The organism is Janthinobacterium fluminis (assembly GCF_028595325.1).
In the GTDB taxonomy this organism is placed as follows: Bacteria; Pseudomonadota; Gammaproteobacteria; order Burkholderiales; family Burkholderiaceae_D; genus Janthinobacterium; species Janthinobacterium fluminis.
The window spans coordinates 168745-281497 of sequence record NZ_JAQQXR010000007.1 but is presented as its reverse complement, the minus strand read 5'-3'; the positions used below and the strand labels follow the sequence as shown (position 1 = coordinate 281497).

Annotated in this window: 102 protein-coding genes (2 of these 102 running past the window's edge); 44 read left to right on the top strand and 58 right to left on the bottom strand. The window is 66.3% G+C overall.

Features of this window, described 5'->3' with window-relative positions:
• On the top strand, positions 1 to 1204 hold the 3' end of the coding sequence (locus OIK44_RS18895; protein WP_273672934.1) for an ABC transporter permease. It extends 1205 nt beyond the left edge of the window; only the last 1204 of its 2409 coding nucleotides appear in the window; its start codon lies beyond the left edge, outside the window; it ends in the stop codon at positions 1202 to 1204.
• Between the two features lie 271 nt (positions 1205 to 1475).
• Here OIK44_RS18895 and OIK44_RS18890 read toward each other — a convergent pair whose 3' ends face one another.
• Both OIK44_RS18890 and OIK44_RS18885 read right to left on the bottom strand, forming a co-directional pair.
• Positions 1476 to 3794 carry an NADP-dependent malic enzyme gene (locus tag OIK44_RS18890; protein WP_273672932.1) on the bottom strand — a complete coding sequence of 773 codons (2319 nt, stop codon included), beginning with the start codon at positions 3792 to 3794 and terminating at the stop codon, positions 1476 to 1478.
• Between the two features lie 195 nt (positions 3795 to 3989).
• A complete protein-coding gene (locus tag OIK44_RS18885; RefSeq protein WP_273672930.1) occupies positions 3990 to 5189 on the bottom strand; it encodes an MFS transporter in 1200 nt (399 codons plus the stop codon).
• Between the two features lie 114 nt (positions 5190 to 5303).
• On the opposite strand from OIK44_RS18885, the gene OIK44_RS18880 reads away from it, so the two are divergent.
• Positions 5304 to 5792, top strand: a complete 489-nt coding sequence (locus tag OIK44_RS18880) for a MarR family winged helix-turn-helix transcriptional regulator (protein ID WP_273673009.1) — start codon at positions 5304 to 5306, stop codon at positions 5790 to 5792.
• Positions 5793 to 5815: 23 nt separating this feature from the next.
• Positions 5816 to 6781, top strand: a complete 966-nt coding sequence (gene thiL, locus OIK44_RS18875) for a thiamine-phosphate kinase (protein ID WP_273672928.1) — start codon at positions 5816 to 5818, stop codon at positions 6779 to 6781.
• 50 nt (positions 6782 to 6831) lie between these two features.
• On the opposite strand, the gene OIK44_RS18870 is transcribed toward thiL, so the two are convergent.
• From OIK44_RS18870 to OIK44_RS18860, 3 genes are read right to left on the bottom strand one after another with little or no spacing between them, the layout of a single operon-like run.
• On the bottom strand, positions 6832 to 9390 hold the full coding sequence (locus OIK44_RS18870) for an EAL domain-containing protein (protein WP_273672927.1): 2559 nt from the start codon (positions 9388 to 9390) through the stop codon (positions 6832 to 6834).
• Complete coding sequence (locus OIK44_RS18865) at positions 9387 to 11402, bottom strand: sensor histidine kinase, YfiR-like protein-associated (protein WP_273672925.1); 2016 nt, start codon at positions 11400 to 11402, stop codon at positions 9387 to 9389. Before OIK44_RS18865 ends, OIK44_RS18870 begins: the two co-directional genes overlap by 4 nt.
• Positions 11399 to 11965, bottom strand: a complete 567-nt coding sequence (locus tag OIK44_RS18860; RefSeq protein WP_273672922.1) for a TOL_0243 family YfiR-like periplasmic protein — start codon at positions 11963 to 11965, stop codon at positions 11399 to 11401. Before OIK44_RS18860 ends, OIK44_RS18865 begins: the two co-directional genes overlap by 4 nt.
• 276 nt (positions 11966 to 12241) lie before the next feature.
• Between OIK44_RS18860 and OIK44_RS18855 the strand changes: the two genes are divergently transcribed.
• Entirely contained in the window at positions 12242 to 12724 is a 483-nt protein-coding gene (locus OIK44_RS18855; RefSeq protein ID WP_273672920.1) for a CinA family protein, read from the top strand.
• A gap of 10 nt (positions 12725 to 12734) precedes the next feature.
• Here OIK44_RS18855 and OIK44_RS18850 read toward each other — a convergent pair whose 3' ends face one another.
• Positions 12735 to 14507, bottom strand: coding sequence for a GGDEF domain-containing protein (locus OIK44_RS18850; protein WP_273672919.1), 1773 nt, complete (start codon positions 14505 to 14507; stop codon positions 12735 to 12737).
• A 253-nt stretch (positions 14508 to 14760) separates the two neighbouring features.
• On the opposite strand from OIK44_RS18850, the gene OIK44_RS18845 reads away from it, so the two are divergent.
• The 3 genes from OIK44_RS18845 to OIK44_RS18835 all read left to right on the top strand — a co-directional run bounded on the left by OIK44_RS18845 (position 14761) and on the right by OIK44_RS18835 (position 18983).
• Entirely contained in the window at positions 14761 to 15489 is a 729-nt protein-coding gene (locus tag OIK44_RS18845; protein ID WP_273672916.1) for a P-loop NTPase family protein, read from the top strand.
• A gap of 8 nt (positions 15490 to 15497) precedes the next feature.
• Positions 15498 to 15989 (top strand): hypothetical protein, encoded by a 492-nt coding sequence (locus OIK44_RS18840; RefSeq protein ID WP_273672915.1) that lies wholly within the window; start codon positions 15498 to 15500, stop codon positions 15987 to 15989.
• Positions 15990 to 16181: 192 nt separating this feature from the next.
• On the top strand, positions 16182 to 18983 hold the full coding sequence (locus OIK44_RS18835; protein ID WP_273672914.1) for a M16 family metallopeptidase: 2802 nt from the start codon (positions 16182 to 16184) through the stop codon (positions 18981 to 18983).
• A gap of 46 nt (positions 18984 to 19029) precedes the next feature.
• On the opposite strand, the gene OIK44_RS18830 is transcribed toward OIK44_RS18835, so the two are convergent.
• The 4 genes from OIK44_RS18830 to OIK44_RS18815 form a co-directional block, all read right to left on the bottom strand.
• Entirely contained in the window at positions 19030 to 20229 is a 1200-nt protein-coding gene (locus tag OIK44_RS18830) for a benzoate/H(+) symporter BenE family transporter (protein ID WP_273672913.1), read from the bottom strand.
• A gap of 145 nt (positions 20230 to 20374) precedes the next feature.
• The gene (locus tag OIK44_RS18825; protein WP_273672912.1) at positions 20375 to 20827 is read right to left on the bottom strand and encodes a ribosomal maturation YjgA family protein; all 453 of its coding nucleotides are present in this window, start codon (positions 20825 to 20827) and stop codon (positions 20375 to 20377) included.
• 41 nt (positions 20828 to 20868) lie between these two features.
• Complete coding sequence (cysK, locus tag OIK44_RS18820; RefSeq protein WP_273672911.1) at positions 20869 to 21798, bottom strand: cysteine synthase A; 930 nt, start codon at positions 21796 to 21798, stop codon at positions 20869 to 20871.
• A 106-nt stretch (positions 21799 to 21904) separates the two neighbouring features.
• The gene (locus tag OIK44_RS18815) at positions 21905 to 22393 is read right to left on the bottom strand and encodes an FKBP-type peptidyl-prolyl cis-trans isomerase (RefSeq protein WP_273672909.1); all 489 of its coding nucleotides are present in this window, start codon (positions 22391 to 22393) and stop codon (positions 21905 to 21907) included.
• Between the two features lie 104 nt (positions 22394 to 22497).
• On the opposite strand from OIK44_RS18815, the gene thpR reads away from it, so the two are divergent.
• Positions 22498 to 23013: an RNA 2',3'-cyclic phosphodiesterase gene (gene thpR / locus OIK44_RS18810; RefSeq protein ID WP_273672907.1), complete on the top strand. Its 516-nt coding sequence runs from the start codon at positions 22498 to 22500 to the stop codon at positions 23011 to 23013.
• Between the two features lie 17 nt (positions 23014 to 23030).
• Here thpR and OIK44_RS18805 read toward each other — a convergent pair whose 3' ends face one another.
• Entirely contained in the window at positions 23031 to 23855 is an 825-nt protein-coding gene (locus OIK44_RS18805) for a tRNA threonylcarbamoyladenosine dehydratase (protein WP_273672905.1), read from the bottom strand.
• A gap of 101 nt (positions 23856 to 23956) precedes the next feature.
• On the opposite strand from OIK44_RS18805, the gene pdxH reads away from it, so the two are divergent.
• Both pdxH and OIK44_RS18795 read left to right on the top strand, forming a co-directional pair.
• The gene (pdxH, locus tag OIK44_RS18800; protein WP_273672904.1) at positions 23957 to 25153 is read left to right on the top strand and encodes a pyridoxamine 5'-phosphate oxidase; all 1197 of its coding nucleotides are present in this window, start codon (positions 23957 to 23959) and stop codon (positions 25151 to 25153) included.
• 69 nt (positions 25154 to 25222) lie between these two features.
• Entirely contained in the window at positions 25223 to 26434 is a 1212-nt protein-coding gene (locus OIK44_RS18795; protein WP_273672903.1) for an SAM-dependent methyltransferase, read from the top strand.
• On the opposite strand, the gene msrA is transcribed toward OIK44_RS18795, so the two are convergent.
• Positions 26427 to 26966: a peptide-methionine (S)-S-oxide reductase MsrA gene (gene msrA / locus OIK44_RS18790; RefSeq protein ID WP_273672901.1), complete on the bottom strand. Its 540-nt coding sequence runs from the start codon at positions 26964 to 26966 to the stop codon at positions 26427 to 26429. The genes OIK44_RS18795 and msrA overlap by 8 nt on opposite strands.
• A 181-nt stretch (positions 26967 to 27147) precedes the next feature.
• Here msrA and OIK44_RS18785 point away from each other — a divergent pair, with 181 nt between their 5' ends.
• Positions 27148 to 27660 carry a flavin reductase family protein gene (locus OIK44_RS18785; RefSeq protein WP_273672899.1) on the top strand — a complete coding sequence of 171 codons (513 nt, stop codon included), beginning with the start codon at positions 27148 to 27150 and terminating at the stop codon, positions 27658 to 27660.
• 76 nt (positions 27661 to 27736) lie between these two features.
• The gene (locus OIK44_RS18780) at positions 27737 to 28933 is read left to right on the top strand and encodes an acyl-CoA dehydrogenase (protein WP_273672898.1); all 1197 of its coding nucleotides are present in this window, start codon (positions 27737 to 27739) and stop codon (positions 28931 to 28933) included.
• Positions 28934 to 29007: 74 nt separating this feature from the next.
• On the opposite strand, the gene OIK44_RS18775 is transcribed toward OIK44_RS18780, so the two are convergent.
• From OIK44_RS18775 to OIK44_RS18730, 10 genes are all read right to left on the bottom strand, one after another.
• Positions 29008 to 29688 carry an OmpW/AlkL family protein gene (locus OIK44_RS18775; RefSeq protein ID WP_273672897.1) on the bottom strand — a complete coding sequence of 227 codons (681 nt, stop codon included), beginning with the start codon at positions 29686 to 29688 and terminating at the stop codon, positions 29008 to 29010.
• A gap of 63 nt (positions 29689 to 29751) precedes the next feature.
• Entirely contained in the window at positions 29752 to 31113 is a 1362-nt protein-coding gene (locus OIK44_RS18770) for an SGNH/GDSL hydrolase family protein (RefSeq protein WP_273672895.1), read from the bottom strand.
• Between the two features lie 257 nt (positions 31114 to 31370).
• A complete protein-coding gene (locus OIK44_RS18765; RefSeq protein WP_273672893.1) occupies positions 31371 to 32393 on the bottom strand; it encodes an L-threonylcarbamoyladenylate synthase in 1023 nt (340 codons plus the stop codon).
• A gap of 40 nt (positions 32394 to 32433) precedes the next feature.
• A complete protein-coding gene (locus OIK44_RS18760; RefSeq protein ID WP_273672890.1) occupies positions 32434 to 33312 on the bottom strand; it encodes a phosphoribosylaminoimidazolesuccinocarboxamide synthase in 879 nt (292 codons plus the stop codon).
• A 9-nt stretch (positions 33313 to 33321) separates the two neighbouring features.
• Positions 33322 to 33819 (bottom strand): 5-(carboxyamino)imidazole ribonucleotide mutase, encoded by a 498-nt coding sequence (gene purE / locus OIK44_RS18755; protein WP_273672888.1) that lies wholly within the window; start codon positions 33817 to 33819, stop codon positions 33322 to 33324.
• 106 nt (positions 33820 to 33925) lie between these two features.
• Positions 33926 to 34990, bottom strand: coding sequence for a class II fructose-bisphosphate aldolase (gene fba / locus OIK44_RS18750; protein WP_273672887.1), 1065 nt, complete (start codon positions 34988 to 34990; stop codon positions 33926 to 33928).
• A gap of 72 nt (positions 34991 to 35062) precedes the next feature.
• Positions 35063 to 36511 carry a pyruvate kinase gene (gene pyk / locus OIK44_RS18745; protein ID WP_273672885.1) on the bottom strand — a complete coding sequence of 483 codons (1449 nt, stop codon included), beginning with the start codon at positions 36509 to 36511 and terminating at the stop codon, positions 35063 to 35065.
• Between the two features lie 100 nt (positions 36512 to 36611).
• Positions 36612 to 37826: a phosphoglycerate kinase gene (locus OIK44_RS18740; RefSeq protein ID WP_273672884.1), complete on the bottom strand. Its 1215-nt coding sequence runs from the start codon at positions 37824 to 37826 to the stop codon at positions 36612 to 36614.
• A 66-nt stretch (positions 37827 to 37892) separates the two neighbouring features.
• Positions 37893 to 38228, bottom strand: coding sequence for an AzlD domain-containing protein (locus OIK44_RS18735; protein WP_273673007.1), 336 nt, complete (start codon positions 38226 to 38228; stop codon positions 37893 to 37895).
• The gene (locus OIK44_RS18730; protein ID WP_273672883.1) at positions 38228 to 38971 is read right to left on the bottom strand and encodes an AzlC family ABC transporter permease; all 744 of its coding nucleotides are present in this window, start codon (positions 38969 to 38971) and stop codon (positions 38228 to 38230) included. Before OIK44_RS18730 ends, OIK44_RS18735 begins: the two co-directional genes overlap by 1 nt.
• 248 nt (positions 38972 to 39219) lie before the next feature.
• On the opposite strand from OIK44_RS18730, the gene OIK44_RS18725 reads away from it, so the two are divergent.
• The 4 genes from OIK44_RS18725 to OIK44_RS18710 all read left to right on the top strand — a co-directional run bounded on the left by OIK44_RS18725 (position 39220) and on the right by OIK44_RS18710 (position 41523).
• On the top strand, positions 39220 to 39414 hold the full coding sequence (locus tag OIK44_RS18725) for a zinc-finger domain-containing protein (protein ID WP_273672882.1): 195 nt from the start codon (positions 39220 to 39222) through the stop codon (positions 39412 to 39414).
• A gap of 68 nt (positions 39415 to 39482) precedes the next feature.
• Entirely contained in the window at positions 39483 to 39905 is a 423-nt protein-coding gene (locus OIK44_RS18720; RefSeq protein WP_273672881.1) for a YybH family protein, read from the top strand.
• Between the two features lie 6 nt (positions 39906 to 39911).
• Complete coding sequence (locus tag OIK44_RS18715; RefSeq protein WP_273672880.1) at positions 39912 to 40898, top strand: YheT family hydrolase; 987 nt, start codon at positions 39912 to 39914, stop codon at positions 40896 to 40898.
• 13 nt (positions 40899 to 40911) lie between these two features.
• A complete protein-coding gene (locus OIK44_RS18710; RefSeq protein ID WP_273672879.1) occupies positions 40912 to 41523 on the top strand; it encodes a DUF2946 family protein in 612 nt (203 codons plus the stop codon).
• A gap of 37 nt (positions 41524 to 41560) precedes the next feature.
• On the opposite strand, the gene OIK44_RS18705 is transcribed toward OIK44_RS18710, so the two are convergent.
• Complete coding sequence (locus tag OIK44_RS18705) at positions 41561 to 43177, bottom strand: M48 family metalloprotease (RefSeq protein ID WP_474522667.1); 1617 nt, start codon at positions 43175 to 43177, stop codon at positions 41561 to 41563.
• 98 nt (positions 43178 to 43275) lie between these two features.
• Between OIK44_RS18705 and moaC the strand changes: the two genes are divergently transcribed.
• The 3 genes from moaC (at position 43276) to OIK44_RS18690 (ending at position 45021) form a co-directional block, all read left to right on the top strand.
• Entirely contained in the window at positions 43276 to 43788 is a 513-nt protein-coding gene (gene moaC, locus OIK44_RS18700) for a cyclic pyranopterin monophosphate synthase MoaC (RefSeq protein WP_273672876.1), read from the top strand.
• Between the two features lie 142 nt (positions 43789 to 43930).
• Entirely contained in the window at positions 43931 to 44128 is a 198-nt protein-coding gene (locus OIK44_RS18695; protein WP_273672875.1) for a DUF3079 domain-containing protein, read from the top strand.
• Positions 44129 to 44307: 179 nt separating this feature from the next.
• Positions 44308 to 45021: a flagellar brake protein gene (locus OIK44_RS18690; RefSeq protein ID WP_273672874.1), complete on the top strand. Its 714-nt coding sequence runs from the start codon at positions 44308 to 44310 to the stop codon at positions 45019 to 45021.
• Positions 45022 to 45028: 7 nt separating this feature from the next.
• On the opposite strand, the gene OIK44_RS18685 is transcribed toward OIK44_RS18690, so the two are convergent.
• The 8 genes from OIK44_RS18685 to recA all read right to left on the bottom strand — a co-directional run bounded on the left by OIK44_RS18685 (position 45029) and on the right by recA (position 52541).
• Positions 45029 to 46516, bottom strand: a complete 1488-nt coding sequence (locus tag OIK44_RS18685) for an O-antigen ligase family protein (protein ID WP_273672872.1) — start codon at positions 46514 to 46516, stop codon at positions 45029 to 45031.
• 76 nt (positions 46517 to 46592) lie between these two features.
• Positions 46593 to 47072 carry a pilin gene (locus OIK44_RS18680; protein WP_273672871.1) on the bottom strand — a complete coding sequence of 160 codons (480 nt, stop codon included), beginning with the start codon at positions 47070 to 47072 and terminating at the stop codon, positions 46593 to 46595.
• A gap of 231 nt (positions 47073 to 47303) precedes the next feature.
• Positions 47304 to 47867, bottom strand: a complete 564-nt coding sequence (locus OIK44_RS18675) for an FHA domain-containing protein (protein ID WP_273672869.1) — start codon at positions 47865 to 47867, stop codon at positions 47304 to 47306.
• Positions 47868 to 47948: 81 nt separating this feature from the next.
• A complete protein-coding gene (gene sucD, locus OIK44_RS18670; RefSeq protein ID WP_273672867.1) occupies positions 47949 to 48830 on the bottom strand; it encodes a succinate--CoA ligase subunit alpha in 882 nt (293 codons plus the stop codon).
• A gap of 13 nt (positions 48831 to 48843) precedes the next feature.
• Positions 48844 to 50013 carry an ADP-forming succinate--CoA ligase subunit beta gene (gene sucC, locus OIK44_RS18665; RefSeq protein WP_273672865.1) on the bottom strand — a complete coding sequence of 390 codons (1170 nt, stop codon included), beginning with the start codon at positions 50011 to 50013 and terminating at the stop codon, positions 48844 to 48846.
• Positions 50014 to 50085: 72 nt separating this feature from the next.
• On the bottom strand, positions 50086 to 50679 hold the full coding sequence (locus OIK44_RS18660) for a DUF2889 domain-containing protein (RefSeq protein ID WP_273672863.1): 594 nt from the start codon (positions 50677 to 50679) through the stop codon (positions 50086 to 50088).
• A 229-nt stretch (positions 50680 to 50908) separates the two neighbouring features.
• Positions 50909 to 51364: a recombination regulator RecX gene (gene recX / locus OIK44_RS18655; protein WP_273672862.1), complete on the bottom strand. Its 456-nt coding sequence runs from the start codon at positions 51362 to 51364 to the stop codon at positions 50909 to 50911.
• An 88-nt stretch (positions 51365 to 51452) separates the two neighbouring features.
• On the bottom strand, positions 51453 to 52541 hold the full coding sequence (recA, locus tag OIK44_RS18650) for a recombinase RecA (RefSeq protein ID WP_273672861.1): 1089 nt from the start codon (positions 52539 to 52541) through the stop codon (positions 51453 to 51455).
• Between the two features lie 192 nt (positions 52542 to 52733).
• On the opposite strand from recA, the gene OIK44_RS18645 reads away from it, so the two are divergent.
• The 6 genes from OIK44_RS18645 to OIK44_RS18620 all read left to right on the top strand — a co-directional run bounded on the left by OIK44_RS18645 (position 52734) and on the right by OIK44_RS18620 (position 60615).
• Positions 52734 to 53429: a response regulator gene (locus tag OIK44_RS18645; protein ID WP_273672859.1), complete on the top strand. Its 696-nt coding sequence runs from the start codon at positions 52734 to 52736 to the stop codon at positions 53427 to 53429.
• Positions 53426 to 54955, top strand: a complete 1530-nt coding sequence (locus OIK44_RS18640; protein WP_273672857.1) for a sensor histidine kinase N-terminal domain-containing protein — start codon at positions 53426 to 53428, stop codon at positions 54953 to 54955. Before OIK44_RS18645 ends, OIK44_RS18640 begins: the two co-directional genes overlap by 4 nt.
• The gene (locus OIK44_RS18635) at positions 54948 to 55217 is read left to right on the top strand and encodes a DUF4212 domain-containing protein (RefSeq protein WP_273672856.1); all 270 of its coding nucleotides are present in this window, start codon (positions 54948 to 54950) and stop codon (positions 55215 to 55217) included. Before OIK44_RS18640 ends, OIK44_RS18635 begins: the two co-directional genes overlap by 8 nt.
• The gene (locus OIK44_RS18630) at positions 55214 to 57262 is read left to right on the top strand and encodes a sodium:solute symporter family protein (RefSeq protein WP_273672854.1); all 2049 of its coding nucleotides are present in this window, start codon (positions 55214 to 55216) and stop codon (positions 57260 to 57262) included. The genes OIK44_RS18635 and OIK44_RS18630 overlap by 4 nt, the downstream gene beginning before the upstream one ends.
• Before the next feature lie 95 nt (positions 57263 to 57357).
• Positions 57358 to 59346: an alpha/beta hydrolase family protein gene (locus OIK44_RS18625; protein WP_273672852.1), complete on the top strand. Its 1989-nt coding sequence runs from the start codon at positions 57358 to 57360 to the stop codon at positions 59344 to 59346.
• A gap of 54 nt (positions 59347 to 59400) precedes the next feature.
• The gene (locus OIK44_RS18620; RefSeq protein ID WP_273672849.1) at positions 59401 to 60615 is read left to right on the top strand and encodes a 6-phosphofructokinase; all 1215 of its coding nucleotides are present in this window, start codon (positions 59401 to 59403) and stop codon (positions 60613 to 60615) included.
• A gap of 48 nt (positions 60616 to 60663) precedes the next feature.
• On the opposite strand, the gene OIK44_RS18615 is transcribed toward OIK44_RS18620, so the two are convergent.
• The 5 genes from OIK44_RS18615 to OIK44_RS18595 form a co-directional block, all read right to left on the bottom strand.
• Positions 60664 to 61881, bottom strand: a complete 1218-nt coding sequence (locus OIK44_RS18615; protein WP_273672847.1) for an MFS transporter — start codon at positions 61879 to 61881, stop codon at positions 60664 to 60666.
• A 92-nt stretch (positions 61882 to 61973) separates the two neighbouring features.
• A complete protein-coding gene (locus OIK44_RS18610) occupies positions 61974 to 62519 on the bottom strand; it encodes a hypothetical protein (RefSeq protein ID WP_273672845.1) in 546 nt (181 codons plus the stop codon).
• A 58-nt stretch (positions 62520 to 62577) separates the two neighbouring features.
• Complete coding sequence (locus OIK44_RS18605; RefSeq protein ID WP_273673005.1) at positions 62578 to 64257, bottom strand: FAD/NAD(P)-binding protein; 1680 nt, start codon at positions 64255 to 64257, stop codon at positions 62578 to 62580.
• Positions 64257 to 65594: a pyridoxal phosphate-dependent aminotransferase gene (locus tag OIK44_RS18600; RefSeq protein WP_273672843.1), complete on the bottom strand. Its 1338-nt coding sequence runs from the start codon at positions 65592 to 65594 to the stop codon at positions 64257 to 64259. The genes OIK44_RS18605 and OIK44_RS18600 overlap by 1 nt, the downstream gene beginning before the upstream one ends.
• A gap of 37 nt (positions 65595 to 65631) precedes the next feature.
• A complete protein-coding gene (locus OIK44_RS18595; protein WP_273672841.1) occupies positions 65632 to 66405 on the bottom strand; it encodes an iron-containing redox enzyme family protein in 774 nt (257 codons plus the stop codon).
• Positions 66406 to 67156: 751 nt separating this feature from the next.
• Between OIK44_RS18595 and zapE the strand changes: the two genes are divergently transcribed.
• Positions 67157 to 68218: a cell division protein ZapE gene (gene zapE / locus OIK44_RS18590; RefSeq protein WP_273673004.1), complete on the top strand. Its 1062-nt coding sequence runs from the start codon at positions 67157 to 67159 to the stop codon at positions 68216 to 68218.
• Between the two features lie 84 nt (positions 68219 to 68302).
• On the opposite strand, the gene purM is transcribed toward zapE, so the two are convergent.
• Positions 68303 to 69346: a phosphoribosylformylglycinamidine cyclo-ligase gene (purM, locus tag OIK44_RS18585; protein WP_273672840.1), complete on the bottom strand. Its 1044-nt coding sequence runs from the start codon at positions 69344 to 69346 to the stop codon at positions 68303 to 68305.
• A 135-nt stretch (positions 69347 to 69481) separates the two neighbouring features.
• On the opposite strand from purM, the gene OIK44_RS18580 reads away from it, so the two are divergent.
• From OIK44_RS18580 to OIK44_RS18545, 8 genes are all read left to right on the top strand, one after another.
• Entirely contained in the window at positions 69482 to 70564 is a 1083-nt protein-coding gene (locus OIK44_RS18580) for an AI-2E family transporter (RefSeq protein WP_273672839.1), read from the top strand.
• Positions 70565 to 70601: 37 nt separating this feature from the next.
• Positions 70602 to 71270 carry a DnaA regulatory inactivator Hda gene (gene hda, locus OIK44_RS18575; RefSeq protein ID WP_273672838.1) on the top strand — a complete coding sequence of 223 codons (669 nt, stop codon included), beginning with the start codon at positions 70602 to 70604 and terminating at the stop codon, positions 71268 to 71270.
• Entirely contained in the window at positions 71270 to 71941 is a 672-nt protein-coding gene (locus OIK44_RS18570) for a histidinol-phosphatase (RefSeq protein ID WP_273673002.1), read from the top strand. Before hda ends, OIK44_RS18570 begins: the two co-directional genes overlap by 1 nt.
• Complete coding sequence (gene pcnB, locus OIK44_RS18565) at positions 71934 to 73289, top strand: polynucleotide adenylyltransferase PcnB (RefSeq protein WP_273672837.1); 1356 nt, start codon at positions 71934 to 71936, stop codon at positions 73287 to 73289. The genes OIK44_RS18570 and pcnB overlap by 8 nt, the downstream gene beginning before the upstream one ends.
• Positions 73286 to 73771, top strand: coding sequence for a 2-amino-4-hydroxy-6-hydroxymethyldihydropteridine diphosphokinase (folK, locus tag OIK44_RS18560; RefSeq protein WP_273672836.1), 486 nt, complete (start codon positions 73286 to 73288; stop codon positions 73769 to 73771). Before pcnB ends, folK begins: the two co-directional genes overlap by 4 nt.
• Positions 73772 to 73775: 4 nt before the next feature.
• Positions 73776 to 74123, top strand: coding sequence for a DMT family protein (locus OIK44_RS18555; RefSeq protein WP_273672835.1), 348 nt, complete (start codon positions 73776 to 73778; stop codon positions 74121 to 74123).
• A 72-nt stretch (positions 74124 to 74195) separates the two neighbouring features.
• Complete coding sequence (gene panB / locus OIK44_RS18550) at positions 74196 to 75071, top strand: 3-methyl-2-oxobutanoate hydroxymethyltransferase (RefSeq protein WP_273672834.1); 876 nt, start codon at positions 74196 to 74198, stop codon at positions 75069 to 75071.
• A 98-nt stretch (positions 75072 to 75169) separates the two neighbouring features.
• Positions 75170 to 77512 (top strand): PAS domain S-box protein, encoded by a 2343-nt coding sequence (locus tag OIK44_RS18545; RefSeq protein WP_273672833.1) that lies wholly within the window; start codon positions 75170 to 75172, stop codon positions 77510 to 77512.
• A 23-nt stretch (positions 77513 to 77535) separates the two neighbouring features.
• Here the strand turns inward: OIK44_RS18545 and OIK44_RS18540 are convergent, their stop codons facing one another.
• The 12 genes from OIK44_RS18540 to OIK44_RS18485 all read right to left on the bottom strand — a co-directional run bounded on the left by OIK44_RS18540 (position 77536) and on the right by OIK44_RS18485 (position 92689).
• On the bottom strand, positions 77536 to 78900 hold the full coding sequence (locus tag OIK44_RS18540; RefSeq protein WP_273673001.1) for an aspartate aminotransferase family protein: 1365 nt from the start codon (positions 78898 to 78900) through the stop codon (positions 77536 to 77538).
• Positions 78901 to 78917: 17 nt separating this feature from the next.
• Entirely contained in the window at positions 78918 to 80252 is a 1335-nt protein-coding gene (locus tag OIK44_RS18535; protein WP_273672832.1) for a glutamine synthetase family protein, read from the bottom strand.
• A 26-nt stretch (positions 80253 to 80278) separates the two neighbouring features.
• The gene (gene glnT, locus OIK44_RS18530; RefSeq protein WP_273672830.1) at positions 80279 to 81625 is read right to left on the bottom strand and encodes a type III glutamate--ammonia ligase; all 1347 of its coding nucleotides are present in this window, start codon (positions 81623 to 81625) and stop codon (positions 80279 to 80281) included.
• 33 nt (positions 81626 to 81658) lie between these two features.
• Entirely contained in the window at positions 81659 to 83146 is a 1488-nt protein-coding gene (locus OIK44_RS18525; RefSeq protein WP_273672829.1) for an aldehyde dehydrogenase, read from the bottom strand.
• Between the two features lie 19 nt (positions 83147 to 83165).
• Positions 83166 to 84614, bottom strand: coding sequence for a DUF3138 family protein (locus OIK44_RS18520; RefSeq protein WP_273672827.1), 1449 nt, complete (start codon positions 84612 to 84614; stop codon positions 83166 to 83168).
• A 34-nt stretch (positions 84615 to 84648) separates the two neighbouring features.
• Complete coding sequence (locus tag OIK44_RS18515; protein ID WP_273672825.1) at positions 84649 to 85500, bottom strand: ABC transporter permease; 852 nt, start codon at positions 85498 to 85500, stop codon at positions 84649 to 84651.
• Positions 85497 to 86420, bottom strand: a complete 924-nt coding sequence (locus OIK44_RS18510) for an ABC transporter permease subunit (protein WP_273672824.1) — start codon at positions 86418 to 86420, stop codon at positions 85497 to 85499. The genes OIK44_RS18515 and OIK44_RS18510 overlap by 4 nt, the downstream gene beginning before the upstream one ends.
• 7 nt (positions 86421 to 86427) lie before the next feature.
• The gene (locus OIK44_RS18505) at positions 86428 to 87576 is read right to left on the bottom strand and encodes an ABC transporter ATP-binding protein (RefSeq protein WP_273672822.1); all 1149 of its coding nucleotides are present in this window, start codon (positions 87574 to 87576) and stop codon (positions 86428 to 86430) included.
• Positions 87577 to 87673: 97 nt separating this feature from the next.
• Positions 87674 to 88714, bottom strand: a complete 1041-nt coding sequence (locus OIK44_RS18500; RefSeq protein WP_273672998.1) for a polyamine ABC transporter substrate-binding protein — start codon at positions 88712 to 88714, stop codon at positions 87674 to 87676.
• Between the two features lie 236 nt (positions 88715 to 88950).
• The gene (locus OIK44_RS18495) at positions 88951 to 90408 is read right to left on the bottom strand and encodes an aspartate aminotransferase family protein (protein ID WP_273672821.1); all 1458 of its coding nucleotides are present in this window, start codon (positions 90406 to 90408) and stop codon (positions 88951 to 88953) included.
• Between the two features lie 34 nt (positions 90409 to 90442).
• Positions 90443 to 91813, bottom strand: coding sequence for a glutamine synthetase family protein (locus tag OIK44_RS18490; protein ID WP_273672820.1), 1371 nt, complete (start codon positions 91811 to 91813; stop codon positions 90443 to 90445).
• A 111-nt stretch (positions 91814 to 91924) separates the two neighbouring features.
• Positions 91925 to 92689, bottom strand: coding sequence for a gamma-glutamyl-gamma-aminobutyrate hydrolase family protein (locus OIK44_RS18485; RefSeq protein WP_273672817.1), 765 nt, complete (start codon positions 92687 to 92689; stop codon positions 91925 to 91927).
• 209 nt (positions 92690 to 92898) lie between these two features.
• Here OIK44_RS18485 and pdxR point away from each other — a divergent pair, with 209 nt between their 5' ends.
• The 3 genes from pdxR to OIK44_RS18470 all read left to right on the top strand — a co-directional run bounded on the left by pdxR (position 92899) and on the right by OIK44_RS18470 (position 96018).
• Positions 92899 to 94404, top strand: coding sequence for a MocR-like pyridoxine biosynthesis transcription factor PdxR (gene pdxR / locus OIK44_RS18480; protein WP_273672815.1), 1506 nt, complete (start codon positions 92899 to 92901; stop codon positions 94402 to 94404).
• Positions 94401 to 95567, top strand: a complete 1167-nt coding sequence (locus OIK44_RS18475; RefSeq protein ID WP_273672814.1) for an MFS transporter — start codon at positions 94401 to 94403, stop codon at positions 95565 to 95567. The genes pdxR and OIK44_RS18475 overlap by 4 nt, the downstream gene beginning before the upstream one ends.
• Positions 95568 to 95739: 172 nt before the next feature.
• Positions 95740 to 96018 (top strand): antitoxin of toxin-antitoxin stability system, encoded by a 279-nt coding sequence (locus tag OIK44_RS18470; protein ID WP_273672811.1) that lies wholly within the window; start codon positions 95740 to 95742, stop codon positions 96016 to 96018.
• 117 nt (positions 96019 to 96135) lie between these two features.
• Here the strand turns inward: OIK44_RS18470 and OIK44_RS18465 are convergent, their stop codons facing one another.
• The gene (locus tag OIK44_RS18465; RefSeq protein WP_273672809.1) at positions 96136 to 97581 is read right to left on the bottom strand and encodes a lysozyme inhibitor LprI family protein; all 1446 of its coding nucleotides are present in this window, start codon (positions 97579 to 97581) and stop codon (positions 96136 to 96138) included.
• Positions 97582 to 97923: 342 nt separating this feature from the next.
• Between OIK44_RS18465 and OIK44_RS18460 the strand changes: the two genes are divergently transcribed.
• Both OIK44_RS18460 and OIK44_RS18455 read left to right on the top strand, forming a co-directional pair.
• The gene (locus tag OIK44_RS18460) at positions 97924 to 98517 is read left to right on the top strand and encodes a hypothetical protein (protein ID WP_273672807.1); all 594 of its coding nucleotides are present in this window, start codon (positions 97924 to 97926) and stop codon (positions 98515 to 98517) included.
• Between the two features lie 128 nt (positions 98518 to 98645).
• Complete coding sequence (locus OIK44_RS18455) at positions 98646 to 99347, top strand: hypothetical protein (protein ID WP_273672805.1); 702 nt, start codon at positions 98646 to 98648, stop codon at positions 99345 to 99347.
• Positions 99348 to 99418: 71 nt separating this feature from the next.
• Here OIK44_RS18455 and OIK44_RS18450 read toward each other — a convergent pair whose 3' ends face one another.
• Genes OIK44_RS18450 through OIK44_RS18440 form a run of 3 tightly spaced genes read right to left on the bottom strand, consistent with a single transcriptional unit; the run spans position 99419 to position 102763 of the window.
• A complete protein-coding gene (locus tag OIK44_RS18450) occupies positions 99419 to 100186 on the bottom strand; it encodes a hypothetical protein (RefSeq protein ID WP_273672804.1) in 768 nt (255 codons plus the stop codon).
• Positions 100183 to 100776: a sigma-70 family RNA polymerase sigma factor gene (locus OIK44_RS18445; RefSeq protein WP_273672802.1), complete on the bottom strand. Its 594-nt coding sequence runs from the start codon at positions 100774 to 100776 to the stop codon at positions 100183 to 100185. Before OIK44_RS18445 ends, OIK44_RS18450 begins: the two co-directional genes overlap by 4 nt.
• 58 nt (positions 100777 to 100834) lie before the next feature.
• Complete coding sequence (locus OIK44_RS18440) at positions 100835 to 102763, bottom strand: beta-propeller domain-containing protein (protein ID WP_273672800.1); 1929 nt, start codon at positions 102761 to 102763, stop codon at positions 100835 to 100837.
• 285 nt (positions 102764 to 103048) lie between these two features.
• Between OIK44_RS18440 and gabD the strand changes: the two genes are divergently transcribed.
• Entirely contained in the window at positions 103049 to 104503 is a 1455-nt protein-coding gene (gene gabD / locus OIK44_RS18435) for an NADP-dependent succinate-semialdehyde dehydrogenase (protein WP_273672798.1), read from the top strand.
• A 7-nt stretch (positions 104504 to 104510) separates the two neighbouring features.
• On the opposite strand, the gene OIK44_RS18430 is transcribed toward gabD, so the two are convergent.
• Complete coding sequence (locus tag OIK44_RS18430) at positions 104511 to 105134, bottom strand: trimeric intracellular cation channel family protein (RefSeq protein WP_273672796.1); 624 nt, start codon at positions 105132 to 105134, stop codon at positions 104511 to 104513.
• A gap of 10 nt (positions 105135 to 105144) precedes the next feature.
• Complete coding sequence (locus OIK44_RS18425; RefSeq protein WP_273672795.1) at positions 105145 to 107508, bottom strand: penicillin-binding protein 1A; 2364 nt, start codon at positions 107506 to 107508, stop codon at positions 105145 to 105147.
• A gap of 139 nt (positions 107509 to 107647) precedes the next feature.
• On the opposite strand from OIK44_RS18425, the gene OIK44_RS18420 reads away from it, so the two are divergent.
• From OIK44_RS18420 to OIK44_RS18405, 4 genes are all read left to right on the top strand, one after another.
• Entirely contained in the window at positions 107648 to 108541 is an 894-nt protein-coding gene (locus OIK44_RS18420; protein WP_273672996.1) for an HTH-type transcriptional regulator ArgP, read from the top strand.
• Positions 108542 to 108627: 86 nt separating this feature from the next.
• Entirely contained in the window at positions 108628 to 109029 is a 402-nt protein-coding gene (locus tag OIK44_RS18415; RefSeq protein WP_273672794.1) for a hypothetical protein, read from the top strand.
• 88 nt (positions 109030 to 109117) lie between these two features.
• Positions 109118 to 109516 (top strand): GFA family protein, encoded by a 399-nt coding sequence (locus OIK44_RS18410; protein ID WP_273672793.1) that lies wholly within the window; start codon positions 109118 to 109120, stop codon positions 109514 to 109516.
• Positions 109517 to 109701: 185 nt separating this feature from the next.
• The gene (locus OIK44_RS18405) at positions 109702 to 110406 is read left to right on the top strand and encodes a DUF2059 domain-containing protein (protein WP_273672792.1); all 705 of its coding nucleotides are present in this window, start codon (positions 109702 to 109704) and stop codon (positions 110404 to 110406) included.
• Between the two features lie 50 nt (positions 110407 to 110456).
• Here the strand turns inward: OIK44_RS18405 and OIK44_RS18400 are convergent, their stop codons facing one another.
• The 3 genes in view from OIK44_RS18400 to OIK44_RS18390 are tightly spaced (at most 3 nt apart) and all read right to left on the bottom strand, a layout consistent with a single transcriptional unit that may run on beyond the window.
• The gene (locus OIK44_RS18400) at positions 110457 to 111332 is read right to left on the bottom strand and encodes an ABC transporter permease (protein ID WP_273672791.1); all 876 of its coding nucleotides are present in this window, start codon (positions 111330 to 111332) and stop codon (positions 110457 to 110459) included.
• Positions 111329 to 112177: an ABC transporter ATP-binding protein gene (locus OIK44_RS18395; RefSeq protein ID WP_273672789.1), complete on the bottom strand. Its 849-nt coding sequence runs from the start codon at positions 112175 to 112177 to the stop codon at positions 111329 to 111331. The genes OIK44_RS18400 and OIK44_RS18395 overlap by 4 nt, the downstream gene beginning before the upstream one ends.
• 3 nt (positions 112178 to 112180) lie before the next feature.
• On the bottom strand, positions 112181 to 112753 hold the 3' portion of the coding sequence (locus tag OIK44_RS18390; protein WP_273672788.1) for an ABC transporter substrate-binding protein. Its footprint extends 453 nt past the window's final position; only the last 573 of its 1026 coding nucleotides appear in the window; its start codon lies off the right edge, out of view; its stop codon occupies positions 112181 to 112183.

Below are 112753 nucleotides of genomic sequence, written 5' to 3'. Positions count from 1 at the left end.
GCTGGCGGCCCTGTATCCGGCCCGGCTGGCGCTGGGCATGCACCCGGCCGCCACGCTGGGCGGGCGCGGCAGCGAGGCGGCCGGCGGCAACTGGCTGCGCCGCGGCCTGACCGTGCTGCAGTTCGCCGTCGGCATGGGCTTTGCCAGCATCGCCATCACCATGGCGTGGCAGATGCACTTCATGAACGCGCTCGATTTCGGCTTCGACCCCGAGCCGCTGCTGGTGCTCGACCTGCCGCTGGACATGGAGGCGCCGGCCAGCCAGTCCTTCCACGCGGCCGTCGCGCGCCTGCCCGGCGTCAGCCAGGTGGCGATGGCCGAGGATGGCATCGGCCAATCGTATAACATCATGAAAAAGGCCGGCGTCGCCGGCGCCGAGGCCATTATGATGCGCACGATGCCGGTCAGCCCGGAATACTTCGCGCTGTTCGGCGCCCGCCCGCTGGCCGGCCGCCTGTTCGACGCCGCCACCGACCCCGCCGGGCGCACCGGCCTGATCGTGCTGGACGCCGGCGCCGTGGCGCAGCTCGGTTTCGCCAGCCCCGCCGCCGCCCTGGGCCAGGTGGTGACGCTGCGCGACGCGCCGCAGCGCATCGTCGGCGTCAGCGCCGCGCTGCTGACGCAAAACGTGCTGGCCGAGCACACGCCCACCATCTACGAACTGGGCCGCAACACCCACACGATGATCATCAAGACGGCGGGCGGGGCGGACGCGCCGCAGGGCGCGCTGGCGGCGCTGTGGCGGCAGCACTATCCGAACCACCTGCTGAACGTGATGCCGATGCGCCGCCTGCTGGCGGCGCCGACGCGCCAGATCGCGCCGCTGCTGCAGATCTTGACGCTGGCGACCGGCGTCGCGGTGGCGCTGGCCGCCTTCGGCATGTACATCCTGTCGGCCTTCAGCCTGCAGCGCCGGGCGCGCGAAATCGTGCTGCGCAAACTGTTCGGCGCCGGCCCCGCCGACATCGCCCGCCTGGTCGGGCGCGAATTCCTGCTGCTGATCGGCGTGGCCGCCGCGCTCAGCCTGCCGCCGGCCTATTTCGCCGGGCAGAGCTTCCTGGAGGAGTGCGCGCGCCAGGCGCCGGTCGGGCCGTGGGCGGCACTGGCCGCGCTGGCCGGCGCCGTCCTGGTGGCGCTGCTGTCGAGTTCGCGCCACACGCTGGCGGCCATGCGCGTGGCGCCGGCGCTGGCGCTGCGCGCCTAAAGCGTGTGCTAACAGGTGAACTCCCGCGCAGGCAGCGCTGTTGCGCCACACAGTGGATTGAAAATAAGAATGACTTACTCCCCCATTGTTGACCGCTGCAAGGCCAGGAGTTCCACTGCATGGTAGGCCCTGCCCCGGGGGCGGGATTGATAATTATCAACCAGAATGAAAAATCCCACGTCTGCTTGGAAAGCGGCGTGGGATCTGATCTGTATCAACGCGAGCGTGGCCGCCCGCGGCGAGGCGGCCCCGCGCGGGGCCGGGGCCTTGCTTAAGCCTTGCGCTGGGCCACCGCGTCGACGACGCACAGGGCCGTCATGTTGACGATGCGCCGCACCGTCGCCGACGGCGTCAGGATGTGCACGGGCTTGGCGCAGCCGAGCAGGATGGGGCCGACGGCGATGCCGTTGCCGGCCGCCGTCTTGAGCAGGTTGTAGGCGATGTTGGCGGCGTCGATGTTCGGCATCACCAGCAGATTGGCGTCCGTCTTCAAGTCCGAGTTCGGCATGATCTTGGCGCGCATCTTCGAGTCCAGCGCCGTGTCGCCGTGCATCTCGCCGTCCACTTCCAGTCCCGGCGCCTTTTCCTTGATGATGGCCAGGGCGGCGCGCATCTTCTGCGCCGAGGCGCTGTTGCTCGAACCAAAATTCGAGTGCGACAGCAGGGCCGCCCGTGGCGACAGGCCGAAGCGGCTCATCTCGTCGGCCGCCATCATCGTGATCTCGGCCAGTTGCTCGGCGTCCGGGTTCTCGTTGACGTGGGTGTCGACCATCACCAGCTGGCGCTCGGGCAGGATCAGCACGTTCATGGCGGCGTAGACATTGCTGCCGGCGCGCTTGCCCAGCACCTGGTCGATATAGTGCAGGTGCAACTGGGTGGTGCCGAAGGTGCCGCAGATCATGCCGTCGGCGTCGCCCTTGTGTATCATCATCGCGCCGATCAGGCTGTGGCGGCGGCGCATTTCCAGCTTCGCGTATTCCTCGGTGACGCCCTTGCGGCTGGTCATCGCGTAATAGGATTGCCAGTAGTCGCGGTAGCGCTCGTCGAAGTCCGGGTTGATGACGTCGAAATGCTGGCCCTGCTTCAGGCGCAGGCCGAATTTCTCGATGCGCGCCTCCAGCACGGCCGGGCGGCCCACCAGGATAGGCCGCGCCAGACGCTCGTCGACCACCACTTGCACGGCGCGCAGCACGCGCTCTTCCTCGCCCTCGGCGTAGACGATGCGCTTGAGCTCGGCCGGCGTGCTCTTCGCCACCTGGAACAGCGGCTTCATGAAGGTGCCGCTGCGGTAGACGAATTGCTGCAGGCTGTCGGCGTAGGCTTGCAAATCCTTGATGGGGCGGGTCGCCACGCCGGAGTCGAAGGCGGCCTTGGCCACGGCCGGCGCGATCTTGATCAGCAGGCGCGGGTCGAAGGGCATGGGAATCAGGTATTCCGGGCCGAACGACAGATTGCTGATGCCATAGGTGGTGGCGACGATGTCGGATTGCTCGGCGTGGGCCAGCTCGGCGATGGCGTGGACGACGGCGATTTCCATTTCGCGCGTGATGGTCGTCGCGCCGCAGTCGAGGGCGCCGCGGAAGATGTAGGGGAAGCACAGCACGTTGTTGACCTGGTTCGGATAGTCCGAGCGGCCGGTGGCGATGACGGCGTCGCTGCGCACGGCCTTGACGTCTTCCGGCAGGATTTCCGGGCTGGGGTTGGCCAGCGCCAGGATCAGCGGCCGGGCCGCCATCTGCCGCACCATGTCTTGCTTGAGCACGCCGCCGGCCGACAGGCCGAGGAAGATGTCGGCGCCGACGATGGCTTCGGCCAGGCTGCGCATCGGCGTGTCCTGGGCGAACCGGGCCTTGTCCGGGTCCATCAGCTCGACGCGGCCCCGGTAGACGACGCCGGCCAGGTCGGTGACGAAGATGTTTTCCAGCGGGAAGCCGAGGTCGACGATCAGGTCCAGGCAGGCCAGCGCGGCCGCGCCGGCGCCCGACACCACCAGTTTGCAATGCTTGAGGTCCTTGCCGACGGCCTTCAAGCCGTTCAGGATGGCGGCGCCGACGATGATGGCCGTGCCGTGCTGGTCGTCATGGAAGACGGGGATCTTCATGCGGTCGCGCAACTGGCGCTCGATGTAGAAGCACTCGGGCGCCTTGATGTCTTCCAGGTTGATGCCGCCGAAGGTAGGCTCCAGCGAGGCGATGATGTCGACCAGCTTGTCCGGGTCCAGCTCATTGATCTCGATGTCGAACACGTCGATGCCGGCGAATTTCTTGAACAGCACGCCCTTGCCTTCCATCACGGGCTTGGCGGCGAGCGGGCCGATATTGCCCAGGCCCAGCACGGCCGTGCCGTTGGTGATGACGGCCACCAGATTGCCGCGGGCCGTGTATTTATAGGCATTGGCGGGATCGACGACGATCTCTTCGCAGGGCGCCGCCACGCCAGGGGAATAGGCCAGCGCCAGGTCGCGCTGGTTGGTCAATTGCTTGGTTGGCGTGACGCTGATTTTGCCAGGTCTCGGGCACTCGTGATATTCGAGCGCGGCAAGGCGCAGTTGTTGACGCAATTCCTCTTTTTGATCAGATGACGAATCCATGCTGTGCAGCCTTCCTGTTTGTTCGTTCGGAAAGCCTACGATTTTATCAGACGGATTCTTTCAATTAGCTAGGTATTTTCCCCAAGCCACAGTCTGTTATCACCAAAACGCATAATTTGTGCCGGAAGCCATATTAAAATGCCTATCGAATTTTACAAGCCGATCCGTTTTGCCGATGGCCTCCGGCGCCTGCGCTCAAGAGGCCGGCACGGCCGCGCCGGCGATGCGGCCCGGCGGCGCCAGGCGCGCGGTCAGCGCCAGCAGCACGACGACGCCGCCCGCCATCACCATCCAGGCCTGGCCCAGGCTGGCCGTCTGCTCGCGGATGAGGCCGGCGACAAACGGCATCAGGCTGGCGATCATATAGCCGCCGCCCTGGACGAAGCCGAGCAGCGCGCCGGCGCCGGCCGGGTCGCGCACCTGATCCATCGTGACGATCAAGGTCAGCGGAAACAGCGCGCCTATGCCGCCGCCCAGCAGCACGGTGGCGGGGACGGCCAGCGCGGCCGGCGCGGCGATCAGGCAGGCCAGGCCCGCCAGCGCGGACAGCAGCGCCAGCACCAGCGGCACGCGGCGGTCCGGCAGCGCGTTGATGACGGCCGACACCGTCAAGCCGGCCAGCACCTCGGTCAAGGTCAGCGCGCCCAGCAGCAGGCCGCTGTCGGCCGCGCTCCAGCCCAGTTGCATGAAAAACGGCGGCAACCAGGCCAGCACCAGCGTGTAGGCGCCGGTGCCGATGCCGAAGAACACCAGCAACAACCAGGCGCGGGGCGAGCGCAGCGGCAAACCGACGGCCGCCGCCGCGCCGCCGGCGGGATGCGCGCCCGCCACCTTGACCCAGACCAAGGCCGCCAGCAGCGCCGGCACGCCCCACAGGGCCAGCGCGGCGGACCAGCCCAGCTGCTGCGCCAGCGGCGCGGCCGAGGCGGCCGCCAGCGCGGCGCCGCCCATGATGCCGGTGGTGTACAGGCCCATCAACTGGCCGGCCCGCCGCGGGAAGTGGCGCTTGATGAAAGCCGGCAGCAGCGCCTGCACCAGCGCGATGCCCAGGCCACCCAGGGCGGCCGTGGCCATCAGGCCGGCCGTGCCGTGCGCGGCGGCGCGCAGCGCGCAGGCCACGGCGACGACGGCGATGCCCAGCGCCACGCCGCGATAACTGCCCAGGCGCCGCTGCAAGCGGGCGCCCAGCAGCGCGCACACGCCCATCGCGAACACGGGCACGCTGGTCAGCAGGCCGGCGTTGCCGCTGCTGATGCCGGTGGCCGCCTGGATGGCGCCGAGCAGCGGCCCGATGGCCGCCAGCACGGGCCGCAAATTCAAGCCCAGTAGCACGATGGCGGCGATGGTGAGCAAGTCCGACGGCGCCGGCCGTGGCGTGCGGGGTGTGAGGTGCATGGATTTCCTTGCCGCGCCAGCAGGCGCATGGTGTAGTATTAACTCGACATTAAGTATCTTAACATCAAGACGAATGAATCTATCTTAACATCAAGAGAGTTGGGAGTGTGAATGATGAATCGCGCGCAGCACGCGGCCGCCCAATGGCACAGCCAGCGGCCGGAACTGGACGCCTTCCCGATGCAGCTGGTCGGGCAATTGCAGGAGGCGGCCCAGGTGATCGCCCGCGACCGCCTCAACCCGCTGTTCGCGGCGGCCGGCCTGCAGCCGGGCGAATTCGACGTGCTGGCGACGCTGCGCCGCGCCGGCGCGCCGTTCGCGCTGACGCCGACGGCGCTGTACGAGGCCGCCATGCTGTCGTCGGGCGGCATGACGAACCGCCTCGACCGGCTGGAACGGGCCGGCCTGGTCGAGCGCCGGCCGCACCCGCGCGACCGGCGCGGCGTGCTCGTCGCGCTGAGCGGCGCCGGCCTGGCCCTGATCGAGTCGCTGGTGGACGCCCACGTCGACAACGAGCGGCGCCTGCTGGCCGCGCTCGACGCCGACGAGCAGCGCCAGCTCGACGCCCTGCTGGCCAAGCTGCTGCGGGCGCTGGCCGGCTAGACCTCATTCGGTACAATGGCGCCATGCTCTCCGAATTCGACCTGATCAAACAATACTTCGCGCGTCCGCGCGCCGGCCGCGCCACGCTGGGCATCGGCGACGATTGCGCGCTGCTGACGCCGGCCCCCGGCCTGCAGACGGCCATCTCGTCCGACATGCTGGTCGAGGGCCGGCACTTCTTCGCCGGCGCCGACGCCCGCAAGCTCGGCCACAAGAGCCTGGCCGTCAACCTGTCCGACCTGGCGGCGATGGGCGCGCGCCCGGTCGCCTTCACGCTGGCGCTGGCGCTGCCGGCCGCCGAGCGCGGCTGGCTGGCCGGCTTTGCCGACGGCCTGTTCGCGCTGGCCGACGCCCACGGCTGCGAACTGATAGGCGGCGACACGACGAAGGGGCCGCTGAACATCTGCATCACCGTGTTCGGCGAACTGGCGCCGGGCGAGGCGCTGCGGCGGGCCGCGGCCCGGGCCGGCGACGACATCTGGATCAGCGGCACGCTGGGCGACGCGCGCCTGGCGCTGGCCGGCTACCGCGCCGAGCTGGCGCTCGACGCCGCCAGCCTGGAGCAGGCGGCCGCGCGCATGCACACGCCGACGCCGCGCCTGGCGCTGGGGACGGCGCTGGCGCGGGCCGGCCTGGCGCACGCGGCGATCGACATCTCCGACGGCCTCACGGGCGACCTCGGCCACATCCTGGCCGCCTCGCGGGTCGGCGCCACGCTCGACGTCGACGCGCTGCCGGCCGGACCGGCGCTGGCGCGCCAGCCGCTGGAACTGCGGCGCCGCTTCACGGCGGCCGGCGGCGACGACTACGAATTGTGCTTCACGGCGCCGGCCGGCGCGCGCGCGGCCATCCTCGCGCTGGCCGCCGGCGCCGCCACGCCGGTGACGCGGGTCGGCCGCATCGACGCCGCGCCCGGCCTGCGCCTGGTCGACGGCGCCGCCCGCCCGCTCGACCTGCAACTGGAAGGCTTCGACCACTTCAAGAGCTAGCGTCCTGAATATATATTATTCAAGGAAGCGGCGATCCGGGGCACCGGCGCTCAAATCGCCGCGTCGGGATTGTCGGCATCGCCGCCGCGCACCGCCGCCGGCTGGTTCATCAGCCAGTAGTGGTGGAAGGCCAGGCGGATGTTGTCGCGCAGCTGGGTGTCGTCCCAGGGCTTGGTGTAGAAGCGGTAAATCGCGCCGCGGTTGATCGAGTCGAGCACCGCCTCCAGCCCCGTATAGCCGGACAGGATGATGCGTATCGTCTCCGGATACATTTCCTTGACCTTGCTGAGAAACTCCGTGCCGCTCATGATCGGCATGCGCTGGTCGCAGACGATCACGTGCACCCGGTGCAGCGCCAGCATCTCGAAGCCCTCGGCCGGCGACGCCGCCGTCAGGATGTGGTAGCCGTCGGCGCGGAACAGCCGGTGCAGCGAGGACAGCACGTTGACGTCGTCGTCGACGATGAGCAGGGTCTGCGAGGGCTGCGCCGCCGCGTCCGTCTCCGGCGGCAGGCCGGTGCCGGCCTCGACCAGTTCGGCCATGGCCTCGGCCGGCAGCGGCCGGCTGAAGTAATAACCCTGGATTTCGTCGCAGCGGTTGCGCCGCAGGTATTCCAGCTGCGGCCGCGCCTCGACGCCCTCGGCGATGACGCCCAGCTTCAGGCTGTGCGCCATGCTGATGATGGCCAGCGCGATGGCCGCGTCGTTCGGGTTCGTCGTGATGTTGCGCACGAAGGCGATGTCGATCTTCAGCTTGTCGATCGGGAAGCGCTGCAGGTAGGACAGGCTGGAATAGCCGGTGCCGAAGTCGTCGATGGCGATCTTCACGCCGATGCGCTTCAGGTTGCCGAGCACGGCGATGGTGCGCTCGGCGTTCGCCATCAGCGCCGACTCCGTCAACTCCAGCTCCAGCAGGCCGGCCGGCACCTCGTGGCGCGCCAGCGCGAGCCGCACCTCGCCCTCGACGTCGCCCTCGGCGAACTGGCGGCTCGACACGTTCACGGCCACGTGCACGGCCCCGACCCCGGCCGCGCGCCACGCGGCGATCTGGCGGCAAGCCTCGTCGATGATCCAGCCGCCGGCGCGCACGATCAGGCCGGTGTCCTCCAGCAGCGGCACGAACTCGGCCGGCGACACCAGGCCGTAGCCGGGGCGGCGCCAGCGCAGCAGCGCCTCGGCCCCGCTCAGGCGGCCGCTGCGCAAATCCACCTTGGGCTGGTAGTACAGCACGAACTCGCCGTGTTCGAGGGCGCGCCGCAGCGCCAGCTCCAGGTCGAGCCGGGCCAGCACCTGCACGTTCATGCCGGCCGTGAAGAAGCGGTAGCCGTCGCGGCCGGCCTGCTTGGCGCGCGCCATCGCCGTGTTGGCGTACTTGATCAGCGTCTCCGGCTCGGTGGCGTCGTCCGGGTACATGGCGATGCCGACGCTCGCCGTCAGGGCCGCCGCGTGGCCGCCCAGGTCGAAAGGCGCGCGCAGCACCTTGCGCACCTCGTTGGCGACGTTGACGGCGTCCTGCTGGTCGCGCGTCATCGTCAGGATCAGCGCGAATTCGTCGTTGCCCATGCGCCCGACCGTGTCGCGCAGGCGCACGCACTGCACCAGGCGGTTGCTGAACTGGCGCAGCAGCTCGTCGCCGAGGGCCGCGCCGAGCGAGTCGTTGACGTTCTTGAAGCGGTCCAGCGCGATGAACAGCACGGCGATGCGCCAGGCCTTTTCCTGCGCCAGCCCGATGGCGTGCTCCAGCGTCTGGTAGAACAGGCTGCGGTTGGGCAGGCCCGTCAGGCTGTCGTAGTGGGCCAGGTGCTTGAGCCGCTCCTGCGCCTGGCGCCGCTCGCTGATGTCGCGCGCCACGGCGATCAGCACGCGCTCGCCGTCCATCTGCTGCCACTGCCAGTACAGCTCGACCGGCACCGGCACCTGGTCGTGCCGCTCCAGCTCGCACTCGCTGAGGGCGGGCGCCCGCGCCGGGTCGCGCGGCGCGTCCGCCGGCGCCGCCGGCAGCAGCCGCGCCGGCGCCATCGCCAGCAACTGCTCGCGGCTGTAGCCGAGCATGCGGCAGGCGCCGCCGTTGACGTCGAGCAGGACGGCGCCGGCCGCGTCGATCAGGAAAATGGCGTCGGCGGTGGCGTCGATGGCGCTGCGAAAGCGCTGCAGCTCGGCCGTGCGCTGGCGCACCGTCTGCTCCAGCCGGGCGTTGTAGTCGCGCGCCTCGCGGTGCATCAGGCGCACCTCCAGCATGTTGTGGATGCGCGTGAGCACCTCCAGCGGGTCGAACGGCTTGCTGATGAAGTCGCGCGCGCCGGCGTCGAGCGCGGCCAGCTTCTTCTCCGGGTCGGCCGTCACCACCAGCACCGGCAGATAGGCGCCGGCCTCGATCGGCTTGAGCGCCGCCATCACGTCGAAGCCGCTCATGCCGGGCATGTGCAGGTCGAGGATGATCAGGTCGTAGTCGTGCTCGCGGTGCAGGCCGGCCACCTGGCGCGAATCGGTGGTCGAGCTGACGGCGTGGTAGCCGGTGTTGACGAGCAGGTAGTCGAGCAGCTGCACGTTGACGGGCTGGTCGTCGACGATGAGGATGCGGGCGGCACGGATATCGTCCTGGGTGATCATGTCTGCTCCTCGCGGTGCGCCACGCCGGCCAGCGTGCTGTTGACGGCCTGCGTGAACTCGTCGATGTTGATCGGTTTCGTCAGATAGCGGGCAAAGCCCTGCGCCAGGCCGCGCTCGACGTCGCGCGGCATGGCGTTGGCCGTCAGCGCGATCACCGGGATGTGCGCCGTCAGCGGGTCCGCGCGCAGCAGCTGCAGCGCCTCGGCGCCGCCGATGCCGGGCAGGTTCAAGTCCATCAGGATCAGGTCCGGCCGGTGCGCCCGCGCCATCTCGACGCCCAGTTTGCCGTCCGGCGCCGACAGCAGGCGCAGGCCCGGGCGGAAGCGCACGATTTCCTCGACCAGGCGCAGGTTGGCCGGGTTGTCCTCGACGTACAGCAGGGTCAGCGCGGCGGCGCCCGGCCGCGCCGCCGCCGCCGCGGCGGCCGGCTCCGGCGCCGGCGCGGCCGGCGCGGGGGTCGGCGCCGTCGCCGGCAGATCCACCCAGAACACGCTGCCGACGCCGGGCTGGCTGCTGACGCCGATCTGCCCGGCCATCAGCTCGACCAGGCGCTTGGTGACGACCAGGCCGATGCCGGTGCCCTCCTGCGTCCCGCGCTCCTGGCCGAGGCGGTTGAAGGGCTGGAACAGGCCGTCGAGCTGCTCGGCGCGCAGCCCGGCGCCGGTGTCCTGCACCGACAGGCGCACCAGGCCGGCGCCGCCGTCGTGGCAGTCGAGCAGCACGGTGCCGCCGTCGCGGTTGTATTTGACGGCGTTCGACAGCAGGTTCAGCAGAACCTGCTTGAGGCGGGTGCGGTCGGCCCGCACGTTCAGCGCGCAGGCATCCGGGAACACCAGGCCGATGCGCCGCTGCGCCGCCAGCGGCGCGATCATGCTGTCGCACTCGGCCAGCATGTCGGCCAGGCCCACCGGTTCCAGCGACAGGTCGACCGTGCCCGACTCGACCTTGGCCAGGTCGAGGATTTCATTGATCAGGGTGAGCAGGTGGCGCCCCGACTTCAGGATGTGGTCGGCGAACTCGTGCTTCTGCGCCAGCGTCGACGGCAGCCGCTCCGACGTGAGGATTTGCGCGAAGCCGAGGATGGCGTTGAGCGGCGTGCGCAACTCGTGGCTCATGGCCGACAGGAAGGACGACTTGGCCTGGTCGGCGCTTTTCGCCTCCTCGACGGCGCGGGCCAGTTCGACGTTGCTCGCTTCGAGCTGCAGCGTGCGTTCGAGCACGCGCCGCTCCAGGTCGGCGTTCAGGCGCATCACCTCCTGCTGGGCGGCGCTGCGCTGCTCGGCGGCGCGGGCGATTTCGCGGTTCGAGGTTTCCAGGGCGCGCGTGCGGTGCTCGATCTCGGCCAGCATCTTGTTGAAGGAGTCGGCCAGCTGGGCCACCTCGTCCTCGCCGAGCCTGGGCGCGCGGCGCGAATAATCGCCCGTGCCGACGACTTCGCGGGCGACCTCGGCGATGGCCAGGACGGGCCGGGTGATGACGGCGTCGAGGCGGCGCATCAGCAGGTAGGCCGCCAGCAGCGCCAGCGCCGCCACGCCGATGGCGATGCCCAGGTAGTCGAGGATGTGGCCGAGCAGATTGTAGTCGGCGCGCAGGTAGACGGTGCCGAGCAGCTCGCCGTTGTCGACGATGCGTTTGAACAGGTGCAACTGGCCGCCGTCGATGCGGACGCCGTCGGCGCCGGCGCGGGCCGGGAAACTGCCCGCCTGGCCGGGCGCCACATAACTGGCGAACAGCGCGCCGCCGGCCTTGTAGATGGCGGCCGCGTTGACGCCGGGGCGCAGCCGCAGCAGGCCCAGGTTCTGCCGGGCCAGGCCGGGGTCGTCGAAGGTCAGCGCGGCCGACGTCATGTGGCCCAGCAGCTCGGACTGCACCGCCATGTCGGCCAGCAGCGTGCGGTGGTAATTGCGCAAGTCGTAGGCGATGATGCCGCCCAGCGACACCAGCAGCGCCAGCAGCGTCGTCAGCAGCACGACGGCGAGCAGCTTCAGGCGGATCGAGCGCAGGCCGATCACGCCGGCCCCGGCTGGACTTTGTAGGCCGCAGCCAGCATGCGCGCGCTGATGCGGATGCGCGCCGCGGCCAGCGGCTTGAGCGCGACCTCGAAGCGCAGGCGCTCGTCGGCGACGACGAAACTGACCATGCTGCCCAGCGCGTGCGCCGCGTCCGTTTCCGTCACCGTCAGCACGGCCAGCTGGCGGCTGGCGTCGAGCGCCTCCTGCACGGCGGCGCGCTCGATGGCGGCGATGAACAGGATGTGCAGGCCGGCCGGCGCGTCGCCGCGGCGCAGCCGCCGCACGACGACGGCGCGGCCGTTGGCGCTGCGCCCGGCGACGCTCTGTTCGAGCTGCTCGGCGAGGGCCTCGTCGCCCAGCACGCCGATGACGAGGGGGCTGTCGGCGCGCGCGAAACTGCCGTCCGGCCATTCGACGAAGCCGGCGAACTTATACAGATAGGCCGCCTTGACCTGGCGCTCCAGCGCGCCCGGCGCCTGGGCCCGCGCGGCGCCGCCGAGCAGGGCCAGCAGCAGCGCCAGCCACAGCACCGGCAGCAAGGCCGGCCGCGTCAGCGGCGCCATCGGCGGCTGGCCGGCCGCGGCGGGTCCGGTGCTAGACGGTTGAGTAACATTACCCTCCCCATGGTTGGAGAATGCGCCATTTCCTGTCGGCCCATCGGCGGCCCGGCCGGCGCCGCTGGCAGTGCGACCGGCCGAAAACGAGTGTACGCATTTTCATGAACAACGGGGAAAGTTTTTGAACGAAAGCATGGTGCGCCCGCCGCAAGGCACGCTAGAATGGCTGCAAAGGGCGCCGCAGCGGCGGCCGCCTTCCCTCATCGCACCCAGGAGCCCAACATGAGCAACGACATCCTCGATCTGGCCGCCCAAGTGGGCCGCGCCCTGCAAGAAAAAGGCCTGCTGCTGTGCACGGCGGAATCCTGCACCGGCGGCGGCGTGGCCCAGGCCATCACGGAAATCGCCGGCTCGACCGGCTGGTTCGACTGCGGCTTCGTGGCCTATTCGAACGCGTCGAAAACGGAATTGCTGGACGTGCCGGCCGCCCTCATCGCGCAACTGGGCACCGTCAGCGAAGAGGTGGCGGCGGCCATGGCCAGCGGCGCGCTGGCCAACAGCAACGCCCACGTGGCGCTGTCGACGACGGGCATCGCCGGCCCCAGCGGCGCCGTGCCGGGCAAGCCCGTGGGCACCGTCTGCTTCGGCTGGAGCAACGGCGACAGCAGCCACACGGAGCGCCTGGTGTTCGCCGGCGACCGCCAGGCCGTGCGCGAGCAAACCGTCGTGCACGCGCTGAAAGGCTTGCTGCGTTTCATCAACTAAGGGAGGGGCGCTAGCCGGCCACCAGCACGCGGTCGCGGCCGGCCTGCTTGGCCGCGTACAGGGCGCCGTCTGCGCGCATCAGCAATTCATGGCCGCTGGCGCCGTGGCGCGGGTATTCGGCGATGCCGGCCGAAAAGGTGCAGCCGCTCAGCGTGTGCGCGCCCTGGCGTATCGTCAGTTGCCGGTAGCGCGACGCCACCTCCGCCATCTTGTTGGCGGCGGCGGCGCAGTCAGCCTCGCGCAGCAACAGGCAAAACTCCTCGCCGCCGTAGCGGCACAGCATATCGCTGCCGCGCAACTGCCCCTCGACCAGGCGAGCGAACTGGACCAGCGCCGCGTCGCCGCAGGCGTGGCCGTAATTGTCGTTGATGGCCTTGAAGAAATCCAGGTCGAGGATGACGACGGTGACGGGGAAGGCGCCGTTCGACTCCTGCAGTATGGCGTTCAGGCAAGCCTCGAAATGGCGCCGGTTGTACAAGCCCGTCAAGTGGTCGCGGATGGCCTGTTCCTTCAGGCTGTCCTGCAGGGAATTGACGTGCATGATCTGGTGCGCCAGCTCGCGGTTCAGGTGTTCCAGCTTCTGGTTTTCCGACTCGCGCACGGCCTGCAACTCCAGCGCCCGGTCGCGCTCCTCCTTCAGCTTGCGCATCTCGCGCTCCAGCTTGCGCATCAGCAGGCGCGAATCGCGCGCCGACTTGCTGCTGGCCTCGAACAAGACCTGGTGCTGGCGCAAGAAGCCGTAGGCCGTCTCCCACTTGCCGAGGCGGGCGTTGACGGTCGCCAAACCCTGGTAAATCTGCTGCTCGTAAAACGGAAAGCGCGTCACGCCGAGCATCGCGTGGGCGTTGCCGAAGGCTTCCAGGGCCGCGCCCGGCTCGCCGCGGGCCAGGTCCAGCGTGCCCTTGACGAGCCAGGCGTGCATCTGCTCGCCCAAGTCCCGGCCCAGCAGCGCGAACGCCTGGGCCCGCAGCAACAGGCGCTGGGCCGCGTCCAACTGGCCGACCAGGATGGAGGCGTGGGCGGCGATGCAATACACGAAGGCGCGCACGGCGACGTCGTCGTCGCCGTCGTCGTAGAACGGTTCCACCAGCGCCAGCGCCTCGCGCGCCTTGCCGCTGGCCAGCAGGCACATCGCCAGATTCGCCGACACCATCGCGCTCTGGTGCGGCAACGGCTCCTCGCCGATCAAGTCGAGCGCCTCGTAGAGCAGCGGGATGGCGTCCTCGTCGTTGCCCAGGTCGTGTTGCAGCGAGGCCAGGTTCGACAGGCTGTTGACGCGGTGGGCGGCCGTGCCGAAGCGCTCGGCGATGTCGAGGGCCAGCAGGAAGTTGCGCGGGCCGCTGCGCAGCTCGCCGCGGTTGAGCGCGTCGATGCCCAGGCGCGTGTGCAGCATGAATTTGTGCAGCGAGTCCGGCAGGTGGGCGGCCAGCGCGCGGGCGTGGCCGAAATGCCCCTCGGCCAGGACGAAGTCGCCGCTGCGGCTGGCGTAGGCGCCCAGCACGACCTCGATCGCCATGCTGCCCTCGAGGTCGCCGCAAGCCTCGAAGCGGGCGTGCAGCGGCTGGTACATCGGCTCGGCCTGCTCGGCATTGCCGCTGTAGTAAGCCAGCCACAGCTGGTTGACCTGGGCATAGGCGATGCCGCGCTCGTAGCGCAGCGCCGTCGCCGCCGCCAGCGCCAGGCGGGCCAGGCGGCGCGCCCGCTTGCGGTTGGCGATCAGGCAGGACAAGCCCTGCAGGTTCAGGCGGTCGATTGCGGATTGGTCGAGGCGGGCGGTGGGCAAACGGGCTTTCCTTCTCGGGCGCGGCGGCGAATATTATTTTATATTGAATATTTCTTTGCGGCAATCCACTATCATACCCAGAATCCGGCCGGCGCCGCCGCTTTTTCCGGGGACAGACCACGATTTTCAAGAAATAATTTCTTGAAAATCGTGGTCTGTCCCCAGGCGGTTGCCATCCGGCCGCAAAAGAATTACCCTCGACGCTGCTAAATGCAGTTGTCGACCGCAGTCAGACCCAGATTGGAGTAGTGCGATGCAAAACACGGTTCATTTTATCCTGCAGGGCAAAGGCGGCATCGGCAAGACCCTGGTCTCGACCATCCTCGCGCAATGGATGGCCGGCAAGGACGAGCGGCCGCTGCGCTGCTACGACACGGACCAGGAAAACGCCACCTTTTCGCGCTACAAGGCGATGGACGTCAAGCACGTGCCGGTGATGACGGACGCCCGCAGCATCGACCCGAAACGCTTCGACGCGCTGATGATCGACATCCTCGAACAGGACGGCAACTGCGTCATCGACAACGGCGCCAACACCTTTTCGCCGCTGATGGGCTACCTGATCGAGAACGACTGCTTCGCGCTGCTGCAGGAATCCGGCCGGCGCGTCTACATCCACACCATCGTCGGCGGCGGCGACACGCTGCACGACACGGCCACCGGCTTCGTCGCGACGGCGAAGGCGACCTCGGTGCCGCTGGTGCTGTGGCAAAACGAGCACTTCGGCCTGCTGCAATCGGCCTCCGGCAAGCTGTTTACGGAATCGCAGTCGTACAGCGAGCACGCCGACCGGCTCAAGGGCAGCGTCACGCTCAGCCAGCGCAACGTCGACACCTTCGGCGCCGACCTCAAAAAAATGAACACGGCGCGCCTGACCATGCAGGAAGTGCTGCAAAACGACAAGTTCAACATCATGGAAAAGCAGCGCATCAAGGTGGTCTACCGCGACATCTTCGAGCAACTCGACAAAGTCCAGTGGTAGGCGGCGCGATGGACCGGCAAAAGCTGCGCAACCAGGTATTCGAGCAAACCGGCATCAAAGTCGACTGCGACGACCCGATCTTCGCGCTGGTGGCGCTCAACGAGGCCGTGCTGGCCGCCGCCGTGGAACGCCAGGTGGGGCTGCTGCACGCCGCCGCCCAGGACCTGGCGGCGCAGGCGCGCGGCGCGGCCGCCGCGCCGTTCGCGCCGGCGCCGCCGGCCGTGGCGCACGCCATCCCGACCCGCGGCGCGCCCCTGTTCGAGCCGCGCGAATGGCGCCTGCTGGGCGCGGCGGCGGCCGCCAGCGCCCTCGGCGCGCTGCTGGTGCTGGGCGGCCAAGCCCTGCTGGCCAAGCCGCTGCCGGCGCCCGCCGCCAAGGCGTCGGCGCTGACGCCGGAACAGCGCGACGCCCTGGCCCGCGGCGACAAACTGGCCCGCGCCGTGCAAAAGCTCGACGCCCAAACCCGCGGCCTGATCCAGGCCGAACTGGACCGCCCCTAAGCCGCGCCGCAGCCGGGGACGGGGACGGGGACGGGGGCCGATTTACCTGTTTATTAACTTTTTTGCGCAAAAACACGCTACGGCGCCCGCGGAACTGGCAGAATCGCTGATCGGACCGCCGCACCAAGCCGGCGGACCGCCTGGCAATCTAACCTTTGACTACGGACCGCGCGCATGAAGTCTTGCAAACTATTGGCAGTACCCGCCCTGATTCTTTCCCTCTACGGCAGCGGCGCACCCGCGCCGGCCTTCGCCGCCGACGCCGGCCGCGCCAGCGCCAGCGCCGTGCCGCAGATCGCCTATGAAAAATATACGCTGCCGAACGGCCTCGACGTCATCCTCGTCGAAGACCACAAACTGCCCGTCACGGCCGTCAACCTCTGGTATCACGTCGGCCCCGCCAACGAAGCGCCCGGCTTGACCGGCTTCGCCCACCTGTTCGAGCACATGATGTTCGCCGGCACCAAGCACATGCCGCGCGGCCTGGCCGACCAGTTGCTCGAAGGGGCAGGCGCCACCGACTCGAACGGCAGCACCGACTTCGACCGCACCAATTACTACGACACCGTGCCGTCGAACCAGCTGGAACTGGCGCTGTGGACGCATGCGGACCGCATGGGTTATCTGCTCGACGTGCTCGACCAGACGGCCCTCAGCAACCAGCAGGACGTGGTGCGCAACGAGCGCCGCCAGAGCGTGGAGAACCGCCCCTACGGCATCGTCGAGGAGGCCCTGTACCACCAGCTGTTCCCGAAAAACCACCCCTACTACGCCAGCGTGATCGGCTCGCACGCCGACATCCAGGCGGCCAAGCTGGCCGACATCCAGCACTTCTTCACGCGCTACTATGGCCCGAACAACGCCAGCCTGGTGATCGCCGGCGACATCGACAAGGCCAAGACCCGCGCCCTGGTGAAGAAATACTTCGGCAGCTTCAAGCGCAGCCCGGCGCTGCCGAAGCTGGACGTGGTGACGCCGCCGATCACGGCCGAGCGCCGCGCCGTCGTGGCCGACCGCGTCGAACTGCCGCGCGTGCTGATGGGCTGGCTGACGCCGCCCGCCTACCAGGCCGGCGACGCCGAGCTGACGCTGGCCGCGCAAATCCTCGGCGCCGGCAAGTCCAGCCGCCTCTACAAGACGCTGGTGTACGACAAGCAGATCGCCCAGGACGTCAACGCCAACCAGGGCTCCAATGCGCTCAGCTCGATGTTCGTCGTCGACGTCACGGCCCGCCCCGGCCACAGCGCCGCGGAAATCGAAGCGGCCATCGACGCCGAACTGCAGGCGCTGCGCCAGGACGGCCCCACCCAGAAGGAGCTCGAACGCGCCGTCAACACGATAGAAACGGCGATGCTGAGCCAGATCGAAAAAGTCGGCGGCGCCGGCCTGGCCAACCAGCTCAACCACTACAACCAGTATCTGGGCGACCCCGGCTACCTGGCCAAGGACATCGAACGCTACCGCCGCGTCAGCGTGGCCGACATCCGGCGCGTCGTCGCGGCCCAGCTGCAAAACCCGGCCCGCGCCGTCATCCACGGCGTGCCCGGCACGCCGGACCTGGGACCGGAAGTGGCGACGCCGGCGCCGGCCAAGGCCAAGGCCGGCCCGACCATGTCGAGCAACCGCGACGAGCCGTGGCGCAAGCGGGTGCCGAAGGCCGGCCCGCTGCCGCCGTTCGCGCTGCCGCAGGGCGCCGCGTTCACGCTGGCCAACGGCCTGACCGTGATCCACAACCACAATCCGGCGCTGCCGATGGTTTCGGCGCAACTAGTGCTCAAGAGCGGCGCGGAAGCCAACCCGCCGGCCCGCCCCGGCCTGTCCGACTTCACCGCGCAACTGCTGGAAGAAGGCACGGCCACGCGCAGCGCGCCGCAAATCGCCGACGAAGTGGCGCAACTGGGCGCCTTCCTCGGCACCCACGCCTCGGCCGACGCCTCGGTGGCCGAAGTGTTCGCCCTGAAGGGCAACTTCGCGCCGGCGCTGGACGTGCTGGCCGACATCGTCCAGCACCCGGCCTTCCCCGAAGCCGAAGTCGAACGCCAGCGCGCCAGCCGCCTCGGCGCCCTGGCGCAGGAGCGCGAAAACGCGCCGGCGGTGGCGGCCCGCGTCGAAGCGGCCGCGCTGTACGGCGCCGCCCACCCCTACGGCTATCCCCAGCTCGGCACCGAGGCGGCGCTGAAAGCGACCAGCCGCGCCGAGCTGCAGCAATTCTGGCGCCAGCACTACCTGCCGAACAACGCCGCGCTGGTCGTCTCGGGCGACATCAGCCAGGCCGACCTGCGGACGCTGGCGCAGGCCAAGTTCGGCGCCTGGCCGCGCGGCGACGTCGCCGCGCCGGCGCCGGGCAGCGTCGCCACCACGCCGGCGCGCCTGATCCTCGTCGACAAGGCCGGCGCGCCGCAAACGGCGGTGCGCGTCAGCGTCATCGGGCCGGACCGCAAAACGCCCGACTTCGCCCCGCTGCAAGTGCTGAACGCGGCGCTGGGCGGCCTGTTCACCAGCCGCCTGAACACCAATCTGCGCGAAGAAAAAGGCTATACCTACGGGGTGCAGTCGCAATTCCAGTACCGCCGCGCGCCGGGGCCGTTCGCCATCGCCGCCAGCATCCGCACCGACGCCACCGGCCCCGCCGTCGCCGAAATGTTCAAGGAGGTGCGCGACATGATCGCCCGGCCGATGCCGGCGAAGGAATTGGCCAACGCCCGCAACTCGCAGGTGCTGTCGCTGCCGGGCCAGTTCGAAACCAACAAGGGCATCGCCGCCAGCCTGGCCAAGACCTATGTGTACGACCTGGGGCTGGACTACTACAGCAAGCTGCCGCAGCGCTATGCCGGCGTCACCGCCGCCCAGGTGCAGGCCGCCGCGCAACAATACCTGCGGCCGGAGAAGCTGATCGTCATCGGCGTCGGCGACAAGGCCAAGATCGCGCCGCAACTGGGCAAGCTGAAGCTGGCGCCGCTCGAGTACCGCGACGCCGACGGCAATTTGCGGTAGCAGCCTGTCGGCACGGCGGAGCGGGGCGGCGCCCCGCTGCGCCGGCTCAGACGCCGTTTCTTGCGGCGGAAAATCTGGCCAGGACGCCCCAGCGCTGGTGCAGTATCAGGTAGGCGGCGCCACCGAGCACCAGGCTCCAGAACGCCGCCCCCAGGCCCAGCAGGCTCATGCCGGAGGCGGCGACGAGGAAGGTGATGACGCTGGCGTCGCGGTGCTCTTCGTTGCCGACCAGGCCGACCAGGCCGGAGGTGATCGAGCCGACCAGGGCCAGGCCGGCCAGCGTCATCACCAATTCCTTCGGCAGCGCCGCCATCAGTTGCGCCAGCGTGCCGCCGAACACGGCAATCACCAGATACACCAGTCCCGCGACGATGCCGGCCACGTAGCGCTTGGCCGGGTCCGCGTGCGCCTCGCCGCCGGTGCAGATCGAGGCGGCGATGACGGACGGGTTGACGGCGTGCGCGCCGAACGGCGCAAACAGCAGCGAGATGAAGGCGGTCAGGGCGACGATGGGCCGGGCCGGCGGCTGGTAGCCGGACGCCTGCAGCACCGCCAGTCCGGGCACGTGCTGCCCGCTCAAGGTCACCAGCGCCAGCGGGAAACCGACGCTGAGGACGGCGTGCCACGACCATTCCGGCGCGATCAGCACGGGGGTGGCGTAGCTCAGCGCGACGGCGCCCAGGTGGTTGTCGCCGCTGGCCTGCACGAAGACGGCGCCGACCAGCATGGCCAGGGCGGTGGCGTAGCGCGGCGCCAGGCGCTTGGCCAGCAGGAAGGCCAGCAGCACGGACAACACCAGCGCCGGGCGGCCGGGAATCGAGACGAAGGCTTGCACGCCGAAATTGAACAGCACCCCGGCCAGCATCGCCGCGACCATGCCTTTCGGCAGGTGCGCCAGCAGCATTTTGAACGCGCCCGACAGGCCCAGGGCCAGCACCAGCAAGGCGGCGACGATGTAGGCGCCGACGGCCTGGTGGATGCCGACCACCGGCAGCGACACCACCAGCAGGGCCGCGCCGGGCGTCGACCAGGCCGCCATCACGGGCATTTTCAGGCGCCAGCTGAGCAGCAGGCCGGCAATGCCGCTGCCCATCGATATCGCCCAGATCCACGATGAGGTGACGTCGGCCGGCAAGCCGGCCAGCTTGGCGGCCTGGAAGACGATGGCCACCGGCCCGGCGAAGCCGACAAAGACGGCGAGGAAACCGGCGATGACTGCCGACAGGGAAAAATCCTTGATATGCATGCTGCGCTCCCGTGGGCAAACGGCAGCCGCCGGCGGCGGCTGCGAGGGAACCAGCATAAGGGCTGGGGGACGGGCATAACAGATGCAGCGTTTTGATATTGTGACCGTCACAGCGCCCGCCCGGCGGAACTGTACCGGTCGAAATTTACCGGCGCTGTATCTGTTCAGGGGCCGCCGGGGCGAAGCCGGGGGCCGGCCCGCGCAGGCGCTGCGCCAAGGCGTCGAGCGGCACGCCGATGGCCACGCCAACCGTGTAGGCGATGAAGTCGATCCAGCCGAAATGCGAGCCGAGCACCAGATGCCCCAGCGTGTGGGAGCGGATCTGGCGGATCCAGGGCGCCTGGTACAACTGGCTCAGTTCGACGGCGTAGCAGATCAGCAGCGCCGCCCAGCCCAGCCTGGCGCCGCGGGCGCCCGGCCACAGCGCGCCCAGGGCGACGAAGATCATCAGCGCCCACAGGGCGTCGCCGGGATATTTGCCCAGCGCGGCGGGAAACAGCGGCAAGGCCCGCGAGGCGAGGCCGATGGCGACCACCAGCAGCACGCCGGCGGCTTGCCAGCAAGGGTTGCGCGGCACGGGATACGGCGAAAACGACATACTGACCTTTCGTGAAAATATCTGCCCCTAGGGCGGGCGCCTCAGTCCAGGCCGGCGAACAAGGCCGTGCTCAGGTAGCGCTCGCCGTAGGAGGGGATGACGGTGACGATGAGCTTGCCGGCATTCTCCGGCCGTTGCGCCACCTGCAGCGCGGCCCACAGCGCGGCGCCCGAGGAAATGCCCACCAGCAGCCCCTCCTGCTGGGCCGCCAGGCGCGCGGTGGCGAAGGCGTCGTCGTTCTTGACGCCGATGATCTCGTCGTAGATGGCGGTGTTGAGCACGGCCGGCACGAAGCCGGCCCCGATGCCCTGGATAGGATGCGGCCCCTTGATGCCCTTGGCCAGCATCGGCGACGCCTCCGGCTCGACGGCGATGCAGCGGAAGCCGGGCCGGCGCGCCTTGATGACCTCGCCGACGCCGGTGATGGTGCCGCCGGTGCCGACGCCCGCCACGAGGATGTCGACCTGGCCGTCGGTGTCGCGCCAGATTTCCTCGGCCGTCGTGCTGCGGTGGATGGCCGGGTTGGCCGGATTGTTGAACTGCTGCGGCATCAGGTAGCGCGGATCGGCCGCGGCCATCTGCTCGGCCTTCTTGATCGCCCCCAGCATGCCTTCGCTGCCGGGCGTGAGCACCAGCTCGGCGCCATAGGCGCGCAGCAGGATGCGGCGCTCGCGGCTCATGGTGTCGGGCATCGTCAGCGTGCAGCGGTAGCCGCGCGCCGCGCACACCATCGCCAGCGCGATGCCGGTGTTGCCGCTGGTCGGTTCGAGGATGATGGTGTCGGGCCGAATCTGGCCGGCCGCTTCGGCGGCGGCGATCATCGACAGGCCGATGCGGTCTTTGACGCTGTGGCCCGGATTGTAGAATTCGAGTTTGGCGAGGATGGTGGCGGGCGCGCCGGCGGCCATGCGGTTGATGCGCACAAGCGGCGTGTTGCCGATCAATTCAGTGACGTCTTGAGCAATATTCATGGCTGGGGACTCCGCGGCAGGGAATGGGAAAGATGAGTCTACCGCGTTTTTCCGCCGCTGCGAATGGCGTTGCCACAAACAAGCTTGCAACGCCACGCAGGCTCGATTATTTAACTTCCAGCAATTCCACGTCGAAGATCAGCGCCGAATTCGGCGGAATGTCGGCGCCGGCGCCGCGCGCGCCGTAGGCCAGCTCGGCCGGGATGATCAGGGTGCGCTTGCCGCCCACCTTCATGCCGGCGACGCCCTGGTCCCAGCCCTTGATGACGCGGCCGACGCCCAGCTTGAACGGCAGCGGGCCGCGGCCGATCGAGCTGTCGAATTGCTTGCCGTGGGTATCCTTGGCCATCGGGCGGTACAACCAACCCGTGTAATTGACGGCGATGTCCATGCCGGCCTGCGCTTCCTTGCCGGTGCCGACCTTGGTGTCGGTGATGATCAGCCTGTCGGCGACGGGGCCGGGCGTGGCGGACGTGACGGCGGCGGTGGCGGAGGCGGAAGCGGCGGCCGGGGCGGACGCAGGCTTGTCGGCGGCCTGCGCCATCGAGGCGGCGGCCGCGCAGATCACAGCGAATAAAACGGAAACACGCATCATGATATATTCTTTCAATGAGGTTCGGTGGAGCTCTGCTCGCGTGCATCCGAGCAAAGTGCGCCATCATGATAGCAAACCCGAGGGGCCGCATGACAAGGACAACGTTGGGGCCACGGTTTTTTTTCGCGCTCTGGCCCGACCCGGCCACGCGCGCGGCGCTGACGCAGCTGCAGGCTGGCCTGGCCGGCAACTTGCAGGTGCCCGGCAAGCTGCACCTGACGCTGGCCTTCCTCGGCCAGCGCGCCGAAACGGACTTGCTGGCGCTGCGGCGGGTGCTGCGGCAGGTGCCGGCCCGCGCCATGACGCTGGAGCTGGACCGCTACGGCCACTTTGGCGGCCAGCGCATCGCCTGGGCCGGCCCGAGCGAAGCGCCGGAGCAACTGCTGGCGCTGCGCGCCGCGCTGATGCGGCTGCTGGCGGCGGACGGCTTTGCGCCCGAGTTCGAGGCAGACCGCTTCCGCCCGCACGTGACGCTGGCGCGCAAGGCGCCGGCGCCGGCCGCGGCGGGGTTCGCGCCGCTACGCTGGCGCGCCGACGAGCTGGTGCTGGCGACGTCGCCGGGGACCTTGTCTGGAACGGACGAAGGCTACCGCATCGTCGCCTCGCGCCGCCTCGCTTGAGGCCGGCCCCGCCGGCCTCACTTCGCCCCGTCAGCCAGCTTGCGCAGCAGATGCGCGGCCGCCACCATGCCGAAACTGGCCGTCACCGCCATGCTCGAACCGAAGCCGGCGCAATTCAAGCCGGTCACGCCATTGCCGCCCTCGCCATCGACCGCGCAAACCTGCTCGCCGTCGGGGAATTGCAGCGGTTCCATGGAAAACACGGCATCGACGTTGAATTTGTTCTTAATGCCGCGCGGGAAACCGTGTTCGGTGCGCAAAATCTTGCGCACCTTCTTCAGCAGCGGCTCCTGCTCCGTTTTGGCCAGGTCGCGCACGTCGATCTGCGTCGGGTCGGTCTGGCCGCCGGCGCTGCCGACCGTCAGCAGGGCAATCGCGTGGTCGCGGCAAAAGGCGATCAGCGCCGCCTTCGCCTTGGCATTGTCGATGGCGTCGATCACATAATCATAGCCATGCCCGCCTATCATCTGCGGCAGATTGTCGGGCGCGATGAAATCCTCGATCTGCTTAACCTGGCAAAACGGGTTGATCAGGGCGATGCGTTCGGCCAGCGCGGCAATCTTGGCCTGGCCTATGGTGGCGGTGGTGGCCTGGATCTGGCGGTTGATGTTCGATTCGGCGACGTTGTCGAGGTCGATCAGCGTCAATGTGCCGATGGCGCTGCGGGCCAGCGCCTCGACCACCCAGGAACCGACGCCGCCGACGCCGATCACACAGACGTGGCTGCGGCGGAAACGCGCCAGCGCGGCGGCGCCGTACAGGCGGCCGATGCCGCCAAAACGGCGTTCGAAGTCGATATCGCCGGCCGGCGATGGAAAAATTTCGTCAGGGATTGATTTCATGGCGCCATTTTACCGGACGGGGCCACCAGGATATTCTAAAATGTCGGGCATAAGGAATCGACAAGTTGCCTCTTTTTTTGACCGTATCCACGAAAGCGCATATGACCGTCCCCCTGTTCGATACCATCCCCGGCTTTGACCAGCCTATCGCCGTGCTGAAACATTGCCACGACAAGATACGCAAGCAAATTACGACCATGCAAAACCTGCTGAGCCATCTGAGCCAGTATGGCGCCAACTTTGATGCGCAACAAGGCGCGAAGGCGGTGCTCCAGTATTTTAACAAGGCGGCCCACCTGCACCACGAGGACGAGGAGCAGAACCTGATGCCGATGCTGCAAGCCACCGCCACGGGCGAGGACGCCGCCCTGCTGCAGGCGCTGGTGCCGGAAATCCTGGCCGACCACCGCCGGATGGATCTGGCCTGGGACAGCCTGAAGGCGCAGCTTGAGGCCATCGCCAGCGGCAGCGCGGCGACGCTGTCGGCGGCCGACGTGGCGCGTTTCGCCGAGGCTTACCAGGGCCATATGGCGAAAGAGGAAACCCAGTTGGCGCCCATGGCCAAGCGGCTGTTCAGCGCGGCGCAGATGGAGCAACTGGGCACGGCGATGCAAAAACGCCGCGGCATCGGCGACGACACGCCGGCCGCCGCCACGCCGGGCAGCTTGCTGGCCGGCCTGCGCAAGGACTACAGCCAGTCCAGCCTGATGGAAACGGACGTGCTGGCCGACCCGCTGGCGCAGTTCGGCAAGTGGTTCGACGAGGCCCTCAAAGCCCAGGTGAACGAGCCCAACGCGATGACGCTGGCCACGGCCGGCGCCGACGGCCGGCCCAGCTCGCGCATCGTGCTGATCAAGCAATACGACCAGCGCGGCTTCAGCTTCTTCACCAACTACGACAGCGACAAGGGCCGCCAACTGGCCGACAATCCGCACGCCGCGCTGCTGTTCTTCTGGCCCGAGCTGGAGCGCCAGGTGCGCATCGAGGGCCGCGTCGAGAAGACGGCGGCGGCGGAAAGCGACGAATACTTCGGCTTGCGTCCGCTGCAAAGCCGGCTGTCGGCCATCGCCTCGCAGCAGAGCGCGCCGATTGCCAGCCGCGCCGCGCTGGACGCGAATTTCGCGGCCGTCGCCGCCGCCGCCGGCGAGCAGCCGCCGCGTCCGGCGCACTGGGGCGGTTACCGCCTGGTGCCGGAGCGCATCGAGTTTTGGCAGGGCCGCCGTTCGCGCTTCCACGACCGCATCGTGTTCACGCGGCAAGCCGACGGCGCATGGCGGATCGAGCGTTTGCAGCCGTAAGCATGGCGCTGCGCGCGTCAGATCGTTTCTGAACCGACGGCGCGGCGCGCCGTCCACACGGAGGCTATCGTGTTCGTGCAACACCGACTCAGCGCCTGGATCGCCGGCGTGCGCAGCCAGGTCGCCCTGCCGCTGCGCATCGAACTGTGGAACGGCCAGCACATCGACTTTTCCGCCGAGGCGCCGCGCGTGACGATACGGCTGCCGCGGGCGTCGGCGGCGCGCTATCTGCTGACGCCGTCGCTGGCGAACCTGGGCGCCGCCTACGTCGAGGGCGCCATCGAGGTGCGCGGCGCGGCGCGCGACATGATCGCCATCGTCAACGCGCTGGCGCGCGCGACGCTCAAGGCCGAGGGCAGGTTCGCCCGCCTGGTGCGCGGCATGGCCCACGACAAGCGCGGCGACGCCGCCGCGATCCGCTACCACTACGACGTTTCCAATGAATTCTATGCCCAGTTCCTCGACGCGGAGCTGGTCTACTCCTGCGCCTATTTCGAGCGCGGCGACGAAACGCTGGGCGAGGCCCAGTTGAAGAAAATCGACCACATTCTGAACAAGATCCGCCTGCAGCCGGGCCAGAGCCTGCTCGACATCGGCTGCGGCTGGGGCGCGCTGCCGCTGCGCGCGGCGCGGCGCTACGGCGCCCGCTGCGTCGGCGTGACGCTGTCGGAAAAGCAGTGCGCGCTGGCGCGCGCCCGCGTGGCCGACGCCGGCCTGGGCCACCTGGTCGACATCCGCCTGCAAGACTACCGCGACGTGCGCGGCCAATTCGACCGCATCACCAGCGTCGGCATGTTCGAGCACGTCGGCCTGCGCCACCTGCCCGAGTATTTCGGCGCCATCCACGCGCTGCTGGCGCCGGACGGCGTGGCGCTCAACCACGGCATCACCTCGACGGACCCGGACAACGGCGGCACGCCCTATGGCGGCGGCGAGTTCATCGGCCGCTACGTGTTTCCGCGCGGCGAACTGGCGCACGTCGGCCAGGTGCTCAAGGCGATGCAGCAGGGCGGGCTGGAAGCCTACGACATGGAAAATCTGCGCCGCCACTACGCCCGCACCTGCGCGCTGTGGACCGACAATTTCGAGGCGCGCGCGAGCGAGATCCGCCGCCTGGCCGGCGACAAGCGCTTCCGCATCTGGCATGTCTATCTGGCCGGCTGCCACTACGCCTTCGAGCACGACTGGATCAGCCTGTACCAAATCGTCTGCGGCAAGGCGGGGCAGCCGACGGCGGCGCTGCCGTGGTCGCGCCGCCACATGTATGGGGAGCTTACTTGAGCCGGTTAAGGAAGGTTTTCTTGAACTTGGCCACTTTCGGCGCGACGACGAAGGCGCAATAGCCCTGCAAAGGGTGCTGGCGGAAATAATCCTGGTGGTAATCCTCGGCCTTGTAATAGGTCTGGGCCGGCTGCAACTGCGTGACGATGGGGCCGTCCCAGACGTTGGCCATCTCGGCGATGACCTGGCGCGCGACGGCTTCCTGCTGCGGCGACTGGAAATAGATCACCGAGCGGTACTGGGTGCCGACGTCGTTGCCCTGGCGGTTCAGCGTGGTCGGGTCGTGTATCGTGAAGAACACTTCCAGCAGGTCGCGGTAACTGATCAGCGCCGGGTCGAAGCTCAGGCGCACCACTTCGGCGTGGCCGGTGGTGCCGGCGCAGACTTGCTCGTAACTGGGGTCGGCCTGCTGGCCGCCCGTGTAACCGGATTCGACATGGGTGATGCCGCGCATTTCCAGATAGACGGCTTCCAGACACCAGAAACAGCCGCCGCCGAGTACGGCAACTTCAGTCGTTCCATTCATTGTCATGTCGCGCTCCAAGCAAGTAATGGCCACCATGTCGATTACTGTAACGCAAAGCGCCGGCAGATGCACTTGCTATTGTTGCGCCATTGCGCAGGCGCAGCATGCGGCGGCGCCCCGCGCCGGCATCGCCGTGCGCGCGCCGGCCAAAACTTTGGCATAATAGCAAAAAAGCTACAGGCACCCTATGAACACACGCTCTCCCCGCGCACCCGCGCCCGAATTCGATGCCGCGCACTTCCGCCTGGCCTTGTCCCAGTTCGCCACCGGCGTCACCGTCATCACGACACGGCTGGCCGACGGCAGTTTCCGCGGCCTGACGGCCAGCTCCTTCAACTCGGTGTCGCTGGCGCCGCCCCTGGTGCTGTGGAGCCTGGGCGCGGGCGCCAACAGCATGCCCATTTTCAGCGGCAACTCGCACTATGTCATCAATGTGCTCGGCGCCGAACAGGCCCACCTGGCCCAGTTGTTCTCGCGCCGCGGCAGCACGAACCCCTTCGAGGGCGTCGACTACGAATTGTCGCGCACCGGCCAGCCCATCCTGAAGGGCGTCTCGGCCTGGTTCGAGTGCCACAACCGCAGCCGCTATCCGGAGGGCGACCATGTGATCTTCGTCGGCGAGGTCGAGCAATGCGCGCTGACGCCGCAGCCTTCGCTGATTTTTCATGACGGGCAATTCGGCAGCACGCAAACGCGCTAGAATTGCGTTTTGGCCAAGCAGTCTATACAAGCCAGACTAGTCACGCCAAACAACCATAATGAGACCAGGACCCCCGATGACCCAAGCAGATTCCAGCCGTAAAGCACAGTTCCACTGGGACGACCCGCTGTTGCTGTCGAACCAGTTGAGCGACGACGAGCGCATGGTGCGCGACGCCGCCGCAGCCTATTGCCAGGACAAACTGGCGCCGCGCATCCTCGACGCCTTCCGCCACGAAAAGATGGATACCTCGATCTTCCGCGAAATGGGCGAGCTGGGCCTGCTGGGACCGACCATTCCCGAACAATACGGCGGCCCTGGCCTGAACTACGTCAGCTACGGCCTGATCGCCCGCGAAGTCGAGCGCGTCGACTCCGGCTACCGCTCGATGATGAGCGTGCAATCGTCGCTGGTGATGGTGCCCATCTACGAATTCGGCACGGAAGCGCAGCGCCAGAAGTACCTGCCGAAGCTGGCCAGCGGCGAATGGATAGGCTGCTTCGGCTTGACCGAGCCGAACCACGGCTCCGATCCGGGGTCTATGCTCAGCCGCGCCAAGAAAGTGCCGGGCGGCTACGCCCTGTCGGGCACGAAAATGTGGATCACCAACTCGCCGGTGGCCGACGTCTTCGTCGTCTGGGCCAAGGACGACGAGGGCGCGATCCGCGGCTTCGTGCTGGAAAAAGGCATGGCCGGCCTGAGCGCGCCGGCGATCCACGGCAAATTCGGCCTGCGCGCCTCCGTCACCGGCGAAATCGTCATGGACAATGTCTTCTGCCCCGAGGAAAACGCCTTCCCCGACGTGCGCGGCCTGAAAGGCCCGTTCACCTGCCTGAACTCGGCCCGCTACGGCATCGCCTGGGGCGCGCTGGGCGCGGCCGAGGATTGCTGGCACACGGCCCGCCAGTACGTGCTGGACCGCCAGCAATTCGGCCGTCCGCTGGCCGCCAACCAGCTGGTGCAAAAGAAACTCGCCGACATGCAGACGGAAATCACGCTGGCCCTGCAAGGCTGTTTGCAACTGGGCCGCATGAAGGACGCCGGCACGGCCGCCGTCGAAATCACCTCCATGATGAAGCGCAACTCCTGCGGCAAATCGCTGGAGATCGCCCGCGTCGCCCGCGACATGCTGGGCGGTAACGGCATCTCCGACGAATTCGGCATCATCCGCCACATGGTCAACCTGGAAGTCGTCAACACCTACGAAGGCACGCACGACATCCACGCGCTGATCCTGGGCCGCGCCCAGACCGGCATCCAGGCCTTCTGCTAACAGCACCGGGGACAGACCACCATTTTCGAGAAACATTTCTCGGAAATCGTGGTCTGTCCCCGGCTGTTGCCCCCTTAGAACTTGTAGCCGATGCCGAAGCTGACCGCCAGCGGGTCCAGCGTCATGTCCTGCGTCTGCCCCGTCGAGAACCTGACCTTGGTTTTCAGGAAGGTCTTGGTGACGGCAAGGTCGGCGTACCAGCGTTCGTTGAGCGCCAGCACGATGCCCGCTTGCAGGGTCGCGGCCAGCTTGTTGTCGATCTTGAAGGTGGTGGCCTGGCCGCCGATGTTGGTGATCGCCGTCATCTGCGCCGAGCCGGTGGCCTTCTGGAAGTAGGCGTAGGTGGCGCCCAGGCCGACGTAAGGCCGCACTTTCGCCGCCGGCGTGAAGAAGCGGTACTGGATGAAGGCCGTCGGCGGCAGCGCCTCCACGGTGCCCAGCTTGCCGGTGCCTTCGATGGCGCCGGCGCCGCTGATGGTGTGCTTGTACGGCAAGCCCAGGTCGACTTCCGCCGAGATGTTGTCGCTCAAGCCGTAGGCGACGATCAGCACGGGCTGGGTGTCGCTGCTGACGGCCCCCTTGCTGTGCGGCAGCGCCGGCGCCGACACGTCGCCGCTCGTCACTTTCGGCGTGATCTTGTTGACGCCGGCCTTCAATGTCCATTGGCCGGCGCTTTGCGCCGACGCCCCCGGTGCGGCGGCCATCGCGGCCGCCAGGGCCAGCAGTTGCGCCGCGCTATTCAAGCTGAATTTCATGCGTGTCTCCGATTCTTTATATTGTTGTGTGGGCGGCCCGCGCGGGGCGGGCCGCCGTTCGCCTTACATCCAGCCGCGCACGATCATCTGTTCGGCGACGTAGCGCGCGATCAGCGAATATTCGAACGGGGTCGGGTGGCGGTCGTCGGCGAACATGTAGCGGCTGACGTCGCCGGCGATGACGTTCTTGCCGGTGCAGCCGAGCGAGGAGTCGAGCGGGTTCGGGCCACAGGCCGCCGTGCGGGTGTTGGTCAAGCCGTAGGGCTCCGGATTGTTGATCTGGTCGTGGCTGATCGCATACAGGTCGACATGCAGGACCTTGGCTTCGCCCGCCAAGGCGGCCTTCAGCTTGGCGTTGTAGGCGTCCACCATCGCCACGATCAGGGCCTGGGTCGCGGCGCTCTGCGATTTGCCGACGGGCGCGCCGCCGAAGTCCGGCAGGTTGTTCACGACGACATAGTTGGCGCCCTTGGCGACGATCTGGGTTTTCACCAGCTCCGCCGTTTCCGTGCCGGCGGTGGCCATCGCGGCGATGGCCGCCGGGCCGTTGGCCGCGGCGTAGTCCAGGCCGGCCTGGGTGCCGGCGGCGGTGGCGGCGGCCTTGGCCTTGGCGGCCTGGGTGCCGACGTAGACGGAGTCGGCGGCGCTGGCATTGCCTTGCGCGAAAGCGGCCGCCGCGGCGGCGCCGACGATGCTGGTGTCGGTGGCGCCCGGCTTCGCCGCTTCCGTCTGGATCGCCAGGCCGATCAGCGGCCCGGCGGCGGCCGGATTGCCGGCGCCGGCGGCCAGCAGGCCGGCCAGCGTCGTCGCGAACGCCGTCTTGCCGGCGCTGGCGCCGGCTTTCGCCGCGCCGGCCTGCAGCAGGCCCAGCTGGGCCGAGGTGTCGTTGCCGCCGACCGTGACGAAGACGATTTCATCGCCTTTGAACTTGCCGCCGACGGCCGCCAGGTGGTTGGCGATCTGCGTCGACACGGGCACCGTCAGCGCGCCCAGCGGCGAGCCGCTCAGCGCATTGCCGGGGCCGACGGGATTGGTCACGCGCGAACCGCCCTGGGCATAGCCAAAGCAGCCTGCATGGTTGACGACGGCGACGGCGAAACCCTTGTTCACGTCGCCGTTCAGGCCTGTCTGGGCGGCGCACGGCGCCGGCAAGCCCAGTTGCGCCGCCATCAGCTCGGTCCAGTTTTTGCCGGTCAGCTCGGCGTTGCTGGCCGTGTTGTCGCCATTGATTGTGAACTTGCCGCCGCCCAGCTGCTTCACCGTGCCGACCGCGTAGGAGCCGACGTCGGACAGGCTGTCGCCGAACACGACCTGGGAGCTGAATTTGATCTTGACGGTCTGGTCGCCGCCCTTGCTGCCGTTGCCGCCGCAACCGGCCAGCACTGCCGCCGCCAGCATGGCCAAGGCGAATTTTCTTTGATGCATTTTGTCTCCTGATAGGGATATTTTTGTGTCTTCCAAACGAACGGACGTGCTATTCGCAGCCCAGCTAATATGCCATCGATCAACAAGCTTGTATAGAAAAAATCTCATAAAAATCATAAGATTAGCATAACAATAACGGCGGATAGTTGACCTGGATCGCAGCCATGCGCTGTTATTGCGGCGCACAAGAAAAAGCCCCCTGTCGGGGGCGGATGGCGCTACGGAATGAAACGCCGGCAGGCAAGGCCGGGGGCGTTTCAGGCGTCGAGGAAGCGCTGCAGGATGCCGGCCGAGCCGAAGGCGGCGCGGCGCAGGCGGTCGTTGACGCCCAGCCATTGCGCCCCGGACGGCGGCGTTTCCACCAGGATCAGCTCGGCGCCAAGCTGGTCCATCGTGCGCAGCGCCGCGTACAGCGCGTGGGCGTAGCCGTCCGGCGCGTCCGGCAGGCGCACGCTGGCGCTGGCCGGCGGCATGTCGGAATAGTGGATCAGGGCGACGCGGCGTCCGTCGTTGAGCAATTGGTTGAGCGTGCCGGCCAGTTCGTCGCCATGCTGCATAGCAACAGGCGTGTGCGGCGCGTAATGCGCATCCAGCGTGCCGGAGGCGCGCGGCGCGGCCGCGTCGGGCGTGCCGGGCCGTTGTCCGATGACGACAGCGATGTCGTCGGCGCTGATATGGCCGGGCCGCAGCAGCACCGGGCCGTGCGTCGCCAGGCGCGACAGGTCGACGATGGTCGATTCGATGCCGACCTCGCTCTGGCCGCCGTCGAGCACGGCGCCCAGCAAGGCGCCGGCGCCGGGCGCGCCGAATTCGTCGCAGACGTGCTGGGCCGTAGTCGGGCTGACGTTGCCGAACTTGTTCGCCGACGGCGCCGCCACGCCGCCGCGGCCGCCCTTGAAGGCGCGCAGCAGCGCGACCGCCACCGGGTGCGAGGGGCAGCGCAAGCCGACCGTGTCCTGGCCGCCGGAAACGGCGTCGGGAATGCGCGCCGCGCGTTTCAGGATCAGCGTCAGCGGGCCGGGCCAGAAGGCGGCCGCCAGTTGCCGCGCCTGCTCGGGGATGTCGTCGGCCCAGTAAGCCAGGTCGGCGCCGGGCGCCAGGTGGACGATGACGGGGTGGTCCGACGGGCGCCCCTTGGCCGCATAGATGCGCGCCACGGCGGCGGGATTCTCGGCGTCGGCGCCGAGGCCGTACACGGTTTCGGTGGGAAAAGCGACCAGGCCGCCGGATGCGAGAATCGCGGCGGCCTGAGCCATCTCCTCAGTGGGAGCGCCGCTCATGCCGCGCTCATTGCTGGAAGTGTCATGACAAGCTACTCTCTTACTGGGTCAGCAGGCGCAGCGCCTCGGCATACTTGGCCGACGTCTGGTCCAGCACGTCCTGCGGCACGCGCGGCGCCGGCGCCTTCTTGTCCCAAGGCTGGGCGTCCAGCCAGTCGCGCACGAACTGCTTGTCGAACGAGGGCGGCGACATGCCCACCTGGTAGCTCGACATCGGCCAGAAGCGCGACGAGTCGGGCGTGAGGATTTCGTCGATCAGGTGGACGGTGCCGTGCTCGTCCAGGCCGAACTCGAACTTCGTGTCGGCGATGATGATGCCGCGCGTGGCCGCGTACTCGGCCGCCTGCGTGTACAGGTCGATGGCGGCGGCGCGCACCTGGCGGGCGATGTCCGCGCCGACGATTTTTTCCGCCTCTTCGTAGGAAATGTTTTCGTCGTGGGCGCCGGCCGGGGCCTTCGTCGACGGCGTGAAGATGGTTTCAGGCAGCTTTTGCGCTTCCTGCAGGCCGGCCGGCAGCGCGATGCCGCAGATGGCGCCCGTCTTCTGGTAGTCTTTCCAGCCCGAACCGATGATGTAGCCGCGCACGATAGCCTCGATGCCCAGCGGCGTGAATTTCTTCACAACGATGGCGCGGCCCTCGACCTGGTCGCGCTCTTCCGGCGCGACGACGCTGACCGGGTCGATGCCCGTTTCATGGTTCGGCATCAAGTTGCCGAATTTCTTGAACCAGAAATTCGACATTTCCGTCAGCATCTTGCCCTTGTTCGGGATCGGGTCGTCGAGGATCACGTCGAAGGCCGACAGGCGGTCCGTTTGCACGACCAAGAGTTTGTCCTCGCCGACGGCGTAGATGTCGCGCACTTTGCCGCGGTGCAGGAAGGGCAACGACTTCAGGTTTGTTTCCAGAATTCCAGACATGGTGTTTCCTTAGTTCAGTTCAGGCAGCTTGGCGTTGCGCACCTTGTCGGCCTGGGTGGCGCGGAAGGCGGTCAGTTTGGCTTTCATGCCGGCGTCGTTGAGCGCCAGCACGGCGACCACGGCCAGGGCCGCGTTGGCCGCGCCCGCTTCGCCGATGGCCAGCGTCGCCACCGGGATGCCCTTGGGCATTTGCACGGTCGACAGCAAGGAGTCCATGCCCTTCAAGTATTTCGAGGGGATCGGCACGCCAAAGACGGGCAGGATGGTCGACGCGGCCACCACGCCGGCCAGATGGGCGGCGGCGCCGGCGCCGGCGATGAAGGCTTGCGCGCCGCGCGACTCCATGTCGGCCAGCCACGCTTCCAGTTCCTTCGGCGTGCGGTGCGCCGACAGCGCCCGCGCCTCATAGGACACGCCGAAATCCTTGCAGATTTGCGCCGCCTCTTTCATCGTGTCCCAATCCGAGGTCGAGCCCATCACGATACCAACTAAAGTTTTTTCAGACATATCTCACTCACAAAAAAATCGGCTTGCGCCATGGCCGGGTCTGCAATTTACTGCAGAAGCACAGTTAACACGCGCCACAAAAAAGCGGCGCGCCGGAAGCAACTACTTACTTAACGATTTGCGACAGTTCGCCGGCCTTGTAGCGCTCGGCCATCTTCTCCATCGGGATGACCTTGATCTTGGCGGCCTGGCCTTCGCAGCCGAAGGCCAGGAAGCGCGCCTTGCAGATCTGCATGGCCGCTTCGCGGGCCGGCTTGAGGAAGTCGCGCGGGTCGAATTTCGACGGGTTCTCGAACAGGTATTTGCGCGTCGCGGCCGTCATCGCCAGGCGGATGTCGGTGTCGATGTTGATCTTGCGCACGCCGTGGCGGATGCCTTCCTGGATCTCTTCGACCGGCACGCCATAGGTTTCCTTCATGTCGCCGCCGAATTCGCGGATGATCGCCAGCAGCTCCTGCGGCACCGACGAGGAACCGTGCATGACCAAATGGGTGTTCGGGATGCGCGCGTGGATTTCCTTGATGCGGTCGATCGCCAGGATGTCGCCGGTGGGCTGGCGCGAGAACTTGTAAGCGCCGTGCGAGGTGCCGATGGCGATGGCCAGCGCGTCGCACTGGGTGCGGGCGACGAAGTCGGCGGCCTGGGCCACGTCCGTCAGCAACTGCTCGCGGGTCATCGTGCCGTCGGCGCCGTGGCCGTCTTCCTTGTCGCCCTTCATGGTTTCCAGCGAACCGAGCACGCCCAGTTCCGCCTCGACGGTGACGCCGATCGCGTGCGAGAACTTGACCACCTCGCGCGACACCTCGACGTTGTACTCGTAGGAGGCGACGCTCTTGCCGTCCGCTTCCAGCGAGCCGTCCATCATCACCGAGGTGAAGCCGGAGCGGATCGCGCCCATGCAGACGGCCGGCGACTGGCCGTGGTCCTGGTGCATGACGACGGGAATGTGCGGATAGGCTTCGACGGCCGCGTCGATCAGGTGGCGCAGGAAGGCTTCGCCGGCATATTTGCGGGCGCCGGCCGAAGCCTGCATGATGACCGGGCTGCCGACGGCGTCGGCGGCGGCCATGATGGCTTGCACCTGTTCCAGGTTGTTGACGTTGAACGCGGGCAGACCGTAGCCGTGTTCGGCGGCGTGGTCCAGCAGTTGACGCATGGATACGAGAGACATGGTATTACTCCAAACAATAGAAAAACCTGGGGGCGGCTGGCGCGGCCGTGGATGGCGCGCGCCGACCGGCTGTTATTCGAATTCTCCGACTTTGACGATCTTCAAGGCGTTCGTGCCGCCCACCTGGCCCATCGGCTCGCCCCAGGTGACGACAATCATGTCCCCTTTCTCGACGATGCCGTTGGCGACCATCAAATCCTCGGCTTGTTTCAGCACGACGGCCGTGGCCGCCGTTTGCATCAGGTGGTAGGCCCGCACATTGCGGTACAGGCTGGCCTTGCGCAGCGTGGCGATGCTGGGCGTGAGCGCGAAGATCGGCGTGTCGATGCTGTGGCGGCTCATCCACAGCGCGGTCGAGCCCGACTCCGTCAGCGCGACGATGGCTTTCACGCGCAAATGGTGGGCCGTGAACAGGGCGCCGTAGGCGATCGACTGGTCGATGCGCGTGAAGGTGACGTTGAGGAAGTCGGCGTCGAGCTTGTTGTATTCGGACTGCTCGGCCTCGACGCAGATGGCGGCCATCATCTCGACGGTTTCTATCGGGTACTTGCCCGAGGCCGTCTCGGCCGAGGTCATCACGGCGTCGGTGCCGTCGAGCACGGCGTTGGCCACGTCGGACACTTCGGCCCGGGTCGGCACGGCGTTGACGATCATCGATTCCATCATCTGCGTGGCCGTGATGGCCAGCTTGTTGGAGGCGCGCGCCATCTTGATCATGCGCTTTTGCAGGGCCGGCACGGCGGCGTTGCCCACTTCGACGGCCAGGTCGCCGCGGGCGACCATGATGCCGTCGGAGGCGTCGAGGATTTCCTGCAGCACGGGGATGGCCTCGGCGCGCTCGATCTTGGCGATCATCATCGGCTTGTGGTGGTATTGCTCGCCGGCGATATTGGCCAGTTGCCGCGCCATCGCCATGTCCGTGGCGCTTTTCGGGAAGGAAATGGCCAAATAGTCGGCCTGGAAGCTCATCGCCGTCTTGATGTCTTCCATGTCCTTGGCCGTCAGCGCCGGCGCCGTCAAGCCGCCGCCGTGGCGGTTGATGCCCTTATTGTTGGACAACTCGCCGCCGACCTTGACCGTCGTGTGGATTTCGCTGCCGGCGATCTTGTCGACAACGAGCACGATCAAGCCGTCATTCAACAGCAACAAGTCGCCATTGTGCACGTCGCGCGGCAGCGCCTTGTAATCCAGGCCGACCCGTTCCTGGTTGCCCAGCTCGCCGTTCTCGCCCCACTTGGCGTCGAGGATGAACTTGTCGCCGTTTTCCAGCTGGATCTTGCCGTGCTCAAATTTGCCGACGCGGATTTTCGGTCCCTGCATATCGGCCATGATGGCCACTTCGCGGCCGCACTCGGCGGCGGCGCGGCGCACCAGGGCGGCGCGCTCGATATGGTCTTGCGCCTTGCCGTGGGAAAAATTCAAGCGCACCACGTCGACGCCCGCCCGTATCATGCGGATCAGGATATCCAGGTCGCTGGAGGCGGGGCCGATCGTTGCAACAATTTTGGTACCACGGGACATAACTATCCTTGTGCGTGAATTCAAAGCCGGCGGCTATGTTCAAAAAAACCAGGCCAGACAGCGCAGCCCCGGGCTGCGCTTGCGGCCACGGGACGAGCGCTTATTTGCCGGCGCGCTGCATCAGGATCTCGACGGCCGGCAGGGTCTTGCCTTCCAGGAATTCCAGGAAGGCGCCGCCGCCGGTGGAGATATAACTGATTTTATCGGTAATGTCGTATTTTGCAATGGCGGCCAGCGTGTCGCCGCCGCCGGCGATCGAGAAGGCCGGCGAGGCGGCGATGGCCAGCGCCAGCGTCCGCGTGCCTTCGCCGAACTGGTCGAACTCGAACACGCCGACGGGGCCGTTCCAGACGATGGTGCCGGCGGCGCCGATTTGCGCCGCCAGCAGCTTGGCCGTCTGCGGGCCGATGTCGAGGATCATGTCGTCGTCGGCCACGTCGGCCACGGCCTTCACGGTGGCCGCCGCCGTCGGCGAGAATTCCTTGGCGCACACGACGTCGGTGGGAATCGGCACCTGGGCGCCGCGCGCGGCCATCATCTCGATGATGGCCTTCGCTTCGCCGACCAGGTCCGCCTCGACCAGGGACTTGCCGACGTTCAAGCCGACGGCCTTCATGAAGGTGTTGGCGATGCCGCCGCCGACGATCAGGTGGTCGACCTTCTCGGCCAGCGCCTTCAGGATGGTCAGCTTGCTCGACACTTTCGAGCCGGCGACGATGGCCAGCAGCGGCCGCGCCGGCGCGCCCAGCGCCTTGCCCAGCGCGTCCAGCTCGGCCGCCAGCAGCGGGCCGGCGCAGGCGACGGGCGCGAACTTGGCGATGCCGTGGGTGCTGGCCTCGGCCCGGTGGGCCGTGCCGAAGGCGTCGTTGACGTAGATATCGCACAACTTGGCCATTTTTTGCGCCAGTTCGTCGCTGTTTTTCTTCTCGCCCGGGTTGACGCGGACGTTTTCCAGCAGCACCACCTGGCCGGCGGCCAGCGTTTCCAGGCCGGCGCCGTCGACCCAGTTCTGTTTCAATTCGACGGGCTGGCCCAGCAGTTCGGCCAGGCGCGCGGCGACGGGCGCCAGGCTGTCGGCCGGCTGGAACGCGCCCTCGGTCGGACGGCCCAGGTGCGAGGTGACCATGACGGCGGCGCCGCCGGCCAGCGCGGCGCGGATCGCCGGCACCGAGGCGCGGATACGCGTGTCTTCGGTGATGTTGCCGGCGTCATCTTGCGGCACGTTCAAGTCGGCGCGGATAAAGACGCGCTTGCCTTGCAGGGCATTTTGCGTGATCAAGTCTTGCAGACGGATGAAGTTCAGAACAGCAGTCATGGCGATCCAGAGGGTGGTTGGCAGGAAGTGCGCTATTTTACCGCAAGGGCGGCGCACAACCGCCGTTTATGACAAAACGTGCAACAGCCGCAAAGCCGTGAAAAACAGCATGCCGAAGACGATGGTTTGCAGCATATTGCGCCGCAATACATAGAAGGCGGTGGCGGCGACGCCGGCCACAAGTTTCAAGTTCGACAAGTCGAACTGCACATGGCCGCTGCCGTTTAACAACAAGTCGGGGGCGATGATGGCCGCCAGCGCGCAGGCCGGCGCGAAGCGCAGCATTTCCTGCACGCGCGGCGGGATCGTGATGTGGTGGCCGATCAGCCAGAACGAGCTGCGCGTGGCGGCCGTGGCCACGGCCAGCGCGGCGATGGTCGCCCAGATTTCCCAGTCCGCCATTATTTCTTCCTCCATTTTTCCATCCATTCCTCCACCGCCATCGCCGTCACCATGCCGACCACGACGGCCGCCAGCAAGCCCAATTTATACGGCAGGCCGGCCGCCAGCACGGCGACGGCGCCGGCCACGAGCACGCCGCACAGGGCGGCGCGGCTGGCCACCAGCGGCACCGTGATGCAAATGATGGCCAGCGTGCCGGCGAAGCCCAGGCCCCATTCGGCCGGCACGGTGCTGCCGAGCAGAATGCCGGCGATCGAGCCCACTTGCCAGGCCAGCCAGTTCGGATACAGCAGCCCCTTCAGGAAGGACAGCTTGCCCACTTCCGGCCGGTCGCTCGGGTAGCGCTGCAGGAACAGGGCCACCGTCATGTCGCCCGACACATAGCCGAGCAGGAAGCGCTTGCGCCACGGCAAATGGGCGAAATGCGGCGCCAGCAAAGCGGAGAAGATGACGAAGCGCAAATTGACCACCAGCGCCGTGGCGAAAATGACCCAGATCGGCGCGTGCGCCGCGATCAGCGGCAGCGAGGCCAGCTGGGCCGAGCCGGCGAACACCAGCAGGGTCATGGCCAGCGCCTGCGGCACGCTCAAGCCCGTCTTGACCATGGCGATGCCGACCACCATGCCCCAGGCGGCGATGCCGAACAGCGTGGGCATGCCCTCCTTCAGGCCGGCGCGCCAGGACGCCTGGTCGTGTTCGGCCACATAGGGCGGCGCGGCGGCGCGGCGCGACGGCTCGCTCATGCGCGGCATCCCTGTGGTTTTCCCGCCACAGGGGCGCGGGCGGCGGAGCGGAGGGAACGGTGCGCCGCGCGCGGGCGGCAAGGCTGGAACGGGGTCATGGTGTCGCCGCGCGCGCCTGCCTCCTTGAGAACAAGCGCTGCCGGCCGGGAGCTGAATGAGACGCTATTTTACCGATGAATTTTGTTGCTTGCCTGAATCCGTTAAAATCGTGGTTTTTCCCACCCATACGTTTCACGGAGCATAAGAAGATGAGCAAACCCACCCTGCCAGCGGTCGAACTCGACAGCAAGGACTTGCCGGCCCACTGCCCGAACCCGGCGATGCCGCTGTGGTCCTCGCATCCGCGCGTCTTCCTCGAATTCAAGCACGACGGCCTGGCCACCTGCCCGTACTGCGGCACCGCCTACCGCCTCAAGCCGGGCGTCGTCGCCGGCCACCACTAAGTCCCGGCGGGCGCCCGGGCCGCCGGCCCGGACGCCCGCCCGTCGCAGCAACGTGTCGCGGAGAGTACATGAAACGTCAGAAAGAGTTAAACGGCAATGCCGCGGAAGTGGAAACGGCGTTTTACGACGCCATCAACCGCGCCGACCTCGACGCGCTGATGGCCCTGTGGGCCGACGACGAGGAAATCGTCTGCATCCATCCGGGCGGCGCGCGCCTGATCGGCCACGCCGCCATCCGCGCCTCGTGGGGCGCGCTGCTGGCCGACGGCGGCCTGCACATCCGCGCCGGGCAACTGCACGAAACGCATAATCTGATGAGTTCGGTCCACACCGTCGTCGAGGGCGTCACCGCCAGCGACGGCGAGGCCGCGCACCTGCTGGCCACCAACGTCTACATCAAGACCCCGCGCGGCTGGCGCATCGTGCTGCACCACGTCTCGGTGGCGCCCGGCGGCGTGCCCAGCGACGCCGGGGCGCCCATCCTGCACTAGGCCAGCATGCGCTACACCGCCCCGCTGTGGCTGCCCAACGGCCATCTGCAAACCATCTACCCGGCGCTGTGCCTGGCCAAGCCGGCGCCGCCGCTGCGGCGCGAGCGCTGGGACGCGCCGGACGGCGACTTCGTCGACGTCGACTTCATCGACGGCCAGCCGGGGCAACCGTTCGTGCTGCTGTTCCACGGCCTGGAAGGCTCCTCGGCCAGCCACTACGCGCGCGCGCTGATGGCGGCCGTGGCGGCGCGCGGCTGGTCCGGCGCCGTGCCGCACTTCCGCGGCTGCTCCGGCCACGCCAACCGGGCGCCGCGCTTCTACCACTCCGGCGACGCCGCCGAAATCGACTGGATCGTGCGGCGCCTGCGCCGGCGCGCCCAGGGGCGCTTCTACGCCACCGGCGTCTCGCTGGGCGGCAACGCCCTGCTGCGCTGGCTGGGCGAGTCGCAGCACCAGGCCGAGATCGTCGACGCCGCCTGCGCCGTCTCGGCCCCGCTCGACCTGGCGCAGGGCGGACGGGCGCTGTCGCGCGGCGTCAACCGCCTGTACACGCATATGTTCCTGCGCACGCTGAAGCCGAAATGCCTGGCCAAGCTGGAGCAGTTCCCCGGCCTGTTCGCGCGCGACGCCATGCTGGCCGCGCGCGACCTGCACACCTTCGACAACGTCGTCACGGCGCCGCTGCACGGCTACCGCGACGCCGACGACTACTGGGACCGCGCCAGCGCCAAGCACATCCTGTCCGACATCACCGTGCCGACGCTGGTGCTGAACGCCCGCAACGACCCCTTCCTGCCCGGCTGCCACCTGCCGCGCCACGCCGCGCCGCGGGTCGTGCTCGACTACCCGCCGCACGGCGGCCACGTCGGCTTCGTCGCCGGCAAGGCGCCCGGCAACCTGGAATGGCTGCCGCGCCGCCTGCTGCACTTCCTCGACGGCGGCGGCAGCGGCGCGCCCAGCGCGGCGCCGCTGTGCGACACTGCCCTCATCTGACAACCTGGACAATATGGACGAGCTCGTCAAACAAGCCATCACGAAATGGCCGAACGTGCCGCACTGCTACGGCTGGCTGGGGCTGGACGCGCGCGGCCGCTGGCGCATGCGCGACGCGCGCGCGCAAGCGCTGGGGCTGGCGGGCGAGGTCATCGTCCACGCCGCCCTGCTCGGCTTCATCGTCCGCAACTACGAGCACGACGCCCGCGGCTGCTGGTTTTTCCAGAACGGCCCGCAACGCGTCTATGTGCAACTGGAGGCGACCCCCTACATCGCCCGCAGCGACCCGCGGCACGGCTTCGTGCTGCACACGGGCGCGCCGCTGGGCGCGCTGGACGAGGCATGCCTGAGCCCGGACGGGCAATTGATACTGCGCAGCGGCGCGCTGGTCGCCCAGCTCGACGACCGCGACACGGCCGAAGTGCTGGCGGCGCTGGAACTCGACGGCGCCGCGGCCGGCGACGACGCGCTGCTGGCCTGGCTGGACGGCGGCGCCGGCGCGCTCAGCCTGCGCCACCTCGGCCGCGCCGTGACGCTGCAGCGCATCGCCGGCGCCGACGTCGCGGCCCGCTTCGGCTTCGAGCGCGCGCCCGCGCCGGCGGCGGACGACCCGCCGGCGGCGTGAAGCGGGGCTTTGTCCCCGCGCCACCCGGAAACCCCGCCTACTTCTTCTCCTTCAACTGCTCGCGCCGGCGCTCCTGCAATTCGCGCTCGCGCGCGTCGATCACCGCCATCTCGTAGAAACCGGCGTCGCTGGCCTTGCGCGCGAGGTCCAGCTGGTCGAGCGCGGCCAGGCTGGCGCCGCTGAGCGCATACGATTCCGCCAAGGCCATATGCTGCAGCGCGATCTTGCCCTGCGCCGCATACGTCTTGGCCAGCAACTGGTGCAGCTTCGGCTCGTCGCGGTACAACTGCACCTGGTCGCGCAGATAGCGCGTCGCCTCCTCGACCTTGCCGGCGCCCAGCAGCGCGTCGGCGTACTGCTGGGCGATGCCGCGCGACAGCGGGAAACGCAGGCGGGCGGCATCGGCCTCGCGCAGCGCCCGCTGCGCCATCGCCGCCGGCTGGTTCGGCGCCAGCCGGATATCCAGCTCCATGCCCGTGAGGATGGCGTTCGGCGCCGGCGTCGGCGGCGCCGCGCTGAAAGTGCCGGCGGCCGGCGGTTTGCCGAGCACGTCCCGGGCGGCATCGAAGCGGACCTGGGCCTGCCGCGGATCGCCCTTCTTCAGCGCGATCATGGCCAGCCCGTACTGGGCGGCGGCTTGCTGGAAGCGGCCCGGCTGCTCCAGCTGTATCTTGAAAAACATCTCCGCATCGGCCAGCCCTTGGCCGCTTTCATCCTGCAGCACGCGGGCGCGCGCCCGCACCAGCTGGAAGTCGAGGCTGTCGGCGCGCTGCTTGTAGGGCTGCTCGCGGATGCGCGCCTGGATGTCGGCGATGCGCTCCGTCGTCAGCGGGTGGGTTTGCAGATAGGCCGGCGTCAAGTCGCTGTAGGAGCGGCTGGCCGACTGCATGCGGCCGAAAAACGCCACCATGCCGCTGGTGTCGAAGCCGGCCTCGCCCATGATCTGGAAACCGATCCGGTCCGCCTCGCGCTCGGCGTCGCGGCCGAAATTGAGCTGGCGCTGGATCTGCAAGCCCTGGCCGGCGCTGAACACGCCGATGGCCGCGTCGCCGCCGGCGCGGGAGGCGAGCGCCGCCAGCACCAGCGCCGCCAACGGAATCAAGGCATCCTGGCGCTGCTGGCCGAGCATGCGGGCGATGTGGCGCTGCGCCACGTGGCCGATCTCATGCGACAGCACCGAGGCCAGCTCGGCCTCGCTCTGGGCCGCCAGCATCAGCGCCGAGTGCACGGCGATGAAGCCGCCGGGCAGCGCGAAGGCGTTCAACTGCTTGTCGCGCACGGCGAAAAAGAAGAAGTCGAAACTGGTTTCGCCGCGCACCTCGGGCCGCGCCGCCACCAGCGCGCCGCCGAAATTGTTCAGGTATTCGAGGATGGGGGCGTCGTCCAGGTAATCGGGGTCGCCGCGAATGTCGCGCATGATCTCCTCGCCCAGCTTGCGCTCCATCAGCGGCGACAAGTCTTGCCGCTCGGTGTCGCCCAGCATAGGCAGATTCGGCGCCGGGGCCGGCGGCGGCCGGGTCTGGGCCGCCGACAGCGGCGTCGCCAGCAGCAGCGACACCAGCGCGGCGGCGCCCAGCGAGGCCAGGGAACGGGCAAACGGAAGGGCCGCGCCGGCCCGTCGCGCGGCGCTGATGAGGGTAGGTTTTGCGTTCACGGATGCTATGATACCTGCAACTGGCCCCGTTCCGCACAGGCGGGGGCCGCTGAAATACTTTGTTACCGGCCCGTGCACGCCATCCAGATTGCAGAACCATGAACAGCACACACGAGAGCCCCGCCGCGGGCGAACTGAGCCACTTCGACGGCGCCGGCCAGGCCCACATGGTCGACGTCGGCGGCAAGGCCGAAACGCAACGCGTCGCCGTTGCCGCCGGCAGCATCCGCATGCAGCCGGCCACGCTGGCCATCATCGAGGGCGGCAGCGCGAAGAAGGGCGACGTGCTCGGCATCGCCCGCATCGCCGCCATCATGGGCGCCAAGCGCACCAGCGACCTGGTGCCGCTGTGCCACCCGCTGGCGCTGACGCGCGTCACCGTCGACTTCCAGACGGACAGCGCGCGCCACCAGGTGCATTGCCGCGCCCAGGTGGAAACCTTCGGCAAAACGGGCGTCGAAATGGAGGCGCTGACGGCGGTGCAGATCGGCCTGCTGACGATTTACGACATGTGCAAGGCGGTCGACCGCGGCATGGTGATGAGCGACATCCGCGTGCTGGAAAAGCATGGCGGCAAGTCGGGCGACTGGAGCGCGGAGCTGGCCGGCTGAGCCTGGGGACGGGCGCCGCCTCAAAAGAAATATTTCATTTGAATCTTTTTGTCATGCGGTCTAGAATGGCGGCATCAGGCCGGGCACCGTGGCGCATATCCGTGTGCGAGCGAACCCGGCGGCTTTGTGGTGATACGCTGACATGGCAAAGAAATTCCCCATCCATCCCGCCAACCCCGAGCGCATCTGCTGGGGCTGCGACAAATATTGTCCGGTCGGCTCGCTCGCCTGCGGCAACGGCTCGGATCGCACCCAGCATCCCGCCGAGCTGTTCGGCGACGACTGGGCCGACTGGGGCATCGACGCCGCCGCCGAGCCGGCGCAAGCCAAAGACAGCTGAAGCCCCTGCCCCCGATAAAGCCGCCATTCCGGCCCGAGTGTTGCGCCGCGCCCAAGCCCGATAGCATGGACATTGCCAAAACGAACTTTACATAGCTTAACGCCAATACAGTTGGTATAGTGTCAAACACTTATAGTGTTGGCACATAGACAAACTGTGCATGTACAAAAGGCGTACGGATGACAAGCAACAAGGCGACAGGCGGACCCAAGGCGCAAGAATTCGAGTTTGAGTCAATGAACCTGCAAGTGGGCGGCAGGATACAGTTCATCACCCACCGCACGATCAAGCCCATCCAGCACTTCTCGACGCTGATCGGTTACGTCAAGGACGAGTACCTGATCGTCAAGATCCCCAGCGAGAACGGGACGCCGATCGCCCTCAACGACGGCGACAAGCTGACCATCCGCGTCTTTTCCGGCGTCACCGTGTGCTCCTTCGCCTGCACCGTGCAGCGCATCTTCGGCCGCCCGCTGAACTATGTGCACCTGAGCTTCCCCGACGCCATCCAGGGCACCAGCCTGCGCGCGGCGATGCGCGTCAAGGTCGACATTCCGGCCCAGCTGGTGTGCTCCGAGCAGCAGCCCGTGTCGGTGTTCCTCGTCAACCTGAGCGTGTCGGGCGCGCTGATCGAGTCGCCAAAGAAGCTGTCGCCGGACGAGCCGATGGTGGCGCTGTCGTTCACGCTGATCGGCCAGCCGGGCAACCACCAGGTGCGCGTGAACACGCGCGCGACGATTCAGAACGTCAACGTCGTCAAGCCGGCCATCGGCGCCGAAACCGCCGTCTTCACCTACGGCGTGCAATTCACCGACCTCGAACCGACCCATTACACGATGCTGCAAAACCTGACTTACGAGGCGCTGATCGCCGACCGGCAGAAAATCGTCTGAGGCGCAGCTAGAAGTAGCCGTCGCGCCATAGGCGCGGGTGCTGGGTATTTCCCGGCGGCGGGACGGAGCCGCTGTCGATCTGCCCCGCCGCGATGAGCTGGACGATGCCCGTCCGCGGCGCATACAGCAGCGCGGCCAGCGCGGCGGCCAGCAACGCGGCCGCCAGCAAGCTGGCGGCCGGCGACGCGCGGCGCGGCCGCGCCGCGCCGGCCGGCGCCATCGCGCCTGCCCATCCCAGCGCGCAGCCGAGGTATAGGGCCAGCAGCAACTGGCTCACCGGCATCACGATCAGCCCCGAAAACAAACCATCCACCAGGATCGCAACGGCGCCGACGATCCAGGCCGCCAGCATGGCCTGGTTGCGCGCGTCGCCGGAGGCGATGCGCGCGGCCGTTTGCAGCAGGCGCAACATGGCCAGTCCGATCGCCGCGCACAGGCAGAGCAGCGCCGGCACGCCCCATTCGGCGGCAATTTGCAAGGCCCAGCTATGCGGGTGGGCGCTAAAGTGGGCGCTGCCGGCGTAGTGGGCGAAATGCAGCGGCCCGGCGCCCAGCCAAGGCTGGGCCTCCAGCATGGCCAGCGCCGCCCGCCACAACACGCCCCGGCCCGAAGTCGGGTTGTCCCCTCCCGTGCGTTCGGCGACGAGCGTGAAGACGCCGAACGGCGCCAGACCGCGCAGCGCCGGCAGCGCGACGAACAGCAGCGCATAGATGGCGGCGCCGAGCAAGGCGCTCAGGAACAATGCGCGGCACACGGCGCCCGCCTGGCCGCGCCGCAGCAGGCCGGCGCACAGCGCGCCCGCCGCCAGGCCGAGGACGCTGCCGCGCGCGCCGAAGACGATCAGCAAGGCCCACCAGAAACCGGCCACGGCGATCCACAGCGCGCGCGCCTTGCCGCCCGGCCTTTCCAGTGCGATGAGCAGGGCCAGCAACGGCAGGCTGATGGTTTGCGCGTGGTTGAGGAAACGGTAATTGCTGAATCCCGGGGCGAGCTCCTCGACGGCGGGCGCCACGCCGGCAAGCAGGGCGAACGCCCAGACCAGCAAGACCTTGCCGGCATACGCGGCGCAGCCGGCGGCGCACAGGCGCAGCACCCACAGCAGATGGCGCGCGCCGTCGCGCAGGATTTCCCCGCCGACGCGGCAGGCGAGCAGCAGCAACAGCAGCAGGCTGCCCACCTCATACGCGGCGTGGCCCGGCGAGAAGGCGCGCGCGGCCGAGATGGCGCCCAGGACGAAAAAGGCCGCCAGCCAGCCGCGCACCGCGCCGCCGCGCCAGGCGCCGGCGCGCCCTGCCAGCGCCGCCGCCAGCTGGCCGGCGCCGAACAGCAGCAGGAAGGCCAGCTCCAGCAGGCGCTGCGCGTCGTGGCCATATGGCAAAAGGAAGCCGGCGACAATCACGCCGGCCAGCGCCAGCGTGCAGGGCAGTTGGCGCCAGCCGGCCGCGGCGGGAAGCCGGGCCGGCGGGGCCGCGCGTGTCGTCTCGTTTCCTGGCACAGCCTCACCCGCAGTATGGAAAGGGACAAAGAAAAGCCGCCTCGCGGCGGCTTGTCTGGTATGACAGCGTCAAACCTTAGCTGCCGGTAATATTGTTTTTCGTGATAGCTGCCAACGCCGCGGCCTGGGTCGCCGTCGTCGAATTGAGCCATGTCAAGTTGGTGCCGTTGGCGGCAACGCTAGGCACCATCGTGATGGTGGCCGCATCGACGCCGGTGCCGATGCCCGTGGCCAGCGTCAGCACGATCGTGCCGTTGGTGACCGTGGCGCCGGAGACTTCCTTGGTCGGCGTGAAGGCCGGGATGCTGGTGACCGTCGCGCCGGTGGTGCTGCAGCCGGTGACGACGTTGCCGTTTTCCTGGGCGCACAGGGCGACCGCCGTTTTCAGCGGGCCGGCCGAGGCCAGCGCATTGCCCACTTTGGCCTTGATCGTGTAGTCCGTGTATTGCGGAATGGCGACGGCGGCCAGGATGCCGATGATGGCCACGACGATCATCAATTCGATGAGGGTGAAGCCGGCTTGTGCTTGTTTCTTGATCATTTTCATCGATTTCATTTTAGTGCTCCTGAGTGGGGGTGAAAAAATGGGGTGTGACACAGGAGTAAGAGCAATTGGCGTGCCAGGTGGAAAAATGGCCGCCGATGGCGAAAACAATGAAATGTTCGCAATGTTACGCGCCGCAAGTTGACGATATTTGTCAGTCGGCCCGCCACGAAGTGTCAGTTGGGCCGGCGGACGCGGCGCGCTGACAAATTTTGTCAGGGCCGGGCACGCCCGGCGGGCGCCTCAGCCCAGCGCGAACAGCATGCGCGTGCCGCCGGCCTCGATGATGTCGCCGTGCGCCAGCGCCCGCTCGGGGCCGCCCAGCGGCGCACCGTTCAGCAGCGGCGCCGGGGCGCCGGCGACGCCGGCCAGCGCGTAGCCGCCGGCGCCGCGCTGGATCAGCGCGACGGGCATGCCGGCGCGGCCCAGCCGCGTCTGCGGCTTGCTCAGCAATAGCTGCCGGCCGGCGTGGGCGCCGCTGAGCAGCTCCAGCCGGGCCGGCGCGACGGCGTCGGCCGCGCCGCCCGCGCGAAATTGCAGCTGGAACACGGCCAGCGTGATGCTGTCCTGGTCGCGCAGGAAATGCCGGCCGACGCGGTGGCCGTTGACGAAGCTGCCGTTGGTGCTGTTCAAGTCTTCCAGGTAGGCGTCGTCGGCGACGCAGTCGATGACGGCGTGCTCGCCGCTGACGGTGGGGTGGTCGAGGACGATGTCGTTCAGGCGGCGGCGCCCGAGGCGCAGGCGGCCCTTGGCCAGTTGCACCGTCTGGACGATCTGCGCGTCGCGCGAGATGATCAGTTTCGCCACCGAAGTCTCCGAAAAGGGCCGTACAAATAACAACGGGGAGCGCGCGGCTCCCCGTTGTGTGACTACATCAGCGCATGACGATTACAGCATGGCTTTCAGCAGACGCGCCATTTCGGACGGGTTTTTCGTCACGGTGATGCCGCAGGCTTCCATGATTTCCAGTTTCGCTTGCGCGGTGTCGGCGCCGCCGGAGATCAGCGCGCCGGCGTGGCCCATGCGCTTGCCCGGAGGCGCGGTGACGCCGGCGATGAAGCCGACGACCGGTTTTTTCATGTTGTCCTTGATCCAGTACGCGGCGTTCGCCTCGTCAGGACCGCCGATTTCACCGATCATGATGACGGCGTCGGTGTCCGGATCTTCATTGAACATCTTCATGATGTCGATGTGCTTCAGACCGTTGATCGGGTCGCCGCCGATGCCCACGGCGCTAGACTGGCCCAGGCCCAGTGCGGTCAATTGGCCCACTGCCTCGTAGGTCAGCGTGCCCGAACGGGACACGACGCCGATGCGGCCTTGCTTGTGGATGTGACCTGGCATGATGCCGATCTTGATTTCGTCGGGCGTGATCAGGCCGGGGCAGTTCGGGCCCAGCAGCAGGGTTTTGCTGCCGGCTTTCGCCATGCGGTCCTTCAGGGCCATCATGTCGCGCACAGGGATGCCTTCGGTGATGCAAATGGCCAGGTCCATTTCCGCCTCGACCGCTTCCCAGATCGCCGCGGCCGCGCCAGCCGGCGGCACGTAGATCACGGACACGTTCGCGCCGGTTTCTTTTTTCGCTTCCGTGACGTTGGCGAAAATCGGGATGCCTTCAAAGTCTTCGCCAGCCTTTTTCGGGTTGACGCCGGCCACGAAGGCGGCCTTGCCGTTCGCGTAGTCGCGGCACATGCGGGTGTGGAACTGGCCGGTCTTGCCGGTGATCCCTTGGGTAACGACTTTAGTATCTTTATTGATCAGAATGGACATAGTGATTCCTTAATTAAGCTTGACCGGCAGCGGCGGCGACGACGCTCTTGGCCGCGTCTTCCATGGTATCGGCCGCGATGATAGGCAAACCGGACTCGGCCAGCATTTTCTTGCCCAGGTCTTCGTTCGTGCCCTTCATGCGCACGACCAGCGGCACTTGCAGCGAAACGGCCTTCGACGCGGCGATGACGCCTTCGGCGATGACGTCGCAACGCATGATGCCGCCGAAGATGTTGACCAGGATGGCTTTCAAGCCTGGGTTCTTCAACATGATCTTGAACGCTTCGGTGACTTTTTCCGCCGTCGCGCCGCCGCCGACGTCGAGGAAGTTGGCCGGCTCGCCGCCGAACAGCTTGATCGTGTCCATGGTCGCCATGGCCAGGCCGGCGCCGTTGACGAGGCAGCCGATGTTGCCGTCGAGCGAAATGTAGGCCAGGTCGAATTTCGACGCTTCCACTTCGGCCGGATCTTCTTCGTCCAGGTCGCGGAAGGCGACGATTTCAGGCTGGCGGAACAGGGCGTTGGCGTCGAAATTGAATTTCGCGTCCAGCGCGATGACCTTGCCGGAGCCGGTCAGGATCAGGGGATTGATTTCAGCCAGCGAAGCGTCGGTTTCCCAGTACGCTTTGTACAGGCCCTGCAATTGCACGCGGGCGTCGGCCAGCGAGGCGGCCGGTACGCCGATCTTGGTCGAGATGTCGTCCGCTTCGGCGTCGGTCAGGCCGACGGCCGGGTCGATGGCGATCTGGTGGATCAGCTCAGGATGGGACTCGGCCACTTCCTCGATGTCCATGCCGCCTTCGCTCGACGCCATCAGCACGACGCGTTGGCTGATGCGGTCGGTGACCATCGACACATACAATTCCTTCTTGATGTCCGCGCCTTCTTCGACGAGCAGGCGGCGTACTTTCTGGCCTTCGGCGCTGGTCTGGTGCGTGACCAGTTGCATGCCCATGATTTGATCGGCGTATTCCTTGACTTGTTCCAAGGTCTTGGCGACTTTGACGCCGCCACCCTTGCCGCGGCCGCCGGCATGGATTTGCGCCTTGACCACCCACACCGGGCCGCCCAGAGTCTCTGCAGCCTTGACTGCTTCTTCGACGGACATGCACGGGATACCGCGCGGAACCGTCACTCCGTATTTTCGGAGGATTTCTTTGCCTTGATACTCATGGATTTTCATGCTGGCTTCCCTTCTGATGCTGATGTGTAAAAATGCGGTTGATAATGCGAAAAAAACAAGTGAAACAAGGCGCTAAGCCGGTCCTGTCCTGACCGCCCAGCGCGGATAATACTGTGCCACGGCGGCGCCGTCGGTGCGCAGCGCGTGGCATTTGTCGAGTTGAAACGGTTTGATGTGGGCCCCCTCGGCCTTGGCCCCGGCCTTGGCCTCGGCCGTGGCGCTGTCGTGGGTCGACCAGACGTCGTTGGCGAAAGCCTGGATGGCCGCCGTCGGCAGGATTTGCGCCAGCTCGCTCAAATGGGTGCAGCCGGCGATGCCGGCGACGCGCTGCTTGAGTTCGTGACGGAAGCCCTTCATCAGGTTCAGGCCGAGCAGCGCGCCGTAGGCCGGGCCTATCGTGTCGCAAAAGCCCGGATACGGCACGGCGTCGGAGGCCGCCTCGACGGCGACGATGGTCATGTTCAGATCGATGGTCAGGCGCAGGTGCAAATCGTGCAGCGGCGCGCCGCCGGGGCGGACGCCGGAGGCCAGCGTCGTGTCGAAAGTCTTGATGTCGGTAATACGGGCGTCCAGATCCCACAAGCCGTCGGCGCGAGCGTACGCTTGGACGTCAATAGCGCGAGTGTGCCTCAACGCACGTCGGGAAACTGGTGGTGACAGGGGCATAAATACCGGCGCCGCAATCGCGGCAATAATGGTTAGCAGCCATGTGCCTGGGGCACGTTGCCGCAGCTTCTACGGACAACTACCGCTCATGCGGCGCTGCAAAAACCACAAAAGTGTAGCACACCGCGCCGCAAGTTGCGCTGCAACATGCGTTTCCCGAGTATAAATATGCGGCGCCCGGCCTCGATTTTCGGGCAATATTGCGCGAAAAACTGCGGCCGCCGCCGGCTCATTGCTCGTCGGGATCGGCGCCCTTGACGGCCGCGTACACGGCGCGCTGGGAAAAGCCGCGCTGCATCAGGAAGCGGATTTGCTTGCTGCGCTGTTCAGCATCGGCCGCCACGGCGCCGAACTTGCGCCGCCACACCTCGCAGGCCCGCGCCGTCTCGTTCTCGGCCAGGCTGGCCCGCAGTTCCTGCAGCGCCTCGCCGCCGACGCCGTGGCTTTGCAGCTCGGCGACGATGCGGCTGTTGCCGAAGCGGGCGGCGCGGCGGTGGATCAGCGATTCGGAAAAGCGCTCCTGCGACAGCCAGTTGGCCGCCTCCAGCGCGTCGAGCAGGGCGTCGACGTCGTCGCCCTCCTGCGCGTAGCGGGCCAGCTTGCGCCCCAGTTCCAGCCGGCTGTGTTCGCGCATCGATAAAAACCGAAGCGCCCGCCCCTTCAAGCTCAATTGCGGTGCCGCCATACGCCCCCCTGCCCCCAAAAACAAACATCACCGGCTGCGGATGCGGCCCGGTGATGTTTTTTACATACTGATTACTGCCGCCGCCAGCTTACTCGGCGGCCTTCGCCTTCGCTTCGGCCTTGTCGGCCTTGTCGGCCTTGGCTTCAACCAGGGCCGGCAGCTCGCGCACGCCCAGCGAGGCGCGCACCTTGTTTTCGATTTCCCGCGCCAGCGCCGGACGCTCCTTCAGGAAGCTGCGGGCGTTGTCCTTGCCCTGGCCGATGCGTTCGCCGTTGTAGCTATACCACGAACCGGACTTCTCGACCACTTTCGCGTCCGCCCCCAGGTCGAGGATTTCGCCTTCGCGCGACGTGCCTTCGCCATACAGGATGTCGAAATGGGCTTCCTTGAACGGCGGCGCGATCTTGTTCTTGACGACCTTGACCTTGGTTTCGTTGCCGATGACTTCGTCGCCGGACTTGATCGAGCCGGTGCGGCGGATGTCCAGGCGCACGGAGGCGTAGAACTTCAGGGCGTTGCCGCCCGTCGTCGTTTCCGGGCTGCCGAACATGACGCCGATTTTCATGCGGATCTGGTTGATGAAGATGACCAGGGTGTTGGTGCGGTTGATCGAACCGGTCAGCTTGCGCAGCGCCTGCGACATCAGGCGCGCCTGCAGGCCCGGCAGCGAGTCGCCCATGTCGCCCTCGATCTCGGCGCGCGGCGTCAGCGCCGCCACGGAGTCGATGACGACCAGGTCGACGCTGCCCGAGCGCACCAGCGCGTCGCAGATTTCCAGCGCCTGCTCGCCCGTGTCCGGCTGCGAGATCAGCAGTTCATGCAGGTTGACGCCCAGCTTCTGCGCGTAGCCGACGTCGAGCGCGTGCTCGGCGTCGATGAAGGCGCAGGTGCCGCCCAGTTTTTGCATTTCCGCGATCGTTTGCAGCGTCAGCGTCGTCTTGCCCGACGACTCGGGGCCGTAGATTTCCACCACGCGGCCGCGCGGCAAGCCGCCCACGCCCAGCGCGATGTCCAGACCGAGCGAGCCGGTCGAGACGACCTGCACTTCTTCGATCGGCGCGCTGGCGTCCATGCGCATTACGGAGCCTTTGCCAAACTGCTTTTCAATTTGCGCCAACGCAGCGGCAAGCGCCTTGGCCTTTTCCGATGCCGGTACTACAGCTTTTCTATCGTCCATAATGTTCTTTCAGCCTGAACTAGCGCGTGGGTTAAGTTCGTCACAAGCGATACTGTATAAAAAAACAGTGGTTATTGCAAGCACGATGTGAAATTCTTTGAAATGCCTCAATGTGCGGCGCCGGCCGCCACAAAGACTCGCCTGCTGGCGCAAAATGCAACACAATACAGACTTCTGACGTCGGATGCCTTTATGCGTATTTTACTTGCTGAAGATGATAGCGTGCTGGCCGACGGGCTGACGCGCTCGCTGCGCCAGTCCGGCTACGCCATCGATTGCGTCAAAAACGGCCAGGAGGCCGACACCGCCCTGTCGACCCAGGAGTTCGACTTGCTGATACTCGACCTGGGCCTGCCCAAGCTGTCCGGCCTGGAAGTGCTGCGCCGCCTGCGCGCGCGCGCCTCGCTGCTGCCGGTGCTGATCTTGACGGCGGCCGACTCGATCGAGCAGCGCGTCAACGGCCTCGACCTGGGCGCCGACGATTACATGGCCAAGCCCTTCGCCCTGTCCGAGCTGGAGGCGCGCGTGCGCGCGCTGACGCGCCGCGGCGCCGGCGGCGGCGGCGCCGTCATCAAGCACGGCCCGCTCAGCTACGACCAGGTCGGCCGCAGCGCCCACCTGGACGGCCAGATGCTGGACCTGTCGGCGCGCGAGCTGGGCCTGCTGGAAATCCTGCTGGGCCGCACCGGCCGCCTCGTGTCGAAGGAGCAACTGGTCGACCACCTGTGCGAATGGGGCGAGGAGGTCAGCAACAACGCCATCGAAGTGTATGTGCACCGGCTGCGCAAGAAGATCGAGGTGGGCGGCGTGCGCATCGTCACGGTGCGCGGCCTCGGCTACTGCCTGGAAAAATTCGCCGACCCGGCCGGCAAGACCGACGGCAAGTGAGCGAACACGACGCCGCAGCGGCCGGGGACGGCGCCGACGCCGGCTGGGCCGAGCCGTTCGCCGCCGAGCAGGACGACAACATCCAGCATTCGCTGTTCGGCGAAATCCTCGACTGGATGCTGGCGCCGCTGCTGCTGCTGTGGCCGATGAGCATCGCCATCACCTACCTGGTCGCCAAGGCCATCGCCAACCAGCCCTTCGACCACGCGCTGGAGGACAGCGTCACCGTGCTGGCCCAGCAGGTGCGCGAGGTCGACGGCAAGCTGCTCAAGCGCCTGCCCGGCTCGGCCCGCGACATGCTGCGCGCCGACGACGTCGACAGCGTCTACTTCCTGATACTGGGCCGGCGCGGCGAATACGTCGACGGCGACCGCGACCTGGCGCCGCCGCTGGACGAGGAGCGTTTCCGCAGCGGCACCGTGCTGTTCCGCAACGACAGCCTGCACGGCACGCCGATCCGCGTCGCCTTCACCTACCTGGAGCTGGCCGAGGCCGGCCCCGACGAGCCGCGCCGCGCCCTGGTGCAGGTGGCCGAGACGCTGGACAAGCGGGCGCGCCTGGCCAACGAGATCATCAAGGGCGTGATTTTGCCGCAGTTCATCATCCTGCCCATCGTGCTGGCCCTGGTCTGGTTCGCGCTGGCGCGCGGCCTGTCGCCGCTGGCGCAGTTGCAGGAAAGGATACGCGCGCGCCCGTCCGACGACCTCAGCCCGATCGACCCGGGCCAGGTGCCCGAGGAGATTTCGCCGCTGGTGGCCTCGCTCAACGACATGCTGGCGCGGCTGTCGCTGTCGATCGAGATGCAAAAGCGCTTCATCGCGGACGCCGCCCACCAGATGAAGACGCCGCTGGCGGGCATGCGCATGCAGTCCGAGCTGGCGCTGCGCCAGACCGACCGGGACGAGATCCACCGCTCGCTGCAGCAACTGGCCAAGAGTTCCGAGGCGGCGACGCGGCTGGTGAACCAGTTGCTGGCGCTGGCGCGGGCCGAGAACCAGCCGCAGGCCGGCGCCGTCCCCGAGCCGCTCGACCTCGACGCGCTGGCGCGCGACACGGTGCGCGACTGGGTGCCGGCCTCGTTCCAGCAGCACATCGACCTCGGCTTCGAGCCGGCCGGGCTGCCCGTGCCCATCGCCGGCAAGCCCATCATGCTGCGCGAACTGCTCTCCAACCTGATCGACAACGCGCTGCGCTACACGCCGGCCGGCGGCAGCGTCACCGTGCGCGTGCGCGGCGAGGCCGGCCTGGCGCTGCTGGAGGTCGAGGACACGGGACCGGGCATCGCGCCGGCCGAGCGGGCCCACATCTTCGAGCGCTTTTACCGCATCCTGGGCAGCAATGCCGAGGGCAGCGGCCTCGGCCTGGCCATCGTCCGCGAGATCGCCCAGCAGCACGGCGCCGACGTCGACGTCTTCCCCAACCCCCGCGGCCAGCCGCCGAAATGGCCGGGCAGCCTGTTCCGCCTGAGCTTCCCGCTGCTGGCGGACGCGGCCCCCGACGACGACAACGCAACGAGCTATGGATAAAGCCACCCCCGAACAGCGCCGCGGCGCCTACTGGCGCCAGACCCGCCGCTTGACGGCGGCGCTGCTGGCCGTCTGGTTCGCCGGCAGCTTCGGCACCGTGTTCTTCGCCCGCGAGCTGGCCGGCTTCACGCTGTTCGGCTGGCCGCTGTCCTTCTATCTGGCGGCGCAGGGGGCCTCGCTGGCCTACCTGGCCATCATCGGCGTGTACGCCTGGCGCATGCGCGCGCTGGACTTGCAAGCCCGCGAAGGGGAGCGCCCGTGAGCGCCCCGACCAGCTATTTCCTGCGGCTGCGCCGCTACTACGCCTTGTTCAGCGCCGGCTTCGCCGCCTTCCTGCTGGCGCTGGCCGTGCTGGAGCAGGAGGGCATGCCGCGCATCTGGATCGGCTACCTGTTCATGTTCGCCACCATCGTGCTGTACGCCAGCATCGGCGTGCTCAGCCGCACCTCCAACGTCAGCGAATACTATGTGGCCGGGCGGCGCGTGCCGGCCATGTTCAACGGCATGGCGACGGCGGCCGACTGGATCTCGGCGGCCAGTTTCATCAGCCTGGCCGGCGGCCTCTACCTGCACGGCTTCGACGGCCTCGCCTACGTCATGGGCTGGACCGGCGGCTACTGCCTGGTGGCGCTGCTGATCGCCCCCTACCTGCGCAAATTCGGCCAGTACACGATTCCCGACTTCCTCGCCGCCCGCTACGGCGGCGGCGCCGGCGGGCGCGGCGCGCCGGTGCGCATGATGGCCGTCGGCGCCACCATCCTGGTTTCCTTCACCTATGTCGTGGCGCAAATCTACGCGGTCGGCCTGATCGCCTCGCGCTTCACCGGCGTCGATTTTTCGGTCGGCATCTTCCTCGGCCTGGCCAGCATCCTGGTCTGCTCCTTCCTCGGCGGCATGCGCGCCATCACCTGGACCCAGGTGGCGCAGTACATCATCATCCTGGTGGCCTTCCTGATCCCGGCCATGTGGCTGGCCGTCAAGCACGCCGACAACCCGCTGCCGCAACTGGCCTACGGCAAGGTCATGCCGCGCCTGGACGTGCGCGAGAAAGCCATCGAGACGGACCCCAAGGAGCGCGAGGTGCGCGCCATCTTCCGCCAGCGCGCGGCCGCCTTCGACGCCAAGCTGGCCGCGCTGCCGGCCTCGTGGGAACAGGGCCGCCAGGCGGCCCAGCGCCAGCTCGACGGCGCGCGGACGCGCAACGCCTCGCTGGTCGACATCCGCGGCGCCGAGCGGGCCTTGATCGCCTACCCGAAAAACCCCGACGAGGCGCGCCTGGCGTGGCAGGCGGCGCGGGCGCAGAACCTGGCGCGCGCGCGGCCGGCGACGCCGCACGCGCAGCCGTTTCCGGCGCCGGACCGGGCCGCCTCCGACGCCAAGCGCAACAATTTCCTGGCCCTGGTGTTTTGCCTGATGCTGGGCACGGCGGCGCTGCCGCACATTTTGATGCGCTCGTACACGACGCCGTCCGTGCATGAAGCCCGGGTGTCGGTGTTCTGGACCCTGTTCTTCATCCTGCTGGTCTACCTGACGCTGCCGGCGCTGGCCGTGCTGGTCAAATACGACATCTACACGACGCTGGTCGGCAGCGACTACGCGCAACTGCCGACCTGGGTGTCGTACTGGGCCAACGTCGACAAGCTGACGCCCCTGATCAGCATCGTCGACAGCAACCGCGACGGCGTCGTGCAACTGGCCGAGATCGCCATCGACGCCGACGTGCTGGTGCTGGCGACGCCGGAAATCGCCGGCCTACCCTATGTCATTTCCGGCCTGGTGGCGGCCGGCGGCCTGGCGGCGGCCCTGTCGACGGCCGACGGCCTGCTGCTGGCCATTTCCAACGCGCTGTCGCACGACGTCTACTACAAGGTCGTCGACCCGGGCGCCTCGACGCAGAAGCGGGTCACCATTTCCAAGCTGCTGCTGCTGGCCGTGGCCTTCATCGCCGCCTACGCCGCCTCGCAGAAACCGGCCGACATCCTGTCGCTGGTCGGCGTCGCCTTCTCGCTGGCGGCCTCGACGCTGTTCCCGGCCCTGGTGCTGGGCGTGTTCTGGCGCCGCGCCAACCACCAGGGCGCCATCGCCGGCATGCTGGCCGGCGGCCTCGTCTGCCTGTACTACATGCTGCATGCCAGCCCGGCGCTGGGCGGCACCGCGGCCGGCCTGTGGTTCGGCATCGCGCCCATCTCCGCCGGCATCTTCGGCGTGCCGGCCGGCCTGCTGGCCAACGCCCTGGCGAGCTGGGCGACGCCGCCGCCGGGGCCGCGCAGCGCCGCCCTGGTCGAGTACATCCGCGCCCCGGAATAGTGGCGCGGCGGCGCCGGACCTGCTAATCTGCGGGCGCTTGCCTATTTAATAAACTTATCGCCGCGAAAGACCGCATGTTGCACCGTATTTCATCCATGTTCCGCACCCTCCTGCTGGCCGTCGCGGCCGGCGCCGCCACCGCCGGCGCGCAAACGCCGGCCGCGCCGCCGCCCATCGAGCACTTCTTTGAGAACCCCGTCTTCACGGGCGCCGCGCTGTCGCCGACGGCGCAATTTCTCGCCGTGCGCATCGGCGCGCCGGATACGCGCGAGCGCCTCGCCGTCGTCGACCTGCGCAACAACAGCGTCCAGGTCGTGGCCCAGTTCCGCGACGCCGATATCGGTGACTTCCGCTGGATCAGCGAGCAGCGCCTCGTGTTCGACTCCACCGACAATCAGATCGGCCAGGCCGACGTGGACTTTGGCCCGGGGCTGTATGCGGTGAACCGCGACGGCAGCGACTTCCGCCAGTTGGCCAACCGCAGCGGCGAGATCGCCGTCACGCCGTCAAGCGCCAGCCGGCGCCAGTTGTTGCCCTGGCACACCTTCCTGATGGAACAGCTGGGCGCCCAGGACAGCGATAGCATCTATGTCACGAGCACCCATTACGATTCCCGCTTCGAGGTCGCCTATGTCAACTTGCTGCGGCTGGACACCAAAACCGGTCTGAGCAGCATCATCGTGCGTCCCGGCAATACGCGTAGCTGGATGCTCGACCACCGCGGCGAGCCGCGCATCGCCACCACCCTGGACAAGAATATCTCCGCCGTGCACTACCGCGACCCCGCCACAGGAGAATGGCGCAAGCTGGTCGAATTCGACGCCTACAAGGGCGGCCAGCCCAACTTCACGCCGCTCGCCTTCGGTCCGGACGGCACGTTTTACGTACTCAGCCGGGGCAACGACGACAAGACCTCCGTCTATCCCTACGACCTGGCCGCCGGCAAGATCCGCGCGGCGCCCCTCGTGTCGCTGCAGGGCTATGATTTCAGCGGTTCCCTGATCACCGACAACGGCCGCCTGCTCGGCGTGCGCCACCTGACGGACGCCGAGGCGACGACCTGGTTCGACCCGGCCATGCAGACGCTGCAGAAACAGGTCGACGCGCTGTTGCCGGCCACAATCAACCTGATCACGCCGGCGGCCCGGCCGGACACGCCGAACGTCCTGGTGGAGTCCTACTCGGACCGCCAGCCGCGCAGCTATGCGCTGTTCGACACGGCCAACCAGACGCTCAACAAGGTCGGCGACAGCCACCCGGCGATCCAGCCGGCGCAGATGGGGAGCGAGCAACTGGTGCATTACAAGGCCCGCGACGGCCTGGACATCCCCGCCTGGCTGACCTTGCCGGGTTCCGGCGCCAAGAAGAACCTGCCGATGGTGGTGCTGGTCCACGGCGGCCCGTATGTGCGCGGCCACTCCTGGGGCTGGGACGCGGAAGTGCAATTTCTCGCCTCGCGCGGCTACGCCGTGCTGCAACCGGAATTTCGCGGCAGCACAGGCTTCGGCGCCCGCCACTACCGGGCCGGCTGGAAACAATGGGGCTTGAAAATGCAGGACGACATCGCCGACGGCGCCAAATGGGCGATCGCCCAGGGCATCGCCGCGCCCCAGCGCATCTGCATCGCCGGGGCCAGCTATGGCGGCTATGCCACGTTGATGGGCCTGGTCAACGACCCACAGCTATACCAGTGCGGCATCAATTGGGTCGGCGTCACCGACATCAATCTCATGTACACGGGCCACTGGAGCTTCACCTCCGACATGACCGAGGGCTGGAAGCGCTACGGCATGCCGGACCTGATCGGCGACCCCGTCAAGGACGCCGCGCAACTGGCCGCCACCTCGCCGCTGCTGCAGGCGGCCCGCATCAAGCAGCCGCTGCTGCTGGCCTACGGCGCGGCCGACATGCGCGTGCCCCTCTACCACGGCAACAAGTTCCGCGACGCCGTCAAGGCCGGCAACAAAGACGTCGAATGGGTCGTCTACGACGAGGAGGGGCATGGCTGGGCGCTGCCGAAAAACCGCATCGACTTCTGGGGCCGGGTCGAGAAATTTTTGGCGCGCAACATCGGCAAACCCTAACGGCGGCGGCCTTTTCGCGGTACGCTAGGGTTTCGCCAACTCAAGGGGAACAGCATGTCGTCCGGAAGAATTCTCGTCGCACAGGGAGGCGGCCCGACCGCCGTCATCAACCAGTCGCTGGCCGGCGTGGCGCTGGAGGCGCGCCGCTTCCGCGACGTCACCCGCGTGTATGGCGCGCGCTACGGCGTGCGCGGCATCATCAACGAGGACTTCGTCGACCTGACCCAGGAAACCAGCCAGAACCTGGAGCTGGTGGCGGCGACGCCCTCGTCGGCGCTCGGTTCGACCCGCGACAAGCCGGACGCCGCGTATTGCCAGGAAATTTACCACGTGCTGCGCGCCCACCAGATCGAGCACTTCTTCTACATCGGCGGCAACGATTCGTCCGACACGGTGCGCATCGTCAGCGAGCAGGCGCGCCAGGCCGGCTACCCGCTGCGCTGCATCCACATCCCCAAAACCATAGACAACGACCTGGTCGGCAACGACCACACGCCGGGCTTCCCCTCGGCGGCCCGCTTCGTCGCCCAAGCCTTCGCCGGCGCCAACCTGGACAACGCCGCCCTGCCCGGCGTCTACGTCGGCGTCGTCATGGGGCGCCACGCCGGCTTCCTGACGGCCGCCGCCGCGCTGGGCAAGAAGTTCCCCGACGACGGCCCGCACCTGATCTACCTGCCCGAGCGCACCTTCGTGCTCGACCAATTCCTCGCCGACGTCAAGGCCGTGCATGCCCGCTACGGCCGCTGCGTCGTCGCCGTCTCCGAGGGCATCCACGACGCCGCCGGCACGCCGATCGCCAGCCTGCTGGCCAAGGAAGTCGAGCGCGATGCCCACGGCAATGTGCAACTGTCGGGCAACGGCGCGCTGGCCGACCTGCTGTGCGAGGCCATCAAGGCGAAGCTGGGCATCAAGCGCGTGCGCGGCGACACCTTCGGCTATCTGCAGCGCTCCTTCATCGGCTGCGTCTCCGACGTCGACCAGCGCGAGGCCCGCGAAGTGGGCGAAAAGGCCGTGCAGTTCGCCATGTGGGGCGGGCGCTGCGGCTCGGTGGCCATCAAGCGCACCGGCTTCTACTCGGTCGACTACGAATTGCTGGAACTGGACGCCGTGGCCGGCAAGACCCGCGTGATGGAGGACGAATTCATCAGCGCCAGCGGCACCGACGTCACCGACGCCTTCCGCCTGTACCTGCGGCCGCTGCTGGGCGCCGGCATGCCGGACGCGTTCCGGCTGCGCGCCGCGCCCGTCGCCAAGGTGCTCAAGCGCTAGCGTCCCGAACCACCGTGGCGGCGGCCCGCCGCCTGGCGGGCGCTTTCCTTAGCTCAACTGCATGGAAAGTGTTTTCTTGGAGGCGAATACATAGCCGACACATGACAGCGCGATAAATACAAACGTGCTGAGCATGAAGTTACCGCTAGGCAGGAACGGCAAGCCCGACACGACCATGGTGCCGATGGCGGCAAATGAGTATTGTATGCAGGTCAGCAAGCCGAGCGCGTGCGAACCCTTTTCAAGGAAGTGGTTGGTGACCACCACTTGCACAGGCGGATTGATGAGCGCCGTCGCCAGCCGCAGCAGGCAAGTTCCCAGCGTGATCAGCGCTATGGTGACGAGCCTGTCCTTGATCAGCAATTCGGCGAGTATCAAAGCGGTCCCGAGCAGCGAAACATAGATGCCGATGCCGATTATTTTTTGCGGTGGCGAATTATTTGCATTCAGCTTGCTCATGACGCGGTTGCCGAGAAGATAGGACAATGCTATGCCAATAAAGACATAGGCGTAGTTCGTGTCTTTTATGCCATATTGATCCATGTAGAGATAGCTGGAAATGCTGATGAAGGCATAAAATGCGGCAAAGGCGGAGCCGACAATCAATGCCAGGCTCAAGAAATAGCCATCCTTGAGTATCAGGTAATAGCTGCGGAAATGGCTTTTAAAACTGAACGACGCCCTGAATTCCTGCTGCTTATTATTCGTCTCCTTGATGGTCGCCAAGGCCCAGGCGAACAAGGGAAGCTCAAAAATGGCTATCGCCCAGAAGCAATTTCTCCAGTTCGACAGATTGATGATCCATGCGCCCACCACCGGCGCCAAGATTGGCGACAGCACCAGGCCCACCACCAACAAGCCCGTGGCATGGATTTGCGCCTTCTTATCCATAGTGTCTTTTATTATCAAGCGCAACACGATGTAAACGGCGGCGCTGCCCATAGCTTGCACGACCCGCATCACAATCATGAGAGAGATGGATGAAGAAAGTGCGATCCAGATGGTCGCAAGAATATGCAGCAGCAAGCAGATGAGAATGGTCGAGCGCCTTCCCCGCAAATCGCTGACGACGCCGATGAAGAGAACAAAAAATGCCTGACTGTAATTATATGAGGAGATGGTCAAATTCATCACGCTCATGGGCTCGCCAAATTCTTTTGCCATCACCGGCAGGCCGGATAAAAATATATCGGTGCATGCCTGCGTTGCGAACAAAAGCAACACCATCAGCAAAATCGATGTTTTTTTACCAGCTGTCATGTTCATGATATGCCCTGATTCGTCATATGGAATATTTTCCTACATCCGTTTAACATTATTTAAACAGAACGCCGTGGCCGGGAATTGGCGCAATGCAATCAAAGAGACTCCAGCTCTTTTAATTGTTGCATAATAACATCATTTGTATGGACTTGGGGAATGCCCTTATTGCAGACGGCGGCCAGTGCGGCCAACACATCCGCGTACTCCTGGTCGGATAAGTTTTCCGGCCGCTGCGCCTTGAAGCTGGCGGCGATACGCTTGATATTCTCATGGTTTTCGCCAATGTAATAATTCAGGCTTTTATCTTGCATATCCATTTTATTCTCGCCGAAAACAATGCTGTCGTCGCGTATGAACTCAATACTGAATTTTCCAATCTGGACAAGCACATAGCGCGAATGCTGCTCGGTTTTGGAGAAGTGCGACACGCGGTGCACGGTGTCGTAAGGAACCTGGATGATTTGACCTGGATGAAACACATAGGATTTATTTATTTCCGGCAACTCCAGTATCAGCCGGCCCGCCGCACAATACGTTATATCAGAAATGCAGGTGTGTTTATGATATTCCAGATTCTCGTCCCCCACGTTGTAAACGCATACCCGTATGTCGGGGTCGAATGAGTATTCCTTGAAATCCATGAAGTATTTCCTCTAAGAAAATCTTGATTGGACTACCGCGCCTGTCCGTCGTCCTGGCCTAGCGCTTCGCGGCACGCTTCAATGTATAGGCAAGCCAGTCTTGCGCCACCGCTTGCGCCGCACCGACAAAAGCCGCCGCATAATTGTTCTGGTTTTGCCAGTACTGCGTTATCGGCCCAAAAGAATAGAGATTGCTTGAATAATCCCTATAGCCCTTGATACTGTTCACAACCCGGTAATTATTGACTTCATTGGCGCAAATACCTCCGGCCAGATAGCCGTCATCGCTATACTCGATGATTTCCCGCGTCTCCGCCATATTTTTAATCAGCAAGGACGGGTGCGTCTTTAGATCATAGTTCTGGCCGTTTGAGCAAATGACGATGTCCGGCCTGACTGTTTCGCCTTCGCAAACCACATCGAAATGCTCGTTCAGCTTGTCTCGGTAGCCCAGCCGTGTCGTCGACAGCACGCCGGCGTTGATCAGTGCGATTAATTTCTTGGCATTGGGAAGGGGAATCGGAACCGCAGTCCGGATAAAGTGGGTGTCGAGTTCCCTGTCATATGTCTGCTTGTCGGCAGAGTTCAATTCCTGATAAAAACGCAAGCGCCGCACAAACAAAATTATTGTATACGTGATTCTTTCAAGGAAGGAGCCGCCGATATCCACCAATAATTTCTCCTTGGCGTTGTCGAACTTCGGCTGGACAAGGTCCTGAAAGCTCAGCACATTGTCGCTGGCGGCCTTCAGTTCCAAATCGACCAGCGACATCAGCTCGGCAAGGCTGATGCGGCCCTGCCTGTTTTTCCTGATGGCGTCTATATTGGCATCGTTTAGATGCTGGAAATCATAGTCCAGCAGCGGCCATCTGACACCGGGGAAAAAGCCCGAACGCGATCCGGCGATGATCTTTACAGCGTCGGCCTTGAATGTACTCCAATCGGCCTGGAAATCCGTCGCCAAGCCATCGGGGCCATAGGTAAAATGCCCGAACCCGCACAGGCTCAAAATCGCATCCACCCCGCTCGGCCCCATGCCATGAACATACAATGTCAGGCGCTTCTTGGCATTTTTTTCCTGGTAGGCGAAAATATTTTCATATATATTTTTGCTCGGATAGGGGGAACTTAAAACATTGGATGCCGCCGGCTTGCCGGCATGCCAGTGCCCGGAAGCCAGCAAGACCTTGTCCAGATCCCCCAGATTTTTCAGCTCCCCGGTTTTCCTGGACTGTATGGTCAGATTGAATTTACCGTCCCGGCTTGCGCCATCGACCGCCGCGTATCCGTTATAGTTGCGCACGACGATGCCATGGCTTTCGGCGACGGCGCATGCTTCCTTGAAACGCCTTGATAGATAGATGCCAAACAAGGCCCGTGGGTAAAAACTTTGCGTAAGCGGTTGCCACTGGCTCAGTTCAATCGCCGGATGGGCTTCATGAATGAGCTCGGGATGACGCGCAATGATTTCCTCACGGTTCGCCAGCATCCAGTCGACAAAATCATTGTCGAAAAGCGCCATCTTATCCGCCGGATTGTTGCACAAATGATATGGTGAAATATCATCCATATCGTAGGGCAAGCCCAAGCCGTTGTTCGCCCTGCTCTCTATTGTGGAAATTTCGATCTGGCTAAAATCGAGGCTTGCCGATTTTTCATTGTGGCAAATAGCGTTCACCAAATGCCACAACATGCAAGTCCCCGAAAATCCGCTGCCGATAATGCAGTACCGTATCATCAGTTCAGCTCGGCCAAGGATGTTTTGATGCGCTGCGCCGCCTGAGCAAGCGTTTCCATATTCCTCCCGCAATTCATCCTGACAAAATCCTTGTACGCGCTGGCATGCGCATAGCCCTCGGCAAAATGCTCGCCCGATATCGTCGCGACGCGCGCTTTTTCCAGCAAGAACTGGTCGGCGCTTTTCATTCCGATCTTATTGTATTTTTCGGCATAGGACGAGAGATCGACAAAAATGAAATATCCGCCTTGCGGGATGTGGACCGACAAATCGTAAGACCTCAGCAATGCGATCATTTTCAAGGTGTTCTGGCGCGCATGCGTCGCGCGGCTGACGGCAACGCTATCCATTTTTTCATGGGTGGCATAAAAACATGCCACTTGGCCGTAGGTGCAGGCAAATGAATTCAGATTTACCTGGACATTGGCGGCCACGTCGATAAAGGCGCTGGGGCCGCAGATATAGCCTATCCTGTCGCCGTGCATGCCATAGGTTTTTCCCGGCCCCGTCACGGTGATGACATTGTCTTTCAATAGATAATTATCCAGCGCGAGGGAGGCGAACGCTTGCGGCTTGTTTTCCAGAACGTGAGCCTCGTATGGGCAATCGTATACAACAAAAATTGGGCTCAAACCGTCTTTTGCTCTATTGATATTGTGTTTCGCGACGACCTTGGCCAAGGCGAGAAGCTCCTCCGTCGTGTACACCTTTCCGGTAGGATTGATGCAGTCGCCCAGGATGAGCAATTTTGTCTTGCCCGTGATGGCGCCATCCAGGTCGGCGGGGTCCAAGCCCTTTTCCAGGAACTGCTTCGACTGCACAAATACCGGCGTGCCGCCATGCAGATGGACCATGTCGGCATAATGCGGCCAATTTGGCAGCGGCAATATGACCTCGTCGCCTGGATTGAGCATGGTGTGGAAAACCACGGCGAGCGAGCCTTTTATCCCGCCCGGCGTGACCATGATTTCCTTGGCCGGGTCATACACGATATGCTGCAGACGCTCTACGCGTTTGGATATGGATTCCAGCAAAAAATCAAAACCCTTGACCGGGGCGAATTGATGAATGAGGTCGGGCTTGCTCTTGATGAAATCAATCACTCCGTTGTCGACATACAGATCCGTCGGTGTATCCAGCGTCCCTATGCTTAAATCGATTATTTTATTATCTTCGGCATAGCCGGCATTTAACTGCGCAATACGCATGCGGGTGCCGTGCGTAATCGACTCGCCTATGCTGAGCGCCACATCGGAAAAAACGCTATTTTTCACCTCGGTCATCATTCTATCCTTTTTAAATGATGCGTCCGAGGCCATCCGCTCCGGACGCATCATGCAATATTGTTTAACGATTCCAGATTCCCCGCAGGCTTTATGCGTTCAGTATCTGCACTGCCTTCCTGTGCATGCCATTCCACATGGCATGTTGGATTTTCAAGGTTTCATCAATGCCATACATGATGTCGGCAAGGGCAGATTCGGAGACGCAGTTGTTGACCACGCATTGCTGCGCATCCGCGGCGTGCCTGTCCTCGACACCGCTGTCGAGATGGCAATTGAAGTAGATTTCCACCTTGCGCGTGTACTCGTTTTTATCCATATGGCTGCGATTAAAGGAAAACATGTCCCTGAAATTCGTCAGCATGATGCTTGCGTGTGTCTCCAGGGCATATGCCACGCCCAGCATTGTTGGATAGTTTCTGGTCAGCAATGCATTGATCTTGCTGCGGTAATCTCTTGTTTCGTCAATAATCAAGCTATCCGAATTGTCGTCGCGGGGGTTCAGGCGGCTGGCTTCCGCATCTTTCACCCTCAAGGGCGGTAAGTCGAACTCAAGCTGGCCGTACATATTGTGCGACTGCTCCATCAGCAGTTCGTGGCACTGCGATTTATCACCGTTGCCGCACTCTTCATTCAATATATAAGAAAACAAGATCAATGTGTCTTGATCGTGGTTTTGCGCCGCGTTGGCGCAGATGTGCGCGATCCCCATCACCGTCGCCATGGTGCGGAAGAAAAAGTTCGCCCGATGGCTGGCGTACAAAGGCGGCGTCAGTTTTTCTGTCTTTAACAACTTGAAATAATCGTTGTCGAATACCGGGTGATTTTCAAGGCCGCTCATGTAATTCAGGAGTGTGTTTTTCATTTTTATCCTTCATTGGTTAGCTGCTATTAAAAAAACCAATAGTTCCGGAAAATCCACCATGCAATTCCATGCTTTCCCATGAACTTGGCGCCATCGCTCATCACCGCCGGAATCGGCGGCATGTCAGTTGATGCAGGGCTTGTTTTGCAAGCTTTGACGTTGATGCCGGTACACGAATCCGCCTTGCTTGACAAGTCGAAAAGTTAACGTTTTCATAATTTATGCATTTTAGCGAAATTTAGTAATAGTTCAAGTTTTCATGATGAAAATTTACACCAGAAAACAATAATTTATTAAAATCAATGACTTACAGACTCTCAAGATTGTATTGCGCATGGAATAATATGGGCACTCTTGCAACAATGATTTTCAAAGGGAAATTATTTTGAATAAATTACTGAGTTTACTTAATTGCCAATAATATTATTTTGAAAATAACTGCAATTTCAATAGAAAGTTCTTATGTGACTATGTGTGACTTTCCGAGTGGATATTGATTGAGGATGAAGGGTAGAATATCGCCTCGATAAAAATATTTTCACCATTTATTGAGGCAATGCATTTTAAATTTCATTGCGGAATGTCACCAATGACCACGCAGGGTAAAAGTTTATTGCCCCCTATGCCAACGCGACGGCAGCCTTCTTATACTGGCACCTTGACCGAGAGATAAAACCGATGATGAGGACCGATGCTTACCCGCCGTTTGCGGCGCCTGTTGCGTTTCACCGCCATGTATATTTCTCCCCCGATGCTTGACGAAGCGCAGGTCTTCCGCGCCTTGGGGGCGCGCGGGATAGCGCCGGATGCCAGCCAGCGCCATGCGATCGCGGCGATCCTCGAACTGCTCAATGCGCGGACGACGCGCAACTGGCTGCGCCGCGCGCATGCACCGCTGGGTGTGTATTGCTACGGTTTGCCTGGCCGCGGCAAAAGCGTGGTTGTCGATACGATCTTCGCGCTCGCCGCTTGCCCGAAACGGCGGATTCACTTTCACGAATTTCTGCGGGAAATCATCCGGCGCCAAATGAAGGAGCCGGCGGGCGGGCCGGACAGTCTCGTCGCCGTCACGAAGCGCTGGCTATCCGGCATCGAATTGCTGTGTTTCGATGAATTTCACGTGCACGATATCGCCGATGCGTTTCTGATCGGCGGCTTTCTCGACACGGCGCTGGAACTGGGCATACGGATTGTGCTGACATCGAATTACTCGCCGGACGAGCTGCTGCCCGACCCGCTGTATCACGAGCGTTTCAGGCCCACCATCGAGCAAATCAAGGGCAACTTTAAAATCGTTCATTTCGAAGGCGCGCGCGATTACCGCATGAAAGCGGAGGATGCCGCCGAACCGCGTTTTTTCACGCCCTTGAATGAAGAAACGGCTGGGCAATTACGGCAGATCTATGAGGATTACGAGGGCGGGGCGCCGCCGCAGCCGCTGGTTTTGCGGGTGGCCGGCCGGCCGCTGCAGGCGCGCGCCGCAGGCAGGGCATTGCTGTGGGCCGACTTCCACAGCCTATGCGTCGAAAGCCGCTCGCACCTCGACTATCTCGACCTCGCCGAGCGCTGGCAGGGCTTGATCGTGGATAGGGTGCATAGCGATTTGCTCCACGCGCCAAGCACGCTGCAACGCTTCATATGGCTGGTGGATATTTTTTACGACCGCAGGCATGCATTCTTCATCGCCTCCGACCATCCGATCGGCAAGGCACTCAGCCAACTCGGCGGCGCGCACGACTTGTCGAGGACCTTGAGCAGGCTCGCCGAAATGTCGTCCCGCGCCTATTCGACCACGCCGGCGCTGTCGCCCTAGACCCGCCAGGCCGGCGGCGCGCAAAAAAAATGGCGGCCGGTCCGCGAGGGCCGTCCGCCATATTGCCGCCGCGCTAAGCGGGGCTTAGATAACGATGGTCTGGTGCTCGTCGCCGACGCGGGCGCGGATGGCGCCGATGCGCGAGACGTTCTCGCCGGCCGCCGTCAGCTGCGCGAAGGCGGCGTCGGCGTTTTCCGCCGCAACGATGACGATCATGCCGATGCCGCAGTTGAAGACGCGGTGCATCTCGGCGTCGGCGACGCCGCCGTGCTGCTGCAGCCATTGGAACAGGGGCGGCATCGTCCACGCCTTCGAGTCCAGCTCGGCTACCAGGTGCTCCTGCAGCACGCGCGGCACGTTTTCCACCAGGCCGCCGCCGGTGATGTGCACCATGCCCTTGACTTCCATCGTCTCCATCAGCGCCAGCAAGGGCTTGACGTAGATGCGCGTCGGCTCCATCAGCACGTCGGCCAGCTTGCGGCCGTGGAAGTCGCCTTCCAGGTCAGGCTTGGCCACTTCGATGATCTTGCGCACCAGCGAATAACCGTTCGAGTGGGCGCCCGAGGAGGCCAGGCCCAGCACCACGTCGCCCGGGGCGATCTTCTTGCCGTCGATGATTTTCGACTTTTCCACGGCGCCCACGGCGAAGCCGGCCAGGTCGTATTCGCCGGCCGGGTACATGCTCGGCATTTCCGCCGTTTCGCCGCCGATCAGGGCGCAGCCGGAAATTTCGCAGCCCTTGGCCACGCCCTTGATGACGTCGGTCGCGGTCGGCACGTCGAGCTTGCCGCAGGCGAAGTAGTCGAGGAAGAACAGCGGCTCGGCGCCCTGCACGAGGATGTCGTTGACGCTCATGGCGACGAGGTCGATGCCGACCGTGTCGTGGCGGTTCAGTTCGAACGCCAGCTTCAGCTTGGTGCCGACGCCGTCGGTGCCCGACACCAGCACCGGCTCCCGGTACTTCTTGCTGATCTCAAACAGCGCGCCGAAGCCGCCGATGCCGCCCATCACGCCGTCGCGCATGGTGCGCTTGGCAAACGGCTTGATTGCTTCGACTAAGGCGTCGCCCGCGTCGATATCGACGCCGGCATCGCGGTAGGAAAGGGAAACATTAGTTGTTTGGGTCATGGTGTGTGGCAGCGGAGGCGGTAAAATAGAGGGCGGAGACCGATTCTGCACGCGCGCGTGGGAAACGGGTCAAGCCGCTATTTTATCAAACTGCCCCGCTTATCCTGCCCTTTTTTTAAACATACAACACAATCCATGCCATTCCCCTTCACGCTAGAACAAAAACAAACGGCATTCTGGCTCGCGGTCTGGCTGGGCTTTCTGCTGCTGCTGGTGGCGCTGGGACCCGTGCTGACGCCCTTCCTGGCCGCCGCCATCCTGGCCTATGCCCTCAATCCCGGCGTCGACCGCCTCGACCACCTGCGCTTCCGCCGCATCGACGTGCCCCGCCCGCTGGCCGTGGTGGTGGTCATGCTCCTGTTTTTCCTCGCCCTGGCCGCGCTGGCCCTGATCGTGCTGCCCGTGCTGCAAAAGGAAATCCCCCTGCTGCAGGAGCAAATCCCCCTGTTCCTCGTCAAGCTCAACGACCTGCTGGGGCCGAAGCTGCAGGAACTGGGCATCAAGGTGCGCCTGGACGGCGCCGGCATCAAGAAGATGCTGACGCAGCAGATGGCCAGCAGCGGCGACGAGATCTGGAGCGCCGTGCTGGCCTCGGCGCGCGTCGGCGGCACCGCCGTGCTGGGCTGGCTGGCCACCGTCGTGCTGATCCCCGTGCTGCTGTTCTACCTGCTGCTGGACTGGCACCCGATGCTGGCCCGCGTGGCCGGCGCCGTGCCGCGCCGCTGGGTCGGCCGCACCGTGGCCATGGCCAACGAGGTCGACGCCCTGCTGGCGCAATACCTGCGCGGCCAGCTGCTGGTGATGCTGGTGCTGGCCGTCTACTACTCGGTGGCGCTGATGATCGCCGGCTTCGACGTCGCCCTGCCGGTCGGCATCATCACCGGCCTGCTGGTGTTCATCCCCTACCTCGGCTTCGGCCTGGGCCTGGTGCTGGCCCTGATCGCCGCCGTGCTGCAGTTCAGCGACTTCAGCGGCGTCGCCGCCGTCGCCGTCATCTACGGCTGCGGCCAGCTCATCGAGGGTTTCTTCCTGACGCCGCGCCTGGTCGGCGAGCGCATCGGCCTCAATCCGCTGGCCGTCATCTTCGCCCTGCTGGCCTTCGGCCAGCTGTTCGGCTTCGTCGGCGTGCTGCTGGCGCTGCCCGCCTCCGCCATCCTGATGGTCGCTTTTAAACACCTTCGCCGCCACTACCTGAGCAGCAGCTTCTATAATGCGTAAATAAAGCTATGCAACAAACTAGGACAAGGCGAACGCCATGAAACAACTGGTGCTCGATTTAGGCGCAGACCAGGCGCACAGCCTCGATTCTTTCGAGGTCGGACAAAATGCCGAGGTGGCGCAACTGATGCGCCAGTTCGCCGCCCGCACGTCGCGCGAGCACTTCGCCTACCTGTGGGGCGAAACGGCCGCCGGCAAGACCCACCTGCTGCAGGCACTGGGCAGCACGCCTGCGGCCCGCTACATTTCGCCGTTCTCGATCGAGTCGGAGTTCGTCTACTCGCCCGAGGTCGACCTGTACATGCTCGACGACTGCGAGAAGCTGTCGCCGGTGGCGCAAATCGACGCCTTCGCGCTGTTCAACGAAATCCGCGCCAACGGCGCCTTCATGGTCTGCAGCGGCGCCGTGCCGCCGGCCGTGCTGCCGGTGCGCGAGGATTTGCGCACGCGCATGGGCTGGGGCTTGATCTACCAGATCCACGGCCTGACGGACGACGAAAAGGTGGCGGCGCTGAGCCACGCGGCCAGCACCCGCGGCTTGACCTTGTCGCCCGGCGTGTTACCCTACCTGCTGTCCCATTTCCGGCGCGACATGCGCTCGCTGTCGACGATGCTGGACTCCCTCGACCAATACTCCCTTGAAACCCAACGCCCGATCACCTTGCCGCTGTTGCGCGAGCTGTTGCAGGCGGAAGCGAAAGAATGATGAATCTGGCCCTGTTTGACCTCGACCACACCCTGCTGCCGATCGACTCCGACCACGAGTGGGGCCAATTCCTGGTGCGCATAGGCGCCGTCGACGGCGCCGCCTTCGCCCGCCAGAACGACGCCTTCTTCGCCCAGTACCAGGCCGGCACGCTGGACCCGCTGGCCTACCTCGAGTTCGCCCTCGGCACGCTGGCGCGCTTCCCGCGCGCCGAGCTGGAGCGGATGCACGCGCAATTCATGGCCGAGGTGATCGAACCGGCCATCCTGCCGGCGGCGCGCGCGCTGCTGCAGCGCCACCATGACGCCGGCGACCTGGTGGCCATCATCACGGCCACCAACGCCTTCGTCACGGCGCCCATCGCCAAGGCGCTCGGCGTGGCGCACCTGATCGCCGCCCAGCCCGAGGTGGACGCCGCCGGCAACATCACCGGCAGGCTGCTCGGCACGCCGACCCAGGGCGCCGGCAAGGTCAGCCACACGCACGCCTGGCTGGCCGGCCGCGGCCAGACGCTGGACGGCTTCGCGCGCAGCCATTTCTACAGCGATTCGCACAACGACATCCCCCTGCTGTCGGTCGTCACGGACCCGGTCGCGACCAATCCCAACGCCGCGCTGACAGCGCACGCATCGACCCACGGCTGGCCATTACTTCACTTATTCAATGATTAAAAAATTCATCCGCAAGATCCTCGGCGTCAAACCAGCCGTCCAGCGCGACATCAACGAGCCGGTGGTGCTCGGCCCGCAAGAGCACGGCATCGATCCGAAACTGCTGTCCTCGAACGCCATCCGCGTCACCAGCAGCCTGCAGGAAGCCGGCTTCGAAGCCTTCGTCGTCGGCGGCGCCGTGCGCGACCTGCTGCTGGGCGTGAAGCCGAAGGACTTCGACATCGCCACCAACGCCACGCCGGAGCAGGTCAAGCGCCTGTTCCGCCGCGCCTTCATCATCGGCAAGCGCTTCCAGATCGTCCACGTGATGTTCGGCCAGGACCTGCTCGAGGTGACCACCTTCCGCGGCGCCGGCGCCGACTCGGCGCCGAAGGACGAGCACGGCCGCGTGCTGCGCGACAACACCTTCGGCCCGCAGCACGAGGACGCGCTGCGGCGCGACTTCACCATCAACGCCATGTACTACAACCCGGCCACCCAGCAGGTGCTGGACTACCACGGCGGCAGCGCCGACATCCGCGCCAAGACGCTGCGCATCATCGGCCAGCCGGAGGCGCGCTACCGCGAAGACCCGGTGCGCATGCTGCGCGTGGTGCGCTTCGCGGCGCGCCTGAAATTCACCATAGAGCCGGGCACGGCGGCGCCGATCGCCGTCATGGCGCCGCTGATCAACAACGTGCCGGCCGCGCGCGTGTTCGACGAGATGCTCAAGCTGCTGATGAGCGGCCACGCGCTGGCCTGCCTGCAGCAGCTGCGCAAGGAGGGCCTGCACCACGGCCTGCTGCCGCTGCTCGACGTCGTGCTGGAGCAGCCGCTGGGCGTGAAATTCGTCACGCTGGCGCTGGACTCGACCGACGCCCGCATCGCCGCCGGCAAGACGGTGTCGCCGGGCTTCCTGTTCGCCTCGCTGCTGTGGCACCAGGTGCTGGAAAAATGGACGGCCTACCGCGCCGCCGGCGAATTCCCCATCCCGGCCCTGCACCTGGCGGCCGACGACGTGCTCGAATCGCAGACGGAAAAACTGGCGCTGCAGCGCAAGATCGGCTCCGACATGCGCGACATCTGGGCCATGCAGCCGCGCTTCGAGCGGCGCGTCGGCAAGGCGCCGCAGAAGCTGCTGGAACACCCGCGCTTCCGCGCCGGCTACGACTTCCTGCTGCTGCGCTGCGCCTCCGGCGAGATCGACGCCGAGATCGGCGAATGGTGGACGGCATTCTACGACAGCGACGAAGCCAGCCGCGACGCGCTGCTGGCCAGCGGCGCCGCCGCCGGCGCGCCGGGCGCGCCGAAGAAAAAACGGCCGCCGCGGCGCGGCGGCCGCAGCAAACTCGCCAGCGGCGGCGAATGAGCGCGGCCAGCGTCGCCTACATCGGCATCGGCGCCAACCTCGGCGACGCCCGCGGCAACGTCGAGGACGCACTGGCGCGGCTGGCGCTGCTGCCGGCCTGCACCCTGCTGGCCGCCTCCAGCCTGTACCGCACGGCGCCCATCGACGCCGGCGGCGACGACTACATCAACGCCGTCGCCCGCATCGAGACGACGCTGCCGGCCGAGGCGTTGCTGACGGCCCTGCACGCCATCGAAGCGCGCCACGGCCGCGAGCGCCCCTACCGCAACGCCCCGCGCACGCTCGACCTCGACCTGCTGCTGTACGGCGCCGCGCAGATCGCCAGCGCCACCCTGCAAGTGCCGCACCCGCGCCTGGGCGAGCGCGCCTTCGTGCTGGTGCCGCTGCTGGAACTGGCGCCGGCCATCGCCATCCCCGGCATCGGCCCGGCCCGGGGGCTGCTGGCCGCCGTGGCCGGCCAGGCCATCGACAAACTGGATTGACACCATGGCCATTCCCGTCGCCCTGCAAACCGTCGGCCTGCTGACGCTGTCGAACGTCTTCATGACCGTGGCCTGGTACGGCCACCTGAAAAACATGTCGAGCAAGCCGTGGTGGATCGCCGCCCTGCTCAGCTGGGGCATCGCGCTGTTCGAATACCTGCTGCAAGTGCCGGCCAACCGCATCGGCCACAGCCAGTACAGCCTGGCCCAGCTGAAGATCATGCAGGAGGCGATCACGCTGACCGTGTTCGTGCCGTTCGCGATGATTTATATGAACCAGCCCTTCAAGCTCGACTACCTCTGGGCCGGCCTGTGCCTGGTCGGCGCCGTCTACTTCATCTTCCGCGGTTAAAATGCGCCATCGGCGGCGCTGCCGCAGCGCCGCCCGCGCCCATTTTCAAACATTTCTCATTAGAGGACTCTGATGTCTGCATATTTGCAAGGAACAGAACTGGCCGCCCAGGCCGCCGCCACCCCCGTCGCGCCCGCGCCCGTGAAAGCGCCGCCCACCAAGGCCGTGACGATTCCGACGCTGGGCGCGCTGCGTGCCAGCGGCGAGAAGATCAGCATGCTGACCTGCTACGACGCCAGCTTCGCCTCGCTGATGGACCGCTGCGGCGTCGAGGTGCTGCTGATCGGCGATTCGCTGGGCATGGTCTGCAACGGCCACCCGTCGACGCTGCCGGTGACGGTGGCCGAGCTGGCCTACCACACGGCCGCCGTGGCGCGCGGCAGCAAGTCGGCGATGATCGTCGCCGACCTGCCCTTCGGCGCCTATGGCACGGCCGAGACGGCCTTCCACAACGCCGTGCAACTGATACAGGCCGGCGCCCATATGGTCAAGCTCGAAGGCGGCGCCTGGCTGGCCGACACCGTGCGCTTCCTCACCGAGCGCTCGGTGCCCGTCTGCGCCCACCTGGGCCTGACGCCGCAGTCCGTGCACCAGCTGGGCGGCTACAAGGTGCAGGGCAAGAGCATCGAGAGCGCCGAGCAGTTGAAGGCCGACGCGCTGGCGCTGCAGGCGGCCGGCGCCTCCATCGTCGTGCTTGAGGCGATCCCCACGCAACTGGGCAAGGAAGTGACGGAATTGCTGGCGATCCCGACGATCGGCATCGGCGCCGGCCCGGACTGCTCCGGCCAGGTGCTGGTGATGCACGACCTGCTCGGCGTCTTCCCCGGCCGCAAGGCGCGCTTCGTGCGCAACTTCATGGAAGGCCAGGGCAGCATCGACGACGCCGTCAGCGCCTATGTGCGCGCCGTCAAGGACGGCAGCTTCCCGGCGCCGGAACACTGCTTCTGAGGCGTCGGCCGGGACGCAGGCTGTCCATGCGCGCCACTTGGTGGTAAATTGCTGTACCAGAGTTGCGTTCCACGGCCGGAGAGGAATCCCGCGTGAGCATGGACCAAGCAGAGAATAGCCAAAGAGAGGCCGGCGGCCTGTCCATCGACAGTTTTGAACTGCCGCTGGGCGTGGTCGGCGTTGACGGCCGCCTGTTGCGCGCCAACCCCGCGCTGGCGGCGCTGACCGGCCCCTTGCCGGCGGCCGGCGTGCTGCTCGCCGAGCTGCTGCCGGTGGCCGACTGCCGCGACTTCCTGGCCCAGGCCAGAAGCGGCGGCAAACGCCACCAGCTGGCCACGCTGCTGCGCGGCGCCACCTCGCGCCAGCCCGTCTACCTGCGCTGGCTGCCGACGGCGCCCGGCGTGCCGTGGATCTTCTCCGTCTGCCCGATGGCGGGCCTGGACCAGGCCTTCGCCGGACGCGAGCGCGCCCTGCTCGAATACCAGGCCATCATGAAGCACGCGCCGCTCGGCGTCGTCTTCACCTGCTCGCGCCGCATCGTCCGCTACAACGACGAATTCGCCCGCCTGTTCGGCTTCGACGGCGACAGCGGCGTCGGCCAGCTGGCCAGCACCCTGTACGCGTCCGCCGCCACCTTCGACGAGGTCGGGCGGCACGCCTACCCGACGCTGCTGTCGCGCGGTTCCTTTCACGACGAGATCCGCTTCCGCCGCCGCGACGGCGCCACCTTCTGGGGCGGCGCCTGGGGCTTCCTGGCCAATCCGGCCGACCCGGAACAGGGCACGATCTGGATCATCAGCGACATCAGCGTGCGCAAAAGCGCGGAAAGCGTGCTGCGCGCCTCGCTGTTCGAGTGGGAGGAAATCTTCAACAAGGCGACCATCGGCATCGGCGTCACGCGCGGACGCACGATACTGCGCTGCAACGCGCACGTCGCGGCAACCCTCGGCTACACGGCCGACGAGCTCGAAGGCACGCCCACCAGCACCATCTTCCCCACGCCGGAGAGCTACGAGGCCACGCGCCGGCTGGCCAACCCCCTGCTGATCGCCGGCCGGCCCTATGAGACGGAGCGCGAGCTGCGGCGCCGCGACGGCAGCCTGGTCTGGTGCCACGTCTGCGCCAAGACGCTGGACCCGGCGCGCCCGGAAAGCGGCACCGTGTGGATCGTCGACGACCTGACCGAGGCGCGCGCCGCCCAGGAGCGCCTGCACAGCACGCTGCGCGACTACCAGGGCGTGCTCAACAACGCCTCGCTGGGCATCGTCCTGACGGCCGGACGGGCGATCCAGCGCTACAACCCGGCCTTCAGCGCCATGTTCGGCTACGCCGGCGACAGCGCCGTCGGCCTGCAGGGGCGCGCGCTGTACCGCAGCGACGCGGAATATGCCGAGCTGGGCAAGCTGGTCGGCCCGGCGCTGGCGGCCGGCAAGCCGGTGCAGTGCGAAGTCTATCTGCGGCGCCGCGACGGCAGCGACTTCTGGGGCAACCTGTCCGGCTATCTGGCCGACCCCGACGAGCCGGCCCGCGGCACCTGGTGGATCATCGAGGACCGCTCCGCGTTCAAACAGGCCCAGCAGGCGCTGGAGGGCAATTACGCCGAACTCAAGGAGGCGCACCGCCAGCTTGAGGCGGCCCAGGCGCAGTTGCTGCAGTCGGAGAAGATGGCCTCGATCGGCCAGCTGGCCGCCGGCGTCGCCCACGAGATCAACAACCCGATCGGCTTCGTCAACTCGAACCTGGGCACGCTGGGCATGTACGTCGGCCAATTGCTCGACGTGGTCGGCGCCTACGAGGAGGCGCTGGACGGCGTCGCCATGCCGGCGCCGTCCGCGCAGCGGATCGCCGGCGCGCGCACGGCCGCCGACATCGACTATCTGCGCGAGGACGTCGCCGCGCTGCTGCAGGAGTCCCAGGAGGGCTTGGCGCGGGTGCGCAACATCGTCCAGGACTTGAAGGATTTTTCCCACGTCGACGAGGGCGAATGGCAGGAGGTCGACCTGAACGCGGGCTTCCGCAGCACGCTGAACATGGTGCGCAACGAACTCAAGTACAAGGCCGAGGTCAGCCTGGAGCTGGGCGAGCTGCCGCCGGTGCAGTGCAACCCGGCGCAGATCAACCAGGTGCTGATGAATTTGCTGGTCAACGCCGCCCATGCGATCGAACGCCAGGGCCGCATCGTGCTGCGCTCGGGCGTCGAGGGCGAGTGGGTGTGGCTGGAGGTCGAGGACAACGGCTGCGGCATCGCGCCCGAGGTGCAGGCGCGCATTTTCGACCCCTTCTTCACCACCAAGCCGGTCGGCAAGGGCACCGGCCTGGGGCTGTCGGTTTCCTACGGCATCGTCAACCGCCATGGCGGCCACTTCGACATGGCCAGCACGCCCGGCCAGGGCACCCGCTTCCGCTTCTGGCTGCCGCTCGCGCCGCCGGCGCCCGCCTAAGCCCCGGCCGCGCCGGCGCCGCCCTATGCCGCGACGAGCGCGGCGGCGCAGTCGTCAAGCACGCGCAGCAGCTTGTCGACGGCGGCCGTGCCCGTGTCCGGACACACCAGCAGCATATTGTGGAAGGGCGTGATCAGGATGCCGCGGTTGAGCAGGTACAGGTGGATGACGCGCCCCAGCTGCGGGTCCAGCATGGCCGCCGCCGCGCTGCCGTTGGCCGGCGCCGCCGCGGCGAACTGGAACTCGGTGCGCGCGCCGACCTGGGTGACGCACCACGGCAGGCGGTGCCGGGCGATGAGGGCGCGCAGGCCCTCCGCCAGGCGCGCGGCCAGCGCGGACATGGTCGCGTAGGCGGCGTCCGTCATCACCTCGGCCAGGTTGGCGCGCAGCGCCGCCAGCGTGAACATGTTCGCCGTCAGCGTCGTGCCGATGCCGGAATGGCCGGGCGGCGCGCCCGCCTTGGCCCGCTCGACGCGGCGCGCCAGTTGCGCCGTGAAGCCATAGGCGGCGCACGGCAGGCCGCCGCCCAGCGGCTTGCCCAGCACCAGCGCATCGGGCGCAATGCCGTGCGCCCGCGCGTAGCCGCCCGGACCGCTGCTGATCGTGTGGGTTTCGTCGATCACCAGCAGGGTGCCGTGGCGGCGCATGATCTGCTGCGCGGCCCGCCAGTAGCCCGCTTGCGGCAGCACCATGCCGATGTTGGTCATCACCGGCTCGGCCAGCACGCAGGCGACGTCGCCGCCGGCCAGCGCCGCCTCCAGCGCCGCCAGGTCGTTGAACTCGACCACCCGCGTGTGCGCGGTCAGCGCGTGCACCTGGCCCAGCAGGCTGCCGCGCTGCACCGCCGCGCCGTCGACGAGGTCGACGAAGGCGTCGTCGACCGTGCCGTGGTAGCAGCCGTTGAAGACGAGGATAGCGGCGCGCCCGGTGGCGGCGCGCAGCCAGCGCAGCACGAAGCGGTTGGCGTCGGAGGCGGACAGGGCGAACTGCCAGTACGCCAGGCCGAAGCGGCGCGCCAGTTCGGCGGCGACCCAGACCGCGTCCTCCGACGGCAGCATCGCCGTGTAGCCGCGCCCGGCCTGGTGCGCGATCGCGCGCGCCACCGGCGCCGGCGCGTGGCCGAACATGGCGCCGCTGTCGCCGAGGCAGAAATCGCTGTACTCGTGGCCGTCGGCGTCGCTGAAGCGGCCGCCGCTGGCCTCGCGCACCGTCAGCGCGAACGGCGTCGACCAGTCGCGCATCCAGTGCATCGGCACGCCGAACAGCATGTGCCCGGCGGCGCGCCCGGCCAGCGCCCGCGAAACCGGGTTGTTGCGCACGAATTGCGCCTGTTCTTCGGCCGCCAGCGCCTGCGCGCGCCGCCAGTCGACGCCGTGCCGCCGCGCCATGGCGCCCCGGCCGCCGCTCATACGAGCAGCATCAGGTGCTCGCGCTCCCACGAGCTGATGACCCGGCTGTAAGTCTCGAACTCCAGCTCCTTGACCTCGCAGAAGGCGCGCACGAACAGTTCGCCGAGGATGTCGCTGAGCGGCCCGCACTGGCGCATGCGCAGGATCGCGTCCTCCAGGTTGCGCGGCAGTTGGTCGTGCACGTGCCCGGCGCTGTCGGCGCTGGGCGCCGACGGCGTCAGGTCTTCGGCCATGCCGAGGTAGCCGCAGGCCAGCGTGGCCGCCATGGCCAGATAGGGATTGACGTCGACGCCGGGCACGCGGTTCTCGACGCGGCGGTTGGCGGGCGCCGAATTCGGGATGCGGATGCCGCAGGTGCGGTTGTCGTAGCCCCAGTGCACATTGGTCGGCGCCGACATGAAGCGCGACAGGCGCCGGTAGGAGTTGACGTGCGGCGCCAGCAGCAGGGTCGCCGCCGGCAGGTATTTTTCCAGGCCGGCGATGTAGTTGAAGAACAGCGGGCTGGGGCTGCCGTCCGGCCTGCTGAAGATGTTCTCGCCGGCGGCGTCGAGCAGGCTCTGGTGGATGTGCATGGCGCTGCCCGGTTCGCTCTCCATCGGCTTCGCCATGAAGGTGGCGAAGATGCCGTGCCGCAGCGCCGTCTCGCGCACGGCGCGCTTGAACAGGAACACCCGGTCGGCCAGCTCCAGTGCGTCGCCGTGGGCGAAGTTGATTTCCATCTGGCCGGCGCCGGCCTCGTGGATCAGCGTCTCGACGCCGAGCTGGTGCAGCTTGCAGAAGCTCGTCAGTTCGAGGAAGAAGGGGTCGAAGTCGTTGACCGCGTCGATCGAGTACGACTGCCGGCCCGACTCCGGCTTGCCGCTGCGGCCCAGCGGCGGCGCCAGCGGCTCGTGCGGATTGCTGTTGCGCGCCACCAGGTAGAACTCCATTTCCGGCGCGACCACCGGCACCCAGCCGCGCGCCGCGTACAGCTGCAGCACGCGCCGCAGCACGGCGCGCGGCGACAGGGCGACCGGGCTGCCGTCGAAATTCTGGCAGTCGTGGATCACCAGCGCGACCGGCTCGGCCGCCCACGGCACCACGCGTATCGTCGCCAGGTCGGGCACGCAGATCATGTCGGGGTCGGTGGCGCCGACATACGGCTGGTTGTTCGGCTGCTCGCCGTTGACGGTGTTCAACAGCACGCTTTTCGGCAAGCGCATCTCGCCCTCGTTGAGGAACAGATCCTTGGGCAGGATCTTGCCGCGGGCGATGCCGGTCATGTCGGTGATCACGCATTCGACTTCGTGAATATTGTGCTGGCGCAGAAAGTCGCGCATCGCTTGACTCATTTCAGCTCCCAAAATAGTGGATACGCTTAGAACCGCTCCAGGTAGCGCGCCGTTTCCCACGCGCTGACCTGCTGGCCGTACTCTATCCATTCGGCGTTCTTCAGCTTGGCGTACTCGTCGACAAAGGTCTGGCCGAGCGCGGCCGCCAGCACGCCGTCGCGGCACAGCGCGTCGAGCGCCGCGCCGAGGTTCTGCGGCAGGAGCGCCAGTCCCCGCGCGGCGCGCTCGGCGTCCGTCATATCGTAGAGGTCGTGGTTCAGCGGCGCCCCCGGGTCGAGGCCGCGCTCGACGCCGTCCAGCCCCGCCGCGATCACCGCCGCCAAGGCCAGGTAGGGGTTGGCGGCGCTATCCGGCAGACGCCATTCGATGCGCCGGCAGACCACGCGGGCGACGCTGGTGCGGTTGTTGTCGCCGTAGCCGATGAAGGCCGGCGCCCAGCTGGTGCCGGACAGCGACGCGCCGCACATCAGGCGTTTGTAGGAGTTGACGGTGGGCGCGCACAGGGCCGCCAGCGCCGGCGCGTGGCACAGCAGGCCCGCCATGAAGTGGTAGGCGGTCGGCGACAGGCCCAGGCCGCGCGCGTCGTCGCCGACGCTGGCGAAGACCGGCCGGCCTTCGGCGTCGTCCAGCGACAGGTGGAAATGCAGGCCGCTGCCGGGACGGTCGGCAAACGGCTTCGGCATCATCGAGAAGATCAGCCCCTCCTCTTCGGCGATGTGGTGCGCCGCCATCTTGAACAGCATGAAGTTGTCGGCCGCCTTCAGCGCGTCGGCGTAGCGGTAGTTGACCTCGAACTGGCCGCCGGCGTCCTCGTGGTCGATCTGGAATACCTGCAGGCCGCAGGCGTCGAGCGAGGCCGCCAGCTTTTCCAGGAAGCCGCGCCGGCGCAGCAGGCTTTTGCTGTCGTAGGACGGTTTTTCCAGCCTGTCGCCGGGTTCCGCCTCGATGCCGCAGGCGCCCTTCTGCAAGAGGAAAAACTCCGGCTCCAGGCCGGCATTCAGGGTCCAGCCGCGTGCGGCCAGACGCTCCACCTGGCGGCGCAGCATCTGCCGCGGGCACAGCTCGAACGGCGCGCCGGCGACGTGGCCGTCCAGCACCACCCGCGCGTGGCCGGGCAGCCAGGGCATCGCGTGCAGCGTGCCCAGGTCGGCGCGGCCGTAGTATTCGGAGCGCGCGCCGGTGCGCGGCAGGCCCGTGCCCCAGATCGACGGCCCGGAAAAGCCGGCGCCGGGGTGGACGATGTCGGCCAGTTGCGCCAGCGGGATCAGCTTGCCCTTGGCGGCGCCGTGGATGTCGGTGAACTGGGCGAAGACGAACCGCACGCCGAGGGCGGCGAGTTCGCTTTGCTGTTGGGCTATTCCTGCTGCGCTCATGTTGGCTCTTTACAAAGCTGACCGGTTTTCCCCCTAGCCGATCTGGATCCAGGTGGTTTTCAGTTCCGTGTACTTGTCGAAGGCATGCAGGGATTTGTCGCGGCCGTTGCCGGACTGCTTATAGCCGCCGAACGGCACGGTGATGTCGTCGCCGTCGTACTGGTTGACGTGCACGGTGCCGGCGCGCAGCGCGCGCGCCGTCTGGATGGCCTTGCTGATGTTGCCGGTCCAGACGGCCGCCTGCAGGCCGAACGGCGTCGCGTTGGCCTGTTTCACGGCGTCGTTCAGGTCGGTGAAGCTGAGCACCGACAGCACCGGCCCAAAAATCTCTTCGCGGGCGATGCGCATGCCGTTGTCGACCTTGTCGAACAGGGTCGGCTGCACGTAGAAGCCGCCGCTGTCGCCGCGCGCCCGCCGCCCGCCCGCCAGCAGTTCGGCGCCCGCCTCCTTGCCGGCGTCGATGTAGCCCATCACGGTGTCGAGCTGGGTGGCGTCGACGATCGCGCCCATCACGGTGGCTTCGTCGAGCGGGTCGCCCGGCTGGTAGTTCGGCAGCAGCGCCAGCGCCTTCTCCAGGAAGCGCTCCTTGATCGACGCTTCCACGAACAGCCGCGACGGGGCGTTGCAGCTTTCGCCCTGGTTGAAGTAGATCGAGCCGATGGCCGCCGCGACGGCCTTGTCCAAGTCCGGGCAGTCGGCGCAGACGATGTTGGCCGACTTGCCGCCCAGCTCGGTCCAGGCGCGCTTCAGATTCGACTGGCCGGCCATCTGCATGATCTGCTTGCCGGTGCCGGTCGAGCCCGTGAAGCCGATGCAGTCGACGTCCATGTGCAGCGCCAGCGCGGCGCCGGCCTCCTGGCCAAAGCCGGGCAGGACGTTGAAGACGCCCGGCGGCAGGCCCGCCTCCAGGCCGATTTCGGCCAGGCGCAGCGCCGTCAGCGGCGATTTTTCCGACGGCTTCAGGATCACGCTGTTGCCGGCGGCGAGGGCCGGCGCGATCTTCCACGCCGCCATGATCATCGGATAATTCCACGGCACGATGGCGGCCACCACGCCGACCGCCTCGCGCGTGATCAGCGCCAGGCTGTTGGCCGCCGTCGGCGCGATCTCGTCGTATATCTTGTCGATCGCCTCGCCGTACCAGCGCAGGCAGTTGGCGGTGGCGCCGACGTCGGTGCTCTGGCTGTATTTGATCGGCTTGCCCATGTCCAGCGTTTCCAGCAGCGCCAGCTCGGGGCCGTATTTCTGCACCAGGTCGGCGAATTTGATCAGCACGCGCTTGCGCTGCGCCGGCGACTTGCCGGCCCAGCGGCGGTCCTCGAAGGCCGCGCGCGCGGCCGCCACGGCGACGTCGACGTCGGCGCCGTCGCAGCGCGCCACCGGCCCCAGATTGCGGCCGTCGATGGGCGACAGGTCGTCGAATTGCCGCTCCGATTTCGCCCACACGCGCTGGCCGTCGATGAAGGCCCGGCCGTCGATTGCCAGGGCGGCGGCGCGCTCATGCCACAGTGATGTTGTCATGCCTGTCTCCAGAGTAGAATCAAAAACTGACCACGGTCGCGACGCCCACCACGTGGTTGTCGCGCCGGTACTGTTCATCCGATGTCTTGAACACCTTGCCCGTGGAGCGGTCGTAGCGGTACTCGCCCTTCACGTTCACGCCGGGCATCAGCGCGTAGTTCAGGCCCAGCGACAGCGCGTAGCGGTTGCTGCCGCTGGCCGGGTCCAGCACCACCCAGTTGACGCCGTCGAAGAGCATGCCCGAGCCGAAGCCGTTGCGCCCGTCCGGGCAGTTCGCGCTGCCGCCGTTGCTGTCCAGGCAGCTGCCGCCGAAGGTCGAGCCGAACACGCCGCCGCCCCCGCTCTTATTGTTAATGTAATCGAAACGGGCGATCGTTTCCAGTCGCGGCATCGGCTTGTACGAAGCCAGCGCCGACAGCCCCCACCATTTCTGCCTGCCGGTGCTGTACAGGTTGGACGGCGTCGCGCCCTGGCGGCCGTAGGCGAGCTGGCCCTGCAGGTTCCAGTCGCCGCGGGTGAAGTAGCCGTCGACCTCGACCATGTCGACGCGGCCGAACTGGACCTTGTCGTCGAAGCCGGCGTGGATGCCGGAAAAACCGAAGCCCGTGTACTCGCCCTTGGCGTAGTCGACCCGGTAGAACAGGCCCGGCGTCTGCCGCTTGGCCGTGTCGATGCGCGCGCGGTTCAGATTGCCCAGCATGATCTTGCTGATCCATTTCCCCCGCGTCAGTTCGAGGCCGGCGCCCGTGTAAAAATTCGCCGCCGAGAAATCGAACAGCAGGTTGTGGGTGATCAGCTTGTTCTGCGTCGACGGGATGGATTCATAGCCGGTCCAGTCGGGAATCTGGCCGACCAGCAGGCGCGTGCCGAGGTCGCCCAGCGGCACCGACACGGACGCCTCGTGCACCAGGTTGCCGAAGTTGTAGCCGGCGCTGGCGCTCTTGCTCGGCATCAGGGTCGCCTTGAACCGGGTGCCGCCCTCCAGTTCTTTTTCCAGGCTCAGCATGCCGCTGCCGAAGAAGGTGTTGTCGTAGCTGAAAGCCTCGGTGGAGCCGTTCACCGGGCTGTTGTTGTTGAAGAAGACGAAGCTCGACGTCTTGGCGTTGCGGTTGTAGATATAGCTCGGGTCGACGTAGCCGGACACCTTCAGGTTCTTGAAGCCGTTCGCCTCGCTGGCATCCTCCATCGCCTCGGTCTTGATGCGGATGCGGTTGAACTCGGCCACGTCGACGCCGCCGCCGGCCTGCGCCGCCTGGCTGCCGGCGGCGGCGGCCGCAGCGCCGGCCTGGGCCGCCCGGGAGTCGGCCAGCGCCGCCTGCGCGCCGACCTGTTCTATCATCGCTTCGAGCTTCTTGACGTGGCTTTTCAGCGCCTCCAGCTCGGCCTTCAATTCCCTGGTGCTTTGCGCCATGGCCAGGGCCGGATAGGCAATGGCCATGGCGACCACCAGTTTCTTCAGCAAGTGCATGATGCCTCCCTCAGGTTTTCGTTGTGATGGACGACTACTCGGAATCAGCTTTGAATGCGGCGTAAATCTGTTTCTGGCGCAGCCGCTCGGCGCGCGCCAGCATCACGCTGGAGACGATGACGGCGATCGACACCACCAGGATGGTCAGCGCGGCGACGGCATTGACGCGCGGGTCCAGGCCCAGCCGGGCGCGCGAGAAGATCACGATGGGCATGGTCGACGAGCCGGGGCCGGACAGGAAGGCCGACAGCACGACGTCGTCGAGCGACAGCGTGAAGGTCAGCAGCCAGGCCGAGGCCAGCGCCTGGCGGATGTTCGGCAGCGTCACCAGGAAGAACACCTGGTGCGGCCGACAGCCGAGGTCCATGGCCGCCTCTTCCAGCGACTTGCTCATCTCCTGCAGGCGCGACTGCACGACGACGGCGGCGTAGGCCATGCCCAGCAGCGAGTGGCCGAGCCAGATCGTGAACATGCCGCGCTCGGGGAAGCCGAACAGCTTTTGCGCCGACACCAGCATCAGCAGCAGCGACAGGCCGATGATCACTTCCGGCATCACCAGCGGCGCGCTGACCATGCCGGAGAACAGGGTGCGGCCGCGGAAGCGCTGGTAGCGGTTCAGCGCGAAGGCGGCGAAGGTGCCCAGCACCACCGAGGAGGTGGCGGCCAGCACGGCGATCTTCAGCGACAGCGCGAAGCCCTGGATGATCTCGGTGTCGTTGAACAGCTCGGCGTACCAGCGCGTCGAGAAGCCGCTCCACACCATGTCCTGGCGCGAGCTGTTGAAGGAAAAGACGATCAGCACGATGATCGGCAGGTAGAGGAAGAGATAGCCGAGCGAGAGCCAGCCGCGGCCGAACCAGCGCTGGAGGAAAGTCGAAGCGTTCATGCGCGCACCTGTTGTTCTGCCTTGTACTTGTTGAAGATGGCCATCGGCACCAGGATCAGCAGGATCACCACCACCGTCACGGACGAGGCCATCGGCCAGTCGTTATTGGTAAAGAACTCGTCCCACAGCACCTTGCCTATCATCAGCGTCTCCGGACCGCCCAGCAGTTCGGGGATCACGTACTCGCCGACGGCGGGAATGAACACCAGCATCGAGCCGGCGATGATGCCGGACTTCGACAGCGGCACCGTGATGCGCCAGAACGCCTGCAGCGGCGTCGCGCCCAGGTCGGCCGCCGCTTCGAGGAAGCGCACGTCCATCTTCACCAGGTTGGCGTACAGCGGCAAGATCATGAACGGCAGGTAGGCGTAGACCATGCCGATCAGCAGCGAGAACGGCGTGTTCATCATGTGCAGCGGCTGGCCGATCAGGCCCAGCGACAGCAGCAGCTCGTTGAGGATGCCGTGGTTGGCGAGGATGCCCTTCCAGGCGTAGATGCGCAGCAGGAAGGAGGTCCAGAACGGCAGCATCACCAGCATCATCAGGATAGGCCGCACGGTCGCTTTGGCGCGCGCCATGAAGTAGGCGAAGGGATAGCCGATCAGCAGGCACAGCGCCGTCGTGATGGCGGCGAACTTGAGCGAACTCAGATAGGTCAGCAGGTACAGCTCGTCCTGGCCGATGGACAGGTAGTTCGACACCTTGACCTTCAGCACGAAGACGCCGTCGGCGAAACGCATCAGCGTGCCGAAGGGGCCGCCGCCTTCGCCCATCTCGGCGAGGCTGATGCGCAGCACGATCAGGAAGGGCACCAGGAAGGCCACCGTCAGCCACAGGAAGGGCACGGCGATGACGAAGTTGCGGCCGCTGGCCCAGCGCAGCGTGAGCAGGCCGCGCAATGATTGGAGGAGTGGATTCATGGTGGCCTCAGCGCGTCAGCACGACGATGTCGGAGCCGTCCCACCAGACATGGACGCGCTGCTCGCGCTCCAGGCGCGCGCTCTCGTGGCGGGCGGCGTTGGTGCGCGACACCTTCAGCTCCATGCCGCCGTCGAGACGCACGTGGTAGCGCGTCTCGTTGCCGAAATAGGCGATCGCCGCGATCACGCCCTGGGCGCAGTTGTAGTCGTGCTCGGCGGCGGAGGCGCGCTGCTGCGGCGTCGGCGCCTCGACCTGCAGGCCGATCTTCTCCGGCCGCACGGCCGCCGACACCGCCATCCCCGGCGTGCCCGTGATGCCGTGGCTGACGTAGTGCCGGACCTCGGGCGACTCGATCACCACGTGGTCGGCCTCGTCGACGCTGATGCGGCCCTCGAACATGTTCACGCTGCCGATGAAGTCGGCGACGAAGCGGCAGTTCGGCGTCTCGTAGATCTCGCCCGGCGCGCCGACCTGCAGGATGCGCCCTTCGCTCATGACGGCGATGCGGGTGGCCATGCTCATCGCCTCGTCCTGGTCGTGGGTGACCATCACGCAGGTCACGCCGACCTGTTCGATGATGTTGACCAGCTCGATCTGGGTGCGTTCGCGCAGCTTCTTGTCGAGCGCGCCCAGCGGCTCGTCGAGCAGCAGCAACTGCGGCCGCTTCGCCAGGCTGCGCGCCAGCGCCACGCGCTGCTGCTGGCCGCCCGACAACTGGTGCGGCTTGCGCTTGCCGTAGCTGGACAGCTGCACCAGCGCCAGCATCTGCTCGACGCGCGCCGCCACCTCGGCCTTCGGCAAGCCGTCGCGGCGCAGGCCGAAGGCGACGTTGTCCCACACCGACAGGTGGGGGAACAGCGCGTAGGACTGGAACATCATATTGATCGGGCGCTGGTAGGGCGGGGTGGTGACGATGTCCTGGCCGGCCAGCGTGATCTGCCCGGCGGTCGGCGTTTCGAAACCGGCCAGCATGCGCAGCAGCGTCGACTTGCCGCAGCCGGAGCTGCCCAGCAGGGCGAAGATTTCGCCCTTGTTGATGCCGATGGAAATATCGTCGACGGCGCGCACGCCGTCGAAGTCCTTGACCAGGTTGCGGATCTGCAGAAAAGGCGGGCTGGCGTCGCCGTTCGATGCGGCGGGTGGAGCAATCGTCATGATTGGGGCAGTAAAAAAAATATAATCGGATGGTGAATGAAGCGGGCATGCGGCGGCCGCTCCCGGCCGCGGGTGCGGCCGGGAGTGTAGCCGATTGTCACAGTCCGGTCTTAAACTTGGTGTAGACGCGCGTCATCGTGCGGCGGATGTCCGCGTTCAGCGGCTCCGGCACGATCATCTTTTTCTTCTCGTCGTCGCTCAGGTAGATGGTCTTGTTCTCGGCCAGCTCCTTCTTGACGAACTTGATCGCGGCGGCGTTCGGGTTGGCGTAGAAGACCTTGTTGGTCAGGCTGGCGTGCACCTCGGGGCGCATGATGTAGTTCATCCACAGGTGCGCGTTGTGCGGATGCGGCGCGTCGACCGGAATGGCCATCGTGTCGAAGACCAGCGTGGCGCCCGTCTTCGGCACCAGGGCCGTGATGTTGTTGCCGTTCCTGGCGTCGAGGGCGCGCTGGCGCGCGATGTTGATGTCGCCGGACCAGCCCAGCGACAGGCAGATGGCGCCGTTGGCCAGGTCGTTGATGTAGCCCGACGAGCTGAACAGCGTCACGGAAGGGCGTATCGTCTGCAGCAGGCGGCCGGCGTCCTGGTAGTCGGAGCTGACCTTCGAGTAGGCCGGCTTGCCCAGGTAGAGCAAGGCGGCCGGCAGCACCTCGGACGGCGAGTCGAGCACGGAGACGCCGCAGGACTTCAGCTTCGACACGTATTTGGGATCGAAGAACAGCTCCCAGGCGTTGTCGGGCATCGGCAACGCGCCGAGCGCGGCCTTGACCTTGTCGACGTTGATGCCCAGCGTCGTGTAGCCCCACAACCAGGTCACCAGATGCTTGTTGCCCGGATCGAGCTTGGAGATTTGCGCCTGCAGGCCGGCGTCCATATTCGCCAGGTTCGGCAGCTTGCTCTTGTCCAGCTCGCGCAGCAGGCCGCCGTCGATCTGCAGGCGGCCCCAGTGCGCCGTCGGCACGACGATGTCGTAGCCGGTCTTGCCGGCGACCAGCTTGGCGTGCAACACCTCGTTGCTGTCGAAGACATCGTAGCGCACCTTGATGCCGGTTTCCTTCTCAAAATTCCTGATCGTGTCGTCGGCAATGTAGTCCGACCAGTTGTAAATGTTCAGAACCTTCTCTTCCTGCGCCATGACGGGGGACGCGAACGCCGCCGCAACAACAAGCTGGGTGAGGCCGCGCGCGATTCGCTTCTGCAACGGTAAAGCCGGTTTTGCAAGCATTTTCCTGTCCCCTATCGTATCAAGGTAAATTTGAGCGTTGCCTATTTTGACAACTGTTTTTATACGGTTCCGCCGCGCCCCCGTCAAGCGCGCCGTGGCACTTCCTGCGGTTTCCTCAAAATATGTTGTTCATGCATGCTTTCCACTCACGCGACCCAGCCGCGTTCGCGGAGGTCGGCGTGCGTCGCGTCCAGGCAGGCGCGGATCAGCGCAATCATCTCGTCGATCTGCGCGCGCGTCATCACCAGCGGCGGCGCGACGATCATGCGGTCGCCGACGGCGCGCATGATCATGCCCTTGTCGAACAGATAGCCGCGGCAGATCATGCCGACGCCCTGCTCCGGCTCGAACAACTGGCAGTCGTGCATGGTGGCGCCCTTCCTGCGCACCAGGTTCAGCCCGGCGACGAAGCCGCAACTGTCGGCGTGGCCGACCAGCGGATGCCCGCCCAGTTCGGCGAAGCGCTTTTTCAGGTAGGGGCCGGTGTCCTCGGCGACCTTGCGCACCAGTTCCTCCTCCTCGATGATGCGGATGTTTTCCAGCGCGGCGGCGCAGGCCACCGGATGCCCGGAATAGGTGAAGCCGTGGTTGAATTCACCGCCCTTGTCGATCAACACGTCGGCGACCCGGTCGCCCACCAGCACGCCGCCCAGCGGCACGTAGCCGGAGGTGACGCCCTTGGCGAAGGTGATCAGGTCCGGCTTGATGCCGAACAGCTCGGAGGCGAACCATTTGCCGAGGCGGCCGAAGCCGCAGATGACCTCGTCGGCGATCAGCAGCACGCCGTACTTGTCGCAGATGCGCTGGATCTCCGGCCAGTAGCTGGCCGGCGGAATCAGCACGCCGCCGGCGCCCTGCACCGGCTCGCCGATGAAGGCAGCGACCTGCTCCGGCCCCAGCTCCAGAATCTTCTCCTCCAGCCAGGACGCCGCCAGCAGGCCGAAGGCGTCCTCGCTCATGCCCTTGCCCGACTCGAAATAGTTCGGCTGGCCGATGTGGACGATGCCGGGAATCGGCAGCCCGCCCTGGGCGTGCATGCCGTCCATGCCGCCCAGCGAGGCGCCGGCGACGGTGCTGCCGTGGTAGGCGTTGTGGCGGCTGATGATGGTGTGGCGCTGCGGCTGGCCCAGCAGGTCCCAGTAGCGCCGCACCATGCGCACATTGGTGTCGTTGGCCTCGGAGCCGGAGCCGGTGAAGAAGACGTGGTTGAAGTACAGCGGCGCGATCTCCACCAGCTTGGCGGCCAGTTGCACCGCCGGCACGTTGGTGGTGTTGAAGAAGCTGTTATAGAAGGGCAGCGTCTCCATCTGCCGGTACACGGCCTCCGAGATGCGGGTGCGGCCGTAGCCGACGTTGACGCACCACAGGCCGGACATGCCGTCGAGGATCTTGCTGCCCTGCGAATCCCACAGGTAGATGCCCTCGCCGCGCACCATCACGCGCGCGCCCTTCGCGTTCAAGTCCTGGAAGTTGGTGAACGGGTGCAGATAGTGGGCCGAGTCCAGTTGCTGGATCGCCGCCGTATCGTACAGGCGGGGCCGGGCGGCGGACTGTTTCACCGACGCGACCAAGGCGGCGCCGGGCGCCAATGGATTTGATGACATGCTGGTCCTTAGCTGAAAAGATGGGCGGGCGCGCTTAAACGTGCAGCAGCAGATGCTCGCGTTCCCAGGGGCTGATGACGGTCATGAATTCCTGGTGCTCCAGGTCCTTGATCGCCGCGTACACGTCGATGAAGCGCTCGCCCAGCACGACGCGCAGCTTGTCCTCGGCGCGCAGCGCGTGCAGCGCCTCCGGCAGCCCCTGCGGCAGCTCGAACTTCAAGTCGTAGGCGCTGCTGACCGTCATCGGCGTCGGCTCCAGCTGCTCGACCATGCCGAGATAGCCGCAGGCCAGCGTCACGGCCAGCGCCAGGTAGGGGTTGGCGTCGGCGCCGATGATGCGGTTCTCGACGCGGCGGTCCTGCACGCCCGACTCCGGCACGCGGAAGCCCACCGTGCGGTTGTCCAGGCCCCACTGGATGTTGATCGGCGCGGCCGTGTGGCGCACGATGCGCCGGTAGGAGTTCACATACGGCGCGACGATCGCCATCGCCGACGGCATGTAGCGCTGCAGGCCGCCGATGTAGTGCTTGAAGATGGCGGCGGCCGAGCCGTCCGGATTGCTGAAGATGTTCAGCCCCGTTTTCGCGTCGACCACGCTCTGGTGCACATGCATCGCCGAACCCGGCTCGCCGGCCATGGGCTTGGCCATGAAGGTGGCGTACATATCGTGCTTGAGCGCCGCCTCGCGCAGCGTGCGCTTGAAGAAGAACACCTTGTCGGCCAGGCCGAGCGGGTCGCCGTGCAGGAAGTTGATCTCCATCTGGCCGGCGCCGATTTCATGGATCAGCGTGTCGACGTCGAGGTTCATCAGGTCGCAGTAGTCGTAGATGTCCTCGAACAGGGGGTCGAATTCGTTGACGGCGTCGATGCTGTAGACCTGGCGGCTGGTTTCGGCGCGGCCGCTGCGGCCGATCGGCGGTTTCAGCGGCAGGTCGGGGTCGGAGTTCTTGGCCGTCAGGTAGAACTCCAGCTCGGGCGCGACCACCGGCTTCCAGCCCTTGTCGGCGTACAGCTTGAGGACGCGCCGCAGCACCGAGCGCGGCGCGAAATCGACCAGCATGCCGTCGGAAAAATAGCAGTCGTGTATCACTTGCGCGGTCGGGTCGGTGGCCCACGGCACCATCGTGATCGTGGTCGGGTCGGCCTTGAGTACCATGTCGCGGTCGGTGGTGGAAATGGCGCGGTCGTAGCCGGCGTCCTCGACCGGGTAGTTGCCGGTCACGGTCATGCCCAGCACCGCCTCGGGGATGCGCATGCCGCGCTCCTGGGTGAATTTGCCGCGCGGCAGGATCTTGCCGCGCGCCACGCCCGTCAGGTCGGGCACCAGGCATTCGATTTCGGTGACGCGTTTTTCGTTGAGCCACAGGTCCATGTCGGTGTAGGTGAAATTCTCGCGGATTGCCATATTTGTCTCTCTTTTGTCTTGTTCAAACGCGGGGCCGCCGGCCGCGCGCGCGCGGGGAAGTTGCGGGGCGGGGCAGCTAAGGAACCCGCCGCGCCCACTGCTCGTAGCGTGTCATGCGCCTCCCTGTCGTTTGCTTTGATAATTCCGGCACGCCTGGCCGAATGCGAGGAACAGCTTCATGGAATCGGGGTTCTCGGCGATGCGCCACTCGGGATGCCACTGCAGCGCCAGCGAGAAGCCGGGCGCCGACGCCACCGTGTAGGCTTCGACCAGGCCGTCGTCGGCGCGCGCCTCCACGGCCAGGCCGGGCGCCAGCCGGGCGATGCCCTGGCCGTGCAGCGAGTTGACCATCAGCTCCGCGGCGCCGCCCAGTATCTGCGCCATGCGCCCCTGCGGCTCCAGCGCGACGCGGTGGGCCGGGCCGTACTGCTGCTCCAGCGTCAGCGCCTTGCCTTCGCGGTGGTCGAGCATGCCGTCGACCTCCTGCACGGCCTGGTGCAGCGAGCCGCCGAGCGCCACGTTGACCTCCTGGAAGCCGCGGCAGACGGCGATCAGCGGGATGCCGCGCCGCAGCGCGGCGCGGATCAGCGGCAGCGTGGTGGCGTCGCGCGCCGCGTCCTGCGGCAGCGTCGCGTCGCGCACCGCCTCGCCGTAGTGGCTGGGGTGCAGGTTCGACGGCGAGCCGGTCAGCATGACGCCGTCGGCCGCCGCCAGCACCGCCTCCAGATCGACCGCCCCGCCCAGCGCCGGCAGCACCAGCGGCATGCAGCGGGCGCCGACGACGACGGCCTGCAGATACTTGTCCTGCGCCGTGTGATAGCCGTGCTGGCCGATCTGCGTGGTGCAGGCGGGAACGATGACGAGGGGACGGCGCATAAGCTGGTTCTATCCTTATGGTGGGTTATTGATGCATTGGGGAAATTACCCCCATCAAATAATCATCCAGTTAGGGCCACTGACACACGGCACGGCACACGGCTAACTTAGCATTTTTTGCCGAAGACGTGAAAGTAAATTCATCATAGGCGAAATTTGGTATTATTGCGAGCACCACTTGTTTGAAACCAATGGAACCACTTTAAACCATGTCCCCCGCTTCCGACCTGCTGGCCGCCACGCTGGCCCAGTCCGATTTCCACCCGCGCCTGCCGCAGCAGCGCCGCCTGTACGAGGCGGCGAAAACGGCGATCCACCAGAACCTGCTGGCGGCCGGCAAGCGCCTGCCGTCCAGCCGCGACCTGGCGCGCGACCTCGGCGTCGCCCGCAACACGGTGATCGCCGCCTTCGGGCAACTGGCGGCGGAGGGCTACGTCAGCAGCACGCTGGGCAGCGGCACCTACGTCGCCGACTTGCAGGAGCTGAGCGCCGGCATGCGCCGCGGCGCCGGCGCGCCGGGTGCGCCGGCCGACGCCGCGCGCGCGGCCGCGCCGCTGTCGCGCCGCGGCGCGGAACTGACCGCCTTCGCCGCCGGCCCGCGCTACGAAATCCAGCCCTTCGCGCCGGGCGACGCGGATTTTTCCTCCTTCCCCTTCAAGCTGTGGCAGCGCCTGCAAAACCGCGTCTGGCGCGAGGCCCGCGCCGACCTGCTCGACTACGGCCAGTCCGGCGGCTACCTGCCGCTGCGCCAGGCCATCACCGAATACCTGCGCATCTCGCGCTCGGTCAAGGTGTCGGTCGAACAGGTGATGATCACTGCCGGCACGCAGCAGTCGCTCGACCTGTGCGCGCAGCTGCTGGCCGACGTCGGCAGCACGGCCTGGGTCGAGGACCCGTGCTACTGGGGCGCGCGGCGCGTGTTCCAGGCGCGCGACCTGCTGCTGCGCCCGATCACGGTGGACCGGCACGGCATGGCGCTCGACGCCGCCGACCTGGCCACCGAGCCGCGGCTGATCTACGTGACGCCGTCGCACCAGTACCCGACGGGCGCCGTGATGAGCCTGGCACGGCGGCGCGAGCTGCTCGACGTCGCGGTGCGCAAGAACGCCTGGATACTCGAAGACGACTACGACAGCGAGTTCCGCTACACCGGCCGGCCGCTGGCGGCGCTGCAGGGGCTCGACACCGACAACCGCGTGGTCTACATGGGCACCTTCTCGAAGGTGCTCTATCCCGGCATCAAGGTCGGCTACATCGTCGTGCCGCCGGCGCTGATCGCGCCGTTCAAGAGCGCGCTGTACGACCTGCAGCGGCCCGGCCAGTTGATGGTGCAGGCGGCGCTGGCCGACTTCATCGCGCTGGGCCACTTCACCACCCACGTGCGCAAGATCCGCCAGATCTACGGCGCCCGCCGCGAGCTGCTGCGGCGCACGCTGGCGGCGCAACTGGGTTCGCAGCTGGGCCACGGCGTGGCCATCTCCAGCGAGGAGTCGGGCCTGCACCTGGTGGTCGAACTGCCGGAGCGCACCGACGACGTCGCGCTGGCGGCGCTGGCGGCCGAATCGGGCATCCAGGTCAAGGCGCTGTCGACCTACTACCTGGCGCCGCCGCTGCGGCGCGGCCTGCTGGTCGGCTACGCCTACGTCACGGCGGAGAAGATTTCCTACTACGGCAAGCTGCTGGCGGCCGTGATCCAGTCGGGGGTGCGCCGGTGAGGAATATGCCCTGGAGGGACTTCTTCGCGCTCGTCGTCAGCATCGGCGTGGTCGGGCTGGGCCTGGGCGCGACCATGCCGCTGACGGCCCTCACGCTCGACCAGCGCGGCGTCGGCACCGACATCATCGGCATGATCACCGCCGTCAGCGCCGTCGGCATCCTGGCGGCGTCGCCTTTCGTCTCCGGCTGGGTGGCGCGCTTCGGGCCGCGCGCGACCATGATAGGCGCGGTCTGGGCCGGCGCGCTGGCGACGGCGCTGATGCAGCTGACCGACAGCCTGCCGGCCTGGGCGCTGCTGCGCTTCGTCTTTGGCGGCGCCATGGGCGTGCTGTTCACCATCGGCGAAGCCTGGGTCAACCGCCTGGCGCCGGACAACTCGCGCGGCCGCGTGGTGGCCATGTACACCACCAGCTTCACGCTGTTCCAGTTGATCGGGCCGGCGCTGGTGGCCACCTTCAACGGCCGCATCGCCTGGAGCTTCGCCGCCTGCGGCGCGCTGTTCCTGTTCGCCCTGCCCGGCCTGGCCCTGATCTCGAACAGCGGCCCGGCGCAGGAGGCGGACGAGGAAGGCGTGCGCTGGCGCCTGATCCTGCCGCGCATGCCGATGATCGTCCTCGGCGCCGCCTTCTTCGCGCTGTTCGACACGCTGGCCCTCAGCCTGCTGCCGCTGTACGCGATACGCCACGGCATCAGCGCCGAACTGGCCCTGCTGTCGGCCACCGTCGTGCTGGTCGGCGACACCGCCTTGCAGTTCTTCTTCGGCTGGCTGGCCGACCGCTTCGGCCGCGCCCGCGTGCACACGGCCTGCGGCGTGATGGTTTGCCTGCTGCTGCCGCTGCTGCCCTTCGCCATCAACACACCGTGGCTGTGGTGGACCTTGCTGCTACTGCTGGGCGGCTTCGCCGGCGCCATCTACATGCTGGCGCTGGTGGCCTGCGGCGAGCGCTTCAGCGGCCACTCGCTGACCTCGGCCAGCGCCATCGTCAACGCCACCTGGGGCGTGTCCAGCGGCGGCGGCCCGCTGCTGACGGGCGTGCTGATGCAGACGGCCGGCATCAACGCCCTGCCCGCCGTGATGTGGGCCGGCGCCGCCGTCTTCGTCGCCAGCGCGCTGTGGGAGCGCCGGAAAAGCTTCGGGGCCGAACCGTTTACTGCCAGATAAATCCGTCGGCGAGGCCGAGGCCGAAGAACTGCTGAACGCCGCGCCGTACCGATGCCATCGAACGCCGACAAAAGACAGGGACGGTGCTTTTTCCCGCACTGAGTGCGCAAAAACACGCCGATAGTAATGAAAACGTATATGCTTTATTCGTACATTTCAAGAGGGCCGCACTATGTCCAAGAAAGTCGTTTTCACACTGAAGCTAGAACCGGAATTGCGCGCCGATTTCATGGCAGAAGCGGAAGCCGCGCACCGGCCAGCGTCGCAAATTCTGCGTGAGCTGATGCGCGGATTCGTCAAGCGTCAGCGTGAGGAGCGTGAATATGACGAGTTCTTGAGCCGCAAAGTCGATGCTGGCCGCGCTTCGATGCGGACTGGCGTCAGCCACTCCAATGATGAGGTTGAAGCCATGTTTGCCACTCGCCGCGCAGCAGTCACTGGCCAGGGGTGAACAGCGGTGAAACCGTATGGGTGCTGGCCCTGGTCCACACTGCGCGCCAATGGCCAGCAGTTCGCGATTGAGTGTGGATGTGCAGTTTTTTGGGCTGGCCTGTTAACAAGGCCCACCTTACGCGCCGTTATCGCCTTCGACCTTGGCAATGGACGTCTTCACCCCGATGGCGCTTCGGACACCCTTGACTGTGTAGGTTTGAGTCGACGGCTCTTCGCTCCCGCCGGGCTTGCGCACCCATAATTGCGCGTACAGTTTCCCCTTGCCGGAGTATGCCCCGAACCAGTCGACCAAGCGGCCGATGTGGCACTGGCGCCCCAGCCAGACGGGCATGTCGCCGACGATTTCATAGGTGTAGTGCCCAGTGCCGTAACCGTAGTACGTGCCGAGCTCGTCCGCGTCGACCGAGTCCGGGGACGGGAACGGGCACAACGGTTTTTCCTGGCTGCCGACGTCATTGCTCTGCTCCTTGCTCACGAGCGCGAGCGCCTGCGTCAACGCGGCATGCAAGGCAGGGGCCAGCGTCGTCTTCGTGCCCTTTTCCTCGTCACTCTGGATCTTTGGCACGGCGAGTCGATAACGGTAGTGAAGCGCGAGTTTCGGCACCTTGCCGATGACCGTCAAAGGTCGCAACAAATAAAGGTTGTCCACGCCGTAGTAGCCGACCTGGTAGGCCGCATAGACGCGCCCGCGCAGACGAATCCAATAGCCGGCCTGATTGGCGCCGCGGCCGCTGGTCGAGAATAGATACGATGTCCCGGCTGCGTCCTCGGGATCGTCTGCCGGGTCTTGCCCCAGATCGTCGACGCCGCCCCGATAGGCGCCGATGAATTTGCCGCCGTCCCGGCGCAAGGCGCTCGTATAGGAGAACAGTCCGGTTCCGCCGGTGTAGGAGTTGATCACGAGGTCGCGCCGGCCATCGCCGTCAAGATCGACGAGCGCATAGTTTGCCGAACCATTCTCGCCACCGCCGTCGATGTTGGACGCCAGCAAGGCCCGCCATTCATCGCCAGTCACGCCAGCCGGCCGGGTCCTGGGAAAATGCGCGTTGCCGTCCGACTCCGTGGCCTCATGCCCATTGGAGAAATGCGTCATGCCCGTGTCGATCGCCAAGCCTCGCAAGACTTTTTCAAGCGGGAACTCGGCATCGGATTTGCGCATCGCCTCGACGGCCTGGCGCAGATCCTCCAAGGCCTGCCGGTCCACATGATCCGGCTGGTAGGCGACGGCGTCGCGCAACTGCGCCCTCGTCACTTCGAGCCGCGCTTGATACTGTTGCTGAATGCAGCTGGCGCTTGCCCCGCACCGGTCGCGGCCTGCCAGCCAACTTAACTGGGCTTGCCGTAGCGCGTCGCGTCGCGCCGCCTGGGCGCGGCTTAGTTTCCCGTACACGGACGACAGGCGGCTATCCAGGCGCCGAAGCGCCTGGTCGGCGCAGATCGCGGTTTCTGTCGCCGTCGCGGCCAGGGCGCAATCCAGTCCCGCCGAGAGCGCCTGTGTAGCTGGAAGAAGCGCGGCAAGCAAGGCTACGCAAGACAGGTGGTTTCGGATACTAAGCGCCACTGTGATTCCTTTGTTGGATTGAACTAATGCAAGGTGCTGAATGGCTGTTGCAGGTTTTTTTATATCGTTCACTTTTGATTGGAATTTTACCGAATTCGGCGCGCCCATCGGCACCGCAAAAATAACATGACATTCGTGACAATCCACGTGCATTGGGGAAGAATATATACGTTATATTGTCAAATATAAAATATTACATGTATGATATTTTATTGCGAGCGCCTGGCCGGACAGCTTGAGGATAATAAACCTCCGACAGCTTCCCGCCGCGATGCAGCCATATTTGCTAATGAATTTTCCCTTAACTGCGGTAGTCCAGCATAACCTTGAAAGCCGTCACGCATGAAAACACATACCATGAAACTGATATGCAGCGCTCTGCTGGCATTGAGCGCGGCAGGCGCCCATGCCAAGGAAATGTTGGCAGGCCAAGCGCTGCAAATCGGCCAAACGCTCGAATCCGACAATGGCAAGTACTTCCTGATCCAGCAGGGCGACGGCAACCTCGTCGTCTACCGCAAGACAGACATGAAACCGATATGGGCGTCGTACGCCAACGGCACCATGGCCGTGATCCAACACGACGGCAATTTCGTCCAGTACAACAGCGCCAACGTGGCGGTCTGGAACTCCCAGACCGGCGGCCATGCCGATAACGCCAACTTCAAACTGGCCGTGGCCGACAACGGCCCGGCCTACGTGATGGACGCGAACAAAAAAATCCTGTGGTACTCCACGATTGACCCCGACGCGCCTACTGTACCCATTCCCGGTCCATGCTACAACGGCAACTACCCGTCGTACTATGCCACCTGCATGAACCCGGGCACGACCTACCAATTCCAGGGCGGCATCATGGCCTGCGACTACTCCGAGGCCCGCATCAAGGCGTTCCCGGCACAATTGGGCTACTGCCCCTACGTTCCTCCCCGCTAAACGCATGTTCGCGGCGGCGGCCGGCCCTTGCAGCGGTCCGGCCGCGCCGCCGCATGATCGATTCACACGACAGGCATCCCCGATCCATCGCAATGAGGTGCAAGACCAACGATATGACGAGAACTCACTTGACGATACTGTCAGCCATTGCAGTATTGGCCGGCGCCGTTGCGCTGCACGCGCTCTTCGCGACCGGGGACGAGGCGGCGGAGCGGACAAGCCCGCTCGCCCCGGCCGTGCCAGCCAGCGTCCCGCTGGCCGGCACGGCCGGGCCGGCACCGCTGTCGTCGGCGCTGTCGCCGTTCGGCCGGGGCGCCCCGGCGCAAGAGGAGGACCCGGCGCTGCAGCGCCAGCAGCGCCGCAAAAAAATGGAGACGCTGGGCTACGCAACGCCGCCGGATTACGAACAAATGGGCGTGAAAACGCTCGCCGCCCTGGTGGAAAAGGGCGACATCTACGCCATGTTGCAGTTGGGCGAGCGGTATTACTCGGAGAGCGACACGCTCGCGCGCGAACCGGGCTACCGGACCGACGCCTCCCCGCAGCAGATCGGCAAACAGTACCTCGAAGACGCTACCCTTGCCGGCCACAATCATGTCGCGGTGATCCTTGCGCAAAAATACCTGGATGAAGGCAAGCCGGTCGACGCCTACGCCTGGGCGCTGCTGGCGGAAAAATTGAACGACCCGCAGGCGTCCGAACTGGGCCGGCAGGCGCTCGGCGCGCTGACGCCGCAGCAAAGGCAGATGGCGGACGTCAAGTTCAAGGATTTGTATTTCCGGGCCATGCAGCGCTTCGCTCATGGCTACCAGATGGGGGCGCAGCGGTAAGCTGTTGTATTGTGTATTGCAAACGATATAGGCCAGCCACACCAAGGGCAGCGGATCGATCATCCGCCTGGCTAAGGTTGTAAGGCGTCGATCCGCTCGCTGAGTTCCTTCGGCACCGCGTAGTCCGGATACGCCAGCCGAAATGCGCGCCACTCGTCCAAGGCATCTTTTTGCATGCCTGCCTTGAGCAGGCGCTCGATTTTCAGCAACCATGTTTGCGGCGCCTCCGGCGCGGCTTCCTCTGTTTGCGCATTACCGGCCGGCGCCATTTTCGCCAACGGCGCCGCCATGCGTCCGCTTCTTTCCGAGTATTGCGGTGCCGGCGCCGGCGCGGCGACCAGCCGCCCGGAGAGCGCCTCCGCCTCCGCCTCGGGCGCCGCGGCGACCGGCGCCGCTTCGGGCGCGGCGCGGCGTCGGGCCACAGGCGAGGACGTTGCGACATTGGCTAACGGCGCAGGCGCGGCCGCCTCGCTGGCGGCTACGGCCGCCGGCTCCGGCAGAGCGGGCTGCGGCGCGGGCGCCGGCGCCGGGAATTCCTGCGGCGCCGACGTGAACCAAGCCGGGCCGACCATGTTCACCGTCACCACCACACTGGCGGCGAGGGCGAGCGGCACCTTCCAGCGCGACAACCATCCCGGCATGCGCCGGCGCCCCGCCTGCGGCATCGCCGCATCGTTGGCCGCCGCCGGCATGGCTGGCGCGGCGCCGGCGCGCAAGGCCGCTTCGGCGTCGGCCAGGATGGCCGCATCCAGCTCGGCCGACGGCCCCGCCTGCGGCAGCGTGCGCAGCAGCGCCGCCAGCCCGGCGTCGTCGTTGTTGTCGATCTCATTGGCGCTCATGCGGACGCTCCCTCCCCGGCCAGATTCTGCAGGCGCGCGCGCAGCTTTTGCATGGCGTAGCGCAGCCGGCTTTTGACCGTCTCCGCCGAGGCCGCCGTGACGACGCCGATTTCCTCGATGCTCATGCCGCTGAACTGCTGCAGCACCAGCGCCTCGCGCTGTTCGCCCGGCAGCGCGCGGATGGCCGCGTGCAGCAGCGCGTGGCGCTGCTTCTGCTCCAGCGACGCCTCCGGCGACGCGCCCTCGTGCGCGGCGTCGGCCAGGCGCTCGAACTCGGCCTGGCCGTCCGGCGCCGGCAGGTCGGCGGCCGGCAAGGCTTCCCGCTGCCGCAGGATGTCGATCAGGCGGTGGCGGGCGATCTGGTACAGATAGGTGCGGAACGCCGCCTGCGGCTGGTAACCGGCGCGCGCCGCGTGCAGGCTGGCCCAGGCGTCCTGCACGATCTCGTCGACCCAGGCCTGGCGCGGGCAGCGCCAGGCGATGAAGCGGTACAGGCCGAGGCTGTGGCGACGGTACAGTTCCCTGAACGCGGGCAGGTCGCCGGCGCGGTAGCTGAGCATCAAGTCTTCATCCGATAGGGGGGCAGGCATGCCGGGCAGTGTAACCGGGATGGCCGGCTGCGACAATGCGGGCACGCCTGCCGCCATGTCAGCGCGGCACGCGCGGCGGCGGCGCGTAGCTGACGCGGCGCACTTCCTGCATGCGCCCGCCCTGCACCTTGCCCTCCACCAGTTCGTAGCCCATCAGGGCAAACACGCGCCCGGCCAGGAACAGCGGCCGGGCGTTGCCGTACCAGTCGACGCAGGAGGCGCGGCAGCCGTCGTCGGCCTGGGCGCCCGGCTGCGCCTGCAGCGATCCCAGTTCATCGAGCTTGAGCGCGCTGTTTTGCAGGTACAGCACGGACGCGGCCGGCGCGCGGCCCCGTTGCGGGCCATCCACGCCGGCCTGCAGCACCGGCAGGCCGATCACGCCCTCGTCGGCGCGCATGGGTTTGTAGAAGAAGCCGTGGCTGCGCGACTCGCCCTGCGCCGCGTCGGCGCGGATGTAACGGTAGGCGACGGCCGCCTCGCGGTCCAGGCTGACGCTGCTGAAGTGCAGATCCTTGCCGGCCGCGCCGATGACGACGGCGTTGCCGCCCATCGCTTCGATGCGCTCGACGGCGTGCGGCAGCGCCAGCGTTTGCGCGCCGCTGGCGTCGCCCCAGCGCACCGCGTACAGCGGCTGGCGCGGCCAGGCCGCGTCCGGGCGCTGCGGCGTCGCGCTGCCGTACAGCAGATAGGCGCCGACGAAGCGGTTTTGCTGGTTGTAGCCACCGGGGCTGGGCAGGGCCTTGTAGTTGGCGGCGGGCGCGCTGTCGCGGCCGTCCGAGAACAGGCCCAGCGGCACCCGCAGCAGCGCCAGGTCGCCGCCGCCGCGTTCGGCCGACCACATGCCGTCGCCGCTGCCGCCGGCGCGCACCAGCACGTTCAAATGGCCGTCGCCGCTTTCCAGGAAGGAGAACTGGTCGACGGGCGCGCCGGCCACCTTCAGCGCGCTCGGGGCGCTGCCGTCGAGCGGAATGCGGAACAGGCCGGACGGGCGCGGCTCCGGGCCGTAGGCACGCGTCACCGGCGTCGTCCACACATACACCGACTCGCCCGAGACGTAGAAGACGCGGCCGCGCGGACCCAGCACGGCGCTGGCCTGGCATGTCATGTCCCGTTGGGCCAGGTCGCACACCGTCACCGTGTGCAGCGCCAGGCCGCCGGTCGTTTCGACCGGCTCGTCGGTGCGGTAAATGCGCGTGGCCGGGGCGATGCGCTTGAAGTCCGCCGGCGTCGCCTGCGGCTGCCAGCGGCGCAGCGCCGGGAAGGCGTCGAGGGGGTCGTGCTGCCACGGATTGATGCGCAGCGGCGTGTAGAACACCAGCTTGCTGCCGATCTGCCGGCTGGCGTAGTTACGCGACGAGTAGTAGTCGTTGCTGCGCATGTGGTAGGTGGCGCGGTAGTTGAGCGCGCCGGCCGCGTCGATGTCGAACAGGCCGATTTCGGTGCCGCCGCGCTGGTAGTTGTAGCCGATGACGGCGACGGTGTCGCCGGAGATCAGCATTTCGTCGTACCAGCTGGCGGCCGGGTCGGTGCCGGGCGCGAAGGCGTCCAGCGCCGCCACCGGCTTGAGCTGGCCCTGTCCGACGTTCACGGTGAACAGGCGGCCGCGGCGCAGCATGACGAGGTGCTTGCCGTGCACCTTGACGATGCCGCCCTCGTCGACGCCGGCCGTCTGGGTGTTGGTGACGGAGTCGGCGGCCGGGCCGGCCGGCGCGGCCAGCGCGCCCTGCGGCGACGGCGCCATGTTTGCGGCGACGGACGGCGCATACATCGGCATCGGCGCGCCGGCCGCCTCTTCCATCTTGCTGGCGCGGTGGCGTTGCTGGATGGCGCGCTGCGCGTCGCCGTAGCGCTTGATGAAGTCGCGCACGGCGGCGTCGCTGGCGAAGGCGCTCAGCGTCTTTTTCGGGGCCGGGTCGGCCGCGGCCGCGTGGCCGGACAGTGCGGCGGCCAGCGCCAGCGCGATGCCGGCGGCGATGGATGTCGTCATGGTGGGCTGCTCCTTCTGCAAATGCTGCGTCGTGCCGCGCACCGATGTGGCGGCGTTGATGAGTTAAACGCAGTCCGATAGGAAAAGGGGTTAAACCCGGAGGAATTGTTTTCGCCGGCGCCAGGCGGGTGCGGGACGCCGCGCCGCAAAAAGGTCTACTATTACTGGCTTGCGGCGTGTACGCAACGCGATCCGCTTCCTGTTCCCGCCGGCAATAGGCGAGGCGCCGGCGATCCTGGACGCGGCGCCGCGCGGCAGCGCCACCACTATTTGAAAGACACAGACATGCTGAATTTGAAAGACCCATCCCTGCTGTGCCAACAAGGCTATATCGACGGCCAATGGCTCAACGCCGACAGCGGCGAGCGCACCGAAGTGAAGAACCCAGCCACCGGCGAGACGCTGGGCAGCATCCCGACGATGGGCGCGGACGAGACGCGCCGCGCGATCGCCGCGGCCGGCGCGGCCTGGCCCGCATGGCGCAAAAAATCGGCCAAGGAGCGCGCCGCCATCCTGCGCAAATGGCACGACCTGATGCTGGAGAACGCCGACGACCTGGCGCTGATCATGACGGCCGAGCAGGGCAAGCCGCTGGCCGAGGCGAAGGGCGAGATCGTCTACGCCGCCTCCTTCATCGAATGGTTCGCCGAAGAGGGCAAGCGCATCTACGGGGACACCATGCCGTCGCCGTGGCCGGACCGGCGCATCGTCGTCACCAAGGAGCCGATCGGCGTGTGCGCCGCGATCACGCCGTGGAATTTCCCGGCCGCGATGATCACCCGCAAGGTCGGCCCGGCGCTGGCGGCCGGCTGCCCGATGGTCGTCAAGCCGGCCGAGCTGACGCCGTTTTCCGCGCTGGCGCTGGCCGTGCTGGCCGAGCGCGCCGGCATGCCGGCCGGCGTGTTCAGCGTCGTCACCGGCAACGCGCGCGCGATCGGCGCCGAGATGACCGGCAATCCGGCCGTGCGCAAGCTGACCTTCACCGGCTCGACCCAGGTCGGCCGCATCCTGATGGAGCAGTGCGCGCCGACGCTCAAGAAACTGTCGCTGGAACTGGGCGGCAACGCGCCCTTCATCGTCTTCGACGACGCCGACCTGGACGCCGCCGTCGAGGGCGCGCTGGCGTCGAAATACCGCAACGCCGGCCAGACCTGCGTGTGCGCCAACCGCCTCTACGTGCAGGACGGCGTCTACGAGGCTTTCGCCGCGAAACTGGTGGCGGCCGTCGCCGGGCTGAAGGTCGGCAACGGCCAGGAGCCGGGCGTCACGCAAGGCCCGCTGATCGAGGACAAGGCCGTCGAGAAGGTCGAGCAGCACATCGCCGACGCGCTGGCGAAGGGCGCCCGCCTTCTGGCCGGCGGCAAGCGCCACGCGCTCGGCCACAGCTTCTTCGAGCCGACCGTCATCGCCGACGTCACCAGCGACATGCTGGTGGCGCGCGAGGAAACCTTCGGCCCGCTGGCGCCGCTGTTCCGCTTCTCCACCGACGACGAGGTGCTGGCGCTGGCCAACGACACGGAATTCGGCCTGGCCGCCTACTTCTATTCGCGCGATATCGGCCGCATCTGGCGCATCGCCGAGGGCCTGGAAAGCGGCATGGTCGGCGTCAATAGCGGCCTGATCTCGAACGAGATCGCGCCGTTCGGCGGCGTCAAGCAGTCCGGCCTGGGGCGCGAAGGCTCGAAGTACGGCATCGAGGACTATCTGGTCGTCAAATACATCTGCATGGGCGGCATCTAGCAGCCTTTCACTCGAAACCGCGGATGCGCTCGGCGTCGAAGTTCGGCAACTGCCAGTGGAAGCGCATCGCCAGCAGGCGGAACGCCAGGCCGGCGCCGATCGATACCAGCACGGCCAGCGCCGGCTCGGTCTTCAGCCACAGCAGGCCGACGTACAGCGCGCCGGTGAACAGCGCGACGGTGGCGTACAGCTCGCGCTGCAGCACCAGCGGAATCTGGTTGCACAGGACGTCGCGCAGCAGGCCGCCGAACACCCCGGTGATGACGCCGGCCAGCACGACGATGGCCGGGTGCATGCCGCCGGCGCGGGCGATGTCGCAACCGATCACGCAGAACGCCACCAGGCCGAGGCCGTCGACCAGCAGGAACACGGTGCGCAGGTGATGCAGATGGCGCGCCACCATCGCCGTCACGATGGCCGCGCCTATCGTAAACAGCAGGTACTCGGGGTGGGCGATCCAGCCCAGCGGATAGTGCCCCAGCAGCACGTCGCGTATCGTGCCGCCGCCCAGCGCGGTGACGGTGCCTATCATGCAGATGCCGAACAGGTCCATCCCGCGGCGCATGCCCATGATGGCGCCGGACATGGCTTCGGCGACGATGGCGATCAGATATATGGTGTGTAACAACATCGTTGACTCTTTACTCTTCGGGTGAAAATAGTTGCAATATGCGTTCGCGCTCCTGCGCGTCGCCGTTCGGCTCTTGCTGGACCGCTTCGGCCGGGGCGGCGCCGCACTTCAGGCTGCTCTGGATGAAGGCGTTGCCGTCGTCCAGGCAGTCGTGCTCCAGGTATTCGGCGTAGACGAAGTCGCCGTCGGCCATGGCCAGGCCCTCCGGCTCGGCGATGTCCTGCTCCGTGCGCTCGCCGACGGCCACCTGCATGTAGCGGCTCCAGATCGGCAGCGCCAGCGAGCCGCCGGTGGCCGCGCCCAGCGTCTTCGGCTGGTCGTAGCCCAGCCACACCACCGACACCACGCCGGAGGAGTAGCCGGCGAACCAGGCGTCGTATGCCTCGTTCGAGGTGCCGGTCTTGCCGGCCGCGTCGGCCCGCCCCAGCGCCAGCGCGCCGCGCCCGGTGCCACCCTTGACGACGTCCTTCAGCATGCTGTTCATCACATAGGCGTTGCGTGCCGAGATGATGCGCTGGCCGCCGTCCTTGGCCGGCGCGTCGCGGTACAGCAGCTTGCCGCTGCGGTCGCGGATTTCCTTGATCAGCTTCGGCGCCAGGCGGTAGCCGCCATTGGCGAATGCCGCATACGACTGCGCCAGCTGCAGCGGCGTCACGGCGCCGGCGCCCAGCGCCAGTGGCAGCGAGGCGGGATTGCGCCCGGCCTCGAAACCGAAGCGCGTCGAGAACTGCTGCACGTAGCCGGCGCCGGCCGCCTGCATCAGGCTGACGGCGACGATGTTCTTCGAGCGCATCAGGCCGCGCCGGACGGTGATGAAACCCTCGTAGTTGTTGCCGTAGTTGCGCGGACGCCAGGGGCGCGCCCCCGTCTCGCTGGGGCGCAGCAGGCGCTGCGTGTCGTCGACATAGGTGCCGGGGAAATAGCCCTTTTCCAGCGCGGCCGAATACACGAAGGGCTTGAAGCTCGACCCCGGCTGGCGGTAAGCCTGCATCGCGTGGTTGTAGTGGTTGCGCGAAAAATCGAAACCGCCCGCCACGGCGAGGATGTCGCCGCTTTTCGCGTCGAGCGAAATCAGCGCGCCCTCCATTTCCGGCAACTGGCCCAGCATCCAGCGTTGGCCGCCGTCCTGGTAGGCGCGCACCACGGAGCCGGCGGCGATGGCGCGCCGGCCGCTGGCCGGCAGCTTGTCCAGATTGGCGGCGATGCGCGGATCGACGCGTTCGATGCGGATGGGCGCGCCGTCGCGCAGCACGGCGTCGATATGCTTGGGGCCGACGGCGCTGACGACGGCCGCGCGCAATTCGCCGCTGTCCGGATACGGCGACAGCAGCTTGCGCGCCTGCGCCGCCACGCCGCCGGCCGGCAGAGCCAGCGCCGCCTCCGGGCCGCGATAGCCGCGCCGGCCCTGCGCGTCCAGCAAGCCGGCGCGCAGGTATTTGTCGGCCGCCAGCTGCGGCGCCATGCGTATCGTCGTCACGTCCAGGCCCGAGGTGTAGGCCGTGTCCGGATAGCTGAGCATCACCAGTTGGCGCACCTCCTCGACGGTGTAGGCGGCCGCCCGCACCGACGGGTGGCGGCTGGAGCCGAGCACCAGCTTTTCCGTGACGGCCTTGTCGTAGACCGGCTGCGTGATGTAGCCGAGCGCCAGCATGCGCTGCAAAATGTACTGCTGGCGCAGCTGCGCCCGCAGCGGGTTGGCGACCGGGTTATAGGCCGACGGCGCCTTCGGCAGGCCGGCCAGCATGGCAGCCTCGGCCACGCTGAGCTCTTCCAGCGGCTTGTCGAAATAGATGTTCGAGGCCGCCGAAAAACCGTAGGCGCGCTCGCCCAGGTAAATCTGGTTCATATACAGCTCCAGCAGCTTGTCCTTGCCGTAGTGCTGCTCCAGCTTGTACGACAGCAGGATCTCGGTGAGCTTGCGCTGCAGCGTTTTGTCGCGCGTCAGGAAAAAATCGCGCGCCACCTGCATCGTGATGGTGCTGGCGCCTTGGGCATGGTGGCCGGTGACGAGGTTGGCCAGCGCGGCGCGCAGCAGGCCGGTGAAATCGACGGCGCCGTGCTCGTAGAAGCGGGCGTCCTCGATGGCCAGCAGCGCCTGCCGCATCAGCAGCGGGATGCGGGCGATCGGCAGGAACTCGCGGCGCTCCTCGCCGTACTCGGCCAGCAGCGTGCCCTCGGCGGAATAGATGCGCAGCGGCTGGGCCGGCTGGTACTGGGCCAGGCTGTCGACGGCAGGCAGTTGCTGCCAGGTCTGCCGGACCCAGTAAGCCAAGGCCAGCGCGGCGGCCAGCGCCAGGCCCAATGCCAGGCCCAGCGCGAATTTGAGACGGCGGGCCAATCTGGATTGCGGCGCGCCCTTCTGTTCTTGCTTCATATCGCCCCTCCCTTCGTGGCGCCCGAACCGCAGCGGCGCAGTCGGGCCGTTTACAAAGACGCATTGTGCACCGCACAAGGACGAAGGTTATCAAAATTAAGTATTATTTGGGAATGCTAAATTTTTCTTATCCAAGGCCATCCCGATGAATCTGAACCCGAAGCACACGGAAGCCTTCCGCGCCGTCATCGAAACGGGCAGCTTCGAACAGGCGGCCGCGCAGCTGCACCTGACGTCGCCGGCCATCTCGCAGCGCGTGCGCGCGCTCGAAAGCATGCTGGGCAACGCGCTGATCGTGCGCAGCCGGCCGGCGCGGGCGACCCGCGTCGGCCAGCGCCTGCTGCAATACCTGAAACGCGCGAAGCTGCTGGAAACGGACCTGGCGGCGGAGCTGGCCGTGCAAAAGGACGCGCCGCTGACGCTGGTGCTGGCGCTGAACGCCGACTCGGTCGGCACCTGGTTTTTCCCGGCCCTGTCCGAAGTGCTGATACGCGAGCGCGTGCTGCTCGACCTGACCGTGGAAGACCAGGACCACACCTACGCGCTGCTGGAGACGGGCATGGCGATCGGCTGCATCAGCAGCGAGCCGGCGCCGATGCGCGGCTGCTCGGCCGAGCCCTTGGGCGTGATGCGCTACTGGCTGGTGGCGACCGAGGACTTCCGCGCGCGCTGCTTCCCGCAGGGGCTCACGCGCAAGGCGGCGCGCAGCGCGCCGGTGGTCGCGTACACGCGCAAGGACACGCTGCAATCGTCCTTCCTGGAAAGCAGGCTGGGGTTGCCGGAAGGCGCCTACCCCTGCCATTACGTGCCGGGCGCGACCTCGCACTTCAACGCGATACGCTACGGCCTGGGCTACGGCATGGTGCCGGAGCTGCTGCTCAAGGCCAGCGCCGAAGCGGACGACATGGTCATGCTGGCGCCGACCCGGCCGGCCGACGTGGCGCTGTACTGGCACACGTGGAAGGTGCAGTCGCCGCGCATGGAGCAACTGTCGCGGCAGATCGTCGCGGCCGCGCGCACCATCTTGAAATAGCCAGGCCACTGAGCTGCCGCAAGCACGCCGCATCGCGCCTTGACTGGAGGCCCTGATGGTGTAAGGTATAAAAAAAGGAGTTGGCGATGATACTGTGGTTGCACAACATACTCGTCAAATGTGGCTGCCGGAAAACCAAACCCCCCGCCCTGACGGCGTCGTATTCCAATTTCAGATGGCTACTGAAGCACTTTGCGTATCGCGCGAATCGCATGGAACCATTTACCTACCTTATTCAACAGAAACAAGGTGACGGCTTCATGGTATTCCGCCTCGACAGCCGAACCGGGGAATGCGACATTGAATGTATGCCAGAAAAAATACTGGCAGAGATGTCGTTCAAGGAAAGTCCACCCCGCACCCTTGGCGAGTTCGTGGACAACCTGCCCGCATGGGGCGCTGAAGCCGAAGGTATTCAATTCCGCTCGCCAAGCGACGTCGCAACACCCCTCACCGTGCCGGCGCTCAGCGAAGGCATGGCACAGTGAGCGTGCAATCGACCTCGATTAAAATGTACCGGCAATGCCAAACCGTTCCTAGTGACGGGGATAGGCGAAACCAAAGGAATCCGATACATTGAAAACCTACCACGGCAGTTGCCACTGCGGCGCCGTTCGCTTCGAGGCGGACATCGACTTGAGCGGCGGCACCATACGCTGCAACTGTTCCATTTGCGCCAAGCTGCGCTTGTGGAACGTGATTGTCCAGGCGGAATCGTTCCGCTTACTCTCAGGCGCGGCTGACTTGAGTCAATACCTGTTCAACACCAAGACTGACCGGCACTTCTTTTGCAAGCATTGCGGCGTCCATCCCTTCGGCACCGGCAATTCGCCGCGCTGGGGGACGTTCTACGGCCTCAACGTCAGTTGCCTCGACGATGTCGGTGTTGACGAGCTCGTCAACGCTCCCATCGACTATCTCGACGGCCGCAATGACAACTGGTTGACACCGCCGGCCGAAGTGCGCCACCTCTAAGGACCGCGCCCGCCTACCGCGGCCGGCGTGCCTTTTTCAGCAGTGCCATGCCCCGGCGATAACAGGCGGGCGGCAAGGACGGCATTGTGACATCGAGCTCAGATATTGCCCGCCAGCATCTACAACATTAAAAAATGCTAATATTTCATAAAATCATTTAATCACCGTGTATCAGGAGCTGAATTTTGCATAAGTTATTAAAAGTTGGTATTTTTCTTTTTTCTTCACTGACATGTGTTGCCAGCCATGCGGAAACGCCGGCGGCCGATATGGATCAGGCATCGAAAAATTATGTCAAAGCCCTGGATTTGGGCAAAAACTGGCCGACGATGATCGAAGATGCCTCGGTATCCGGCGCGGAAATCGTTAAAAACAGCGCACTGGAAGGTATCGATGAAAACCTGACCATGACGGACGATCAGCGCAGGAAAGCCAGGGTGCTCGTCGTGGAGATGGCGCCGCAAATTTCCGAGGAAATCAGGAATTTTCAAAGAAGCATTGTTATCCCCACCCTGGTGAATGAGATGATGGAAGCTTCTTATCAAAAATATTATAGCGCTCAGGAAATCCAGGATATGGCGGATTTCTACGGCAGCCCGACTTTTCAAAAAAGGCGCATAGTCAACGACGAGATTGCGGCGGAAAGCAAACGCAGCGGCGCGAGCCCGGATTCGCTGGAAGCGCAGTACGCCGCGAGGTTCACGCCGCAGGAAAAACAGTTCATGGACGACTTCGTGAATTCGGCAACGGCGAAAAAAATGCAGCAGGTCGGGGCAAAGGTCGATGCCGCGATGCGCAAATTTTTGCAACAGAGGATCATGTCGGATGTGCAGACCATCGTCAACAAATACGGAAAAATCCTTGCCGACCGTATCCGCGAGCAGCAGTAAAACCTGACGGCACGGGGCCGGACAAAAGCCCGGGCCCCGGCCTCAGGATGTCAACGCTGCATACCCCAGCGCCGCACGGTCAGCCGCTCCACGGTGCGAAAGCCGAGGTTTTCGACCAGCAGGCCGATGACGATGACGGCGGCCAGCCCGGCGAACACCTTGTCGGTATAGAGCTCGTTGCGGTTCTGGAAGATGTACCAGCCCAGCCCGCCCTCGCCCGAGGACGTGGTGCCAAACACCAGCTCGGCCGCGATCAGCGTGCGCCAGGCGAAGGCCCAGCCGATTTTCAGTCCCGAGACGATGGCCGGCAGCGCGCCCGGCACGAGGATGTGCAGCACCAGCCGCAGGCCGCCCAGGCCGTAGTTGCGCCCGGCCATGCGCAGCGTCTCCGGCACGCCCTGGAAACCGGCGTAGGTGTTCAGCGCCAGCGGCCACACGACGGAGTGCATCAGGATGAAGATCAGGCTGCCCCGCCCCAGGCCGAACCACAGCAGCGCCAGCGGCAGCAAGGCGATCGCCGGCAGCGGGTTGAACATCGAGGTCAGCGTTTCCAGCAAGTCGCGCCCCAGCCGCGTCGACACGGCCAGCGAGGTCAGCGCGAACGCCGCGGCGATGCCGGCCAGATAGCCCTGCACCAGCACGCCCAGCGACACCAGCACGCGCGCCGGCAGTTCGCCGCTGACGACGCCGCCGGCAAAGGCGCGCGCCGTTTCCAGGAAGCTAGGCAGCAGCAGGGCATTGTCTTGCCAGCGCGCGGCCCCTTCCCACACCAGGGCCAGCAACAGCAGGATCAGGGCTTTGCGCAACCAGGCTTGCCGCCACAGGCGCAGCCCCGCCGGCAAGGGCCGTTCCAGCGCCAGCGTGCCCAGCGGCGCCAGCGCGTACTCGACTTCCTGGCGAATCGGCGCTTCCAGCAGCGGGCTCATATGGCCACTCGGTAAACTTGTTCCTGCGCTGCGGGCGGCGCCGCCCCGTCCGCCTCGAACAGCAGGCCGTGGATGCGCCGGGCAGCCTCCTGGAAGCCGGCGCTGCCGGCGCTGTGCAGGTCGAATTGGTGGCTGTTGAGCTCGGCCCGCACCCGCCCCGGATGCGGCGACAACAGCAGGATGCGGTTGCCGACCACCAGCGCCTCCTCGATCGAATGGGTGACGAACAGCAGGGTAAAGCGCAGTTCTTCCCACAAACGCCCCAGTTCCTCCTGCATCTTGCGGCGCGTCAGCGCGTCGAGGGCGGCGAAGGGTTCGTCCATCAGCAGCACCTCGGGCTGCATGGCCAGCGCCCGGGCGATCGCCACGCGCTGCTTCATGCCGCCCGATAAGGTGTGCGGGTGGGCGTCTTCAAAGCCGCCCAGGCCAACCTTGCCGATCCAGTGTTGCGCCCGCTCGCGCGCGGCGCCGCGCGCCAGCCGGCCCGTCGCCAGCAGCGGGAACATGACGTTCTCCAGCACCGTTTTCCAAGGCGGCAATTGGTCGAATTCCTGGAACACAACGATGCGGTCCGGCCCCGGCCGCGTCACGGCCTGGCCGTCCAGTTCGATGCTGCCCGATTGCGGCGCGATGAAGCCCGCCACCGCCTTCAACAGCGAGGATTTGCCGCAGCCGGACGGCCCCAGCAGCACGAAGCGGTCGCCGCGGTGGACGTCGAAGCTGACCTCGTGGGTGGCGCGCACGGTGCGCGCGGCGCTGCGGTATGCGAGGCTGACGTCGCGCACGCGCAGCAGCGGCTGCGGCGCGGCCGGCGGCCGGACGATTTGCAAGGTGGGCGGCTGCATCGCTTAACCGCCCTGGCTGATGGCCGGGTCGTCGAAGAAATACGCGCGCCAGTTGGGCGGCAGGTTTTTCAGCACGCCGATACGGTGCAGGAATTGCGCCATGCCATAGGTGTTTTGCGGCGCCGTCTTGAATTGCACCTGCGGATTTTTGATGATGTTCAGCAGCAGCTTGCGGTCCACGCCGCTCTTGCTGACGCGCAGGTAGATGTCGGCCGCCTCCTCCGGGTTGGCGCTGGCGAACTGGGCCGCCTCGACCAGCGCGGCCGTGAAGGCGCGATAGGTTTTCGGATTGTCGTTGCGGAACTTCTCGGTCGCGTACAGCAGCGTCGACGAGCTGGGCCCGCCCTGCACATCGTAGGAGCTGAGGATGATGTGGGCGTTGGGATTCTGCGCCAGCTCCTGCTCCTGGTAGGGCGAGTTGCCGAAGTGGCCGGAGATTTCCGTGCCGCCGGCGATCACGGCCGCCGCCGCGTCAGGGTGCGGCAGGGTCTGCGTCAAGCGGTCGAAGCGGCCGTATTCCTTTTCGCCCCACTGCTTGGCCACCGCCATCTGCAGGATGCGCGACTGCACCGACAC

What these genes read in the sequence shown, in the direction of transcription:
- OIK44_RS18555 (WP_273672835.1), top strand. Translation starts at nt 73,776, where the DNA reads ATGGCCATTCCCGTCGCCCTGCAAACCGTCGGCCTGCTGACGCTGTCG.
- OIK44_RS18720 (WP_273672881.1), top strand. Translation starts at nt 39,483, where the DNA reads ATGAAACGTCAGAAAGAGTTAAACGGCAATGCCGCGGAAGTGGAAACG.
- msrA (WP_273672901.1), bottom strand. Translation starts at nt 26,966, where the DNA reads ATGACAATGAATGGAACGACTGAAGTTGCCGTACTCGGCGGCGGCTGT.
- OIK44_RS18690 (WP_273672874.1), top strand. Translation starts at nt 44,308, where the DNA reads ATGACAAGCAACAAGGCGACAGGCGGACCCAAGGCGCAAGAATTCGAG.
- recA (WP_273672861.1), bottom strand. Translation starts at nt 52,541, where the DNA reads ATGGACGATAGAAAAGCTGTAGTACCGGCATCGGAAAAGGCCAAGGCG.
- thiL (WP_273672928.1), top strand. Translation starts at nt 5,816, where the DNA reads ATGCTCTCCGAATTCGACCTGATCAAACAATACTTCGCGCGTCCGCGC.
- OIK44_RS18765 (WP_273672893.1), bottom strand. Translation starts at nt 32,393, where the DNA reads ATGAGCGGCGCTCCCACTGAGGAGATGGCTCAGGCCGCCGCGATTCTC.
- OIK44_RS18710 (WP_273672879.1), top strand. Translation starts at nt 40,912, where the DNA reads ATGGACGAGCTCGTCAAACAAGCCATCACGAAATGGCCGAACGTGCCG.
- pdxH (WP_273672904.1), top strand. Translation starts at nt 23,957, where the DNA reads ATGACCGTCCCCCTGTTCGATACCATCCCCGGCTTTGACCAGCCTATC.
- OIK44_RS18540 (WP_273673001.1), bottom strand. Translation starts at nt 78,900, where the DNA reads ATGGCGCGGCGGCACGGCGTCGACTGGCGGCGCGCGCAGGCGCTGGCG.
- OIK44_RS18620 (WP_273672849.1), top strand. Translation starts at nt 59,401, where the DNA reads ATGTCGTCCGGAAGAATTCTCGTCGCACAGGGAGGCGGCCCGACCGCC.
- OIK44_RS18725 (WP_273672882.1), top strand. Translation starts at nt 39,220, where the DNA reads ATGAGCAAACCCACCCTGCCAGCGGTCGAACTCGACAGCAAGGACTTG.
- OIK44_RS18830 (WP_273672913.1), bottom strand. Translation starts at nt 20,229, where the DNA reads ATGCATATCAAGGATTTTTCCCTGTCGGCAGTCATCGCCGGTTTCCTC.
- OIK44_RS18495 (WP_273672821.1), bottom strand. Translation starts at nt 90,408, where the DNA reads ATGTCATCAAATCCATTGGCGCCCGGCGCCGCCTTGGTCGCGTCGGTG.
- OIK44_RS18485 (WP_273672817.1), bottom strand. Translation starts at nt 92,689, where the DNA reads ATGCGCCGTCCCCTCGTCATCGTTCCCGCCTGCACCACGCAGATCGGC.
- OIK44_RS18520 (WP_273672827.1), bottom strand. Translation starts at nt 84,614, where the DNA reads ATGCACTTGCTGAAGAAACTGGTGGTCGCCATGGCCATTGCCTATCCG.
- purM (WP_273672840.1), bottom strand. Translation starts at nt 69,346, where the DNA reads ATGACCCAAACAACTAATGTTTCCCTTTCCTACCGCGATGCCGGCGTC.
- OIK44_RS18535 (WP_273672832.1), bottom strand. Translation starts at nt 80,252, where the DNA reads ATGAGTCAAGCGATGCGCGACTTTCTGCGCCAGCACAATATTCACGAA.
- OIK44_RS18695 (WP_273672875.1), top strand. Translation starts at nt 43,931, where the DNA reads ATGGCAAAGAAATTCCCCATCCATCCCGCCAACCCCGAGCGCATCTGC.
- OIK44_RS18400 (WP_273672791.1), bottom strand. Translation starts at nt 111,332, where the DNA reads ATGAGCCCGCTGCTGGAAGCGCCGATTCGCCAGGAAGTCGAGTACGCG.
- folK (WP_273672836.1), top strand. Translation starts at nt 73,286, where the DNA reads ATGAGCGCGGCCAGCGTCGCCTACATCGGCATCGGCGCCAACCTCGGC.
- OIK44_RS18415 (WP_273672794.1), top strand. Translation starts at nt 108,628, where the DNA reads ATGATACTGTGGTTGCACAACATACTCGTCAAATGTGGCTGCCGGAAA.
- hda (WP_273672838.1), top strand. Translation starts at nt 70,602, where the DNA reads ATGAAACAACTGGTGCTCGATTTAGGCGCAGACCAGGCGCACAGCCTC.
- OIK44_RS18880 (WP_273673009.1), top strand. Translation starts at nt 5,304, where the DNA reads ATGAATCGCGCGCAGCACGCGGCCGCCCAATGGCACAGCCAGCGGCCG.
- OIK44_RS18760 (WP_273672890.1), bottom strand. Translation starts at nt 33,312, where the DNA reads ATGTCTGGAATTCTGGAAACAAACCTGAAGTCGTTGCCCTTCCTGCAC.
- OIK44_RS18855 (WP_273672920.1), top strand. Translation starts at nt 12,242, where the DNA reads ATGAGCAACGACATCCTCGATCTGGCCGCCCAAGTGGGCCGCGCCCTG.
- OIK44_RS18615 (WP_273672847.1), bottom strand. Translation starts at nt 61,881, where the DNA reads ATGAACATGACAGCTGGTAAAAAAACATCGATTTTGCTGATGGTGTTG.
- moaC (WP_273672876.1), top strand. Translation starts at nt 43,276, where the DNA reads ATGAACAGCACACACGAGAGCCCCGCCGCGGGCGAACTGAGCCACTTC.
- OIK44_RS18395 (WP_273672789.1), bottom strand. Translation starts at nt 112,177, where the DNA reads ATGCAGCCGCCCACCTTGCAAATCGTCCGGCCGCCGGCCGCGCCGCAG.
- OIK44_RS18715 (WP_273672880.1), top strand. Translation starts at nt 39,912, where the DNA reads ATGCGCTACACCGCCCCGCTGTGGCTGCCCAACGGCCATCTGCAAACC.
- OIK44_RS18780 (WP_273672898.1), top strand. Translation starts at nt 27,737, where the DNA reads ATGACCCAAGCAGATTCCAGCCGTAAAGCACAGTTCCACTGGGACGAC.
- OIK44_RS18825 (WP_273672912.1), bottom strand. Translation starts at nt 20,827, where the DNA reads ATGTCGTTTTCGCCGTATCCCGTGCCGCGCAACCCTTGCTGGCAAGCC.
- fba (WP_273672887.1), bottom strand. Translation starts at nt 34,990, where the DNA reads ATGTCTCTCGTATCCATGCGTCAACTGCTGGACCACGCCGCCGAACAC.
- OIK44_RS18740 (WP_273672884.1), bottom strand. Translation starts at nt 37,826, where the DNA reads ATGACTGCTGTTCTGAACTTCATCCGTCTGCAAGACTTGATCACGCAA.
- OIK44_RS18490 (WP_273672820.1), bottom strand. Translation starts at nt 91,813, where the DNA reads ATGGCAATCCGCGAGAATTTCACCTACACCGACATGGACCTGTGGCTC.
- pdxR (WP_273672815.1), top strand. Translation starts at nt 92,899, where the DNA reads ATGTCCCCCGCTTCCGACCTGCTGGCCGCCACGCTGGCCCAGTCCGAT.
- OIK44_RS18510 (WP_273672824.1), bottom strand. Translation starts at nt 86,420, where the DNA reads ATGAATCCACTCCTCCAATCATTGCGCGGCCTGCTCACGCTGCGCTGG.
- OIK44_RS18870 (WP_273672927.1), bottom strand. Translation starts at nt 9,390, where the DNA reads ATGATCACCCAGGACGATATCCGTGCCGCCCGCATCCTCATCGTCGAC.
- OIK44_RS18785 (WP_273672899.1), top strand. Translation starts at nt 27,148, where the DNA reads ATGAACACACGCTCTCCCCGCGCACCCGCGCCCGAATTCGATGCCGCG.
- OIK44_RS18860 (WP_273672922.1), bottom strand. Translation starts at nt 11,965, where the DNA reads ATGGCGCCGCTGACGCGGCCGGCCTTGCTGCCGGTGCTGTGGCTGGCG.
- OIK44_RS18525 (WP_273672829.1), bottom strand. Translation starts at nt 83,146, where the DNA reads ATGACAACATCACTGTGGCATGAGCGCGCCGCCGCCCTGGCAATCGAC.
- pyk (WP_273672885.1), bottom strand. Translation starts at nt 36,511, where the DNA reads ATGTCCCGTGGTACCAAAATTGTTGCAACGATCGGCCCCGCCTCCAGC.
- OIK44_RS18840 (WP_273672915.1), top strand. Translation starts at nt 15,498, where the DNA reads ATGGACCGGCAAAAGCTGCGCAACCAGGTATTCGAGCAAACCGGCATC.
- OIK44_RS18445 (WP_273672802.1), bottom strand. Translation starts at nt 100,776, where the DNA reads ATGCCTGCCCCCCTATCGGATGAAGACTTGATGCTCAGCTACCGCGCC.
- OIK44_RS18570 (WP_273673002.1), top strand. Translation starts at nt 71,270, where the DNA reads ATGAATCTGGCCCTGTTTGACCTCGACCACACCCTGCTGCCGATCGAC.
- sucC (WP_273672865.1), bottom strand. Translation starts at nt 50,013, where the DNA reads ATGAAAATCCATGAGTATCAAGGCAAAGAAATCCTCCGAAAATACGGA.
- OIK44_RS18595 (WP_273672841.1), bottom strand. Translation starts at nt 66,405, where the DNA reads ATGAAAAACACACTCCTGAATTACATGAGCGGCCTTGAAAATCACCCG.
- OIK44_RS18815 (WP_273672909.1), bottom strand. Translation starts at nt 22,393, where the DNA reads ATGATGCGTGTTTCCGTTTTATTCGCTGTGATCTGCGCGGCCGCCGCC.
- OIK44_RS18545 (WP_273672833.1), top strand. Translation starts at nt 75,170, where the DNA reads ATGGACCAAGCAGAGAATAGCCAAAGAGAGGCCGGCGGCCTGTCCATC.
- sucD (WP_273672867.1), bottom strand. Translation starts at nt 48,830, where the DNA reads ATGTCCATTCTGATCAATAAAGATACTAAAGTCGTTACCCAAGGGATC.
- OIK44_RS18610 (WP_273672845.1), bottom strand. Translation starts at nt 62,519, where the DNA reads ATGGATTTCAAGGAATACTCATTCGACCCCGACATACGGGTATGCGTT.
- OIK44_RS18770 (WP_273672895.1), bottom strand. Translation starts at nt 31,113, where the DNA reads ATGCATCAAAGAAAATTCGCCTTGGCCATGCTGGCGGCGGCAGTGCTG.
- OIK44_RS18845 (WP_273672916.1), top strand. Translation starts at nt 14,761, where the DNA reads ATGCAAAACACGGTTCATTTTATCCTGCAGGGCAAAGGCGGCATCGGC.
- OIK44_RS18515 (WP_273672825.1), bottom strand. Translation starts at nt 85,500, where the DNA reads ATGAACGCTTCGACTTTCCTCCAGCGCTGGTTCGGCCGCGGCTGGCTC.
- purE (WP_273672888.1), bottom strand. Translation starts at nt 33,819, where the DNA reads ATGTCTGAAAAAACTTTAGTTGGTATCGTGATGGGCTCGACCTCGGAT.
- OIK44_RS18730 (WP_273672883.1), bottom strand. Translation starts at nt 38,971, where the DNA reads ATGAGCGAGCCGTCGCGCCGCGCCGCCGCGCCGCCCTATGTGGCCGAA.
- gabD (WP_273672798.1), top strand. Translation starts at nt 103,049, where the DNA reads ATGCTGAATTTGAAAGACCCATCCCTGCTGTGCCAACAAGGCTATATC.
- glnT (WP_273672830.1), bottom strand. Translation starts at nt 81,625, where the DNA reads ATGAGCGCAGCAGGAATAGCCCAACAGCAAAGCGAACTCGCCGCCCTC.
- OIK44_RS18660 (WP_273672863.1), bottom strand. Translation starts at nt 50,679, where the DNA reads ATGCCCCTGTCACCACCAGTTTCCCGACGTGCGTTGAGGCACACTCGC.
- OIK44_RS18605 (WP_273673005.1), bottom strand. Translation starts at nt 64,257, where the DNA reads ATGATACGGTACTGCATTATCGGCAGCGGATTTTCGGGGACTTGCATG.
- OIK44_RS18470 (WP_273672811.1), top strand. Translation starts at nt 95,740, where the DNA reads ATGTCCAAGAAAGTCGTTTTCACACTGAAGCTAGAACCGGAATTGCGC.
- zapE (WP_273673004.1), top strand. Translation starts at nt 67,157, where the DNA reads ATGCTTGACGAAGCGCAGGTCTTCCGCGCCTTGGGGGCGCGCGGGATA.
- OIK44_RS18680 (WP_273672871.1), bottom strand. Translation starts at nt 47,072, where the DNA reads ATGAAATCGATGAAAATGATCAAGAAACAAGCACAAGCCGGCTTCACC.
- OIK44_RS18805 (WP_273672905.1), bottom strand. Translation starts at nt 23,855, where the DNA reads ATGAAATCAATCCCTGACGAAATTTTTCCATCGCCGGCCGGCGATATC.
- OIK44_RS18775 (WP_273672897.1), bottom strand. Translation starts at nt 29,688, where the DNA reads ATGAAATTCAGCTTGAATAGCGCGGCGCAACTGCTGGCCCTGGCGGCC.
- OIK44_RS18430 (WP_273672796.1), bottom strand. Translation starts at nt 105,134, where the DNA reads ATGTTGTTACACACCATATATCTGATCGCCATCGTCGCCGAAGCCATG.
- panB (WP_273672834.1), top strand. Translation starts at nt 74,196, where the DNA reads ATGTCTGCATATTTGCAAGGAACAGAACTGGCCGCCCAGGCCGCCGCC.
- OIK44_RS18460 (WP_273672807.1), top strand. Translation starts at nt 97,924, where the DNA reads ATGAAAACACATACCATGAAACTGATATGCAGCGCTCTGCTGGCATTG.
- cysK (WP_273672911.1), bottom strand. Translation starts at nt 21,798, where the DNA reads ATGAATATTGCTCAAGACGTCACTGAATTGATCGGCAACACGCCGCTT.
- OIK44_RS18635 (WP_273672856.1), top strand. Translation starts at nt 54,948, where the DNA reads ATGGATAAAGCCACCCCCGAACAGCGCCGCGGCGCCTACTGGCGCCAG.
- OIK44_RS18735 (WP_273673007.1), bottom strand. Translation starts at nt 38,228, where the DNA reads ATGGCGGACTGGGAAATCTGGGCGACCATCGCCGCGCTGGCCGTGGCC.
- OIK44_RS18440 (WP_273672800.1), bottom strand. Translation starts at nt 102,763, where the DNA reads ATGACGACATCCATCGCCGCCGGCATCGCGCTGGCGCTGGCCGCCGCA.
- OIK44_RS18450 (WP_273672804.1), bottom strand. Translation starts at nt 100,186, where the DNA reads ATGAGCGCCAATGAGATCGACAACAACGACGACGCCGGGCTGGCGGCG.
- OIK44_RS18505 (WP_273672822.1), bottom strand. Translation starts at nt 87,576, where the DNA reads ATGACGATTGCTCCACCCGCCGCATCGAACGGCGACGCCAGCCCGCCT.
- OIK44_RS18885 (WP_273672930.1), bottom strand. Translation starts at nt 5,189, where the DNA reads ATGCACCTCACACCCCGCACGCCACGGCCGGCGCCGTCGGACTTGCTC.
- pcnB (WP_273672837.1), top strand. Translation starts at nt 71,934, where the DNA reads ATGATTAAAAAATTCATCCGCAAGATCCTCGGCGTCAAACCAGCCGTC.
- recX (WP_273672862.1), bottom strand. Translation starts at nt 51,364, where the DNA reads ATGGCGGCACCGCAATTGAGCTTGAAGGGGCGGGCGCTTCGGTTTTTA.
- OIK44_RS18580 (WP_273672839.1), top strand. Translation starts at nt 69,482, where the DNA reads ATGCCATTCCCCTTCACGCTAGAACAAAAACAAACGGCATTCTGGCTC.
- OIK44_RS18645 (WP_273672859.1), top strand. Translation starts at nt 52,734, where the DNA reads ATGCGTATTTTACTTGCTGAAGATGATAGCGTGCTGGCCGACGGGCTG.
- OIK44_RS18600 (WP_273672843.1), bottom strand. Translation starts at nt 65,594, where the DNA reads ATGATGCGTCCGGAGCGGATGGCCTCGGACGCATCATTTAAAAAGGAT.
- OIK44_RS18625 (WP_273672852.1), top strand. Translation starts at nt 57,358, where the DNA reads ATGTTCCGCACCCTCCTGCTGGCCGTCGCGGCCGGCGCCGCCACCGCC.
- OIK44_RS18425 (WP_273672795.1), bottom strand. Translation starts at nt 107,508, where the DNA reads ATGAAGCAAGAACAGAAGGGCGCGCCGCAATCCAGATTGGCCCGCCGT.
- OIK44_RS18500 (WP_273672998.1), bottom strand. Translation starts at nt 88,714, where the DNA reads ATGGCGCAGGAAGAGAAGGTTCTGAACATTTACAACTGGTCGGACTAC.
- OIK44_RS18890 (WP_273672932.1), bottom strand. Translation starts at nt 3,794, where the DNA reads ATGGATTCGTCATCTGATCAAAAAGAGGAATTGCGTCAACAACTGCGC.